Annotated in this window: 106 protein-coding genes, 6 tRNA genes and 1 other annotated feature (1 of these 113 only partly in view); of the genes, 67 read left to right on the top strand and 45 right to left on the bottom strand. The window is 59.6% G+C overall.

Going from position 1 to position 111,399, the window contains the following annotated elements; all coding sequences use genetic code 11:
* Positions 1–191: 191 nt before the first annotated feature.
* From ACIK7D_RS02180 to ACIK7D_RS02160, 5 genes are all read right to left on the bottom strand, one after another.
* Entirely contained in the window at positions 192–1,550 is a 1,359-nt protein-coding gene (locus ACIK7D_RS02180) for an esterase-like activity of phytase family protein (protein WP_400155513.1), read from the bottom strand.
* A gap of 153 nt (positions 1,551–1,703) precedes the next feature.
* Positions 1,704–2,732, bottom strand: coding sequence for an adenylate/guanylate cyclase domain-containing protein (locus ACIK7D_RS02175; RefSeq protein ID WP_080817252.1), 1,029 nt, complete (start codon positions 2,730–2,732; stop codon positions 1,704–1,706).
* A 207-nt stretch (positions 2,733–2,939) separates the two neighbouring features.
* A complete protein-coding gene (locus tag ACIK7D_RS02170; RefSeq protein WP_162936681.1) occupies positions 2,940–3,545 on the bottom strand; it encodes a hypothetical protein in 606 nt (201 codons plus the stop codon).
* 82 nt (positions 3,546–3,627) lie between these two features.
* Positions 3,628–4,788, bottom strand: coding sequence for a ribonuclease D (rnd, locus tag ACIK7D_RS02165; RefSeq protein WP_065654050.1), 1,161 nt, complete (start codon positions 4,786–4,788; stop codon positions 3,628–3,630).
* Between the two features lie 82 nt (positions 4,789–4,870).
* Positions 4,871–6,142, bottom strand: coding sequence for an MFS transporter (locus ACIK7D_RS02160; protein ID WP_080817251.1), 1,272 nt, complete (start codon positions 6,140–6,142; stop codon positions 4,871–4,873).
* A gap of 191 nt (positions 6,143–6,333) precedes the next feature.
* On the opposite strand from ACIK7D_RS02160, the gene aspS reads away from it, so the two are divergent.
* The 4 genes from aspS (at position 6,334) to ACIK7D_RS02140 (ending at position 13,932) form a co-directional block, all read left to right on the top strand.
* Positions 6,334–8,121 carry an aspartate--tRNA ligase gene (gene aspS, locus ACIK7D_RS02155; protein WP_400155512.1) on the top strand — a complete coding sequence of 596 codons (1,788 nt, stop codon included), beginning with the start codon at positions 6,334–6,336 and terminating at the stop codon, positions 8,119–8,121.
* 256 nt (positions 8,122–8,377) lie between these two features.
* Entirely contained in the window at positions 8,378–9,823 is a 1,446-nt protein-coding gene (gene creD / locus ACIK7D_RS02150) for a cell envelope integrity protein CreD (protein ID WP_400155511.1), read from the top strand.
* A gap of 313 nt (positions 9,824–10,136) precedes the next feature.
* Positions 10,137–12,242, top strand: a complete 2,106-nt coding sequence (locus tag ACIK7D_RS02145; RefSeq protein WP_400155510.1) for a methyl-accepting chemotaxis protein — start codon at positions 10,137–10,139, stop codon at positions 12,240–12,242.
* 78 nt (positions 12,243–12,320) lie between these two features.
* Positions 12,321–12,376 (top strand) — a sequence feature (sul1 is cis-regulatory element that is thought to sense ions involved in sulfur or methionine metabolism; They are found in Alphaproteobacteria).
* A 74-nt stretch (positions 12,377–12,450) separates the two neighbouring features.
* A complete protein-coding gene (locus ACIK7D_RS02140) occupies positions 12,451–13,932 on the top strand; it encodes a SulP family inorganic anion transporter (protein ID WP_400155509.1) in 1,482 nt (493 codons plus the stop codon).
* Between the two features lie 42 nt (positions 13,933–13,974).
* Here the strand turns inward: ACIK7D_RS02140 and ACIK7D_RS02135 are convergent, their stop codons facing one another.
* Positions 13,975–15,165 (bottom strand): hypothetical protein, encoded by a 1,191-nt coding sequence (locus ACIK7D_RS02135; RefSeq protein WP_127757574.1) that lies wholly within the window; start codon positions 15,163–15,165, stop codon positions 13,975–13,977.
* Between the two features lie 229 nt (positions 15,166–15,394).
* Between ACIK7D_RS02135 and parC the strand changes: the two genes are divergently transcribed.
* Entirely contained in the window at positions 15,395–17,647 is a 2,253-nt protein-coding gene (gene parC / locus ACIK7D_RS02130) for a DNA topoisomerase IV subunit A (RefSeq protein ID WP_400155508.1), read from the top strand.
* Positions 17,648–17,721: 74 nt separating this feature from the next.
* Here parC and ACIK7D_RS02125 read toward each other — a convergent pair whose 3' ends face one another.
* From ACIK7D_RS02125 to hemB, 4 genes are all read right to left on the bottom strand, one after another.
* The gene (locus ACIK7D_RS02125; RefSeq protein ID WP_400155507.1) at positions 17,722–17,967 is read right to left on the bottom strand and encodes an AbrB/MazE/SpoVT family DNA-binding domain-containing protein; all 246 of its coding nucleotides are present in this window, start codon (positions 17,965–17,967) and stop codon (positions 17,722–17,724) included.
* Positions 17,968–18,026: 59 nt separating this feature from the next.
* Complete coding sequence (locus ACIK7D_RS02120) at positions 18,027–18,785, bottom strand: arginyltransferase (protein ID WP_127757572.1); 759 nt, start codon at positions 18,783–18,785, stop codon at positions 18,027–18,029.
* A gap of 178 nt (positions 18,786–18,963) precedes the next feature.
* A complete protein-coding gene (locus ACIK7D_RS02115) occupies positions 18,964–19,422 on the bottom strand; it encodes an RDD family protein (RefSeq protein WP_400155506.1) in 459 nt (152 codons plus the stop codon).
* A 97-nt stretch (positions 19,423–19,519) separates the two neighbouring features.
* A complete protein-coding gene (gene hemB, locus ACIK7D_RS02110) occupies positions 19,520–20,533 on the bottom strand; it encodes a porphobilinogen synthase (RefSeq protein ID WP_400155505.1) in 1,014 nt (337 codons plus the stop codon).
* A 174-nt stretch (positions 20,534–20,707) separates the two neighbouring features.
* Here hemB and ACIK7D_RS02105 point away from each other — a divergent pair, with 174 nt between their 5' ends.
* The 12 genes from ACIK7D_RS02105 (at position 20,708) to ACIK7D_RS02050 (ending at position 33,051) form a co-directional block, all read left to right on the top strand.
* Entirely contained in the window at positions 20,708–21,145 is a 438-nt protein-coding gene (locus ACIK7D_RS02105; protein ID WP_003496683.1) for a DUF6163 family protein, read from the top strand.
* Between the two features lie 234 nt (positions 21,146–21,379).
* Positions 21,380–21,889, top strand: coding sequence for a transcriptional regulator LdtR (gene ldtR, locus ACIK7D_RS02100; RefSeq protein ID WP_026363448.1), 510 nt, complete (start codon positions 21,380–21,382; stop codon positions 21,887–21,889).
* Between the two features lie 365 nt (positions 21,890–22,254).
* Positions 22,255–23,586, top strand: coding sequence for a murein L,D-transpeptidase (locus ACIK7D_RS02095; RefSeq protein ID WP_003520799.1), 1,332 nt, complete (start codon positions 22,255–22,257; stop codon positions 23,584–23,586).
* A gap of 193 nt (positions 23,587–23,779) precedes the next feature.
* The gene (glyA, locus tag ACIK7D_RS02090) at positions 23,780–25,069 is read left to right on the top strand and encodes a serine hydroxymethyltransferase (RefSeq protein ID WP_020809946.1); all 1,290 of its coding nucleotides are present in this window, start codon (positions 23,780–23,782) and stop codon (positions 25,067–25,069) included.
* A 14-nt stretch (positions 25,070–25,083) separates the two neighbouring features.
* Complete coding sequence (gene nrdR / locus ACIK7D_RS02085; protein WP_003496675.1) at positions 25,084–25,563, top strand: transcriptional regulator NrdR; 480 nt, start codon at positions 25,084–25,086, stop codon at positions 25,561–25,563.
* Between the two features lie 2 nt (positions 25,564–25,565).
* Positions 25,566–26,810 (top strand): bifunctional diaminohydroxyphosphoribosylaminopyrimidine deaminase/5-amino-6-(5-phosphoribosylamino)uracil reductase RibD, encoded by a 1,245-nt coding sequence (gene ribD, locus ACIK7D_RS02080; RefSeq protein WP_400155504.1) that lies wholly within the window; start codon positions 25,566–25,568, stop codon positions 26,808–26,810.
* A complete protein-coding gene (locus ACIK7D_RS02075; RefSeq protein ID WP_059752541.1) occupies positions 26,810–27,421 on the top strand; it encodes a riboflavin synthase in 612 nt (203 codons plus the stop codon). Before ribD ends, ACIK7D_RS02075 begins: the two co-directional genes overlap by 1 nt.
* Positions 27,422–27,704: 283 nt before the next feature.
* A complete protein-coding gene (locus ACIK7D_RS02070) occupies positions 27,705–28,337 on the top strand; it encodes a LysE family translocator (RefSeq protein ID WP_137003303.1) in 633 nt (210 codons plus the stop codon).
* Between the two features lie 131 nt (positions 28,338–28,468).
* Positions 28,469–28,948 carry a 6,7-dimethyl-8-ribityllumazine synthase gene (locus tag ACIK7D_RS02065; RefSeq protein ID WP_003520804.1) on the top strand — a complete coding sequence of 160 codons (480 nt, stop codon included), beginning with the start codon at positions 28,469–28,471 and terminating at the stop codon, positions 28,946–28,948.
* A gap of 4 nt (positions 28,949–28,952) precedes the next feature.
* Positions 28,953–29,450: a transcription antitermination factor NusB gene (gene nusB / locus ACIK7D_RS02060; protein ID WP_004441180.1), complete on the top strand. Its 498-nt coding sequence runs from the start codon at positions 28,953–28,955 to the stop codon at positions 29,448–29,450.
* Between the two features lie 20 nt (positions 29,451–29,470).
* Positions 29,471–30,694: an MFS transporter gene (locus tag ACIK7D_RS02055; protein ID WP_400155503.1), complete on the top strand. Its 1,224-nt coding sequence runs from the start codon at positions 29,471–29,473 to the stop codon at positions 30,692–30,694.
* A 218-nt stretch (positions 30,695–30,912) separates the two neighbouring features.
* Positions 30,913–33,051 (top strand): sodium-translocating pyrophosphatase, encoded by a 2,139-nt coding sequence (locus tag ACIK7D_RS02050; protein WP_400155502.1) that lies wholly within the window; start codon positions 30,913–30,915, stop codon positions 33,049–33,051.
* A gap of 76 nt (positions 33,052–33,127) precedes the next feature.
* Here the strand turns inward: ACIK7D_RS02050 and ACIK7D_RS02045 are convergent, their stop codons facing one another.
* Positions 33,128–33,658: an outer membrane protein assembly factor BamE gene (locus ACIK7D_RS02045; RefSeq protein ID WP_003520808.1), complete on the bottom strand. Its 531-nt coding sequence runs from the start codon at positions 33,656–33,658 to the stop codon at positions 33,128–33,130.
* Between the two features lie 271 nt (positions 33,659–33,929).
* Between ACIK7D_RS02045 and ACIK7D_RS02040 the strand changes: the two genes are divergently transcribed.
* The 16 genes from ACIK7D_RS02040 to ACIK7D_RS01965 all read left to right on the top strand — a co-directional run bounded on the left by ACIK7D_RS02040 (position 33,930) and on the right by ACIK7D_RS01965 (position 49,823).
* Positions 33,930–34,469, top strand: a complete 540-nt coding sequence (locus ACIK7D_RS02040; RefSeq protein ID WP_400155501.1) for a ubiquinol-cytochrome C chaperone family protein — start codon at positions 33,930–33,932, stop codon at positions 34,467–34,469.
* A gap of 8 nt (positions 34,470–34,477) precedes the next feature.
* The gene (locus ACIK7D_RS02035; protein ID WP_080818748.1) at positions 34,478–35,041 is read left to right on the top strand and encodes a DUF177 domain-containing protein; all 564 of its coding nucleotides are present in this window, start codon (positions 34,478–34,480) and stop codon (positions 35,039–35,041) included.
* A gap of 102 nt (positions 35,042–35,143) precedes the next feature.
* A complete protein-coding gene (gene plsX, locus ACIK7D_RS02030; protein ID WP_080817235.1) occupies positions 35,144–36,205 on the top strand; it encodes a phosphate acyltransferase PlsX in 1,062 nt (353 codons plus the stop codon).
* Positions 36,206–36,209: 4 nt separating this feature from the next.
* Positions 36,210–37,181 (top strand): beta-ketoacyl-ACP synthase III, encoded by a 972-nt coding sequence (locus tag ACIK7D_RS02025; protein WP_080817234.1) that lies wholly within the window; start codon positions 36,210–36,212, stop codon positions 37,179–37,181.
* Between the two features lie 244 nt (positions 37,182–37,425).
* Positions 37,426–37,764: an integration host factor subunit alpha gene (locus ACIK7D_RS02020; RefSeq protein WP_003502236.1), complete on the top strand. Its 339-nt coding sequence runs from the start codon at positions 37,426–37,428 to the stop codon at positions 37,762–37,764.
* A gap of 274 nt (positions 37,765–38,038) precedes the next feature.
* Entirely contained in the window at positions 38,039–38,572 is a 534-nt protein-coding gene (locus tag ACIK7D_RS02015; protein ID WP_003520813.1) for a MerR family transcriptional regulator, read from the top strand.
* A gap of 163 nt (positions 38,573–38,735) precedes the next feature.
* The gene (locus tag ACIK7D_RS02010; RefSeq protein WP_080817233.1) at positions 38,736–39,464 is read left to right on the top strand and encodes a thermonuclease family protein; all 729 of its coding nucleotides are present in this window, start codon (positions 38,736–38,738) and stop codon (positions 39,462–39,464) included.
* Between the two features lie 182 nt (positions 39,465–39,646).
* A tRNA-Leu gene (locus tag ACIK7D_RS02005) sits at positions 39,647–39,732 on the top strand.
* Between the two features lie 166 nt (positions 39,733–39,898).
* Complete coding sequence (locus ACIK7D_RS02000) at positions 39,899–42,403, top strand: heavy metal translocating P-type ATPase (RefSeq protein WP_400155500.1); 2,505 nt, start codon at positions 39,899–39,901, stop codon at positions 42,401–42,403.
* A 12-nt stretch (positions 42,404–42,415) separates the two neighbouring features.
* Positions 42,416–43,426: a 2Fe-2S iron-sulfur cluster-binding protein gene (locus ACIK7D_RS01995; RefSeq protein ID WP_400156001.1), complete on the top strand. Its 1,011-nt coding sequence runs from the start codon at positions 42,416–42,418 to the stop codon at positions 43,424–43,426.
* A gap of 11 nt (positions 43,427–43,437) precedes the next feature.
* Positions 43,438–43,926 carry a Cu(I)-responsive transcriptional regulator gene (gene cueR / locus ACIK7D_RS01990; protein WP_003520818.1) on the top strand — a complete coding sequence of 163 codons (489 nt, stop codon included), beginning with the start codon at positions 43,438–43,440 and terminating at the stop codon, positions 43,924–43,926.
* Positions 43,927–43,999: 73 nt separating this feature from the next.
* The gene (locus ACIK7D_RS01985; protein WP_080817231.1) at positions 44,000–44,944 is read left to right on the top strand and encodes an ABC transporter permease; all 945 of its coding nucleotides are present in this window, start codon (positions 44,000–44,002) and stop codon (positions 44,942–44,944) included.
* Complete coding sequence (locus ACIK7D_RS01980; protein ID WP_400155499.1) at positions 44,934–45,839, top strand: ABC transporter permease; 906 nt, start codon at positions 44,934–44,936, stop codon at positions 45,837–45,839. Before ACIK7D_RS01985 ends, ACIK7D_RS01980 begins: the two co-directional genes overlap by 11 nt.
* A 139-nt stretch (positions 45,840–45,978) precedes the next feature.
* On the top strand, positions 45,979–47,076 hold the full coding sequence (locus ACIK7D_RS01975; protein WP_400155498.1) for an ABC transporter ATP-binding protein: 1,098 nt from the start codon (positions 45,979–45,981) through the stop codon (positions 47,074–47,076).
* Between the two features lie 12 nt (positions 47,077–47,088).
* Complete coding sequence (locus tag ACIK7D_RS01970; protein WP_400155497.1) at positions 47,089–48,099, top strand: ABC transporter ATP-binding protein; 1,011 nt, start codon at positions 47,089–47,091, stop codon at positions 48,097–48,099.
* 230 nt (positions 48,100–48,329) lie between these two features.
* Positions 48,330–49,823 carry an ABC transporter substrate-binding protein gene (locus tag ACIK7D_RS01965; RefSeq protein WP_400155496.1) on the top strand — a complete coding sequence of 498 codons (1,494 nt, stop codon included), beginning with the start codon at positions 48,330–48,332 and terminating at the stop codon, positions 49,821–49,823.
* Positions 49,824–50,216: 393 nt separating this feature from the next.
* Here the strand turns inward: ACIK7D_RS01965 and ACIK7D_RS01960 are convergent, their stop codons facing one another.
* Positions 50,217–50,471: a heavy-metal-associated domain-containing protein gene (locus ACIK7D_RS01960; RefSeq protein WP_003521591.1), complete on the bottom strand. Its 255-nt coding sequence runs from the start codon at positions 50,469–50,471 to the stop codon at positions 50,217–50,219.
* Between the two features lie 106 nt (positions 50,472–50,577).
* Complete coding sequence (locus ACIK7D_RS01955) at positions 50,578–52,035, bottom strand: TrkH family potassium uptake protein (RefSeq protein WP_020811121.1); 1,458 nt, start codon at positions 52,033–52,035, stop codon at positions 50,578–50,580.
* An 80-nt stretch (positions 52,036–52,115) separates the two neighbouring features.
* On the opposite strand from ACIK7D_RS01955, the gene ilvA reads away from it, so the two are divergent.
* The 3 genes from ilvA (at position 52,116) to ACIK7D_RS01940 (ending at position 55,155) form a co-directional block, all read left to right on the top strand.
* Positions 52,116–53,390, top strand: a complete 1,275-nt coding sequence (gene ilvA, locus ACIK7D_RS01950; RefSeq protein ID WP_400155495.1) for a threonine ammonia-lyase — start codon at positions 52,116–52,118, stop codon at positions 53,388–53,390.
* Between the two features lie 70 nt (positions 53,391–53,460).
* Complete coding sequence (locus ACIK7D_RS01945; protein WP_400155494.1) at positions 53,461–53,772, top strand: HlyU family transcriptional regulator; 312 nt, start codon at positions 53,461–53,463, stop codon at positions 53,770–53,772.
* 117 nt (positions 53,773–53,889) lie between these two features.
* Positions 53,890–55,155: a diguanylate cyclase gene (locus ACIK7D_RS01940; RefSeq protein ID WP_400155493.1), complete on the top strand. Its 1,266-nt coding sequence runs from the start codon at positions 53,890–53,892 to the stop codon at positions 55,153–55,155.
* Between the two features lie 33 nt (positions 55,156–55,188).
* Here the strand turns inward: ACIK7D_RS01940 and ACIK7D_RS01935 are convergent, their stop codons facing one another.
* Entirely contained in the window at positions 55,189–55,806 is a 618-nt protein-coding gene (locus ACIK7D_RS01935; RefSeq protein ID WP_003521585.1) for an FMN-dependent NADH-azoreductase, read from the bottom strand.
* Between the two features lie 149 nt (positions 55,807–55,955).
* Here ACIK7D_RS01935 and ACIK7D_RS01930 point away from each other — a divergent pair, with 149 nt between their 5' ends.
* Positions 55,956–56,924: a LysR family transcriptional regulator gene (locus ACIK7D_RS01930; protein ID WP_080817223.1), complete on the top strand. Its 969-nt coding sequence runs from the start codon at positions 55,956–55,958 to the stop codon at positions 56,922–56,924.
* Between the two features lie 290 nt (positions 56,925–57,214).
* A complete protein-coding gene (locus ACIK7D_RS01925) occupies positions 57,215–57,757 on the top strand; it encodes a DUF2087 domain-containing protein (RefSeq protein WP_400155492.1) in 543 nt (180 codons plus the stop codon).
* Positions 57,758–57,800: 43 nt separating this feature from the next.
* Here ACIK7D_RS01925 and ACIK7D_RS01920 read toward each other — a convergent pair whose 3' ends face one another.
* The 3 genes from ACIK7D_RS01920 to ACIK7D_RS01910 all read right to left on the bottom strand — a co-directional run bounded on the left by ACIK7D_RS01920 (position 57,801) and on the right by ACIK7D_RS01910 (position 60,897).
* Positions 57,801–59,789 (bottom strand): bifunctional 2',3'-cyclic-nucleotide 2'-phosphodiesterase/3'-nucleotidase, encoded by a 1,989-nt coding sequence (locus tag ACIK7D_RS01920; protein ID WP_137003324.1) that lies wholly within the window; start codon positions 59,787–59,789, stop codon positions 57,801–57,803.
* Positions 59,790–59,996: 207 nt separating this feature from the next.
* Complete coding sequence (locus ACIK7D_RS01915; RefSeq protein ID WP_003502271.1) at positions 59,997–60,332, bottom strand: PilZ domain-containing protein; 336 nt, start codon at positions 60,330–60,332, stop codon at positions 59,997–59,999.
* Positions 60,333–60,429: 97 nt separating this feature from the next.
* Positions 60,430–60,897, bottom strand: coding sequence for a DUF1203 domain-containing protein (locus ACIK7D_RS01910; protein WP_400155491.1), 468 nt, complete (start codon positions 60,895–60,897; stop codon positions 60,430–60,432).
* A gap of 164 nt (positions 60,898–61,061) precedes the next feature.
* Between ACIK7D_RS01910 and ACIK7D_RS01905 the strand changes: the two genes are divergently transcribed.
* Positions 61,062–61,949, top strand: a complete 888-nt coding sequence (locus tag ACIK7D_RS01905) for a DUF4344 domain-containing metallopeptidase (protein WP_400155490.1) — start codon at positions 61,062–61,064, stop codon at positions 61,947–61,949.
* Positions 61,950–62,237: 288 nt separating this feature from the next.
* Here the strand turns inward: ACIK7D_RS01905 and sseA are convergent, their stop codons facing one another.
* From sseA to ACIK7D_RS01885, 4 genes are all read right to left on the bottom strand, one after another.
* Positions 62,238–63,659: a 3-mercaptopyruvate sulfurtransferase gene (gene sseA, locus ACIK7D_RS01900; protein ID WP_400155489.1), complete on the bottom strand. Its 1,422-nt coding sequence runs from the start codon at positions 63,657–63,659 to the stop codon at positions 62,238–62,240.
* Positions 63,660–63,675: 16 nt separating this feature from the next.
* Entirely contained in the window at positions 63,676–64,413 is a 738-nt protein-coding gene (locus ACIK7D_RS01895; protein WP_400155488.1) for an alanyl-tRNA editing protein, read from the bottom strand.
* Between the two features lie 12 nt (positions 64,414–64,425).
* Entirely contained in the window at positions 64,426–65,463 is a 1,038-nt protein-coding gene (locus ACIK7D_RS01890) for a cysteine synthase A (RefSeq protein WP_400155487.1), read from the bottom strand.
* A gap of 122 nt (positions 65,464–65,585) precedes the next feature.
* On the bottom strand, positions 65,586–67,025 hold the full coding sequence (locus tag ACIK7D_RS01885) for a cryptochrome/photolyase family protein (protein ID WP_400155486.1): 1,440 nt from the start codon (positions 67,023–67,025) through the stop codon (positions 65,586–65,588).
* 189 nt (positions 67,026–67,214) lie between these two features.
* On the opposite strand from ACIK7D_RS01885, the gene ACIK7D_RS01880 reads away from it, so the two are divergent.
* The 3 genes from ACIK7D_RS01880 (at position 67,215) to ACIK7D_RS01870 (ending at position 68,733) form a co-directional block, all read left to right on the top strand.
* Entirely contained in the window at positions 67,215–67,484 is a 270-nt protein-coding gene (locus tag ACIK7D_RS01880; RefSeq protein WP_162936678.1) for a DUF982 domain-containing protein, read from the top strand.
* A gap of 134 nt (positions 67,485–67,618) precedes the next feature.
* Positions 67,619–68,176, top strand: coding sequence for a methylated-DNA--[protein]-cysteine S-methyltransferase (locus ACIK7D_RS01875; protein WP_003521572.1), 558 nt, complete (start codon positions 67,619–67,621; stop codon positions 68,174–68,176).
* 113 nt (positions 68,177–68,289) lie between these two features.
* Complete coding sequence (locus tag ACIK7D_RS01870) at positions 68,290–68,733, top strand: TIGR02594 family protein (RefSeq protein ID WP_080817213.1); 444 nt, start codon at positions 68,290–68,292, stop codon at positions 68,731–68,733.
* Between the two features lie 69 nt (positions 68,734–68,802).
* On the opposite strand, the gene ACIK7D_RS01865 is transcribed toward ACIK7D_RS01870, so the two are convergent.
* Positions 68,803–69,042, bottom strand: coding sequence for a hypothetical protein (locus ACIK7D_RS01865; RefSeq protein ID WP_080817212.1), 240 nt, complete (start codon positions 69,040–69,042; stop codon positions 68,803–68,805).
* A 169-nt stretch (positions 69,043–69,211) separates the two neighbouring features.
* Between ACIK7D_RS01865 and ACIK7D_RS01860 the strand changes: the two genes are divergently transcribed.
* On the top strand, positions 69,212–69,601 hold the full coding sequence (locus tag ACIK7D_RS01860; protein ID WP_400155485.1) for a DUF2934 domain-containing protein: 390 nt from the start codon (positions 69,212–69,214) through the stop codon (positions 69,599–69,601).
* A 101-nt stretch (positions 69,602–69,702) separates the two neighbouring features.
* On the opposite strand, the gene ACIK7D_RS01855 is transcribed toward ACIK7D_RS01860, so the two are convergent.
* A tRNA-Asn gene (locus tag ACIK7D_RS01855) sits at positions 69,703–69,777 on the bottom strand.
* Positions 69,778–69,953: 176 nt separating this feature from the next.
* Here ACIK7D_RS01855 and ACIK7D_RS01850 point away from each other — a divergent pair.
* Positions 69,954–70,232 (top strand): hypothetical protein, encoded by a 279-nt coding sequence (locus ACIK7D_RS01850; RefSeq protein WP_400155484.1) that lies wholly within the window; start codon positions 69,954–69,956, stop codon positions 70,230–70,232.
* A 2-nt stretch (positions 70,233–70,234) separates the two neighbouring features.
* On the opposite strand, the gene ACIK7D_RS01845 is transcribed toward ACIK7D_RS01850, so the two are convergent.
* A complete protein-coding gene (locus ACIK7D_RS01845) occupies positions 70,235–70,879 on the bottom strand; it encodes an exopolysaccharide biosynthesis protein (RefSeq protein ID WP_003521567.1) in 645 nt (214 codons plus the stop codon).
* A gap of 511 nt (positions 70,880–71,390) precedes the next feature.
* Here ACIK7D_RS01845 and ACIK7D_RS01840 point away from each other — a divergent pair.
* A complete protein-coding gene (locus tag ACIK7D_RS01840; protein ID WP_059752579.1) occupies positions 71,391–71,978 on the top strand; it encodes a YqaA family protein in 588 nt (195 codons plus the stop codon).
* A gap of 138 nt (positions 71,979–72,116) precedes the next feature.
* Entirely contained in the window at positions 72,117–72,671 is a 555-nt protein-coding gene (locus tag ACIK7D_RS01835; RefSeq protein WP_400155483.1) for a dual specificity protein phosphatase family protein, read from the top strand.
* Between the two features lie 200 nt (positions 72,672–72,871).
* On the opposite strand, the gene ACIK7D_RS01830 is transcribed toward ACIK7D_RS01835, so the two are convergent.
* The 3 genes from ACIK7D_RS01830 to ACIK7D_RS01820 all read right to left on the bottom strand — a co-directional run bounded on the left by ACIK7D_RS01830 (position 72,872) and on the right by ACIK7D_RS01820 (position 73,654).
* On the bottom strand, positions 72,872–73,075 hold the full coding sequence (locus tag ACIK7D_RS01830; protein ID WP_080817208.1) for a hypothetical protein: 204 nt from the start codon (positions 73,073–73,075) through the stop codon (positions 72,872–72,874).
* Between the two features lie 104 nt (positions 73,076–73,179).
* A complete protein-coding gene (locus tag ACIK7D_RS01825; RefSeq protein ID WP_020811146.1) occupies positions 73,180–73,440 on the bottom strand; it encodes a hypothetical protein in 261 nt (86 codons plus the stop codon).
* Between the two features lie 137 nt (positions 73,441–73,577).
* Positions 73,578–73,654, bottom strand: a tRNA-Pro gene (locus tag ACIK7D_RS01820).
* A 218-nt stretch (positions 73,655–73,872) separates the two neighbouring features.
* On the opposite strand from ACIK7D_RS01820, the gene ACIK7D_RS01815 reads away from it, so the two are divergent.
* Positions 73,873–74,409 (top strand): DUF1269 domain-containing protein, encoded by a 537-nt coding sequence (locus ACIK7D_RS01815; RefSeq protein WP_003521556.1) that lies wholly within the window; start codon positions 73,873–73,875, stop codon positions 74,407–74,409.
* 71 nt (positions 74,410–74,480) lie between these two features.
* Here the strand turns inward: ACIK7D_RS01815 and ACIK7D_RS01810 are convergent, their stop codons facing one another.
* The 6 genes from ACIK7D_RS01810 to uppC form a co-directional block, all read right to left on the bottom strand.
* Positions 74,481–75,134 (bottom strand): hypothetical protein, encoded by a 654-nt coding sequence (locus ACIK7D_RS01810; RefSeq protein WP_400155482.1) that lies wholly within the window; start codon positions 75,132–75,134, stop codon positions 74,481–74,483.
* A gap of 172 nt (positions 75,135–75,306) precedes the next feature.
* Positions 75,307–75,456, bottom strand: a complete 150-nt coding sequence (locus ACIK7D_RS01805) for a hypothetical protein (protein ID WP_003521552.1) — start codon at positions 75,454–75,456, stop codon at positions 75,307–75,309.
* Between the two features lie 79 nt (positions 75,457–75,535).
* The gene (gene uppF / locus ACIK7D_RS01800; RefSeq protein WP_400155481.1) at positions 75,536–76,777 is read right to left on the bottom strand and encodes a polysaccharide biosynthesis O-antigen ligase family protein UppF; all 1,242 of its coding nucleotides are present in this window, start codon (positions 76,775–76,777) and stop codon (positions 75,536–75,538) included.
* Complete coding sequence (gene uppE / locus ACIK7D_RS01795) at positions 76,774–78,327, bottom strand: polysaccharide biosynthesis glycosyltransferase UppE (RefSeq protein ID WP_080852228.1); 1,554 nt, start codon at positions 78,325–78,327, stop codon at positions 76,774–76,776. The genes uppF and uppE overlap by 4 nt, the downstream gene beginning before the upstream one ends.
* A gap of 223 nt (positions 78,328–78,550) precedes the next feature.
* Positions 78,551–79,693, bottom strand: a complete 1,143-nt coding sequence (gene uppD / locus ACIK7D_RS01790) for a polysaccharide biosynthesis type 4 glycosyltransferase UppD (protein WP_400156000.1) — start codon at positions 79,691–79,693, stop codon at positions 78,551–78,553.
* A gap of 16 nt (positions 79,694–79,709) precedes the next feature.
* Positions 79,710–80,282, bottom strand: a complete 573-nt coding sequence (uppC, locus tag ACIK7D_RS01785) for a polysaccharide export protein UppC (RefSeq protein WP_003502309.1) — start codon at positions 80,280–80,282, stop codon at positions 79,710–79,712.
* Positions 80,283–80,492: 210 nt separating this feature from the next.
* Here uppC and uppB point away from each other — a divergent pair, with 210 nt between their 5' ends.
* Positions 80,493–82,763, top strand: a complete 2,271-nt coding sequence (uppB, locus tag ACIK7D_RS01780; protein WP_400155480.1) for a polysaccharide biosynthesis protein UppB — start codon at positions 80,493–80,495, stop codon at positions 82,761–82,763.
* Positions 82,764–82,780: 17 nt separating this feature from the next.
* Here the strand turns inward: uppB and uppA are convergent, their stop codons facing one another.
* Both uppA and ACIK7D_RS01770 read right to left on the bottom strand, forming a co-directional pair.
* A complete protein-coding gene (gene uppA / locus ACIK7D_RS01775; RefSeq protein ID WP_400155479.1) occupies positions 82,781–84,007 on the bottom strand; it encodes a polysaccharide biosynthesis GNAT family N-acetyltransferase UppA in 1,227 nt (408 codons plus the stop codon).
* A 98-nt stretch (positions 84,008–84,105) separates the two neighbouring features.
* Positions 84,106–84,318 carry a DUF2842 domain-containing protein gene (locus ACIK7D_RS01770; RefSeq protein ID WP_020811154.1) on the bottom strand — a complete coding sequence of 71 codons (213 nt, stop codon included), beginning with the start codon at positions 84,316–84,318 and terminating at the stop codon, positions 84,106–84,108.
* Between the two features lie 143 nt (positions 84,319–84,461).
* Between ACIK7D_RS01770 and ACIK7D_RS01765 the strand changes: the two genes are divergently transcribed.
* Positions 84,462–85,565, top strand: coding sequence for a COX15/CtaA family protein (locus ACIK7D_RS01765; protein ID WP_164865335.1), 1,104 nt, complete (start codon positions 84,462–84,464; stop codon positions 85,563–85,565).
* Positions 85,566–85,571: 6 nt separating this feature from the next.
* Here ACIK7D_RS01765 and ACIK7D_RS01760 read toward each other — a convergent pair whose 3' ends face one another.
* The 6 genes from ACIK7D_RS01760 to ACIK7D_RS01735 all read right to left on the bottom strand — a co-directional run bounded on the left by ACIK7D_RS01760 (position 85,572) and on the right by ACIK7D_RS01735 (position 90,539).
* Complete coding sequence (locus tag ACIK7D_RS01760) at positions 85,572–86,417, bottom strand: aminoglycoside phosphotransferase family protein (protein ID WP_262535134.1); 846 nt, start codon at positions 86,415–86,417, stop codon at positions 85,572–85,574.
* 10 nt (positions 86,418–86,427) lie between these two features.
* Positions 86,428–87,360 (bottom strand): N-acetyl-gamma-glutamyl-phosphate reductase, encoded by a 933-nt coding sequence (argC, locus tag ACIK7D_RS01755; RefSeq protein WP_035217708.1) that lies wholly within the window; start codon positions 87,358–87,360, stop codon positions 86,428–86,430.
* A 70-nt stretch (positions 87,361–87,430) separates the two neighbouring features.
* The gene (gene speB / locus ACIK7D_RS01750) at positions 87,431–88,384 is read right to left on the bottom strand and encodes an agmatinase (RefSeq protein WP_400155478.1); all 954 of its coding nucleotides are present in this window, start codon (positions 88,382–88,384) and stop codon (positions 87,431–87,433) included.
* 130 nt (positions 88,385–88,514) lie between these two features.
* Positions 88,515–88,982: a 30S ribosomal protein S9 gene (rpsI, locus tag ACIK7D_RS01745; protein WP_003521540.1), complete on the bottom strand. Its 468-nt coding sequence runs from the start codon at positions 88,980–88,982 to the stop codon at positions 88,515–88,517.
* Between the two features lie 2 nt (positions 88,983–88,984).
* On the bottom strand, positions 88,985–89,449 hold the full coding sequence (gene rplM / locus ACIK7D_RS01740) for a 50S ribosomal protein L13 (protein WP_004441288.1): 465 nt from the start codon (positions 89,447–89,449) through the stop codon (positions 88,985–88,987).
* 253 nt (positions 89,450–89,702) lie between these two features.
* Positions 89,703–90,539 (bottom strand): EamA family transporter, encoded by an 837-nt coding sequence (locus ACIK7D_RS01735; protein ID WP_400155477.1) that lies wholly within the window; start codon positions 90,537–90,539, stop codon positions 89,703–89,705.
* A 907-nt stretch (positions 90,540–91,446) separates the two neighbouring features.
* Between ACIK7D_RS01735 and ACIK7D_RS01730 the strand changes: the two genes are divergently transcribed.
* From ACIK7D_RS01730 to ACIK7D_RS01715, 4 genes are all read left to right on the top strand, one after another.
* Positions 91,447–91,881 carry a CoA-binding protein gene (locus ACIK7D_RS01730; protein ID WP_020810502.1) on the top strand — a complete coding sequence of 145 codons (435 nt, stop codon included), beginning with the start codon at positions 91,447–91,449 and terminating at the stop codon, positions 91,879–91,881.
* Between the two features lie 74 nt (positions 91,882–91,955).
* Positions 91,956–93,239 (top strand): O-acetylhomoserine aminocarboxypropyltransferase, encoded by a 1,284-nt coding sequence (locus tag ACIK7D_RS01725; RefSeq protein ID WP_065653995.1) that lies wholly within the window; start codon positions 91,956–91,958, stop codon positions 93,237–93,239.
* A 151-nt stretch (positions 93,240–93,390) separates the two neighbouring features.
* Complete coding sequence (locus ACIK7D_RS01720; protein WP_262535140.1) at positions 93,391–93,903, top strand: hypothetical protein; 513 nt, start codon at positions 93,391–93,393, stop codon at positions 93,901–93,903.
* A 114-nt stretch (positions 93,904–94,017) separates the two neighbouring features.
* Positions 94,018–94,359 (top strand): cupin domain-containing protein, encoded by a 342-nt coding sequence (locus ACIK7D_RS01715; RefSeq protein ID WP_080817196.1) that lies wholly within the window; start codon positions 94,018–94,020, stop codon positions 94,357–94,359.
* Positions 94,360–94,397: 38 nt separating this feature from the next.
* On the opposite strand, the gene ACIK7D_RS01710 is transcribed toward ACIK7D_RS01715, so the two are convergent.
* Positions 94,398–95,645 carry a cytochrome P450 gene (locus ACIK7D_RS01710; RefSeq protein WP_400155476.1) on the bottom strand — a complete coding sequence of 416 codons (1,248 nt, stop codon included), beginning with the start codon at positions 95,643–95,645 and terminating at the stop codon, positions 94,398–94,400.
* A gap of 88 nt (positions 95,646–95,733) precedes the next feature.
* Entirely contained in the window at positions 95,734–96,981 is a 1,248-nt protein-coding gene (locus ACIK7D_RS01705) for a diguanylate cyclase (RefSeq protein WP_400155475.1), read from the bottom strand.
* Between the two features lie 452 nt (positions 96,982–97,433).
* Here ACIK7D_RS01705 and clpP point away from each other — a divergent pair, with 452 nt between their 5' ends.
* The 5 genes from clpP (at position 97,434) to ACIK7D_RS01680 (ending at position 105,587) form a co-directional block, all read left to right on the top strand.
* A complete protein-coding gene (gene clpP, locus ACIK7D_RS01700) occupies positions 97,434–98,066 on the top strand; it encodes an ATP-dependent Clp endopeptidase proteolytic subunit ClpP (RefSeq protein ID WP_003521529.1) in 633 nt (210 codons plus the stop codon).
* A 293-nt stretch (positions 98,067–98,359) separates the two neighbouring features.
* Positions 98,360–99,637 (top strand): ATP-dependent Clp protease ATP-binding subunit ClpX, encoded by a 1,278-nt coding sequence (clpX, locus tag ACIK7D_RS01695; protein WP_059752638.1) that lies wholly within the window; start codon positions 98,360–98,362, stop codon positions 99,635–99,637.
* A 415-nt stretch (positions 99,638–100,052) separates the two neighbouring features.
* A complete protein-coding gene (gene lon / locus ACIK7D_RS01690) occupies positions 100,053–102,470 on the top strand; it encodes an endopeptidase La (RefSeq protein ID WP_400155474.1) in 2,418 nt (805 codons plus the stop codon).
* 289 nt (positions 102,471–102,759) lie between these two features.
* Entirely contained in the window at positions 102,760–103,035 is a 276-nt protein-coding gene (hupB, locus tag ACIK7D_RS01685) for a DNA-binding protein HupB (RefSeq protein ID WP_003502360.1), read from the top strand.
* A 353-nt stretch (positions 103,036–103,388) separates the two neighbouring features.
* On the top strand, positions 103,389–105,587 hold the full coding sequence (locus tag ACIK7D_RS01680; RefSeq protein ID WP_400155473.1) for an esterase-like activity of phytase family protein: 2,199 nt from the start codon (positions 103,389–103,391) through the stop codon (positions 105,585–105,587).
* A gap of 205 nt (positions 105,588–105,792) precedes the next feature.
* Here ACIK7D_RS01680 and ACIK7D_RS01675 read toward each other — a convergent pair whose 3' ends face one another.
* Both ACIK7D_RS01675 and ACIK7D_RS01670 read right to left on the bottom strand, forming a co-directional pair.
* A complete protein-coding gene (locus ACIK7D_RS01675; RefSeq protein ID WP_256364472.1) occupies positions 105,793–105,918 on the bottom strand; it encodes a hypothetical protein in 126 nt (41 codons plus the stop codon).
* 327 nt (positions 105,919–106,245) lie between these two features.
* Positions 106,246–106,321: transfer RNA gene (locus ACIK7D_RS01670), tRNA-Val, on the bottom strand.
* Positions 106,322–106,766: 445 nt separating this feature from the next.
* On the opposite strand from ACIK7D_RS01670, the gene ACIK7D_RS01665 reads away from it, so the two are divergent.
* The 9 genes from ACIK7D_RS01665 to ACIK7D_RS01625 form a co-directional block, all read left to right on the top strand.
* Positions 106,767–106,843, top strand: a tRNA-Asp gene (locus tag ACIK7D_RS01665).
* A 39-nt stretch (positions 106,844–106,882) separates the two neighbouring features.
* Positions 106,883–106,959 (top strand) — tRNA-Asp (locus ACIK7D_RS01660).
* A 436-nt stretch (positions 106,960–107,395) separates the two neighbouring features.
* On the top strand, positions 107,396–107,761 hold the full coding sequence (locus tag ACIK7D_RS01655; RefSeq protein WP_035259670.1) for an NADH-quinone oxidoreductase subunit A: 366 nt from the start codon (positions 107,396–107,398) through the stop codon (positions 107,759–107,761).
* The gene (locus tag ACIK7D_RS01650) at positions 107,752–108,336 is read left to right on the top strand and encodes an NADH-quinone oxidoreductase subunit B family protein (RefSeq protein ID WP_003521524.1); all 585 of its coding nucleotides are present in this window, start codon (positions 107,752–107,754) and stop codon (positions 108,334–108,336) included. The genes ACIK7D_RS01655 and ACIK7D_RS01650 overlap by 10 nt, the downstream gene beginning before the upstream one ends.
* Positions 108,337–108,356: 20 nt before the next feature.
* Entirely contained in the window at positions 108,357–108,959 is a 603-nt protein-coding gene (locus ACIK7D_RS01645) for an NADH-quinone oxidoreductase subunit C (RefSeq protein ID WP_003496465.1), read from the top strand.
* Positions 108,956–109,384, top strand: a complete 429-nt coding sequence (locus tag ACIK7D_RS01640; RefSeq protein ID WP_400155472.1) for a GFA family protein — start codon at positions 108,956–108,958, stop codon at positions 109,382–109,384. Before ACIK7D_RS01645 ends, ACIK7D_RS01640 begins: the two co-directional genes overlap by 4 nt.
* A 1-nt stretch (position 109,385) precedes the next feature.
* On the top strand, positions 109,386–110,576 hold the full coding sequence (locus tag ACIK7D_RS01635) for an NADH-quinone oxidoreductase subunit D (protein ID WP_003496461.1): 1,191 nt from the start codon (positions 109,386–109,388) through the stop codon (positions 110,574–110,576).
* Positions 110,576–110,836 (top strand): hypothetical protein, encoded by a 261-nt coding sequence (locus ACIK7D_RS01630; protein WP_003521522.1) that lies wholly within the window; start codon positions 110,576–110,578, stop codon positions 110,834–110,836. The genes ACIK7D_RS01635 and ACIK7D_RS01630 overlap by 1 nt, the downstream gene beginning before the upstream one ends.
* Before the next feature lie 16 nt (positions 110,837–110,852).
* A protein-coding gene (locus ACIK7D_RS01625) for an NADH-quinone oxidoreductase subunit E (protein ID WP_400155471.1) crosses the window boundary here: on the top strand, positions 110,853–111,399 show its 5' end (the start). The gene runs 551 nt beyond the window's last position; the window shows 547 of its 1,098 coding nt (coding positions 1–547); it begins with the start codon at positions 110,853–110,855; its stop codon lies off the right edge, out of view.

Raw genomic sequence — 111,399 nt, 5'->3', positions numbered from 1 at the left:
AAATTGCGCTCGGTTTTGCGTCCGGAAATGCGTAAAAACAAAGAGTTAGAGCAATGGAGGTGAACCGGCGTTCACCGAAATTGCTCCAGCTCTGGAAAATCGGAACGGAGCGCCATGCAGACATTTGTGTCTGCCGGGCGCTCCGTCCGGATCATTCGCGGCCGTCAAAGCAAGTGACAGCAGCCTTGGTCTTACTTCGCCTCGAGCAGGTCCTTGACGTCCAGCAGGACGAATTCGTTGTCGTCAGCCTTGTCCAGCGCACGGCCGGCCGAGAAGGGCAGGTTGTTGTCGTTGCCGACGACGATATGGGTGGCATCGACGCGGTCGACATTCTCGATGGTGACGAAAGGCATGTCGTAATAGCCGTTGCCGCCGCCCTGACGCTTCTTGTTGTCCGGGTCGGAAATCTTCATCAGGTCGATATAGCCGATCTTGCGGGCGGCCTTGCCGACATTGGTGTCGTTGAATTCGATCTTGTAGATGCGCTTCAGCTTGGCAGGGCGGGCGAAGCAGTCCGCAGCCGGAGCCTTGGGGTCGGCGCAGGCCTTGTCGGCCGTGCCGGCGCCATTGTCGCGCTCGATGACGAGGGCGGTGGTGTCATCCAGCATGTTGAAGTCGCCGATTGCCTCGCCGCCTTCCGCCAGCGGATAAAGCCAGCTGCGGCCGGTCCATGCCTTCTTGGCGGTGTCGAGTTCGATGATGCGCAGCGCGGTCGCGCCGTCTTCGGTTTTTTCCACCTGGCCGTCGGCCATGTAGAGCGGGCCTTCCAGCAGGCCGTAGAGCTTCGAGCCGTCCCTGGAGAGCGCCATGCCCTCATAACCGCCGGAGCGCTTCAGGTTGAAAGCGGGCATTTTCTGCGTGGGATTGCCGGGCAGGGCAAGAGCCGGATGGTCGGGAGACTTCACCTCGATGTCGCCGGCCTTGGTCGAGATCACGTCGGTCAGCTTGCCGTCGCGGGTGAATTTCAGGATGTAGGGGCCGAATTCCTCGCCGACCCAGAAACCGTCAGCGACCGGCTGAATGGATTCGACGTCGAAATCCGCGCCCGTCAGGTAACGCTTGCTCGAGCCTTCCAGAACGATGGGGAAGGGCGCCTTCATGTCGGGATCGGAGAGGAACACGGTTTCAAGCGCGTTGACCTTGCCGGCGTCCCAATCGAACTTCAGATGGTGAAGCATCAGCATGGCGTCGCTGGAATTGAGCTTGGAACCGAAACCGTTGTCGGAAAGGCTCCAGAAGCTGCCGTCCGGCATGGCCCTGATACCGGAAAAGCCCTGCATCGGCTGGCCGTTGAACGGCATGGAAAGGCCGGTCAGGCGCACGCCGTCCTTGCCGGGCACGGTGCCGAGGCCCTCGGCGCGCTTGCGGTCGGCCGTGGTGAATTTGGCGGAGGTCTTGAGGTGCTCCGGCGCATCGGCAGGCGCGGCGATCATGGTGTTGGCGGGCAGAATGGCATGCGAGACCAGCTTTGCCGGAAATTCCTTTTCCGCCGCGTGCGCCGCGGCGGCGAGCGCGAGAACCGCGAAAGGTGCGAAAAGAATGTGCTTCATGATGGAGACCCCTCTCAATACCTGTTGAAGACAGGATTGACGCGATAGGGTCGTCGCATGACAGGCAGGTGATTGCCGTTTGAAGCTTTGATGAATTTTGATGACGGCCATCGTCCGCAGATGGGCCGCACGGCTTTTTTGCGCCGGTGGCCCCTATTCGGCGGGCGCCTGATATTGGCTGAGCGTGCAGACGCCCAGCGTCTGGCCACGGCCTTTGACGGCATGTTCGCCCAGATATTCGCTGCGCACGCCCTTCGGAAGCACCAGCTGATGGGCGAGATCGGCGGAAATCAGCACCGGATGGCCGAGCATCTTGCTCAGCGATTCGAGCCGCGAGGTCGTGTTCACCGTATCGCCGAAATAGGTGATCTTGTGGTGATCGACGCCGATTTCCGCGGTGATGACCGGCCCGCCATGGATGGCGAAGCGCAGGCGCGGCACCTCTCCGAAGCGGGAAAGCCACATGTCGCGGGTGTTTTCAATGGTCGCCTGAATATCGAAGACGCAGCGCACGCAGGCCGCCCGCCGGATCGCCATGTGATAGGGCCAGGTGATGATGGCGGCGTCGCCGATATAGTCGTCGATGACACCGCCGTGTTTCCTGACAGGTGCGGCATAGCTTGCGAAGATTTCGCCGAGAAATTCCTGGGCCTTCAGGTCGCCATGGGTTTCGGCGAAGGAGGTGGAACCGACGAGATCGATGAAGATGAAGACGCGGTCTTCGCTGACCGGCCGGCGATAACGCCCCAGGATGAGGTCGATGAAGATATCGCGGCCGAGAAGCTCGCGCACCCGCATGATGAAGACGATGATGCCGCAGACAATCAGGGTGAAGATCAGCGTCTGCACCTCGGCATGGACGGCGCGTTTCCAGGTGCCGGGAAATATCCCGCTCAACCACAGGATCGTGCCGCCGAGCCCGAAGCCGCAAAAGACGAGAATGGCATAGATGATGAGGCCGACGGCGATATAGGCCGGCGTCGGCAGGGCGCTCACCTGCCGCGACAGGCCGGGCATGATGTAACCGCGCTCGAAGGCGAGGATGGGTGCGCAGGCAAACAGCGCATAGGTCGCGCCGATCAATGCGCCGCCGCCATATTCCAGAAAGGCGTAGGCCACGCCGCTGCCGGCCACGGCAACGAAGAGCACCACGTAATCCAGAATGGGCAGCAATTTTCTCATGTCGGTTCTTGGGTCTCGGGAAGGGAAGGCTTTGGTCTTGGCAAAGAAGGACAGGCCGCTCCCTTCGGGCGAAGCTTCTGTTCAGGTCATATGCGACATTAATGTGGAAAAAGCGCCGCAAAAAGTGACCAATCGGTAAGGTTGCATGAAGGATTGGTAAGGCTGTTGCGCCGTTGCCGCAAAATCGGCTTTGCCGCCGTTCTACGTCTAATAGGATGTTCTGTAATAGACGGTTTCAAGCGGGGATTGCGGCCGGTCGTCCGGCGAGCGGTTCGACCATTTGACGGGGAAGGCGGCAAAACGCAGCCGGTTGCCGTCGATCCAGGCCCGGTCGAACAGGGTTTCTCCCTTGCGGGCGAAGGTGATGGCGGCGCAGGTGCGGCCGTCGACGTCGAAGGGAATGTTCTCCTTCCAGCCGCTCAGGCCGCAGCCCATGCCTTTCGGGTCGCGATTATAGCGGTCGACGACGTCGCCGTCATTCGGCGTCATGGTGATCGCGGTGACGGTATGGGCAAAGAGCAGGCTGTCGCGATCTTTCAGGCCACCATCCAGCGTGCCTTCATACCGCACCTGCAGCGTCGGCTGCTGGCAGCCGTTTTGGGCATAGAGCTGCGACACCGCATGCATGCGATTGTCGCGAACGGTGATGCGGGTGACGACGCCGTGCCTGTCGTTCTTGCCGATCTTCAGGCAGTCGGTCGTCCATTCGCCCTGGAGATCGACCCTGTTCTCGGCGGCTCCGGCGGGAAGGGAGGGGAGAATACCTGCCGCCGCCAGAAGGGCAGCGAGCAGCGGAATGCGGGCAGGTTTCATGGCAAGACCCTTAAATCGCACGACCATCGGCAAAGAGATGGGACGCGATGCGGGCAAAATTGGGGTGGAAAGCGGCGGGCCGTTACGGCTCGCCTGCCGCAACCTCCACCGCCTCGACCTTCTTGCCAGCGAAACGTAGCGCGACTTCGCCATTGATGAGCTTCAGGGCCACATCGCCGAAGAGTTCCCGCCGCCAGCCGGTCAGCGCCGCCACGGTCGCTTTTTCGCCCTCGGCGGCGATCTTGTCGAGATCGTCGCTGTTGGCGATGACCTTGGCGGCGACGCCGTGCTTGTCCGCCGTCAGCTTCAGCAGAACTTTCAAAAGTTCCACGGCAGCGCCGGAGCCTTCCGGTGCGTGGCTGTGACGCGGCGCCTTCGGCATTTCCTCTTTCGGCAGCGCCAGCGCCGCATTCACCGTTTCGACGATGGCGGTGCCGGAGGCGGAGCGCTCCCAGCCCTTGGGAATGGTGCGAAGCCGCGACAGCGCCTCGGCGTCCTTCGGCTGCTGCTGGGCGATTTCGAAGATCGCATCGTCCTTCAGGACGCGTGAGCGCGGCACGTTGCGGGAGCGCGCCTCACGCTCGCGCCAGGCGGCGATGAATTTGAGGATCGCAAGTTCCGTCGGCTTGCGCAGGCGCGATTTCAGCCTGAGCCAGGCATCGTCGGGATGCATGTCATAGGTGTCGCGAGACTCGAGAATATCCATCTCTTCGGTCAGCCACAGCGAGCGGCCTTCGCGCTCGAGCTGGGCTTTCAGCGAGAGATAGACATCGCGCAGATGGGTCACGTCGGCCAGCGCGTAATCCAGCTGCTTTTCGGTCAGCGGACGGCGGCTCCAGTCGGTGAAACGCGAGGATTTGTCGATCTGGACGTTTTTGATCTTCTGCACCAGCTGGTCATAGGAGATCGAATCGCCGAAACCGCAAACCATGGCGGCGACCTGCGTGTCGAAGATCGGGTGCGGAATAAGCCCGCCGAGATGGTAGATGATCTCGATATCCTGTCGCGCCGCGTGGAAAACCTTCACGACAGCAGGATTGGCCATCAGTTCGAAAAGAGGGGTCAGGTCGAGACCCTTCGCCAGCGGATCGACCAGCACTTCGAGCGTCGGGCTTGCCATCTGCACGAGGCAGAGTTCCGGCCAGAAGGTCGTTTCCCGCAGAAATTCGGTGTCGATGGTGATGAATTCCGATTTCGCCAGTTCCGTGCAGGCTTCGGCGAGGGCGGCAGTCGTTTCAATCATTGTTATTGGCCAATCGTGAAAATTATCCGTCTTACTTTCCCTTTGCCGGGCGCATGTCAATACAAAGCCCGCTTTTGAAGGCTCAAGGATCGTTTTTCTCGGGCGGATGGGGCTCCGCGTCATCCTTTTTGGGTGGCGGAGCCGCGGCGAGCTTCTGGAAATAGGCGGACGTGCGCAAAAGCGAGCTGAACCGCCAGTTCCGCTCCTCCACGGGCACAGCTTCGCGCACCTGCAGCCGGTAGACGGTATAGGCGATGAAAACGATCTGGATCGCGGCCGTATAGCTGAACAGCGCCTTCGGGCCGAACTGGTCGATCAGCACGGAGGCGAGCAGCGGCCCGACGGTTGCGCCCACCGACCAGAAGAACAGCAGTCCGGCCGACATCATCGCGTGTTCGCCTTCCCTGGCATGGTCGTTGCCATGGGCGGAACTCAGCGAATAGAGCGGGAGCGCGAAGGCGCCGAAGATGAAGACGCCGATGATGTTGCTCCATTCATCGGTTCCGGCGAAGAAGGCGAGGAACAGGCCGACGACGACCGAGCCGGCCGTGGTGGCGAGAATGATGATGCGCCGGTCATAACGGTCGGAATAGACGCCGAGCGGATATTGCAGCACCACGCCGCCGATGATGCCGGCGCTCATGAAGGTGGCGATGGCGGTGACGGAAAGCCCGATCTGTTCGGCATAGATCGGGCCGATATTGCGAAACGCCGCCATGCTGAGACCGACGGCCACGCAGCCGACCACGGCAAGCGGCGAGATGCGCCACACCGCGAAGAGATTGAAGGGTATCTGTTTCGGCGGCGCAGGGTTGGATTTGTCGGCAAGCGAGATCGGCACCAGCGACAGCGTCAGCGCCATGGCGATCAGCGAAAACACCACGGGTCCGTCGATGCCCGCGACGGGAATGATATATTGCGCAAGCGTGACGGAGCCGAGATCGACGAAACGATAGATGGAGAGCGTGCGCGCCCGATTGGAGTTGGTCACCTGCGCGTTGATCCAGCTTTCGATGGCCGCGAAAAGACAGGCGACGGCAATGCCGGTGACGAAGCGCATCAGCATCCAGAACAGGGGATGGATGAGGAGCGGCATGGCGATCGCTGCGGCGGATGCGACGGCCGCCATGGTGGCGAAGGTGCGGATATGGCCGATCCTGCGCAGGAGCCGCGTCACCGAAATGCAGCCAAGCGCGAAACCGAAGCTGTAGGCGGCGCTGATGAGGCCGATGGTGCTGGCGGAAAACCCTTCGGAGAGACCGCGCAGCGCTATATAGGTTCCCTGCAGGCCGTTGCCGCCGATCAGGATACCGGCGGTGACGAGAAGCGGGATAAGAGGTCTGATCTGGCTCATTGCGGGCCGACTCGGTTTGGCGGGCTGGATTAGCCCTATCTAAAGCGAAGGCAGGGGAAAGGACAGGCTGAAGGCGACATTGTTGTGCTTTGCCTTGACAAATCAGGCTGGCCATGCGCTTTTCCGGCAAATTTCGACAGTGCCGCCCATCTGGCCTCCATCAGGCCCACGACACGTTCCAGGATAAAAAAATGCATCGTTACCGCAGCCACACCTGTGCCGCTCTCCGCAAGTCCGACGTCGGCGAAACCGTTCGCCTTTCCGGTTGGGTTCATCGCGTGCGAGATCATGGCGGCGTTCTCTTCATCGACCTTCGCGACCATTACGGAATCACCCAGGTGGTGGCCGATCCCGATAGCCCGGCCTTCAAGGTTGCCGAAACCGTGCGCGGCGAATGGGTCATCCGCATCGACGGCCTCGTCAAGGCACGCTCGGAAGACACCGTCAACAAGGGCATGGCGACCGGCGAGATCGAGCTTTATGCGCAGGAGATCGAAGTTCTCGGCGTTGCCAAGGAATTGCCGCTGCCGGTCTTCGGCGAGCCTGACTATCCTGAAGACGTTCGCCTGAAATATCGCTTCCTCGACCTTCGCCGCGAAACGCTGCACAGGAACATCGTCAAGCGCACGCAGATCATCTCCGCCATGCGCACCGGCATGGCCGATGCCGGCTTTGCCGAATATACCACGCCGATCCTGACGGCCTCTTCGCCTGAAGGCGCGCGCGACTTCCTCGTGCCGTCGCGCATCCACGAAGGCAAGTTCTTCGCCCTGCCGCAGGCGCCGCAGCAGTACAAGCAGCTTCTGATGGTCGCCGGTTTCGACCGTTATTTCCAGATCGCGCCGTGCTTCCGCGATGAAGACCCGCGCGCCGACCGTCTGCCGGGCGAATTCTACCAGCTCGACGTCGAAATGAGCTTCGTGACCCAGGAAGATGTCTGGACCACGATGGAGCCGATGATGACGGCCGTGTTCGAGAAATTCGCCGAAGGCAAGCCGGTTACCAAAGAGTGGCCGCGCATTCCCTATGACGAGGCGATCCGCAAATATGGTTCCGACAAGCCGGACCTGCGCAACCCGATCGTCATGCAGGCCGTGACCGAGCACTTCGACGGTTCGGGCTTCAAGGTCTTCGCCAACATGATCGCTTCCAACCCTAAGGTTCAGGTCTGGGCCATCCCGGCCAAGACCGGCGGTTCGCGCGCTTTCTGCGACCGCATGAACGCATGGGCACAGTCTCAGGGCCAGCCCGGCCTCGGCTATATCTTCTGGAAGGAAGAGGACGGCAAGGTCGGCGGTTCCGGTCCGCTCGCCAAGAATATCGGCGAGGAACGCACCGAGGCGCTGCGCACGCAGCTCGGCCTTGAAGCGGGCGACGCCTGCTTCTTCGTCGCTGGCGATCCGGCCAAGTTCTACAAGTTTGCCGGTGAAGCGCGCACCCGCGCTGCCGACGAGCTGAACCTGATCGACCGCGACCGTTTCGAAATGTGCTGGATCGTCGATTTCCCCTTCTTTGAATATAACGAGGAAGAAAAGAAGATCGACTTCGCCCACAACCCCTTCTCCATGCCGCAGGGCGGTCTGGAAGCGCTGGAAGGGCAGGATCCGCTCTCCATCAAGGCGTTCCAGTATGACGCGGTCTGCAACGGCTTCGAAATCGCCTCCGGCTCGATCCGTAACCAGTCGCCCGAGCTGATGGTCAAGGCCTTCGAAAAGGTGGGCCTCAGCCAGACGGACGTGGAAGAGCGCTTCGGCGGTCTCTACCGCGCCTTCCAGTACGGCGCGCCTCCGCATGGCGGTTGCGCATTCGGCATCGACCGCGTCGTCATGCTGCTGGTTGGCGCCAAGAACCTGCGCGAAATCACGCTGTTCCCGATGAACCAGCAGGCGCAGGACCTCTTGATGAACGCGCCGTCGCCGGCAACGCCGACCCAGCTTCGTGAGCTGGCGCTGCGCGTGGTTCCGTCCAAGAAGGACTGATCTGGAACCATTCAGGTTTCGAACAAAGGGCTGGCGGCAACGCCGGCCCTTTGCGTTTTTTACAACGAACGCGGCAAAGCCACAATTTTACCGCGAGTCGAACCGAATTCCGCACATAATCAGCCGAAATCCGATCCCAGTATAGGTCCCGCGTTCACTTGGGGGACGCAAGACTATCAGGGGTTTTAAACTTGGGACAGCGCCGGCCGAACTTCGCTTTCGGTTTCGGTGCGATCATATTTAGAAGGATTTCAGAATGGTACATGAAACGGGAAAAGATATTGCCCCGGCGGGCGGGCAGGTTCCTCCAGCCCATCCGCGCGGCAATTTCGCTGTCAGTCTGCGCTCGCCGGGCGCAAAGTTCCTGATGATCGGCTTCATATCGATGGTTCTGCTCGTGCCGCTCCTGCTGGTCTGGGGGTTGACGGAAGAGCGCGCCTCGCGGGCGGAAGAGGTTTCCGGACGGATCGCGAATGGCTGGGGCGGCGATCAGGTGGTGAACGGTCCCTATCTTGCCGTGCCCTTCGATGTGGAGCGCCGCCGGGAGGTGGACGGTCGCAGCATCGTCGACCGCATCACCGAGTGGGTGCTGGTCATGCCGGAAACGCTTGATGTCACGGCCGACCTGAAGACGGAGGAGAAGCAACTGTCGATCTACAGCCTGCCGGTCTATAACGGCAACATCGCGCTGAAAGGCCGCTTCGGTTCCGGCATCCTGCAGGACCTCGCGCGCTTTTCCGGCACGCCGCGACTGGACAGCGCCTTTCTCGTTCTCAGCATTCAGGATATTACCGGCATCCGGTCCAGCGCCGGCGTCAGAATCGATGGCGGCCCGGTTCTGCCCTTTGATCCCGGCATGCGGGATATCTCGGTCATGACCAACCGCGCCGGTCCGGAGGTATCGATCCGGTCCGATGCCGGTGTGCACAGGGCGATTGAGAAAAACCTCATCGAAACGGGCTTCGCCTTCGACATCGCCTTTTCCCTGAATGGCTCGGGCAGTTTCGCCGTTGCGCCGGCGGGCCAGACGACGAGTTTTGCAGCAAACGCCGATTGGCCGCATCCGGGCTTCGAAGGCCTGTTCCTGCCCGAGCAAAAGACTGTCACCGCCACGGATTTCAAGGCCAGCTGGACAATCCCCTATCTAGCAAGGGGCATAGACCGTGTGGTGGAGGGTACGCGCCTGCCGCTGTCGGGCAGCCTGATGACGATCAATCTCGTCGAACCCGTCAAGTTCTACCAGATCATTGCGCGGACGCTGAAATATTCGATCGGTTTTATCTCGCTGGTTTTCCTCGCCGTCTTCATCGTCGAACTCAAGGGCGGCAATGTCGTGCACTGGATACAATACGTGCTGACGGGGCTGGCTCTGGTCATATTCTATGTTCTGCTGCTTGCACTCTCCGAGCATACGGGCTTTACGATCGCCTATGCCGCGGCATCGATGTCGACGGCGGCGCTGATCGCCTCCTATCTCGGAAGCGCAACCAATAGTCGCAGAAGTGGCGTAGCGCTGTTTACGGTTCTGGCGGTCGCCTATGGCGTCATGTATCTGGTTCTGAATGAAGATGAATATGCGCTGCTGGCCGGTGCGGTGATTTCCTTCATTGCCATTGCAGCAACCATGTACGCCACCAGGCAGGTGGACTGGTCGGGCACCGGATCCTCACGCGCAGGCAATAGCTCGGACAATACGGCATAGTTTCCGTTCGCGCCGAAGGGACCGTCCGGACGGCCAAAACGCCGGCTTTTCCTATCCGGCTCGGCATCCGGCGTGAAGAACGGGGGGAAATGGGGTGAGACGGGAAAGCGCCGCTTTCCCGTCTCTTATCCGTTCTTTTCTATTGCAGACATCTTGCTCGTGCAGGCCCTGTTGCTTGCAGGTGTCGTAAGCCTCTTCCATTTGATCTGTGGATTGTCATAAAAACTTAATCGAACTGACAAATCCGGTAGAGGACTTCTTAAGTCTTGTCGATCATTCATCGCCCTCATGAAATTTCACAAACGAGGGTTGAATGTTTTCGCTGGTCTCGACGTTCAAAATAGCGCATCGCGTGTCCATGCTGGCGCTGGCCGCGCTGTGCGGTATCGCCGTCATCGCGGGCATGCTGCTCTGGCAAAGACAGATGGAGGCGCGTTATCGCGTCGTTGAAGATGCATTGATCCAGAGGGACGGCGTGTTGACCACCCTAGTGGATGCCCTGCATGAAAGCCGCCTGAACCAGAAGGATTTCCTGCTGTCCAGAGATATGAATTCCGTCGCGCAGTTCGACCAGACGATGGGGAAGGTCGAGCAATCCGTCGCTTCCCTTGACAGCGGTGCCGCACCGCAGACGCGTGCGAAACTCGAGGCGCTCGCGCAGGGTGTGGTTGCCTATGGCGATCGCATGAAGGCGCTGGTCGCCAAGAACGCGGAACTGGGTCTCACGCCTGCCGAGGGCCTTGAGGGCGCCATGCGCAACGGCGTGCATTCCATCGAAAAACTGATCGACGTCGTCGCCAATGCCGAAATCCGCGCCAGCATGCTGATGATGCGCCGGCACGAAAAGGATTTCATCCTGCGGCGGGATGAGGCCTATGTCGCAAAACATGCAGCCGAGGTAGAGACCTTCAAGGCGCTGGTGAAGCTGGAATATCGGCCGGGCGCGGAGCGTCAGCGCATCATGGATGCACTGGAAATATATACCGCCTCCTTCCGCTTTTATGCTCAGGCCGTGCTGGAGGAGGAGAAGGCGCGCGAAACCGTCGCCTCCGCCTATAATGCGCTGCTGCCCGTCGTCGCAGAGATTTCCACCATTTACCGGCAGGAGCGGGAGGCAAGCGCTCTCGAGAACAGCGCTGCGGCGGATAGAACGGTTTCGATCGTCGTCGCCCTTATCGCGCTCACCGTCGCAAGCCTTTTCGCCGGGGTCTATTTCATCGGCCGTTCGATAACCCGCCCGGCGACCGCGATTACCGGAGCGATGCGCCGTCTGGCCGAGGGCGAAACGGAATTCGCCGTTCCCGGTCTGCGCCGCCGGGACGAATTCGGCGCCATGGCCCATGCGCTGGAAATTTTCCGGCAGGCGGCCATCGCAAAAATCGAACTGGAGACGCAGGCGCTCGCAGCCCGGCAGCAGGCCGAAGCCGAAAAGGCGCGGTTCCAGCGCGAGGCGGAGACCGAAGCGCAGGCAAGGCTGATGCAGGCGACGACCGGCCTTGCGGCCGCACTTCACCGCCTTGCCGACGGCGATCTCTCTTTCGAACTGAACGAGCCTTTCGCCCCGGATTTCGAACCCCTGCGTCACGATCTCAACCGGACGATCCGCCAGCTCGATGCCGCCATGTCCGGCGTCGTGCGTTCGAGCGTGGCGATTGATGGCGGCAGTCAGGAAATCAGCCAGAGTGCCGCCGATCTCGCCCGCCGCACCGAGCAGCAGGCCGCCTCGCTGGAGGAAACCGCCGCCGCGCTGGATGAGCTGACGGCGAATATCCGCATATCGGCGGAACGTGCGGTGGAAGCCCGTGCGGTCGCCCATTCTGCCGACGAGGACGCCAACCGCACGGCCGACCTCGTTGTCGATACGATCATGGCGATGGAGAAGATCGAGCAATCGTCAGGCCGGATCGGCAATATCATCGGCGTCATCGACGAGATTGCCTTCCAGACCAACCTTCTTGCGCTCAATGCCGGCGTGGAGGCGGCGCGCGCAGGCCAGGCGGGGCGCGGTTTCGCCGTCGTCGCGCAGGAGGTCAGGGAACTGGCGCAGCGCTCCGCGAAGGCCGCCGCCGAAATCAAGCTGCTTATCCATGCCTCCGGTACAGAGGTGAAGGACGGCGCGCGCTTCGTGCGGGAAACCGGCGCGGCCCTGTCGCGCATCGGCGGCTCGGTGAAGACGATCAACGACCATATCGAAGCCATCGCCGCAGCGACGAACGAGCAGTCGCTGGGGCTCTCCGAGATCAACACCGCGGTCAACCATCTCGATCAGGGCACGCAGCAGAACGCCGCCATGGTCGAGGAAAACAATGCCGCCAGCGCCATGCTGGCGGGCGAGACGGCGCGTCTCAAGCAACTGGTCCATCAGTTCCGGCTGAGCGACACGCAAATGCGGGAATATGTCGGGCGCGAAGCGGCCTGAGGCATACGATCGCAGACATCGAAAGCGGGCGCGCAACTTGCGGCCCGCTTTTTTGCTGTTTATAGGTGAGTTACTCACCACGGACCCGGTGAAATTCCGGGTGGCTCTTCTGGCCGCCGATCCGCCAGACAACGCAAAGCACCGACATTTCATTTCAATCTACCGGACATGGCTCCGGCCGGTGCGTCATTCTTTGCGAAAAAATCAAATGAACAGATTTCAGACTTACAGACGTGAGTGGTTTTCCAATATTCGCGGCGATCTCCTTTCCGGCATCGTCGTGGCGCTCGCCCTCATTCCCGAAGCCATCGGCTTTTCCGTCATCGCCGGTGTCGATCCGAAGGTGGGATTGTTCGCCTCCTTCGCCATCGCCTGCGTTTCCGCCTTCACCGGCGGCAGACCGGGGATGATCTCGGCGGCAACCGCCGCCACCGCCGTCCTGATGGTCACGCTCGTCAAGGAACACGGGCTGCAATATCTATTCGCGGCCACCATTCTCATGGGCCTGCTGCAAATTCTGGCGGGCCTTGTGAAACTCGGCCGGGTGATGCGCTTCGTCTCGCGCTCGGTCATGACCGGCTTCGTCAATGCGCTGGCGATCCTGATCTTCATGGCGCAATTGCCCGAACTGATCGGCGTGCCAGTCGAAACCTACGTCATGATCGCGGCCGGTCTTGCGATCATCTATCTCTTCCCGCTGGTCACCAAAATAGTGCCGTCGCCGCTGGTCGCCATCATCGTTCTCACCTGTGTCGCCGTCTTCTCCGGCATGGATATCCGCACGGTCGGCGATCTCGGTGAATTGCCCTCGACGCTGCCGATATTCGCCCTGCCGCAGGTGCCGCTGACCTTCGAGACGCTGCAGATCATCTTTCCATATTCCGTGGCGCTCGCCGCCGTCGGTCTTTTGGAATCGCTGCTGACGGCGCAGATCGTCGACGACATGACGGATACCGGCAGCAACAAGAGCCGGGAATGCATCGGGCAGGGGACGAGCAACATCGCGTCTGCCCTCATCGGCGGCATGGGCGGCTGCGCCATGATCGGCCAGTCCGTCATCAATGTCAGCTCCGGGGGGCGGGGCCGCTTGTCCACCTTCGTCGCGGGCGCGTTCCTGCTGTTCCTCATTCTGGTGCTGGATGATCTTGTGCGCATCATTCCCATGGCCGCGCTGGTGGCGGTGATGATCATGGTCTCCATCGGCACCTTCTCGTGGCGCTCCATTCTCGATCTGCGCCGAAACCCGCCATCCTCCAGCATCGTCATGCTGGTGACGGTCGGCACGGTGCTTGCCACCCACGATCTTGCAAAGGGCGTGTTGGCCGGCGTGCTGCTCTCCGGCGTGTTTTTCGCAGGCAAGGTGTCGAAACTTTTCCATGTCCGGCCGGAGCTTTCGGCCGATGGCCGGGAGCGGATTTATCGCGTCGATGGCCAGATTTTCTTCGCCTCCACGGAGAGCTTCATCGCCGCCTTCGATTTCGCCGAGGAGGTTGAGGCGGTGACAATCGATGTCACGCAGGCGCATCTGTGGGATATTTCGGCGGTCGGGGCGCTGGACAAGGTGGTGCTGAAATTCCGCAAGGCCGGCAAGCGGGTCGAGGTGATCGGCGTCAACGAGGCGAGCGCCCACATGATCGACCGCTTCGCCCTGCACGATAAACAGGATGGCGCTGCCGCGCCGTTGCACTGAGCGCAAAAGAAAAGCCCCGGCATGACCGGGGCTTTTTTAGCTTTATTCGTTTGCCGTCACCGTCACACCGAGCATTTTCGGCAGGGTGTTCGGCGCGCCCATCGCAGCGCCCATGATCATCGGGAACGGAACCGGCTTTTCCGGCTCCGCCGTGATCGAGAAGTTCTTCGGATTGTCGATATAGGCGTTGACGGCCGCCGACACCATGTTCTGCAGTTCCGGCACGTTGAGCGAGGCCATCATGATCGGGGCCATGCCCTTGATGGTCTGGGCAAGCTGATCGCCCGTCATGCCCTGCTGGCTTGCAGCATAGTCGATGGCGCGCTTGGTGATGCTGGCGTCTTCGAAGCTGATTTCAGCGTTGATGAAGGAGAGCTGCTGCATCAGGCCGAGCATGGCAAGGCTTGCCGCCTGATCCGCCTGTTCCTTGTTCGGATTGGCGGCCTGCGCCTTCACCGTCTCCTGCATCGACTTGATGAAGTCGAGCGTGTAGCCGGAGAAACCGAACGACATGTTCAGGCGGCCGACATCATCGAGGTCGATGGCGTATTCTTCAACATCGATAGTGCCGGAGGCCACTTCCCAGCTGCCGCTCATGGTCATGTCGCCGGAAAGCGCCTGCAGCTTCAGCTTTTCGATCGCGTCCTTCGTGCCCGGATCGGTGACTTCGCTGAGATCGGCCTTGAAGCCGGATGCGTCGAGTTCGAAACCGATCGAGGCCTTGTCGTCGCTGACGGACATGGTTGCGGTGCTTTCTTCGAGCGAGAAAGCCGGCTTGCCGTCGATGGAAACGGAAACCGGGCCGCTATGTGCTTCGTCGTAGAACATCAGCGCATCGACGGTGCCGGTGGTGGAGTCTGCGGGAATGACGAGGCCGGACATGTAGATGTCGCTTGCCTTGATCTCCACGTTTTCCTGTTTGTAATCGATATTGTCGAAGCGGGCGTTCTTGATCTTGTAGCCGCCGTTGTTTTCCTCGACGCCTTCGAGCGTCACATTACCGACCGGGATCTTCTTGGCCGGATCGGCGACTGCGTTGAAGGTCACGCTGTTCAGGGTCACCGTCGAGCCGTTGACGGCGACGGAACCGGCAGCGATCTCGCCGCCCTGTGCGGCATAAGCCGCATTGATCTTCTTCAGCACATCCCCGCCATCCAGCGCGAAGGCCGGCGCGGAAAGCGTAAGAAGCGCGGCGCTCGCGAAAAGAACCTGCCGGGTGGATTTCAGTCTCATGATGTTGCTTCCCTCAACGTACGGCTGTGCACCGTGTTCGAATTCGAATGCTGATACTTATATTCGCGATTATTCAAAGGTCTATAGGATTTAGATCGATTCCCATGACGGCGGCATTGCGGCATTTGCAACGCGGTTAACAAAAAATCGCATGAAAGGGTTGCTTTCATCCACAGGTGCGACCCCCGAATTTCTTGCCGGGAATCGGCATTTCCGCTAGTCAAGCACCATGGGAAAAAATCTTGTACCTCCGTCCGGCGGAGACGATAACATTCATCCGGTCGATTTGAAGGCGGCGCTTGAAGAGCGCTACCTCGCTTACGCCTTGTCCACGATCATGCATCGTGCGCTGCCGGATGTGCGCGACGGCCTTAAGCCGGTTCACCGCCGCATCATTCACGCCATGAGCGAAATGGGCATCCGCCCCAACTCGGCTTTCAAGAAATGCGCCCGTATCGTCGGTGACGTGATCGGTAAATTCCACCCGCATGGCGACCAGTCCGTCTATGATGCGCTGGTGCGTCTCGCGCAGGATTTCTCGCAGCGTTATCCGATCGTCGACGGGCAGGGCAATTTCGGCAATATCGATGGCGACGGCGCCGCCGCCTATCGTTACACCGAAGCGCGCATGACCGAGGTTGCCGCGCTGCTGCTCGAAGGCATCGGCGAGGATGCGGTGGATTTCCGCGCCACCTATAACGAGGAAGACGAGGAACCGGTCGTTCTGCCGGGCGCCTTCCCGAACCTGCTCGCCAACGGCGCCTCCGGCATTGCCGTCGGCATGGCGACATCGATCCCGCCCCACAATGCCCACGAACTTTGCGACGCGGCGCTTTATCTCATCAAGCATCCCGATGCGACGGTGGAAAAGCTGGTTGAATTCATTCCCGGCCCCGACCTGCCGACGGGCGGCGTGATCGTCGAAAGCCGCGAGAATATTCTCGATGCCTATAAGACCGGTCGTGGCGGTTTCCGCGTGCGCGCCAAATGGGAAACGGAAGATCTCGGCCGCGGCGGTTATCAGATTGTCATCACCGAAATTCCCTTCCAGGTGCAGAAATCGCGCCTGATCGAGAAGATCGCCGAGCTGTTGATTGCCCGCAAGCTACCGCTTCTCGAGGATATTCGCGATGAATCGGCCGAAGACGTGCGCATCGTGCTGGTGCCCAAGAGCCGCACCGTCGATGCGACGCTGCTGATGGAATCGCTGTTCCGCCTGTCTGACCTCGAAAGCCGCCTGCCGCTCAACATGAACGTGCTGTCACTCGGCAAGGTGCCGAAGGTGATGGCGCTGAACGAGGTGCTGAGCGAATGGCTGGCGCACCGCAAGGATGTGCTGGTCCGCCGTTCCCGCCATCGTCTGGCCGCCATCGACCGCAGGCTGGAAATTCTGGGCGGCCTGCTCGTCGCCTATCTCAATCTCGATGAGGTCATCCGCATCATCCGCGAAGAGGATGAGCCGAAACAGGTGATGATGGCCAAGTGGTCGCTCACCGACAATCAGGCCGAAGCCATCCTCAACATGCGCCTGCGCAACCTGCGCAAGCTTGAGGAATTCGAAATCCGCAAGGAGTTCGACGACCTCAGCAATGAGAAGGCCGAGATCGAAGCGCTGCTCGCTTCCGATGACAAGCAGTGGCAGACCGTCGCCTGGGAAATCGGCGAGGTCAAAAAGAAATATGCCAAGGCAACCGAAATCGGCCGCCGCCGCACGCAGTTCGCGGATGCGCCGGATGCCGATATCGAGGCCATCCAGCAGGCGATGATCGAAAAGGAACCGGTCACCATCGTCATCTCGCAGAAGGGCTGGATCCGGGCGCTGAAGGGACACATGTCCGACACCTCGTCGCTCACCTTCAAGGAAGGCGACGGCCCGAAACTCGCTTTCCCGGCGCAGACGACCGACAAGCTGCTGCTGCTGACGACGGGCGGCAAGGCCTATACGCTCGGCGCCGACAAGCTGCCGGGCGGTCGCGGCCACGGCGAGCCGATCCGCATCATGGTCGACATGGAGAACGATCAGGACATCCTGACCGCCTTCGTCCATGATCCCTCACGCAAGCTGTTGCTCGTCTCCACCGCTGGCAACGGTTTCATCGTGGCGGAAAGCGAAATGGTCGCAAATACCCGCAAGGGCAAGCAGATCATGAATGTCTCGATGCCGGATGAAGCCAAGCTCGCCGTGCCGGTCACGGGCGACCATGTCGCTGTCGTCGGCGAAAACCGCAAGCTTCTGGCCTTCCCGCTTTCGCAGGTGCCGGAAATGTCGCGCGGCAAGGGCGTGCGCCTGCAGCGCTACAAGGATGGCGGCGTCGTCGACGTGAAATGTTTCGCGCTTGCCGAAGGCTTGTCATGGTCCGACACGGCCGGGCGTCTCTTCAACAAGGTAGGTGAAGAATTGCGCGAATGGCTGGCCGACCGTGCAACGGCGGGCCGCACCGTGCCGAAGGGCTTTCCGCGTAGCGGGAAATTTGGTGGCTGATATTTGAATGTCGTCCCGGGGCTGTCCCGGGACGTTTTCAATCTCATGTGTTGGGCAATCAAACCATCGAGTGCTTATGACTTCGCGAGCGCTTTTAAAGCAACGTGGTACTTGCGCATCGCTTGCCGTGCATGTTCCAGCTGACGATCAAAGTCAACTGTTGCTTCTTCGTTCGGGCTCTCAGCAGTTCGCAATTCAAGTACGGTGCCGTCAGTTCCTAAGCTGAGAACGTCGCCAATCTTCCAGCCAAGCCGTTCAAGCATATCCTTCGGGATTACAACGCCTGCCTCTTCACCGATCTCGCAAATGGTTGATTTCATCTGAAATACTCCAAGTTTGATTGGAGTTTAGCATGCGATTTTGACGGTTGGACCAACCGTTATTTTTCTTCCGGCGTATAAACCTCCCACCCGCGCGGTGTCAGATGTTCCTGCGGATGGTAGCGGGTCTTGTAACCCATCTTTTCCGAACCATCGACCCAGTAGCCGAGATAGACATGCGGCAGGCCAAGCGCGCGGGTGCGGCTGATGTGATCGATGATCATGAAGGTGCCGAGCGAGCGTTTTTCCAGATCGGGATTGAAGAAGGAATAGACCATCGAGAGGCCGTCGCTCATCACGTCGCTGAGCGCCACGGCCAGAAGTTCGCCGCGCTTGCTGGAATCGATGCCGGAGCCGGGCTCGCGCACGCGATATTCGATGATGCGGGTGTTTACATGCGTGTCTTCCACCATGATCGCATAATCCAGCGCCGACATGTCGGACATGCCGCCCGACTGGTGGCGGTGGTCGAGATAGCGGCGAAACAGGGCGAATTGTTCGGTGGAGGGCTCGGCGGCGTGAACCGTGGCGACGACATCCCTGTTGGCGGCAAGAACGCGCCGCATCGATTTCGTCGGCTGGAACTGTTCGGTCAGGATGCGCACGGAGACGCAGGCGCGGCAGTTTTCGCAGGCCGGACGATAGGCGATGTTCTGCGAGCGCCTGAAGCCGCCCTGGGTCAGAAGATCGTTCATTTCCGAGGCGCGCGGGCCGACCAGATGGGTGAAGACCTTCCGCTCCATCTGGTTCGGCAGATAGGGGCAGGTGGCCGGCGCCGTAAGATAGAATTGGGGAGAGGGCGTCGCCTGCGTGTTCATCGAACCGTGATCGCCTCCTGCGTCTGTTATGAAAGCGCGCCGCGATTTCACGGGGTTGGCGGCGGCGCTTCAAGCGACATGCATAATGTCACAGAATGGCAAAATGCCGGAAAACGTCAACTGCGAGATGCGGCATTTGCGGGGTTTGAAAGCCACGTTTGCGTGGCTTTCCGCAATATCAGCGCGTTCTGACGATGACGGTGCCAAGCAGGAAGTCGTGAACGAGGCGCGAGCGCTCGGTAAACAGGCCTGCAAGCAGGATCAGCGGCGTCAAAACCGAGTTGATGACCCAGAAAAGCACGATGTGAACGGTCGACAGCAGGAAATCGATTCGCCGCCCGTCCATACGCGCCATGGCGATCCCCATTGCCCGCATGCCGGGGGTCGCCTGCGAGGGGCCGCCGAGCGTCATGCCAAAATAAAGCACCGCAACGATGACGAACAGCGCCGGGAAGAGGAACCACCCGAGGCCGAAGGTAATCACGCCGAGAAAGAAGACGATCACAGCTGCCGGAATGCACAGCAGGAGAACGATCGCATAATCGATCAGGAATGCGAAGACCCGCCGGCTCAGGACGCCGCTATAGGCGCGCCAGTCAGCCGGTGCGGCATAAGTGGGGTTCTGGTCGAGGCTCATCGGTCGTTTTCTCCTGAGAGGGTATGACAGCGCGGCATGAGTGCCGTGTCAGCAGACAATATGGGAAGAAAACGACCAAATACAATAAGTGCGGGTCTTAGCCCTTTGCGAGTTTGCGTGCGGCATCGATGGCGAAATAGGTCAGAACGCCATCGCAGCCCGCGCGCTTGAAACAGAGAAGCGTTTCCATCATCACTCGCTCACCATCGATCCAGCCATTCATGGCGGCAGCCTTGATCTGGGTATATTCGCCGGACACCTGATAGGCGAAGGTCGGCAGGCCGAAATTGTCCTTCAGCCGCCAGCAGATGTCGAGATAGGGCAGGCCGGGCTTGACCATCAGCATATCCGCACCTTCCTCCACGTCGAGGGCGGCATCGCGGATCGCTTCCATGCCGTTGGCAGGGCTGATGTAATAGCTGTTCTTGTCGCCCTTCAGCAGGCCGGCCGTGGAGATGGCCTCGCGATAGGGACCGTAATAGCCGGAAGCGAATTTCGTCGCATAGGACATGATGCCGACATTCTGGTGCCCGGCGGCATCGAGACCGCGACGGATGGCGCCGATACGGCCATCCATCATTTCCGATGGAGAAATAATGTCCGATCCCGCTTCCGCCTGAAGGATCGCCGCCTTGATAATCTGTTCCACGGTCTCGTCATTGACGATCTCGTCGCCGCGCAGAATGCCGTCATGGCCGTGGCTGGTGAAGGGATCGAGCGCGACATCGGTGATCATGCCGATATTTGGAACGGCTTTCTTGACGGCGATGGTTGCCTGATTAATGAGATTATTCGCCTCGAGCGCGTTGGAACCGGTCTCGTCGCGCAACTCCATTTCGATGTTCGGGAAGGTCGCGATTGCCGGAATGCCGAGATCGGCGGCCTCTTTAGCGGCTTCCACCAGTTTGTCGACGCTCATCCGGTTGACGCCCGGCATTGCCGGAATGGGATCGAGAATATTGCTGCCCGGCACGATAAAGACCGGCCAGATCAGATCGTCGACGGTGAGGCGGCTTTCCTGCACCAGACGGCGCGTCCAATCCGCCTTGCGATTGCGGCGCATGCGACGATGGCCGGTGATCTCGTCGACCAGATGCGTTTTGTCCTGCATGTAAGAATGTCCTTCGATCAAATTTGGAAAGCTGCATAGCATGAAGCTTGGCCCATGCGAATGCGACAATCTTCCCTCATTGGCGTCCTGCGATGACGATGATGCTTTGACAAGGCAGGCGGCGGGATTCAATATGGGCTGGTCGCCCGTTCGTCGAGACCGTATCTTCCGGCCATGGAACCTGATTCTCAACCTCTGCCGAAACGCCCGCTTACGGAAATCCTCTTTCTGGTCTTCATGAGACTGGTCGCGGTTTCCTGTTTCTGGTTCGGTCTGCAATATTGGGCGATGTTGACGGGCTATTCGCTTGGGGGCCATGGGCGGTTCGATATGCTGAACCTGCCCTGGCGGGTGGCCGGCAGCGCGCTGGCCGTTATTTTCCCTGTCGCGGCACTCGGCCTCTGGCTCGGGGCCTCCTGGGGCGCGGTCATGTGGGTCATGGGCGCAGGTGCGCAGATCGCCATGTATAAGGTGTGGCCGCACATCTTCGGCGCCAACACGCTAGTACCCGTCATGCATGGCCTCGTGGCAACCATTTATATACTATTCCTGGTCGCTTTCTGGCTGGATCAGCGCCAGAATGAAGAACGCGCAAGAATTGATTTACCATAAGAATAAAGCAATTCGGCCTGGTTTTAGGTCGCATTTCCTGGCTAAGTCATTGATTTGTAATAGATGGCCTTGGGCCATTCCCGCTTCGCCACAAGTTGGGCCCCCCGGGGAAAATGCAGGTAACCATTTGTTAATCGTAGCTTTTAAGTAGAATTTTATGCGCATTGATTAGGTTCTCACTCAAGGCGGGAGACAAACAAACACACCGCCAAACAAAACAGTGAGGCAGTCATGATCAATAGCAAAGTTAAGCCCCAGGCCGTTGTTGCCGACGCACATGAAGATACCATCCGCTCGCTCTACATGGAGTCGCTGCACCTGGTGGAACGTCTCCACCGCCGCCTCCTCGATGTCATCAAGGACGAGTTCGACCGTCAGGGTCGCGATGACGTCAACGCCGTTCAAGCCCTGCTGCTGTTCAACATCGGCAATTCCGAACTGACGGCCGGCGAGCTTCGTTCCCGCGGTTACTACCTCGGCTCGAACGTCTCCTACAACGTCAAGAAGCTGGTCGATCTCGGTCTCATCAACCACCAGCGCTCGCGTGTCGACCGCCGCTCGGTCCGCATCAGCCTGACGGAAAAGGGCCAGGAAATCGCCGAAACGGTTGCCCGCCTTTATGAACGCCACGTTGGCTCGATCGAAAAGGTCGGCGGCATCGGCACCGGCGAGTTCTCCGAAATGAACAAGCTGCTGCAGCGCCTCGATCGCTTCTGGAACGACTCGATCGCTTACCGCCTGTAATAGCGCGACGGTTTCACTGTTTAAGCCGGGGGCATGTTTTTGCTCCCGGCTTGCGGATTCCGCGCCGGGGGGTTTTGCCTGTCAAGCCCAGCCCTTCTTCGAGCCTTCGCCCTGTTTCTCAGGCGAACAAAGCTTCGTGAGATGAGAGCCGTGACACGAATCGGCCATATTGATATGGGACCGGCAAGGGTGAAGGAGCCGGCTGTTTCTCCTGCTGTCGCGGCAAGTCCCGACCGTTCTGCCAGACAATGGCGCCCAAGGATGGGTGTTGAGTATTACCAGCCGGCAGACACGTTGTACGTGTTTGTTAATCATATTGATTTAGGCATTGTTGAGAATGCCGAAGAGAGTGGCTGGTAGGTAGAATGACAAAGAAATCCGTTTCCGATTCCGTATCGCGCCGCGCGCTTCTGCGTTCGGCCGTTTCCGTTGGCGCCGCCGCGCTTGCCGCGCCGGCCTTTGCGCAGAACGCGCTCAACGATCTCATGGGCTCTTCGCGCCGCGGCAACTGGGATGACCAGTTCGACGCCAATACGTCGCGTTCGGCCGTGGGCGTCGTTTCTAACAATCCGGTTCTCGGACGCGAAGCGCCGGTCTACATGCAGCAGGCGATCATGCAATATCAGCAGATCGTGCAGAATGGCGGCTGGCCGGAAGTGCCCGCGTCCCAGCAGCGTCTCCAGATCGGCGTCTCCGATCCTTCCGTACAGGCGCTGCGCCAGCGACTGATGGTATCCGGCGACCTGCCGCGCGAAGCCGGCATTTCCAGCGCCTTCGATAGTTACGTCGATGGCGCGCTGAAGCGTTTCCAGGCCCGTCATGGCCTTCCGGCTGATGGCGTCAGCGGCGAATACACCACGAAGGCGCTCAATGTTTCCGCGCAGATTCGTCTGGCGCAGCTGCAGACCAACCTCGTTCGCATCCAGTCCATGTCCGGCGACCTCGGCCAGCGTCACCTGATGGTGAATATCCCGGCCGCAGCCATCGAAGCCGTTGAAAATGAACGCGTCGTGCTGCGCAACACGGCTGTCGTCGGCCGCGCCAGCCGCCCGACCCATGTGATCAATTCCAAGATTTACGAAGTCATCCTCAACCCTTACTGGACCGCGCCGCGCTCGATCGTCGAAAAGGACATCGTGCCGCTGATGCAGAAGGACCCGACCTATCTGGAGCGGAACAATATCCGCCTCATCGACGGCAAGGGACAGGAAGTTTCGCCAACCGCGGTCGACTGGTTCGCGCCGAAGGCCCCGAACCTGATGTTCCGTCAGGACCCCGGCAAGATCAACGCCATGTCCTCGACGAAGATCAACTTCCACAATCCGAACAACGAATATATGCACGACACGCCGCAGCAGGGCCTGTTCAACAAGCTGATGCGTTTCGAATCCTCCGGCTGCGTGCGCGTGCAGAACGTGCGCGACCTGACGAGCTGGCTGCTGCGCGACACGCCCGGCTGGTCGCGTCAGGAAATGGAGCGTGTCATCGCCACCCGCGTCAACACGCCGATCAAGCTGGCGCAGGAAATCCCGGTCTATTTCGTCTACATCACCGCGTGGTCGGCGAAGGACGGCGTGGTGCAGTTCCGCGACGACATCTATGAAAAGGACGGCAATGCCGAACTGGCGCTCAACACCACGAGCGGCATGGAACAGCCCGCTGGCCCGGTGGATGACGATCTGCTGCCGCGCAACTGATCCGGCATCCATTTCATTCAATCACCATGAGCCGCACCTTCGGGTGCGGCTTTTTTCTTGGCGATTTTCTGAAAACCTCTGTCGTTTTTTGTCGCAACGTCGCAGTTTGACGGGCAAATCTCGCTGCCCGTATTGCTCTTGTCCGGGCAGGGCGCTAAGACGCCATCGCATTACTGTTTCAGGAGCCTTCACCATGTCGAACACAGATGCTTTCTTCTCCCGTCCGCTTGCCGATGTCGATCCGGAAATTTTCGGCGCGATCGAGAAGGAACTGGGTCGCCAGCGCCACGAGATCGAACTGATCGCCTCGGAAAACATCGTTTCCCGCGCCGTGCTCGAAGCGCAGGGTTCGATCATGACCAACAAATATGCGGAAGGTTATCCGGGCAAGCGTTATTACGGCGGCTGCCAGTTCGTCGACATCGCTGAAGAACTCGCCATCGAACGCGCCAAGAAGCTGTTCGGCGTCAACTTCGCCAACGTCCAGCCGAACTCCGGTTCGCAGATGAACCAGGCCGTGTTCCTCGCACTGCTTCAGCCGGGCGATACCTTCATGGGCCTCGACCTGAACTCGGGAGGCCATCTGACGCATGGTTCGCCGGTCAACATGTCCGGCAAGTGGTTCAACGTCGTCTCCTACGGCGTGCGTGAAGGCGACAACCTGCTCGACATGGACGAGGTGGAGCGCAAGGCCAAGGAACACAAGCCGAAGCTCATTCTCGCCGGCGGCACCGCCTATTCGCGTGTCTGGGACTGGAAGCGTTTCCGCGAGATCGCCGATGAAGTCGGCGCCTACCTGATGGTTGACATGGCCCACATCGCCGGTCTCGTCGCCGGTGGCCAGCATCCGTCGCCGTTCCCGCACTGCCATGTCGCCACCACCACCACGCACAAATCGCTGCGCGGCCCGCGCGGCGGCATGATCCTCACCAATGACGAGGATCTGGCCAAGAAGTTCAACTCGGCCGTTTTCCCCGGGCTGCAGGGCGGCCCGCTGATGCACGTCATCGCCGCCAAGGCCGTCGCCTTCGGCGAAGCGCTGAAGCCCGAGTTCAAGGACTATGCCGCACAGGTCGTCAAGAACGCCAAGGCGCTGGCTGAAACGCTGGTCGAAGGCGGTCTGGATGTCGTCTCCGGCGGCACCGATAACCACCTGATGCTGGTCGATCTTCGCAAGAAGAACGCCACCGGCAAGCGCGCGGAAGCAGCGCTTGGCCGCGCCTACATTACCTGCAACAAGAACGGCATTCCTTTCGATCCGGAAAAGCCCTTCGTCACCTCCGGTGTTCGTCTCGGCACGCCGGCCGGCACGACGCGCGGTTTCAAGGAAGCGGAATTCCGCGAAATCGGCAAGCTGATCGTCGAGGTTCTCGATGGTCTGAAGGTTGCCAATTCGGATGAGGGCAACGCCGCCGTCGAGGCTGCGGTGCGTGAAAAGGTCGTCGGCCTGACGGACCGTTTCCCCATGTATCCGTACATGTAAGAGAAAGGACGAAGATGCGCTGCCCTTTTTGCGGTTCTGAAGACACGCAGGTCAAGGACTCGCGTCCGGCGGAGGACAATACCTCCATCCGCCGGCGGCGCATCTGCCCCGATTGCGGCGGCCGCTTCACGACCTATGAGCGCGTGCAACTGCGCGAGCTGATGGTCATCAAGAAAAGCGGCCGCAAGCTGCCCTTCGACCGGGAAAAGCTGGTGCGGTCCTTCGAGATCGCGCTGCGCAAGCGTCCGGTCGACCGTGACCGGATCGAGCGCGCCGTCTCCGGCATCGTTCGCCGCCTGGAAAGTTCGGGCGAGACGGAAATTCCTTCGGAAGAAATCGGCCTGCAGGTTCTCGAGGCGCTGAAGAGCCTCGATGATGTGGCCTTCGTGCGTTACGCCTCGGTCTATCGCGATTTCAGCCATGCCGAGGATTTCGAGAACGTGATTGCCGAAATCAACGCCAAGATCGCCCGCGATACGGACGCCGGAGTGTAACCGTGACCACCCGTGCCGATGACGAAAGATTCATGGCAAGGGCAATCGAGGTGTCGCTTCGCCATCAGGGCCAGACGCTCACCAATCCCTCCGTCGGCTGTGTGCTCGTCAAAGACGGGCAAATCATCGCCGAAGCCGTCACCGCCATTGGCGGCCGCCCGCATGCCGAACGGCAGGCGCTGGAAATCGCCGGCGAGGCGGCGCGCGGCGCGACCGCCTATGTGACGCTCGAACCCTGCTCGCACTGGGGCAAGACCCCGCCCTGCGCCAATGCCCTGGTGGAATACGGCGTCGCCCGCGTCGTGGTGGCGGTGGATGATCCGGACGAGCGTGTTTCCGGCCGTGGTTATACGATTTTACGCGATGCCGGTATTGTCGTGGAAACCGGCCTGTTGCGGGATGAGGGTAAGAGAGCGCTTGCCGGTTACCTCACGCGTCAGGTGAAAAAACGCCCGCATGTGATTCTGAAGCTTGCCGTTTCCGCCGATGGCATGATCGGCAGGAAAGGCGAGGGGCAAGTGGCGATTACCGGTCCCGAGGCGCGCCATGCCGTGCATGAATTGCGCGCGCGTTGCGATTGTATTCTCGTTGGTATTCGTACCGCTATTGCGGATGACCCGGAACTGACGGTGCGCATTGCCGGCATGGAGGAGCGCTCGCCGGTGCGGATCGTGCTGGACCGGCAGTTTGAGTTGCCGTTGACGTCGAAGCTGGTGAAGACAGTGCGGGAGGTGCCGGTGATCGTTGCGGCGTTACCCCCCTCTGCCCTGCCGGGCATCTCCCCCTCATGGGGGGAGATCGGCAAGGGGCTGGCCGCTCGCTCAAATTTAGACTCCATCTCTCATTCGTCAACCTTCAAGGTCGGGCAAGGCAGCGCCCCATCGATCTCCCCTCTTGAGGGGGAGATGCCCGGCAGGGCAGAGGGGGGTGACCGCGAGTCAAAGCGTCAACTTCTCACCGACGCCGGCGTCCAGATCCTCGAAGCCCCAACGCTTGAAAACCTCCTCCACATCCTCGCCGAAAGCGGCATGTCGGAACTTCTGGTCGAAGGCGGCGCCTTTGCCGCAAAATCATTCCTTGAAGCGGGGCTGGTGGACCGTATCATGCTGTTCGAAAGCCCGGTGGTGATCGGTGAGGGCGGCATTGAAACGCCGCTCAAACGTGTCGATATTCCGGGCGACTATGCTCTGGTCAGCGAGACCGCCTATGGGCGGGATCGTTGCTTCGATTATGAAAGGCCGATTTGATGTTTACCGGAATTGTCACCGACGTCGGAACCGTTTCCGAGCTGGAAGCCCTGGCCGAAGGCGTGCGTCTGCGGGTGGCGACAAATTACGACCCCAAAACCATCGATATGGGCGCGTCCATCTCCCATGGCGGCGTCTGCCTGACGGTGACGAGACTGCCGGAAGACGGCAGCAATGAGCGCTGGTACGAGGTCGAGGCATGGGAAGAGGCGCTGCGCCTGACGACGATTGCCGGCTGGCAAAAGGGTACCCACGTCAATCTGGAGCGGGCGCTCAAGATTGGAGATGAACTTGGCGGCCACATCGTTTCCGGCCATGTCGATGGCAGGGCGGAAATCCTTTCGGTGGAGCCGGAAGGCGAGGCGGTGCGCATTCGCCTGCGCGCGCCGGAGCATCTGGCGAAATTCGTGGCGCCCAAGGGTTCCGTGGCGCTCGACGGCACCTCGCTCACCGTCAACGCCGTCGAAGGTACCGATTTCGACGTGCTGTTGATCCGCCACACGCTGACCGTCACCACATGGGGCGAGCGCCAGCCGGGCGATTTCGTCAATTTCGAAGTCGATACCATGGCGCGTTACGCCGCAAGGCTTGCGGAATTTCCATCGGCATGAACTGGGGTGCTGGCTCGGTGGTTTATTATCGCTGACGCCTCTTCCTCTCGTCATTCCGGCCTTGAGCCGGAATCCAGCCAGCTCAAGTCCTTGGGCTGAAAAGAGTTTTTCCGCCGCGCAGACGCACGTCGACTGGATTCCGGCTCAAGGCCGGAATGACGGAAGGGCTTTATCGTCGTCCAGCGTGGCGACAGATCAATTCTTGTCAGACACTCTGCTTCCGATTGACGCGCAAACGTTATAAAGACGTCTTTAGGCCCAAACGGGGTAGGGGAAATACATCATGCCGTCTTTCGAACTGCTGACCGCCTTTTTCATAACCACCGCCCTGTTCGCCTATATCCCCGGTCCGGCCATGCTTTATGCGGCGGCGCAGACCATGGCGCGCGGCCGGTTTGCCGGGCTGATGGCGGTGCTTGGAATCCATGTCGGCTGCTATTTCCACATCTTTGCCTCTGCCGCAGGTCTTTCGGTGCTGTTTCAGGCCGTGCCGTGGCTTTATCTGGCGGTAAAGCTGTGCGGTGCGCTGTATCTCATCTGGCTCGGCTTCTCGATGCTGCGCAGCAAACTCGAAGGTGAGGCCGTCAATTTGACCATTGAACCGAAATCGGCGCGCCGCGCCTTTATCGACAGCATCATCGTCGATGTGCTCAATCCGAAGACGGCGCTGTTCTTTCTGGCCTTCCTGCCGCAATTCGTAGACCCTGCGGCAGCCTTTCCGGTCTGGCTGCAATTGCTGATCCTCGGCATCGCCGTCAATTTCATTTTTTCCTCGGCCGATCTTGTCGGCGTGCTTCTTGCGGGCGCCATGGTCGGGCGTTTGAAGCGTTCCGGCGCGGTGCAGGTGCTTGCCCGCCGCGTTGCCGGAACGGTGCTGATGGGGCTTGGCGTCCATCTCGCCTTCCAGAAAACCTGATTGTCGCGGAGCCGGGCCGGGTGGTGTAAAACCTGGTCAAATGCCCGGCAGAGGCGGCCCCTTGGACCGCTGACACATGAAATTACTTGCCAAAAACGGCCAGCCGTGGTTTGACCGCCGCAAAAGCCGGTATGATCCGGCATCAAGCTTTTCAGGAAAATATCATGTCCAAACCCCATCTTCTTATCGTGGAAGCACGTTTTTACGACGATATGGCGGATGCCCTTCTCGAAGGCGCGAAATTCGCGCTCGATGAAGCCGGCGCCACCTATGACGTCATCACCGTTCCCGGCGCGCTGGAAATCCCCGCCGCCATCGCCATGGCGCTTGACGGTGCTGACAATGACGGCACGGAATATGACGGTTTCGTTGCGCTCGGCATGGTCATTCGCGGCGAGACCTACCACTTCGACATCGTCTCCAATGAATCTTCCCGCGCCCTGATGGATCTCGCCGTCAGCGAATCGCTGCCGATCGGCAACGGCATCCTCACCGTTGAGAATGACGAGCAGGCATGGGCACGCGTGCGCCGTTCCGACAAGGACAAGGGCGGTTTCGCGGCGCGTGCGGCGCTGACGATGATCGAGCTGAAGAAAAAACTGGGTGGCTGAACGCATGTCGAATGTTGAAAATGGCGGCGAACCGCGCCAGCCTTCGGTAAAGCCCGCCAACCAGCGCGGCGCGGCCCGCCTTGCCGCCGTGCAGGCGCTTTACCAGATGGATGTCGGCGGAACCGGCGTCATGGAAGTCGTGGCCGAATACGAGGCGCACCGTCTCGGGCAGGAAGTCGACGGCGATACCTATCTGAAGGCCGACCCGTCATGGTTCCGTTCCATCGTTTCCGGCGTCGTCCGCGATCAGACGAAGATCGACCCGCTGGTGCGCTCCGCCCTTCTGGAAGACTGGCCGCTCTCGCGTCTCGATGCCACCGTGCGCGCCATCCTGCGTGCCGGCACTTTCGAGATTCTGGAGCGCAAGGACGTGCCGGTCGCGGTCATCGTCACGGAATATGTTGAAATCGCCCGTGCTTTCTTCGAGCATGACGAGCCCAAGCTGGTGAATGCGGTTCTGGACCGCATTGCCAAGCAGGTGCGCGGCGAGGCAAAACGCTGAAATAAAAAGGTGAGGAAGAGATGAGCGCGGTTTCCGTCCCCGGACTTGAAGTTCAACTGGACGAGGCGAAGCGCAACGTCTTCCTCCTCACCATCGCGCAGGCGATCATGGGATCGGCTGCGCCCTTAAGCTTTTCGGTTGGCGCGCTTGCCGGCTATCAGCTGCTTGGCGCGGACAAGTCGCTCGCGACCGCGCCTCTCACCGGCTTCAATATCGGCGTTGCGCTCGGCGCGATCTGCGTGGCGGCTGCATCCCGCTTCCTCGGCCGCAAGACAGGCTTCATGGTTGGCGCGCTGATGTGCTCCATCGGCGGCGGCATTGCCGCCGTGGCGCTCTTCCGTTCGGATTTCTGGCTGTTTGCCGTCGGCCTGCTGATGATCGGCATTTCCGGCGGCTTTACGCAAAAAATCCGCTTCGCAGCAGCCGACGCCTCTCCATCCTTTTACAAGCCGAAGGCGATCTCCTGGATTCTGGCGGGCGGCATCATTTCCGCCATTGTCGGGCCGCAACTCGCCATCTTCGGCAAGGACCTGCTTGCGCCGGTCACCTTTGCCGGCGCTTTTCTGGCGCTCGTTCCGCTCGGCCTCGTTTCGATCGCCATTCTGGCGTTTCTGAAACTGCCCGACCCCAAGGCGGCCGCCGCCCATGTCGAATCGGTAAGGCCGCTGTCGGAAATCGTCCGCACGCAGCGTTTCGTCACCGGCATGATCTGCGGCATCGGCTCTTACGCCTTGATGACCTTCATGATGACCGGCGCACCGCTCGCCATGGTGGTCGGCTGCGGTTTCCCCACCGAACTCGCCACGCTCGGCATCCAGTGGCACGTTCTCGCCATGTTCGGCCCCAGCTTCTTCACCGGCATGCTGATTTCCCGATTCGGCGCGGAAAAAATCGTGGCAGTCGGCCTCATCGTGCTGATGGCCTGCGCCATCGTCGCCCATATGGGCATAGAGCTGTGGAATTTCTGGGCGGCGCTCATCCTGCTCGGTCTCGGCTGGAATTTCGGCTTCATCGGCGCAACCGCCATCATCACCTCCAGCTACCGCCCGCATGAGGCGGACAAGGTGCAGGGTTTCCACGATATCGTGCTGTTTGGCACCGTGGCGCTGTCATCCTTCTCTTCCGGCAAGGTGTTTACGGCCTGGGGCTGGTCGGTGATGAACCTCGTCATCTGGCCGGTTGCCGGGCTTTGCCTCCTGCTTGTCCTGTCGCTCGTCCTGACAAGCCGCAAAAAAGCAGCCTGAGTCGCGCGCCGCACTCTACTCCTTTCAAGTTTCAGGCAAATTTGTGGGCTTGACGCGGCACCTCGCGCCAACGCAATCTCCGCTCCGAGGACATTTTTCCTTGGGAGGGGAACAAATGCCCAAGACGGGATTTGGGACAGGCCGTCCGCATCTCCCTGCACAAGGTTTCGCCACGCCGGGGAGGGAGTGAGACCCGGCCTTTTGGGAGGTAAGTGCGCATGACCGTAATACCCATAGTAATTTTATGTGGTGTCCTGTCCGTGGTTTACGCGGTATGGGCCACCAAGAGCGTTCTCGATGCCGATCAGGGCAACGAGCGTATGCGTGAAATAGCAGGTTTTATCCGTGAAGGTGCGCAGGCTTATCTCACCCGTCAATATCTCACCATCGCCATCGTCGGACTGATCGTCGCCATTCTGGCCTGGTATCTTCTGTCATCCATGGCAGCCATCGGCTTCCTCGTCGGCGCGGTGCTTTCAGGCGTCGCCGGCTTCGTCGGCATGCATGTCTCCGTGCGCGCCAACCTGCGCACCGCGCAGGCCGCCTCGCACAGCCTTTCCGCCGGTCTCGATATCGCCTTCAAGTCGGGCGCCATCACCGGCATGCTGGTGGCGGGGCTCGCGCTGCTCGGCGTTTCCATCTATTATTTCATCCTGACCTCGGTGATGGGCCATCCGGCCGGATCGCGTGAGGTGATCGATGCGCTGGTGTCGCTCGGCTTCGGCGCATCGCTGATCTCCATCTTCGCCCGTCTCGGCGGCGGCATCTTCACCAAGGGTGCGGATGTCGGCGGCGACCTCGTCGGCAAAGTGGAGGCCGGCATTCCCGAGGACGATCCGCGCAACCCGGCAACCATTGCCGACAATGTCGGCGACAACGTCGGCGATTGCGCCGGCATGGCGGCCGACCTCTTCGAGACCTATGCCGTATCTGTTGTCGCGACCATGGTTCTCGCCGCAATCTTCTTTGCCGGAACGCCGATACTGGAAAGCGCCATGGTCTACCCGCTGGCGATCTGCGGCGCGTGCATCCTGACCTCGATTGCCGGCACCTTCTTCGTGAAGCTCGGCACCAACAATTCCATCATGGGCGCACTCTACAAGGGCCTCATCGCCACCGGCGTGTTCTCGGTTGCGGGTCTTGCGGTCGCCACTCATGCGACGGTTGGCTGGGGCACGGTAGGCACGGTGGCCGGCATGGGAATCACCGGCACCAATCTCTTCTTCTGCGGGTTGGTAGGCCTCATCGTGACGGCGCTGATCGTCGTCATTACCGAATATTATACCGGCACCAACAAGCGCCCGGTCAACTCCATCGCCCAGGCATCGGTCACCGGTCACGGCACCAATGTCATCCAGGGCCTTGCGGTCTCGCTGGAATCGACGGCACTGCCGGCCATCGTCATCGTTGGCGGCATCATCGGAACCTACCAACTCGGCGGCCTGTTCGGCACCGGCATCGCGGTTACCGCCATGCTGGGTCTGGCGGGCATGATCGTGGCGCTCGACGCCTTCGGCCCGGTCACGGACAATGCCGGTGGTATTGCTGAAATGGCCGGTCTCGATCCTGACGTACGCAAGGCGACCGATGCGCTGGACGCTGTCGGCAACACCACCAAGGCCGTCACCAAGGGGTATGCTATCGGTTCGGCCGGTCTCGGCGCACTGGTGCTGTTCGCCGCCTATGCCAATGACCTCTCCTACTTCGCCGCCAATGGCGATACCTATCCCTACTTCAAGGACATTGGCGAGATTTCCTTCAGCCTCGCCAATCCTTACGTGGTTGCGGGCCTGCTGTTCGGTGGCCTCATCCCCTATCTCTTCGGCGGTATCGCCATGACGGCGGTGGGCAAGGCGGCAAGCTCGATTGTCGAGGAAGTGCGCCGCCAGTTCCGCGAAAAGCCGGGCATCATGGCCGGAACGGAAAAGCCTGATTACGGCAAGGCCGTGGACCTGCTGACACGGGCGGCGATCAAGGAAATGGTTATCCCGTCGCTCCTGCCGGTTCTGGCGCCGCTTGTCGTTTATTTCGGCGTGCTGGCCATTTCCGGCTCCAAGGCGTCGGCCTTCGCGGCACTTGGCGCATCGCTGCTCGGTGTCATCATCAACGGCCTCTTCGTGGCGATTTCCATGACCTCCGGTGGCGGCGCATGGGACAATGCCAAGAAGAGCTTCGAAGACGGTTTCATCGACAAGGACGGCGTGCGCCACGTCAAGGGTTCGGACGCCCACAAGGCGTCGGTGACGGGCGATACGGTCGGCGATCCCTACAAGGATACCGCCGGTCCAGCCGTCAACCCGGCGATCAAGATCACCAATATCGTGGCGCTGCTGCTGCTGGCGGTTCTTGCCCACTGAGGGCTTAGGTTCCGACAAATGAAAAAGGCCCGGGGAGCGATCCCCGGGCCTTTGAATTTTCCGTTTCTTCTTCCGATCAGGGGGTGTTGTTGCCCTGACCGAGAATGCTCTTGGCGATATTGGCGCCCGAGGTGCCACCGGAGAGCAGCTGCTGCAGGAAGGTGAGGTCCTTGCCGCCCGTCGGCGTGGTGCGCGAAATCGTGTCGAAGACCTTGCCGTCCTGCAGCGTATAGTTGGCCTTGCGCTCGATCACGCCGTCCTTGTTGAAATAGATCGCGAGAATGTTCTGCTCGACCAGCGCCGGCTTCATGAAGGCCGCGCGGCGCACGCGCTTCTGCGAGATGTAATAGAAAACCTCGTTGCCGAAGGTCGCGGTGGTGGAGGGCGTGCCCATGGTCAGCAGAACCTGCTCGCGGCTCGAACCTTCCGGGATCAGCTGCAGCGACTGTTCGTCCATCACGTAGCCGTTATGGAACACATCGGTCGTGCTGCTGCAGGCGGAAAGCAGGCCGGATGCGAGCACGATTGCGATGGCGGTCTTGCTCAGAACATTGCCGTGACTTGCGGATTTCTGCTTGCTCAACTGCTTTTCCCCGACTGCGATCATGAATGGCACCTTCCGGCATTGCGTGGTGCACAGTGTCTGTGCACATGATTGTGTCAATCCGGGGACGGAAAATCCCGGTCACTCCCCAAATTCAATGCTTTCCCGGTCTTTTGGAACTCCTCCTGTTCTCTTCGACTGTTTCAGGCGAAAGACGAACGTGACCGCGACAGCATTGCAATTCGTGGATGCTTCGGTAAACCAGCTTTGACGATCATGCAACAAGTGCGATGGGCGGTAAGCGAATTCACCCGTCCCGTTCGGAAAAAAAACGATGATATTCGGGCTGTTCAAGAAGAAAAACAACAATCGCGCCATTGTCGACCGGCAATATGCGACTTTGACCGCCGCTGCCCGCACGCCCGCTTTCTATCTCGATCTCGGTGTTCCCGATACGGTCATGGGCCGCTTCGAGATGCTGTCGGTCATCATGATTCTCTATTTCCGCCGCACCAAATCCTCCGATGTCAGCGGGCAGGAAATTGCCCAGGAGATCGTCGACGCCTTTTTTCAGGACCTCGATCATTCCATTCGCGAACTGGGAATCGGCGATCAGGGCGTGCCGAAACGCATGAAGAAATTCGCCGGCATGTTTTATGGGCGGCTCGAATCCTATGCGGCGGCGCTGGATGCTTCCGATCCCGTTGCCCTTGCCGCCGCGCTCCGGCGCAATATATATCCGCAGGTAGATGAGAAGGCGCCCGATATGGAGGGGCTGGCAGGCTGGATGATGGACGCATCCACGCAACTTGCCGCCCAGTCCGAAGACACAATCGCAACCGGAAGCCTGACGCTGCCCTTGCCTGGACGATGAGGTTCACGATGAACGCGCGACACCCTGCAAATGACGACCTGCCTTTTTCCTATCCCGTAAAGGTAGGCCATATTTCCGCCAATCCGGTCAGGATTGGTCTCGAAGCCAGTGCCGAGGAACTGAAGGCGCTGGCGAAATTCTGGAATGTGGTTTCCGTCGAATATCTGAAGGCGGAGCTGCAGGTTTCCCGCTGGAAGAAGGATGGCGTGAAGATCAAGGGCGAAGTGCATGCGGCGGTAACGCAATCCTGCGTCGTCACGCTGGAGCCGATCTCGAGCAAGATCGACGAGGCCGTCGAGCAGATTTTCGTTCCGGAAGGTTCGAAACTGGCGCGGATGGTGACCAATGAGGAAGGCGAGATCGTGCTCGACCCCGACGGCCCGGATATTCCCGACCAGTTCACCGGCGACAGCATCGATGTCGGCGCCGTGGTTGCCGAATTTGCAGCGCTCGCGATCGATCCCTATCCGCGCAAACCGGATGCGGAATTTCCCGAAACGGCCGACAGGCAGCCTGAGGAAGAGAAGCGTCCGTCGCCTTTTGCCGTGCTGAAAGATTGGAAAAAAGACTGAATGGCCCAGCCGGGCTGAAATAATTTTATTGTAACAAAAGCCGGAAAAGGTATTTTCGCGCAAAATCCGCTTGAGTGGCGGTTAGTCAAGGATAAGGGACGAGTGATCAGAATTGCGATTGACGTCATGGGTGGCGATTTCGGCCCAGATGTTGCCATACCCGGTGCCGCCAAGGCGCTCGAACGGCACAACGATGTAACTTTTCTGCTCTACGGGCAGAAGAGCAAGTGCGACCCCATTCTGGCACAATATCCCGCACTTCGGGAAAAGTCGGTCTTCCACGATTGTGAAGTCTCGGTCAGCATGGATGAGAAGCCGAGCCAGGCGCTGCGCCGCGGCCGCTACGTCTCCAGCATGTGGCGCGCCATCGAGGCCGTGAAGCTCGGCGAGGCGGATGTCGCCGTTTCCGCCGGCAATACCGGCGCGCTGATGGCCATGGCGAAATTCTGTTTGCGCACCATGGCGCGGGTGGAACGCCCGGCAATCGCCGGCATCTGGCCGACGCTGAAGGGCGAAAGCATCGTGCTCGATATCGGCGCGACCATCGGCGCCGATTCCCAGCAATTGCTGGATTTCGCCCTGATGGGCGGCGCCATGGCGCGTGCGCTTTTCGATATCGACCGTCCGACCGTCGGCCTGCTCAATGTCGGCGTCGAGGAGGTCAAGGGTCAGGAAGAGGTGCGTGAGGCCGGACGGCTGATCCGCGAGGCCGATCTCGCCACCATCGATTATCGCGGTTTCGTCGAAGGCGACGATATCGGCAAGGGCACGGTGGATGTGGTGGTGACCGAAGGTTTCACCGGCAATATCGCGCTCAAAGCCGCCGAAGGTACTGCACGCCAGATCACCACGCTGCTGCGCGAAGCGATCTCCCGCAGCTTTTTTGCCAAGATCGGTTATGTCCTGGCGAAAAGCGCCTTTGACGTGCTTCGTGAAAAGATGGACCCGCGCAAGGTCAATGGCGGCGTGTTTCTCGGCCTGAACGGCATTGTCATCAAGAGCCATGGCGGCACGGATGCCATCGGTTTTGCCTCCGCCGTGGATGTCGGCTACGACATGGTTCACAACGGCCTGACGGCCAAGATTGAAAATGATCTGAAAATTTACCACGCAAGACGGCTTCCGCCCCCGGCGCCCGAAGCTCTCGTGGCTGACGAGGAATAAGGGAATGATCCGCTCTATAGTCCGTGGTTTCGGGGCAGCGCTTCCGAAGCGTGTCATGACCAACAGCGAAATCGAAGGGGTCGTCGAGACCTCCGACGAATGGATCGTGCAGCGCACGGGCATCAAGCAGCGCTATATCGCCGGCGAAGGTGAAACCACAGCGTCCCTCGGCGAAGCGGCGGCGCGCGCCGCGCTCGACAATGCCGGGCTGACGCCCGACGATATCGACCTCATCATTCTGGCCACCTCGACCCCGGATAACACCTTTCCGGCAACGGCGGTGAACATCCAGAACCGTCTCGGCATGACCCATGGTTTCGCCTTCGACATGCAGGCCGTCTGCTCGGGTTTCGTTTATGCCGTATCGACCGCCGATCTTTATATTCGCGGCGGCATGGCCAAGCGCGTTCTGGTGATCGGCTCCGAAACCTTCTCGCGCATCCTCGACTGGAAGGACCGCACCACCTGCGTTCTCTTCGGCGACGGCGCCGGCGCACTGGTTCTGGAGGCCGGTGAAGGCGAGGGCACTTCTGCCGATCGCGGCGTTCTGACGGCGCAGCTTCGCTCCGACGGTTCGCACAAGGAAAAGCTCTATGTCGATGGCGGACCTTCCACGACAGGTACGGTCGGCCATCTGCGCATGGAAGGCCGGGAAGTGTTCAAGCATGCCGTCGGCATGATCACCGACGTCATCGAACAGGCCTTCGAGGCGACGGGCACGACGTCCGACGATCTCGACTGGCTGGTTCCGCACCAGGCCAACAAGCGCATCATCGACGGTTCGGCAAAGAAGCTCAACATCGACCCGGAAAAGGTCGTGATCACCGTCGATCAGCACGGCAATACCTCGGCCGCCTCCATTCCGCTGGCGCTCGCCGTTGCCGCCGGTGACGGACGCATCAAGAAAGGCGATCTGGTCATGCTGGAGGCCATGGGCGGCGGCTTCACCTGGGGCGCGGTGCTGCTGCGCTGGTAAAGGCGTGATTTCCGAGTTTGACGGGGCGATGGCGCGAAATCGGTTGTGATTTTCGCGCTCACGCCCCGATCGGAAGCGCCGGAGCGGCCCGAGCCTGTGTCAAAACCGTATCAGTCGCTCTAAGCCCTTGCACTGATTGCCGAAAGCCTCAAATGAATCTGGAACAATCCCTTGACCGGTCGCCACAAGGGAAATAATCTCGGCGGCTCCTAGAGAAGAGTTCAGACACGGTTTGCGGGGAAAAATGGCCGGGAAGACAGTGACACGCGCAGATCTTGCAGAATCTGTGTTTCGTAAAGTCGGGCTGTCCCGCACCGAATCCGCCGAACTGGTCGAAACGATCATCGACGAAATATGCAACGCGATCACCCGCGGCGAAGTCGTCAAGCTTTCGTCCTTCGCGACATTCCAGATCCGGGAAAAGAACGAGCGTATCGGCCGCAACCCGAAGACGGGTGAGGAAGTTCCGATTTCCCCACGTCGCGTCATGACCTTCAAGGCCTCGAACGTGCTGAAGCAGCGCATTCTGAAGGCCCATACGGCCCGCAAAGCCAAGCAGAAGGGCCAGAAGGCCGGGGCATAATCCCTCTCTCAAGGTCCAGGCGACACGCCCTTTTTGCCATATCGCAAGCCCTTTTCCCCATTCTTCTTGTGAACATACTTGAATTTCAACGTGCAAGCCGTTGAAATCCGGTCGACTCACATCATAATCAATTTTAGTGATTTGTATCTCGCCGCAACGGCGTCGGCGCGGGGTCGTAACCGACTTTGCGCGGTGTTTGACCGGCGGGTGAAAAGCGTTCTCGTTCAGTGTCCGGCCGGATGCATGGCGCTCCGATTCGGATGGGAGTGGAAATTTGGATAAAAGCCCCGACGCGTTTCGGACGATCAGTGAAGTGGCGGATGAGCTGAACCTGCCGCAGCATGTGCTGCGTTTCTGGGAAACACGCTTTCCGCAGATCAAGCCGATGAAACGGGGCGGGGGCCGCCGTTATTACCGCCCTGACGATATCGATCTCCTGAAGGGCATTCGTCACCTTCTTTATGACCATGGCTACACCATCAAGGGCGTACAGAAGCTGCTGAAAGCCAATGGCAACCGCTTCGTCGCGGCCATCGCCTCCGGTGATCTTGCGACCATGGAAGCCATCATGGCGGCGAGCGGTGAAAAGGAAGTCGCCGAACCGCGTGTCGTCGATACCGATGGGGACGAGGTCGTCGGTCGTCCGAAGGCCAAGCCAAGCGGCCGTTTTTTCGGCTTCGGCGGTGGCGGCGGCGATGCGGAAATATCGGTCGGCAAGTCGAGCATCGGCAAGGACGATCAGGCGCTTTTGCAGGAAGCCCTGTTCGATCTCCTCGAATGCAAGCGCCTTCTTGATCAGGTTCGCTGAGGGGTTATCCACAGCTCATTTGCGTGCTTTCCATTCGGGAAATCGAGAAAACAAGGGGTTAGGGCGTTTTCCCGATTCTCTGAAAAACGAAAACGCCCGGCAATGCCAACCTTTCGGAAACTCCTTTGGCCGATAATGCGGCTCCGTAAAAAGGAGTCCGATCGTGAGCAATCGAAAATCGACAGCACGACGCCGCACGGCGAAGAAATCGGGTGGCGGCAGCGTTTGGCCGTGGGTGCTGATGCTGGGCGTCGTTGCCGGCGGCATTCAGGCTTACGAACATCGCGACAGTCTTTTGCCGCAGCGGCATTTTGCAAAGGCGACATCTCCGGCCACGAGTTCTCCGAAAGTCGCGACGGCGGCCAAGCGCGATTCCGTCACGCCGGAAAAAGTGGCATCCATTCGCCCCGCATCGCCGCCTCTGCCCGGCAACGGCCCGGTGCCGCCACGCCCGATCGCCATGCCATCCGCCTCGCAGCCGAGCCAGGTCGCCGCTATCCTGCCGGAAACCCGTCCCTCGGTCGAAAAAATCTCGCTCGGTGAAAAAAGCGGTACTTTTGCCTTTTGCGGTCGTTCCGGCCTCAACAATTGCGTGGCCGATGGCAACACCTTCTGGATGAAGGGCGTGAAAATGCAGCTTGCCGGCATAGAAGTGCCGCAGATCGACCGGGCGCGCTGCATGGAAGAGCGCCAGCGCGGATTCGTCGCGAAGGTCAGGCTTCGCGACATGCTGAATGCCGGCGCCTTCGATGTGGCGTCTTCCGGTGCCGCGGGCGGCCAAGCCACGGAACGCAAACGGCTTTCGCGCTCGGGCGTATCCTTCGCCGATCAACTCGTGCGGGAAGGGCTCGCGCATCCGGCATCGGCAAAAAATCAGTCCTGGTGTGGCTAGAGCGCTTTCGCTTTTCTTCGAATCGCGAAAACGCTCCAGCTCTTTGTTTGCCGTATTTCCGGGCGGAAAACCGGGCCCCACTTTTCCTGGAAATGCTCCGAGGCCCCGTTGACCGAAACGGTTCGGCCTGTGTAGATGAGGCTCAGGCATCGCCCGACCGAAACGGTATGCGGCGCGGCAATGCGGACGTGGCGAAATCGGTAGACGCAGCAGACTTAAAATCTGCCGACCATTGGTCTTGCGGGTTCAAGTCCCGCCGTCCGCACCACTTTCTTCCCCTGACTTATCGTCTGTGTCCACGTCCTCAGCCGGCGTAAAACGCCCGTTCACGTGCACGACATCGTCACTTGAAAATCATCAAAAAGAACCTATTGACCTTGCCACGATGGGAAGCCCTATCTTTTTTTTAACACAAGAAAAGAGGGGTCATACGCATGTCACAAATGGAGATCCGGGCGAGCCATCAGATTGCGATTGATGGCATGACATGCGCCTCCTGTGTCGGCCGCGTGGAAAAGGCGATTGCCAGGGTGCCGGGCGTTCTGAAAGCTTCGGTCAATCTGGCAACGGAACGTGCCGACATTTCCTTTTCCGGGCCGCCGGATGTGCCGGCCGTTATCGAGGCGGTGCGGCAGGCCGGTTACAGCGTTGAAGAGAAAACCATCGAACTCGATATTGAGGGCATGACCTGCGCCTCCTGCGTCGGACGTGTCGAAAAGGCGTTGAAGGCCGTTTCCGGTGTTTCCGGTGCAAGCGTCAATCTGGCGACGGAGCGCGCCACCGTCCGCGTCGCTGGCAACGCCGCCTCTGCGGTCAATCTGGCGGACGCCATTAAACGGGCGGGCTATAAGGCGAACGAGGTTGCCGCCGACAAAGCCACGGATGGAGAGCAGGACAAGCGCGAGGCGGAACTGCGCAGCCTCAAACTCAGCCTCGCCGTCGCCGCTGTTCTGACGCTACCGGTTTTCGTGCTGGAAATGGGATCGCATCTGGTGCCCGCCATCCATGATTTCGTGATGGAAACGGTCGGCATGCAGGAAAGCTGGTATCTGCAATTTGCGCTGACGACGCTGGTTCTGTTCGGGCCCGGCCTGCGTTTCTTCAAAAAGGGCATACCCGCACTTCTGCGGTTGGCGCCGGACATGAATTCGCTTGTCGTGCTGGGCACCGCCGCTGCCTGGGGATTTTCGGTTGTCGCAACCTTCATGCCCAAAATTCTGCCGAGCGGCACGGCCAATGTCTATTACGAGGCGGCGGCGGTCATCGTCACGCTCATCCTTCTCGGACGGTTTCTGGAAGCGCGCGCCAAAGGCCGTACGAGCGAGGCGATAAAGCGGCTCGTCGGCCTGCAGGCCAAGTCCGCCCGCGTGCTGCGCGATGGCGAAACCATCGATGTGCCGCTCAAGGATGTTCGCACCGGCGATGTGATCGTCGTTCGCCCCGGCGAAAAAGTGCCGGTCGATGGGCTGGTCCTCAGTGGCTCTTCTTATGTCGATGAATCGATGATCACGGGTGAACCGGTGCCGGTCACCAAGGCGGCGGGTTCCGAAGTCGTCGGCGGCACGGTCAACCGCAACGGTTCTTTCACCTTCCGCGCCACCAAGGTCGGCGCCGATACGCTGATCGCCCAGATCATCCGCATGGTCGAGGAGGCGCAGGCCGACAAGCTGCCCATTCAGGCGCTGGTGGACAAGGTGACCAACTGGTTCGTGCCGGCGGTGATGCTGGCAGCGCTCGCCACCTTCATCGTCTGGTTCACGTTCGGGCCCGATCCGGCCTTGACCTTCGCGCTCGTCAATGCGGTTGCGGTGCTCATCATTGCCTGTCCCTGCGCCATGGGCCTTGCCACGCCGACCTCGATCATGGTCGGCACCGGCCGCGCCGCCGAAATGGGCGTGCTGTTCCGCCGTGGCGATGCGCTCCAGACGCTCCGCGATGCCGATGTGATCGCCGTTGACAAGACCGGCACCCTGACGCTCGGCAAGCCGAAACTGGTGCATTTTACTACGACAGAGGGCTTCGATGCGGATGAGGTGCTGCGCCTCGTCGCCTCGCTGGAGAACCGTTCCGAACATCCGATTGCCGAAGCGATCGTCGAGGCTGCGAAACATGGCGGCCTGACGCTTGCCGATGCGGAAGCTTTCGAGGCGACCCCCGGTTTTGGTGTTGCAGCAACGGTTGACGGCCGCAGGGTGGAGGCGGGCGCGGACCGGTTCATGGCGAAGCTCGGTTACGATGTCGCGATGTTCGCAGACGATGCCGAGCGGCTGGGCAGGGAAGGGCAGTCGCCGCTCTATGCCGCCGTCGATGGCAGGCTGGCCGCGATCATCGCGGTTGCCGATCCGGTCAAGCAGACGACCCCGGAGGCGATTGCGGCGCTGCATGCGCTGGGTCTGAAAGTCACGATGATCACGGGTGACAATCGCCGCACCGCTGAAGCCATCGCCCGTCGGCTCGGTATCGATGAAGTGGTGGCGGAAGTGCTGCCCGACGGCAAGGTGGAGGCCGTCAAGAGGCTTGCCGCCGGCGGGCGACGTGTCGCCTTTGTCGGCGATGGCATCAACGATGCGCCGGCGCTTGCGGCAGCCGATGTCGGGCTCGCCATCGGCACGGGCACGGATGTCGCCATTGAAAGCGCCGATGTGGTGCTGATGTCCGGCGATTTGCGCGGCGTGGCCAACGCCATCGCGCTCTCCAAGGCCACGATCCGCAATATCGGCCAGAACCTGTTCTGGGCCTTCGCTTACAATGCCGCTCTCGTTCCCGTGGCGGCCGGAATATTGTATCCTGTCAACGGCGTTCTGCTGTCGCCTGTCCTTGCCGCCGGAGCCATGGCGCTTTCCAGCGTCTTCGTCTTGACGAACGCGCTGCGCCTGAAAAGCTTCCGCGCGCCGCTGATGGACAGATCGTCCGGCATGCAGCTCGCAGCGGCCGAATAGGAGGCGGACATGATGACGCCTGGCAACACAATCTATCTGCCGCAGATCGGACGCAGCATCATGGCGGCGCAGGGTGAGACCGTGCTTCAGGCCGCACTGGCGGCAGGAGTCACCTATCCGCATGGCTGCCGCATGGGCCGCTGCGGCGCCTGCAAGTCTCATCTCATTTCCGGCGAAATCGATCTTCTCAAGCATACGCCCTTCTCCTTGACCGAAGAGGAGAAAGCCGAAGGCCTGACGCTCGCCTGCCGGGCCGTGCCGTTGAGCGACATGACGATCAGCTGGCTCGACGGGGAGGATGAGATCGCCGATATTCCGACCGGCCGCTTTGAGGGCGTGGTTGCGGAGGCGCTGGATGCCACGCACGATATCAAGCTCATCCGCATCCGGCTCGACGATCGCAGGCAGTTTACCTTCAAACCCGGACAATATGTGCGCCTGCTCTATCCCGACTGTTCGCCGCGCGATTATTCCATTGCCAGCAGGGTGGATGAGGAACTGATTGAATTCCACATCCGGCATGTTCCCGGCGGCATGACGAGCGGTCGCATCTTTTCGCTCGCCCGGGCGGGTGATCCCGTCACGATAGTCGGGCCTTTCGGCTCTTCTTTCCTGCGGGAAAAACATTGCGGGCCGATCCTCGGCATTGCCGGCGGTTCGGGGCTCGCTCCCGTCAAGGCCGTTGTCGAGGCGGCGCTCGCAACGGGCCGCGAACGACCGGTTCATGTCTATTTCGGCGCGCGCGCCGAGCGTGATCTCTATATGCTCGACCGCTTCGGCGATCTTGCCGCGCGGCACGGCAATCTGAGTTTCGTTCCGGTTCTTTCGCATGAGAAACATGCCGATATCCGGTGCGGTTATGTCGGCGCGGCCGTGGCGGATGATTTCGACGATCTCGATGGCTGGAAAGCCTATATTGCGGGCCCGCCCGCCATGATCGAGGCGACGGTGCCGCAGCTTCTGGCGCGCGGCATGCGCACCGCCGACATTCATGCAGACGTGTTTTTCACCCCGGAAAGATAGGAGCAGGATCGATGAATATTGGCACAGCCGCCACCGCATCCGGTGTTTCTGCGAAGATGATCAGGCATTACGAGACAATCGGACTGATCAAATCGGCAAACCGCACGGAGTCCGGATACAGGGTCTATACGGCCAATGATCTGGAAACGCTGCGTTTCATCCGGCGCGGACGCGATCTCGGTTTTTCCATCGAAAAGATCAGGCAACTGATGACGCTCTGGCGCGATCCGGGCGGCGCTTCCTGCGATGTCAAACGCATCGTCATGGAACATGTCGTCGATCTGGAAGCGAAGATGCATACGCTTCGCGAGATGGCCGACACGCTGCGAAATCTTGCAACCTATTGCCCTGACAACGGTGAGCCGGATTGCCCGATCATTCACGATCTGGCCCATGCCGAGGATATCGATTTTACGACCGTGGCCATCGTGCCCAAGCGCACCGGAATGCTGAAGGGCACCTCCGGGCCGGTGATGGATCTACAGCGCCCGGTGAAATAAGCGGCCGTTTTCCTTTTGGGAAACGGGCGTGGATTGCAGTGCAGACGCCAATTGTGGTGAAGGAGACCAAGCCATGTGGATACAGATAATACAGCGCTTCCTTATTCTGTGCCTGATGCTGGCGATCGTGTCCGTCATCGCGTTTCTTCTGCCCTATATGGCGGGCGGCGATCCGGCCCGCACCATCCTGTTTTCACGCATGCGCGATACGGCGCTCGATCCGCATGCGGTGGAGGCGCTCCGGGTCAGCCTCGGGCTCGACAGGCCGCTCTATGTGCAATATTTCGCATGGCTCTCGAATGCGCTGCGCGGCGACCTTGGATTTTCCTTCACCAGCAGCCAGCCGGTCGCAGCCGAGCTTTTGCGGTCGCTCTGGGTGTCGGTGACACTGGCGCTGACGGCGCTGGCGGTCGCGGTGGCCGTCGCCCTGCCGCTCGGCACCCTGGCGGCGATGCGTCCCGGCGGTCGGCTGGACAATTTCGCGACGCTGATGATCCAGACCTTCGTTGCAACGCCCGAATACTGGTTTGCGCCCATGTCGGCGCTGGTCTTCGCGCTCTATCTCGGCTGGTTGCCGTCAGCCGGATGGGATAGCTGGCGTTCGCTGGTGCTTCCCGCGCTTACCCTGACGCTGCGGCCGCTCGCCTATTTCACCCAGGTGACGCGCGCGGCAATGGCCGAGGTCCTGCGCGCGCCCTATATCACGGCAGCCCGCAGCCGCGGTCTCGGCATGCATGGCACGGTCATGCGCCACGGCATCCGCAACGGCTCGCTGCCGGTGGTCACCTTCTTCGCCCTGTGGCTTGCCGGCCTGCTTGGCGGATCGGTGGTCGTGGAAGTGATCTTCGCCATTCCCGGCATGGGCCGGCTTCTCTACGACGCCGTGGTCAATCGCGACATTCCGATGCTGCAGGGCGGTTTCATCTGCATCGTGGCGCTCTCCATCCTGATCAATACCCTGGCCGACAGCTTTTATGTCCTGATCAATCCAGCAATGCGAGGTCACCATGACCATTAGCCACTTCCCGAGCGCGCCTGCCGCCGCCATGCCGATGGCCACGCCCAAGCGCCCTTCGAACCTCGCCCGGTTCACGGATTTCATCCGCCGCCGGCACTGGACCTTCTATGCGGGGTCGGCGATTTTTCTCGTCATCATCCTGCTGCTGGTGATCGCACCGTGGATTTCGCCCTATGATCCGGCAAAGCAGAGCCTTCGGCTCAGGCTGAATGCGCCGAGCGCCGCCTATTGGCTGGGGACGGACCATCTCGGGCGGGATGTCTTGAGCCGGCTGTTGATCGGCGGCCGCTTCACGGTCACGATTGCCGCCATCACCGTCATTCTGTCGGTGGTGATCGGAACCTTCATCGGCATCATCAGCGGCCGCAGCCGTGGCATTCTCGACGAAGTGCTGATGCGCATCGTGGACCTGCTCATCGCCATACCGGACGTGGTGATCGCGATTTTCCTCGTCGCCATTTTCGGTCCGGGATATGGCACGCTGATCGCGTCGCTGACCATCGTTGGCTGGACACCTTTTGCGCGCCTGGCGCGGGGACTGACACTTTCAATCAATTCCCGCGAATATATCCGCGCGGCAGAGGTGCTCGGTTGCACACGGCGCTTCATCATCTTCCGGCATATCATTCCCAACACGATCTGGCCCATCACGGCCGTGGCGTTCCTGCGCTTTGGCCACAAGCTGATCACGGTGGGCGGATTGTCGTTTCTGGGCCTTGGTGTACAGCCGCCGGCCGCCGACTGGGCGCTGATGCTAGCCGATGCGCAGGCTTACGCGGAGCGGATGCCCGTTCTCGTCATCGCACCGGGTCTGGCGATTTTCCTGGCGGCGCTCAGCGTGACGTGGATCGGCCATGGCCTGAACCTGGAAACGAAGAAAACCAACGGTCATTGACGCCTGGAAACGGGCAATGGTCGATTTGACGATTGTCAAACATAGATGACGCAACGGAACCGGAAGGAGAGTAATATCGTCTGAAGCCGCATGAAGAATACGCAATGCCTCCGATTCAATAAAAATAAGGGGAACTCTTATGAATATCGAAGGACAAACGCTTGCCAATACGGCCATGTCCCCTGAATGCGCACCGCTTCTGGAGATAGAGGGCCTGCACGTTTCCGTGCCGGCGCAAAATGGCCGCAAGTTTGTTATTTCGGGCCTGACACTTTCCGTCAACGCCGGAGAAGTCGTCGCTCTCGTCGGCGAATCCGGGTCGGGCAAGAGCATGACGGCGCTGTCGCTGATGCGGCTTTTGCCGCATGGCGCGGAAATCAATTCCGGCCGCATTTCCTTTGCCGGGCGCGACATTCTCGCTCTTTCATCTTCCGAACTCGATGCGCTGCGCGGTGCCGATATCAGCATGCTGTTCCAGCAGCCGCAGGCCATGCTCGACCCGACCAGCCGGGTGAGGACGCAGGTGGCGGAGCCGCTCTGGATTCACCGTAAAATGAGCCGGCACGCCGCACTTAACCGGGTCGTCGGCCTCCTGTCGGATGTCGGCATTCCCGATCCGTCGGCGCGGGCGCAATGCTTTGCGCATGAGCTTTCCGGCGGCATGGCGCAACGTGTGATGATTGCGGCCGCACTCTCCGGCAACCCGCAGCTTCTGATCGCCGACGAACCGACGACGGCGCTTGATGTCACCGTTCAGGCACAAATCCTGCGCCTGCTCGACGACGAGCGCCGCAAGCGCCGGCTTGCCACGCTGCTCATCACCCACGATCTCTCGGTCGTCGCCGCTTTTGCGGACCGGATCGCGGTCATGTATGCCGGCCGCGTCGTCGAGGAAGGGCCGACCCAGGCGATCCTCAAGGCGCCGCAGCACCCCTATACCAAGGCGCTCATCAGCTGTTCGCTGTTGACCACCGACAGCGAGGGACAGTTGCTGACGATCCCCGGCTCCAGTGCGCAGGCCCATGACATGTCCTGCGGCTGCCGGTTTCATCCGCGCTGCGCTCTTGCCAATTCGGCAGGCATGAGCGGCCGCTGTATGGCCTCGGAACCGGATCTGAATGCCTTGCCCGAAGGGCGCAAGGCGCGGTGCTGGGCGGTCGGCCACGACCATGCCAACCACGATTATACCGGGCACGATCATACCGGTCACGATCATGCCAGCCGCACGGTCTGCTGAGGGAGGGCGACGATGCTAGCGACAGCGACGACACAGACCCCGCCATCGGCGGAAAACAGCAAGCGCCCCTTCGTGGTCGCGAAGAATCTCTGCAAATATTATCCCATATCGGGCTTCGGTCACCGTGTGGTGAAATCCGTCGATGATGTTTCCCTGACGATCGGCGAGGGGGAAGTGCTTGGTCTCGTCGGTGAATCCGGATGCGGCAAAAGCACGGTTGCCGGGCTGATTACGCGGCTGACCCACGCAACGAAAGGCGAGGTCAGCATCGGGCAGAACGATATGCTGCACATGCAGGGCGAGGCGCTTCGGCGTATGCGCCGGGTCGTGCAACTGGTGTTTCAGGACCCTTATTCCGCACTCGATCCGCGCATGCGTATCGGCCAGAGCATGGAAGCGCCGCTTGCCCAGCATGGCATCGGCACGCGCGAGGAGCGCACGGCCCGGGTTTTCCGGATGCTGGAAGAGGTCGGCCTCGACGGCTCGTTTTACGATCGGTATCCGAGCCAGTGTTCCGGCGGCCAGTTGCAGCGCGTCGTCATCGGCCGCGCGCTGCTTCTCAATCCGAGCTTCCTTGTCTGCGACGAGCCGACATCGGCGCTCGACGCCTCGATGCGCACGCAGATACTGAACCTTCTGATGGACATGAAGCGCCGTCACGGTTTGACGGTTCTGATGATTTCCCACGATCTGCGCGTGGTGCGTTATCTCTGCGATCGCATCGTGGTGATGTATCTCGGACGTGTCGTTGAAATCGCCGACCGGGAGGAGCTTTTCCGGGCGCCGAAGCACCCCTATACCAAGGCTCTCATTGCATCGTCGATGCTGGACGAGACGGGGTTATATGCACCGGAGATGCTTCTGGACGGCGATCTGCCGAGCCCTCTCAATCCTCCGAACGGCTGCAAATTCCACACCCGCTGCAAATATGCGACCGGGATATGCGGCGAGGTGGAACCCGTTCTGGAAGGCGTGTCCGGCGAGCATTTCGCGCGCTGCCATCGCTGGCGGGAATGGGGCTGACAGACAACGCAGTTACAGTTTTCTGTTGCCGTAAAAACAGATGAATTGTGTGTTTGCGGATTAATATCGGAATAAAATTCCGATTACAAAACGTAAAATAAATAATATTCGAATGGATTATCGAGAGATATCCATAGGGTATTCTTATTGCCTTTGTAATGATTGAGTGAAATTTCGTGAAAATATACGAATTGTGAGCGTTGTCATCAAAAATAAAAGGGGAATATTCTATGATGAAGCACGCACTTTTGGCGTCATGCGCCATTGTGGTTTCGTTTGGAACGCATGCGGCAGAGGCCGCCACGATTACCTATGACGATAATTTCGGTGTGAAGACCGGCTGGCAGATGGCTTCCGACGATGCCTATCTCGGCTCGCGTGCGGGTTGTTTCGAAAGCCTGGTGCGTGTCGGTTATGACATGAAGCTGGAGCCAAGCCTCGCCGAGTCCTGGAAGCAGTCTGATCCCAAGGTGTGGGAATTCAAGCTGCGCAAGGGCGTCAAGTTCCAGAACGGCGAACCGCTCGATGCCAAGGCCGCGGTCAATGCACTCAGTAATCTCTTAAAAGCACCCGTGCCCGCCCGTGCCTTCTCTCCAAAGCTGATTGCCGCCGTCGAAGCTGGCGGCGATGACGTGGTGAAGATCACGACGATCGAGCCCTCCGTGCTGCTGCCGGCGCAGATGGCAAGCCCCGCCACCTCCATCCTTGCTCCATCCGCCTATAAGGACGGCAAGGTCGATCCCATCGGAACCTGCACCGGACCTTTCAAGATCACCGAGGTCGATCCCAGCCAGCATATGGTTCTGACGGCCAATCACGACTATTGGGGCGGCATGCCGAAACTTTCCGGCGGCCGTGTCAATTTCGTGCCCGATGCCGACACACGCGCCACCCAGGTCCGAACCGGGGAAGCGCAGGTTTCGCGGCTCGTGCCGCCATGGACGGTCAAGACCATCGAATCCACCGATGGCGTCAAGGTCGCGCCGATCCCGTCGCCGCGTATCACCGAGTTGCTGCTGAACAATTCAAAGCCGCCTTTCAACAATATCAAGGTGCGCCAGGCGATCCAGGCCGCCATCGATACGGGTGGTATCGCCGAGAGTATCTATGAAGGCGTCGTCAAGGGCGCGACCATGCCTTTTGCTGCCGGCGAGCCATGGGCTGCAAAGGAAACCAAACCCGCCTATGACGTGGAAAAAGCCAAGGATCTGCTGAAAGAGGCCGGCGTTGCACCCGGCAGCCTGAAGGTGACGCTCCTTGCCTATACCGCAAAGACCGAACTCAAGGACGTCGCGGCGATCATTCAGGCGCAGTTGCAGGAAATCGGCATCAAGGCCGATGTCCGTGTTGCCGATTACAGCGCCATCGAGCCCGATATGCTGGCCGGCAACTTCGACATGGCGCTCCTGTCTCGCGGTTACGCCACCGATGTCGCTGAACCGGCCGGTTTCCTGAATGCCGACTACACCTGCGGCGGCAGCTACAATATCTCGCATTATTGCAATGCGGAGACGGACAAGCTGATCAAATCCGCCTATGCGGCGGGCGAACCCACCAAGCGTTACGCCATTTACGGCGAAGCGGCGAAGAAGATCTATGACGAAGCCGTCTCCGTCTTCCTCATCCACGAAACCGTGTTCGATGCCTATTCGGCCAAGCTCGAAAACTACAAGCCGCATCCGCTGAACTATTTTGTCATGACCAAGGATCTCGCGACAAAGTAAGTTGGTGCGATGGTACTGATTGAGAGGGACCCGGCTCGCAGGAGCCGGGTCTTTTTTGTGATAAGGCCCTTGAACCTCTCCCCGTCATTCCGGCCCTGATCCGGAATGACGAAGGCGGGGAACGTCACGAATACGATAAATATCGTGCCTTGATCCACCGGAAGGGGTTAGACAGGTTCACAAGGCCGGTGTGACGGCATGTGGATGATTCGCTTCATTAAACTGGAAAAAAATCTCCTCCGTCATCCCTGATCGAAAGGGAGAGGCGTTCGCCATCCGGGAGGAAAGAGGGACGGATGCCGTCCATAACCCGTCACATAATTCAGCGTGAAGCGGGGCAGGTGGGGCGATCCGGCGGCTGCAGGGATGAAGCGCCGCCGGTATCTCTTCGGATCAGGCGCGTGCTTCCGGCGTATAGCCTGCAGCGGTGATGATTTCGGCAATACGTGCCGCATCGGAGACGCCGCCGACCACAACCGTGCGGCTTGCCGGATCGGCATGCACGGCAGCGCCGGGAACGGTCTTTTCGATCGCGCCCTTGATCACTCCGGCGCAGTGACCGCAGGTCATGTCTTCAACGTGAAAAGAAAGGTCTGCATCAACCGGCGCCGTGGTGGTTTCGGCGTGATGCTGGTGAGCGGTGCACATAGGCGGTTCTCCATGGTTTGGAATTCTAACAGGAGGAGCCTGAACTATTCCAACGTGGGAAGGTCAAGCGCTTTATTCGCTGGCGCTCAACAAGTCTGCCGCGACATCAGCTGCGCCAGAAGATCGGCATCAGCAGCACCAGAACCGTCAGGATTTCCAGACGTCCGAGCAGCATCAGGACCGAGAGGAGATAAAGCGCGGGATCGCTGATGGTGGAGAAATTACCCGCCGGGCCGATGATCGGGCCGATGCCGGGTCCGACATTGGCGAGCGAGGTCGCAACCGCCGAGGTGGCGGTCAGGAAATCGTAACCCATCAGGCTCATGGCAAGGCTGCCGGCGATCCACAGCGCGATGAAGCAGCTGACGAACAGGAAGATCGTCCGGATCGTATCGGGATCGACCACCTGCTGGCCGTAACGCACCGAATAGACCGCGTTCGGATAGATCAGCTTCTTCAGCCCGGCGCGCACCACGTTGAACATGATGAGAAAACGATAGGCCTTGATACCGCCCGCCGTCGAGCCGGAACAGCCGCCCATGAAGGTTGCGAAAAACGCGACGACGACGACGAAAGGCCCCCAGAGCGTATAATCGTCGCTGGCAAAGCCACCGGTCGAAAGGATCGAGGTCATATTGAAGAAGGAATGGCTGAGTGCGTCATCCAGCGGCACGCCGTTCCTGAAATGATGGTAGACGCCGACCGCAATCGAGATCGCACAGAGATAACCGAGGAAGACGGCGATCTGCGGGTCACGCAGCGTTTCCAGCCGGCGGCGCACGGCAAGCAGGATCATGACAGAGAAGGGCAGGCTGCCGAAGATCAGGAAGATGGTGGCGATCCACAGCAGCGCCGTATTGTCGAAATAGGCGAAAGACGCGTCATGGGTGGAAAAACCGCCGGTCGCGACCGTCGACATGGCATGGTTCAGCGCATCGAAATGCGACATGCCGGCAAAATCGTAAGCGATCGTACAGGCAAGCGTCATGATGATGTAAATCGCCACGAAAGCCCGCGTGAAGCTCGCCAGCCGCGCAAAAGGCCGGTCGTTGCCGGTATCGGAAGATTCCATGCGGAAGAAGGTCATGCCGCCGACGCGCAGCAGCGGCAGGATGAAGAGGCCAAGCGCCACGATACCGATACCGCCGAGCCAGCACAGCAGCGAACGCCAGAGAAGGATGCCCTGCGGCGCGTTGTCGAGACCGGCAATGGCTGTCGATCCCGTCGTCGTAATCGCGGAAACGGATTCGAACAGGGCCTGGCCGAGCGTCAGGTTGAGTTCGGACAGGTAAAGCGGAACCGCGCCGACGATGGAAAACACCAGCCAGAGCAGGTTGACGAGCAGAAAGCCGAAACGTTTGTTGAAGGCCGCAATCGGCCCGCGCGTCGCCAGCGCGCAGGCAAGCGCAAAGCCCCCGCACATGAAACCCGACAGCGCAAACACCATCCAGTCGTCATTGCCGTAATAAAGATCGGTGAGCGCCGGCAGGAACATGGCCGTCGCCATGTAAAGCCCGAAGATGGACGCCACATATATGACCGAGCGCAGAAGGTTGCTGTTCAAGAAATGAAACCCGGAGTTTGTTGCCGCGCTGAAATGAGTCTTTGTCTCGGACGCCTTCCTATGGCATAGCGGGTGCCATTATGAATTTCAATGGATTGACTATCGTGGACAAGCAGCTTGTGGAAGCAGCGCGGCGAGAAGTGCGGGAAATATTCCCGGAAACGCCGTTGCAGTTGAATGAACATCTCAGCCGTCGGTATGGCGCGTCGATTTGGCTGAAGCGTGAGGATCTGTCCCCGGTTCGTTCCTACAAGATTAGAGGTGCATTCAACTTCCTGCGCAAGGCGGTGGCCAAGGCTGGCAAGGGCAAGGTTTTCGTCTGCGCTTCGGCCGGCAACCATGCGCAGGGCTTTGCTTTCGCCTGCCGTCATTTCGGTGTTCACGGTGTTGTTTTCATGCCGGTGACGACACCGCAGCAAAAGATCGAAAAGACCCGCATCTTCGGCGGCGAATTCATCAGCATCCGTCTGGTGGGCGATATATTCGACCAGTGTTACGCCGCCGCGCGCCAGCATGTGCAGGACAATGACGGCTACATGGTGCCGCCCTTCGATCATGAGGACATCATCGAGGGCCAGGCGACTGTCGCCGCCGAAATCATGGATCAGCTTCCGGAAGGCACAAAGCCGGATATCGTCGTCATGCCCGTTGGCGGCGGCGGTCTTTCTGCCGGTCTTTCGGGCTTTCTGGCCGGCACGGTTAGCAAGGAGAACTTCGTGTTCTGCGAGCCGGAAGGTGCGCCGAGCCTGAAGAAAAGCCTCGAGCGCGGCGAACCGGTGACGCTGAACAAGGTCGATAATTTCGTCGACGGCGCCGCCGTCGCCCGTATCGGCGACCTGAATTTCAATGCCCTGAAGGATTTTCCGGCCGAACAGGTCATGCTCATCCCGGAAAACGCCATCTGCGTGACGATCATCGAGATGCTGAACCTCGAAGGCGTGGTGCTGGAGCCGGCCGGCGCGCTGGCGATTGCCGCGCTGGAAAAGCTCGGCCGCGAGAGGCTGGAAGGCAAGACGGTCATCGCCGTGGTTTCCGGCGGCAATTTCGATTTCGAGCGCCTTCCGGATGTGAAGGAACGCGCCATGCGTTACACGGGCGTGAAGAAATACTTCATCCTGCGCCTGCCGCAGCGCCCCGGCGCGCTGCGCGATTTCCTCAACCTGCTCGGCCCGGATGACGATATCGCCCGTTTCGAATATCTGAAGAAATCGGCCCGCAATTTTGGTTCGATCCTGATCGGCATCGAAACCAGCGCGAAGGAAAATTTCGCGGGCCTGCTGGAGCGCTTCGAGGCGGCCGGTCTCGGTTATGAAGACATCACCGAAAACGACATCCTGTCGAACCTGATCATCTGATCGGAAGAGGCAGGGAAGGGCGGATGACCTCCGCCCTTCAAAACTGACACAGATTGAGGGAGTGAAAGCCATGGCATCGTTTTTTTCCAAAATCCTCTCGGCCTTCGGCTCCGGCCAGCCGTCCTCCGACGCGCCGCAGAAGGTCGCCCAGGCGGAGCCGCATGCGCATGGCGAGTATCTGATCTATGCGACGCCGATCAAGGAAGGCGGCCAGTTCCGCCTGGCGGGCCGCATCGAAAAAAAGGCCGGCGATGAAGTGCTGGTACATGAATTCGTGCGCGCCGACGTCTTCACCAGCATGGACGATGCGGTGGAGTTCACGATCCGCAAGGCAAAGCTCATCATCGACCAGAACGGCGCGTCGCTCTTCCCAGGAAAATGATGACGCATTCTTGCCGCGGATATTAACATTCCGTTGTTTGCTTCGGCCTATCGTCTCTAGAGAGCATGGAGTCGCGCCAATCAACCCGCGCGATGTGGATCGATAGGGCATGTGCCGATGCAATGGGCAAATCTGGCCCTCTTTCTGACGGAGGCCATCGTCTATTTTTCGGTAATGACGGCATTCCTTCATTACCGGCATATTCTTGGCATCGGTGTTTTTCTCACCGCGCTGGGTGTCATGCATTTTCTGGAGACCTATCTGGCGGCCGTCTTTTACGTGCAGCTGCCTTTCGGTGTGGCGTCGCCCGGCTCCTCGATCCTTTTTGCCGGCAAGCTGATGATGATCCTCATGCTCTATATGCGGGAGGACGCGGCGGTCGTTCGACAGCCGATCTACGGCCTGTTTCTCGGCAATATAGTGACCGTCACCATGGCGCAGATCATCCGTTTCCACCAGACGGTGGCGATCGTTCCCGGGCAATCGGTCAGCACCGCATTTCTGGATGAGATGGGCGTCCTGATGGTCTGGGGAACCAGCCTGCTTTATATCGACGCCATCGCCATCATCCTGTTTTACGAAAAGCTGGGGCGTTATCTGCAGCGCCATATCGTGCTGCGCTTCGCGATCTGCGGCGTCGTTATCCTGAGCTTTGATCAGGCGGGTTTTTATGGGGCGCTGCGATTGTTGTTCAACGCACCTCTCGATGTCTTTTACGATGGCTGGAAGGCGAAGATGGCGGCAGTCGGCATCTATTCGCTGCTGTTTGCCACCTATCTCTGGCTGACATCGGCCAAGGGCCGCTTTCTGACACGCCGCAGCGTTGCCGATGTCTTCAACGATCTCACTTTCAGGGAACGTTACGAGGAGCTTCTGTCCCGCTCCGGACGCGATATGCTGACCGGCGTATCGGACCGCGCCCGCATGGAGCTCGATGCGCCCTCCGTCGTCGTGGAATGCCTGGAGAAAAAGCGGCCGGTCAGCGTGCTGATTGTCGATATCGATCATTTCAAGACCGTCAACGATACGTTCGGGCACCTGCAGGGCGATGAGATCTTGCGGGAATTCGCCGCCGTCCTGAAGCGTGCCGTGCAGCCGCTGGGACATCTCTACCGCTTCGGCGGCGAGGAATTCGTGGCCCTCCTGCCGGCGATGGCGCATGAAACGGCGCTGGCATTTTCGGACAGTCTCCGGGCCGCGATCCTTGCGGACCTGCAGCGACCGGACGGTTCGCCGCTGACCGTCAGTATCGGCGTCGCCACCGCTTTCGAGGATGGACAGCTTTTCCGTGCACTCTTGTCGGAGGCCGACTCGCGGCTCTACGCGGCAAAAAATAACGGCCGGGACCAGGTCCACGGCCGTTACGGAATGTGGGTCGGCTGACACCTTTTCGGTATCAGCCTCAATCAAATCGGCTTAAGCGGCCTGCGCCAGCTCGGCAACCTTGGCTTCAGCGGCGGCCACAGCCTTTTCAACGGCTTCCGGACCGAATGCCAGGCCTTCGACATAGATCACTTCCACATCGGTCATGCCCATGAAGCCGAGAACGGTCTTCAGGTAAGGGACGGCATGGTTCATCGATACGGCCGGACCTTCGGAGTAAACGCCGGCAGCGGCCAGAACGATGTAGACCTTCTTGCCGGTGGCGAGGCCGACCGGGCCGGTTTCGGTGTATTTGAAGGTCTGGCCGGCGCGGGCGACATTGTCGATCCACGACTTCAGGCCGGAATAAATGTTGAAATTGATCAGGCCGGTACCGATGACGACGGTATCGGCGGCCAGAAGCTCGGTTACCAGCTTGTCGGAATAATCGGCGGCAACCGCTTCTTCGGCGGTGCGCTGGTCGGGCGCCTTGCGGATGGCGGCGGTCTTGACGGTGTCGAGATGCGGGATTGGGTCAGCAGCGAGATCGCGGTGGACAAGGGTGTTGGAAGCCGACTTGGCCTTCAGCTTGTTTGCGAGTTCACCGGCAAACTTGTTCGAAACCGATTCGTCGCCACGCGGGCTGGAGGTGATGAGAAGAATGTTGGACATGGTCTTTCCTTGCATATGCGATGAATTGACGGGCGCCTTGGGAGGGCGGGAGAGCACGATGCCCTTCCTTTGCGCTCTATATGAAAAATTACTGCCATCAAGAAAACTGTGATAATGTGGAAGCAATCTATCGATGAAATGGATGGGACATGGACGCGAACCCGACGCTCGATCAATTGCAGGTGTTTTTGACGGTTGCCGAGACCGGCAGTTTTTCCGCCGCGTCACGGGCGCTCAATCGCGCCCAGTCGGTGGTCAGCTACACCATCGCCAATCTCGAGGCGCAGCTTGAAGTGACGCTGTTCGAGCGCAGCGGCGTGCGCCAGCCGAAGCTGACGGATGAAGGCCGCGCCATGCTGGAGGATGCAAGGCGCATCGTCGCCGGCCTGCAGGAGATGCGCGCCCGCGCCAAGGGGCTGAAGCAGGGGCTTGAGGCGGAACTCTCGGTCGCCATCAGCACCATGGTGCCGGCGGAGGCCATGGTGGCCGTGCTGAGGGATTTTCGCCAGCAATTCCCAACCGTCACCCTCAGCCTCAATGTCGGCGAGCTGGGCATGGTCATGGAGATGGTGCTCTCCCGCAAGGCAGGTATTGGCATCGGTGGGGCGATGCTGCGACAGGACGATGAACTCGTCGTCGAAAAGGTCGGCCATTCCTTCATGTTGCCGGTCGTTGCGTCGGATCACCCGCTCGCGCAGATCGAGCGGCCGCTGGGCCTTGCCGATGTGCGCGAGGAGGTTCAGCTTGTCGTCACCGATGCATCCGGCCTGACCAAGGGCCGCGATTTTAATGTCCTTTCCTACAAGACATGGCGGGTCAGCGACATCGCCACAAAATACCAGCTCATCAAGGGCGGTCTGGGTTGGGGCGGTCTGCCCGCATCGATCGTCCGTAACGACATCACCAATGGCAGCCTCAAGGCGCTTGAACTCGAGGCCTATGAGCAGGGCGAATATCCGCTTTTTGCGCTGCGGCGGGTCGATTCACCCGCAGGTCCCGCCGGCCAATGGCTTGCCGAAGCATTTCAGCAACGCCTCTCTGCCTGTCCGAACCATAAGGATTTCAACGGGATGCTTGCGGCGAACAAGCAGAGGACCATTTCTGTCGCCGCTGAGTGACATTGGCTGAAGTCGTGAGAATTGCATGTGAAGCGAGAGGGTGCCGCGCGTTTCCTCTCCTCGGCGGGGAGAAGAAACCCTCGGCAACCTCGGCGCTATGCCAGCAGGGCCAATTGACGTGGGCAGGTCGCCTGCCTATACCTAAATCACGGTCAGCAGTTCACCGAGGCATCGCCGTCCCGCAAGGGAAGCTAAACCTGCATTTTTAAAGTTTGACAGCACTTATCCCGTGCCATGTCGGAAGCCGGCGATCAGCGACACCTTTTCGGAATGGCACTTGAGGGTAAGTCATGCCACGTTCGATCCTTTCCATTGATATCGCCGACCTCTCGACTTTCGCCAAATCCGTCCGCGAACAGATCGGCAGGCTGGACCGAAAGCCAAGCCATGTGGAGATGCTCAATCTTCTGAGCCGGGCTGCCGGGTTCCGAAATTTCCAGCAATTGCGAGCCTCACGCGAGCCATCCGATGGCAGCGGATCATCCCGGCCAGAGATGCTGCCGGCAGTTAATGAGAGCAGGGTGCTGAAGACCGTTCGTGTCTTCGACGCCGCCGGCCGGCTGATGCAATGGCCGGCCCGCCGCTCGCAGCAGGAACTGTGCCTCTGGTATCTATGGGCGAAAATTCCCGCCGGGCGGAGCTTTTCAGAGCGCGAATTCAGCAGCTTTCTGGATAGCCTGCACCTGTTCGGGGATGCGGCCATGCTGAGGCGCGACATGGTCGGCCTGAGGCTCATCCGCCGTAACCGCGATGGCAGCGATTATCGGCGCATCGAACAGAAACCGCCATTGGAACTGCCGCTTCTGCTGCGAGCGCTCGGTGGGCGCGAATAGGGAAGTGCCCTCCCGACGATAAGCCGCCGGGAGGGTACGGTCGTCAAAGAACCAGACGGAACTTCGCGAAACCTTCCGCGCCGTCGCCGGCATCCTCGATCTTCGCGCCCTTGATATCGGCCGCATAGTGGCGGCCCTTGGGGCCGGTCTCGAAGATCGCCGTGGTATTGGCCACCGGCGCGAAGGACCAGTTGGCATCCGCAGACGGGTTGATGGTGCCCTGATCGATGATATAGCGCACGATCACGTCGCGGTTGGTGTCGGGGGCCACGAAGATCACCTTGTCGCCGGCGATATCGGGGAATTTGCCGCCGCCGCTCGCCCGGTAATTATTGGTCGCCACCACGAATTTCTGCTCGGGATCGATCGGCTTGCCTTCAAATTGCAGGTTGACGATGCGGTTGCTGTCCGGGTTGACGGCCTTGCCGTCCTTGTCGAATTTCGCCGGTTTGGAAATATCGATCTGATAGGTGACGCCGTCGATGACATCGAAATTATAGGACGGGAAGTCCGCATTCAGCAGCGGCGCATCCTTTGCACCGGCCTCGACCGTGTTGAACATGCCGGCCGACATTTCCAGCCAGTTCTTCACCTGCGCGCCGTTGATCAGCACCGCCTGCACCGTGTTGGGGTAGAGGTAAAGATCGGCGACGTTCTTGATGGCGATGTCACCGGCGGGGACATCGGTATAATAATCCGCACCGCCGCGACCGCCGGACTTGAAGGGGGCTGCCGCCGAAAGCACGGGCAGATCCTTGTATTGCCCTTCCTTCAGCATGTCCTTGATGTACCAGGTCTGGGCATTGGAGACGATCTGCACGGAAGGATCGTCGGCCACCAGCGCGAAATAGGAATAGAGCGGCGCGGAGGTCTTGCCGACGGGACGGCGCACATAGGCAAGGGCCGCCTCGTGATCGGCCTTGGCGGCGGCGAGGACTTCCGCCTTGTCCGTGAAGTCGGCGACGACCTTGCGGTTTTCGTCGCGGTGGTAGATCGGCCGCGCTTCGGAGGTGAAGTCGACGATCTTCCAGCTCTTGCCGTCCTTTTCGAGCAGCAGGTCGATGAGGCCCATATGCGAACCCCAGAAACCGGCCATGACCGCCGGCTTGCCCATCAGCGTGCCCTTGACCGCATCCGCACCCTCGATGCCGTCCCAGGTCTTCGGACCGGGGAAAACCAGATGCTGGTGGCCGGTGAAGATCGCGTCGATGCCTTCGACACCCGCCAGATAAAGCGAGGCGTTTTCCATGCGCTCGGTCTGGCCCTTGCCGTCGATACCGGAATGGGAAAGGGCGATGACGATATCCGCACCTTCCTCCTTCATGACCGGAACCCAGGCTTTTGCCGCCTCGACGATATCGCGCGTCTGCGCCTTGCCCTCGAGGTTCTTGGAATCCCACATCATGATCTGCGGCGGCACGAAGCCGATAATGCCGACCTTGACCGGGCTCGTCACGCCGCCGCCGTCGCGGATCTGCTTTTCCAGAATGACATAGGGCTTGAAGAACAGCTCGTCGTTCTTCGGATCGGAAGCAAGCTGGCCCTTGGTGAGGTTGGCGCAGACGTAAGGGAAACCCGCACCCGCCAGCGTGTTCGACATATAGTCGAGACCGTAATTGAATTCATGGTTGCCGAGCGTGCCGCAATCGTAACCCAGCACGTTCATGGCGTTGATCACGGGGTGCTTGTCGCCGGCCTTCATGCCGCGCTCATAGGCGATATAGTCGCCGAGCGGATTGCCCTGCAGGAAGTCGCCATTGTCCACCAGCATCGAGTTTCCGGCTTCGGCGCGGATGGTGTCTATGATTGAGGCGGTGCGCGCCAGTCCCATCGTGTCGTTCGGCTTGTCGGCGTAATAATCATACGGAAAGACGTGAACATGGATATCGGTCGTTTCCATGATGCGCAGATGCGCCTGGTTGGCCGCCGCACGCGCAGCAAAAGGGTGCAGCATCACCAGCGCCGAGGAGGCTGCGATGCCGCCCAGTAGCGAACGCCGGGTAATGGGATGGAGAGCGAGAAGCGACGACATGGGAACTCCTTCGGATGAAGCTTGCTCTGTCTTGAAAATTGACAGGGTAGAAGCAATCGCAGAGGAGTCCATCACCAAAATGACAGGCCCGTGACAGATGGGCCGGTTTTCAACCGTTTGATAAATTTTTTATCACGGGAGTGCGGCGCAGGTGTCGCCGCACCGGAGAATGCGCATCCTACGTTCTGTGCATTGCTGCGCTCAGGATCAGCGGGCCAGCGTCGGTTTCACTTCCTCGTGGAAGAAGCGGAAATAGGAGGAGAGCTGCGCCAGCGTGTTGGTGGAAAGCTTGAGCTGCAGGCCGAGGCGGTTCATGTGCTGCCATTGCACGACGCCCTCGATGAAGCCGAGATCCTCACTCTGCACCTTGACCCGGCTGCCCTTGGCGGCGGCGAAAGGCCCATCCAGCTCGAGCGCCATTCCGGTGGCGGAAAGATCGACCACACGCCCTCTGGTCGACTGGCTGAAATAATGCACGGTCGCAAAAATCCTGGTCTTGCTGCGGGGCGCGGTCCGTGTCGCCATATTGAGGTTGTTTGTCATTTTGCTGCTCAAATCAATTGTTTCCGATACCTGCATCATGGCGCGGAAAACTTGAGAGCCATTTAGTTCTTCTCTTAAAATTGCATGTAATTGCCGATTATGCTGTGTCGATACGGCACTGATAGCAATTATTGCGGGCGGAGCGCACATGCACATAAGCGACATCCGCGCGTTCCAGAAGGTGCCGCGCGCGCGAAACGATCTCGTCTGTCGCCGTTACCGCGCCGGTGCCGTAGACGATGCGGTCATCGGCTCCATAACCGCGCACGATGTAATCGGGGCTGTCCAGCATCGGCGGAATGGCCTGCGTCTGCGGGTAGCGCTCACAGGCGTCGGCATGCAGAAACACCGGCCCCGTTTCCGCATAGGGCTGCAGCGAGGGAAAGGGCCGATAGGCGAGGATCAGCATCCCTTCGCCTTCGCCGATCTGACGCAGGCAGTGGCGACAGGGCATGTCGCCGGGAGAAACGGCCTTTTCCGGCGGATTGCCATAGGCGTCGGCGGCTCCCGCCCGGTAGGCTTCGGCTTGCTTGGCCGGCATTGCAGTGAAAACGAGATCGTTCATGGTGGAGACCTCCTGGGTTGGGATCGGCGTTGCTTCTTTGCAGCTATGGTCCCGAAACGGATCACTATCCACCCGATTCTTGACAGGCGATGCAACCAGCCCATTGCGTGACTCGTTAGCTTCGGGAATCAGTGACGCTCCTCGTTCCCGGAAGGTCTGATTTTATGTTCCGTCGTTTTCTGGCCGCCGTTCCGCTGGCTTTCGTTTCGTTGACGGCTCCGCTTGAGGCCGAGGCGCAGGTCGCCTCCGGTCTCGATGGCCTGTCCGACGAACAGCTTCAGCAGGCGGTCAATTTCGTCATCGGCAATGCGATCTTCTCGCTTTATCACGAGGGCGCGCGCATGTTGATCTCGGATTTCGGAACGGCGGACACGGCAAGTGTGCAGGCCCCGGCCGATCAACTGGCTGGCACGCTCATCCTCCAGGCCAACGAGGAATGGCTCGACACCGCGCTCGTCAATGCCACGGACAGCTGGTATCTGGCGCGTGAGGCGGAGACTTTGCCTGAGCACGAAGCCCCGGTCTTCTCCGCGCTGGTGCCCGACAGGAGCCGCGATCGCAACATGGCCTGCCTGATGGTCGGCCGCGACAAGGACGGTTATGGCGATCTGGCCGCCATGATGGGGCTCAACAATGCCGAATTCGACAAATGCGCCACCGCCTATCCGGGCGTCGCTTCGGCCTGGGAGAATTTTCTGAGCTCCCACCGCAGCCAGACGTCTTCCAGATTTTCCGTCAGCTACGTGCCGCCGCGCGACCCGGAACTTGAGCCCTACGCCATCATGATCAAGGAATCGAAGGTTCTCGATCTCATCAGCCGCAGTTTTAGCAGCTATGGCCTGAAGGGCGACGTCAAGTTGACGGCCAAATCCTGCGGCCGTCCCGACGTCTACTGGTCGTCGGAAAAGCGCGAGATCACCTATTGCTATGAACTCGGCAAGTTCCAGGCGGAACTGATTGCCGATCACCTCCTGAACACCGTCACCGAAGACAAGGGCGCTGCCGGCGGGCAAATCCCGACGGCCGCCGTTAATCTGGAACGGGAAATCTGAGGGCTGGATTGCCGACGTTGGCAATATGGCTTCCCGATGGGAGGAGAGTGCCGTGCCGAAGATTGTCGTTCGCAATTTCGCCATCTCGCCTGACGGACACGGCGCGGAGCGAGAAGAGAGCAACTTTTCGAAGGGATGGATTCGCCTGCACTTGGTTATCGCTGCACGGGAACCGTGGCCGGCGAGGGCGCTACCCATCTGACTATCGACAAAGCGTGAGTGCTGCGTCCCCTTCCGCCGTCATTTCTGTGAACAAGCATGGGAATGAGACTGGTGAACCGGCGCCCCTCAGTTGCGCAGCGATATCTCCAGAAGCTCGGTATCGGCAAGCGGCTCCACCCAGGCCTCATAGGTGCCGACGGGCGAAAAGCCCATCATCTGGTAAAGCTGCAGCGCGCGCGGATGGTCGAGCGTGTTGGTGCTCACCGTCACCCGTTGCGGATTGTCCTGCCAGGCGGCGTAAAGCGCCTGCAACAGGAACCACTTGCCGACGCCTGCACCGATCGCCTCTTCCAGCAGCCCGAAATAGGACAGCTCGGTCACCTCGTCGCTCGCCTTGTTCAGTTCGAAGAAACCGGCGGGCGCACCGTTCATATAAAGAACCGTGACGCTGTTTTTCGGATCGCGCAGGATGGCGGAAAGCTCCGCATCGCTCATGCGCATGCGCTTTTGCCAGTGCCAGCGTTTCCCCACCCGCCAGTAAAGATAGCGGTAGAAATGCAGGGGAATATTGTTGACCCGCATCAGCGCTGTCTGGATGTTCACGGGGATCGGCAGGCTGACCTTCTGCGGAGCCGTCATTTCCAGCTGCGTCACATGCGCCTTCAGCGGTCCGTGCGACAATGTGGGGATTGCATCCGCCGGACCGGTAACCACCGGCGTATCCTGCAATCCGCCCCATTCCGACCATGAGCCGTCATAAAGCGAATTATCCTTGTGACCGAGCGATTCCAGCGCCAGCGTAATGACGGCGGCGGTGACGCCCGAGCCGCAACTGGTGACGACGGGCTTCGAAAGATCGATACCGGCATCGGTCACCATCTTGCGGATGGCGGTGAGGTCCTTGAAGTGACCGTTTTCAGAAAAAGCCGTCGCGGGCAGGCTGCGTGCGCCGGGCATGTGGCCGGAACGCATGCCGGCACGCGGCTCGGCCTCGTCGCCGGTAAAGCGTCCGGCGCCACGGGCATCGGCAATCTGTTTTTCGCCGCTGTCGAGGATGCCGCGCATGGCATCAAGCGAGGTTACGCGCTTCTCGTTGAAATCAGGCGTGAAGGTTGCCGGCTCGATTTCCGGCGTGCCGGTTTCGAGCGGCCGGCCTTCGCGTTTCCAGCCATCAAGGCCACCATCCAGCACATAGGCCTTGCGCACGCCCATCACCCGCAGCATCCACCACACACGCGGCGCGGAAAAGAAACCGGGGCCGTCATAAACCACGATCGTATCTGTATCGCTGAGGCCAAGCGCGCCGGCCTGTTCCGCAAAGGATTCCGGCGAGGGCAGGGAATGCGGCAGGCCGGTGGTATGATCGGCGATCTTGTCCTGATCGAAGAATACCGCACCGGGCAGGTGACCCGCCGCATATTCTTCCGCACCGTTGCGCTTGTGCGCCGGCAGATACCAGGAGGCATCAACGACACGAAACCCGGCCGTGCCGAGCTGCTTTTCCACCCAGTCCGCCGAAACGACGAAACGGCTCTTATCCGTGCTCACGATGTCTCTCCCAATCTCAGGCAACAGCTTCAGGCGCGCCGAAACGAATGCGGAACCGCCTGTTCTCCTTGCCCTTCTTTTCTATCTTGGCAATGTGAATATCGCCCACTTCCTGCGTTTCGGAAACATGGGTGCCGCCGCAGGGCTGGCTGTCGATGCTGGAATTTTCGCCGATGCAGACGAGGCTGACGCGGCCGAGGCCCATTGGCGGGCGCACATTCTTGGATTTGACGATACCCGGATTGGCCTGCAGTTCCTCGTCGGTGATCCATTGCAGGAAGACGGGATGGTTGGCTTTCACCAGCTCCATCAGCTTTGCCGTCACCTCATCCTTGTCGATGGTTTCCGACATATCGAAATCGACACGCGATTCATCCTCGCCGACCGCCGCACCGGTAATCGGCCACTGGCAGACGACGGAGAGCAGATGGCAGGCCGTGTGCATGCGCATCAGCTTGTAACGACGCGGCCAGTCCACATGCAGGGTCAGCTTCTCGCCGATATCAGGAGAAGGCTGGCCTTCGAGCGGCACATGGATGATGACGCTCTTGTCGGCACCGTTTCTGGTGATGCCGAGTTCGATGCGCGACCCATCCGCCCGCTCGAGAAAGCCGCTATCGCCCGGCTGTCCGCCGGAGGTGGCGTAAAAGCAAGTCTGGTCCAGCTCTATGCCGCCATCCTCATGCACCGCCGTGACGATCGCTTCTGCGGTGGAAAGATAAAAATCGTCACGGAACAGGGCATTCACAGGCATTTCGGCATGTCCTCAAACGGTTTCGTACGGAACCGCAATCTCGCTTTTCGTCGCCAGCCACTGCGGTATCGGAAGTCCCTTGGAACGCAGGAAGTCCGGATTGAAGAGCTTCGACTGATAACGATTGCCGTAGTCGCACAGTATCGTCACGATTGTATGCCCCGGACCGAGCTCGCGGGCAAGGCGGATTGCGCCGGCGATGTTGATGCCGGAGGAGCCGCCGAGGCAAAGCCCTTCCTTCGTCACCAGATCGAACAGCACCGGCAGCGCTTCCGCATCCGAAATACGATAGGAAAAGTCCGGCGTAAAACCTTCCAGATTGGCGGTGATGCGGCCCTGCCCAATGCCCTCGGTGATGGAAGAACCTTCGGACTTCAGGACGCCGTGCTTGTAGAATTCGTAAAGGGCCGCACCTTGAGGGTCGGCAAGGCCGATCTTGATATCAGGGTTGAAATCGCGCAGGCCATCGGCCACGCCCGCAAGCGTCCCGCCGGAACCGACGGAGCATATGAAGCCGTCGACCTTGCCATCCGTCTGGTCCCAGATTTCGGGGGCAGTCGTTTCGATGTGGGCCTGACGGTTGGCGATATTGTCGAACTGGTTGGCCCAGATCGCGCCGTTCTCATCCGTCGCGGCAAGCTGTTTGGCCAGCCGGCCGGAAACCTTCACGTAATTATTCGGGTTGGAATAGGGAGCGGCCGGAACTTCGACCAGCTTGGCGCCAAGCAGCTTCAGCGCGTCCTTCTTTTCCTGGCTCTGCGTCTCGGGAATGACGATGACTGTCTTGTAGCCGAGTGCATTGGCGACCAGCGACAGGCCGATGCCGGTATTGCCCGCAGTACCCTCCACAATGGTGCCGCCCGGTCGCAGCTGCCCGCGCCGTTCGGCATCGCGGATGATATAGAGCGCGGCCCGATCCTTCACCGACTGGCCGGGATTGAGGAACTCCGCCTTGCCGAGGATTTCACACCCCGTCGCTTCAGAGGCGGCTTTCAGGCGGATGAGCGGCGTGTTGCCGATGGCACTGAGCGCAGAGGAGTGAATGGTCATGATTGAGCCTTCTTGTCTGAGCGGAAATTAGGTGCCGTTATGTCCCGTTACAACCGCTTCAAGGCAAGAAATTATCTTCCCGGCTTTGGCTTAGCCACGCAAAATTTTGCTGATACCCAATTTTATGCGTTCTTCTTGACGTCGGCATAGGCCGCAAGCGCTCTTTCCCGCGCCTTTCCATGGTCGATGATCGGCAGCGGATAGGTCTTGCCAAGCTCGATGCCCGCCTTCTTCAGCGCCTCTTTCGGTGCTTCGAACGGCTTGTGGGTGTATTTCCGCTCGAGCTTTTCCAGCTCCGGCACGAAATGGCGCACATAGCCGCCATCGGCGTCGAATTTTTCGCCCTGCAATATGGGGTTGAAGATGCGGAAAAACGGCGACGCGTCCGCGCCCGAACCCGCCACCCATTGCCAGTTGGCGGCATTGGAGGCCGGGTCCGCATCGACGAGCGTGTCGCGGAACCATTTCTCGCCCTTGCGCCAGTCGATCAGCAGATGTTTGATGAGGAAGGACGCCACGATCATGCGCACCCGGTTGTGCATGGTGCCGTGTTTCCACAATTGCCGCATGCCGGCATCGACGATCGGATATCCCGTCATCCCACGGGTCCACGCCGTGAAGGATTTTTCATCGTCTCGCCAGCGGAAGGCGTCGAAACTGTCGTTCCAGTTCTTCTCGTCCAGTTCGGGAAAGTGAAACAGCAGGTGGTAGCAGAATTCCCGCCAGACGAGTTCCTTGCGGAAGCGGCTGATATCGTTGGAGGAGATATGTTGCGAAAGCCCCTTCGTCGCATGCCAGACGGTAGAAGGCGATATTTCGCCGGACGCCAGATGCGGCGAAAGCAAAGAGGTTGCGTCCTTTGCCGGAAAGTCGCGGCCTTCTTCGTAGCCCTTCAAAGCGCCATCGATGAAATCGTCGAGTTTTTCCCGCGCACCGCCTTCGCCGGGAGACCAAATGGCGCCGAAGTGTTTCGCCCAGTCCGGCTTGGTGGGTAAGAGTTTCCAATCGCCCGGCTTTTCCGATTTCGGCCACGTCTTCGGCGCCTTCAGACGCTTCGGCGCATCCGCCGGCGCATGCGGCTCCTCGCCGCCCTCCAGCGCCCGCCAGAAGGGCGTATAGACCCGGTAGGGACCGCCGGATTTCGTCTGCAGCCTCGATGGCTCATGCAGCAGATGGCCGGAAAAGCTGCGGACCGTCAGGCCGTCATCCCGAAGCGTCTGTTTCAGCGCCTTGTCCGTCAGCATGCCGGCGGGATCGTATCGGCGGTTCCAGAATGCTGCCTCCGCACCGGTTTCCGATATCAGATGGCGCAACGTCTCGCCGGCGTCGCCGCTGAGAAGCACGAGGCGACTGCCGATTTTCTCCAGTGCAGCGGTAAGGGACGTGAGGGAGTGATGAAGCCACCACTCCTGTGCGCCGCCCAGCGGGCCGCATGATTTTTCCCTGATATAGACGGGGATGACGGGGCCGCCATGTTCCACGGCGGCAAGCAGGGCGAGGTTGTCCGAAAGGCGCAGGTCCTTGCGGAACCAGACGATGGCGGGGGAGGCTGTTGTCGGCATGAAAGGACCCGGTTCACTTCCGCTTGAACGAGTGTTGAAACGCTTTGTTCCGCAAATCGGCTAGAATGGAAAGATGGAGGTGCATGGTTTTTCGAGGGTTATTTTTTCGCCCTTGAAACCGCTGATAAAGGGAACCAACTGGAGGAGCCGGCGTTTGTCGCGGGTTAATAGAGCATGGAAGTGCAATCAATGTTGCTGAATGACGTTAAGTGGGAAAAGCCCGTTACCATCTCCCTTGAAAACGGTGCTCCCCGGATTTTCAATGGCGTTTACGAAGCCTTCGATTTTCTCCAGCACGAATGGCCTGAGCGTGGCGACAAGGTGCATGAACAGGCGCTGCGCCTGTGCCGCGCCTCGCTGATGGGCGACGTGGCGGGGGAAATTGCCCGCACGGCCTTCGTTGCCGCCAGCCGGCAGGCGCAGTGCCTTGTGGAAGAGCCGGACAAAATCGCGTCCTGAACGGATTTTCGGAACTGATGTGTATAAGGCCACCCGCCAAAACGGGTGGCCTTGTTTGTTGAGGAGCAGGAAACGGGTTGTTTCGAATGCGGGATATGGCATCGTGCATGCGAAAAAGCGGATGAGCGACGGCAATGAGCAACCACTACGGCTATATTGTTTTTCCCACAGCCCTCGGCCATTGCGGCCTTGCATGGGCGGGGCGGGGCATCGTGCGTTTGCAATTGCCCGGTTCTGATGCCGGCGAGACCGAAAAACTTCTCCAGAAGCGCCTGCCATCCGCCTCCATCGCCGTTCCCGAAACCCGCACGCGTGAGGTGATTGCAATGATCACCCGTTATTTCGGCGGCGAGGAGATCGATTTTACCGCCGTCGAACTCGATCTCGCCGGGCAGGAGCGGTTTTTCCTCGATGTTTACGCCGTTGCGCGGCAGATCGGCTGGGGCGACACGACGACCTATGGCGGCATCGTAAAAACGCTTGGTCTCGGCATGGAAAAGGCACGCGATGTCGGTCAGGCCATGGCGAAAAATCCGGTGCCGCTGATCATTCCCTGCCACCGGGTTCTCGCCGCCGGCGGCAGGCTTGGCGGCTTCTCCGCACCGGGAGGCACCACCACCAAATTGCGTATGCTGGATCTTGAAAATGCCGGCCGCAGCCGCGCCGATGAAGCGCAGGGCAGCCTGTTTTGAAGCAATGACAGATCAGCGCACAGGAATAGGCGTCTGATTTCTGCCCATTTCTCGTCAAATTGTCGCTAAATTGTCACAATACACGGGCGCCCTCTAACATAAGGGCGAGACGTTTGAGAGTATCCGCGTTAATTCTATCGGTTGCCTTGTCTTTTACAGTCGTTGCATCGGCCTCCGCCGGCATGCTGAACCAGGCAGAAAAATACACCGGACTGCATGAGTCCAAGAACAACAAGAGCCTCAAGAACATTCTTGGCGCAAATCCCCGCAGCACCCCATGGTGCGGCCTTTTCCTGCATGCGGTCGCCAGCAAGGCCGGCCGGCAATCTCCCAAATCCTATGGATTTGCGAAGTCGTGGACATCCTTCGGTTATGCCGTGCCCGTCAGTCAGGCGAAGCCCGGCGATGTCGTCGTCATTCGCAACGGCCGTGGTTACCACGCCGGCATTTTGAAGAGCATGAGCGGCAAGACCGCCCAGATCCTCGGCGGCAACCAGTCCGGCCGGGTGCAGGTGTCGAACTTCAACCGCAAGGCCATCGTGTCGGTCCGCCGATAAATCCTCTGACATTTTTGACGGCATTTTTTGATAAAGGCGGGCTTTGACCCGCCTTTTCCATTTTTGGGCCTAGGGTTGCTCTCTGGTGCCAGGTGCTGCGTCGCGCTGGTCGTCGTCCTCAAGGTCTGTTGCGACGATGAAAGCGTCCTCGTGCTGCCTTGCGGCCTGCCGGCGCGCACGCAGGCTCATGCTCTCGTCCGGATAAATCTCGCCATCTTTGGCTTTCAGCTCGCTGTCTGTTTCGAAACGCGCGACATCATCGTCCTCAATATCAAGCGGTTTGGTTTTCGGCTTCTGTGGGGTGGTCATGAAGCGATCTCCTGCTGGTTTCTGCAGGCCAAACGATCGGCGGACGATGACGGTTCCCTTTCTCGCGGAAATGCTCATTCGTCGCAGGTCAAGGCGGAACTAACTCTGGCTTTTTTTGTTTTTTCAATGGCACAATCAAACCGGTGCAACGTAAACAGGGAGGTCCGTTATGAGCCATGACCGCGAAGCCGCAATCCGTGAAAAAGCGCGCGCAATATGGGAGAGGGAAGGAAGACCCGACGGGCATCATGAAAGACACTGGATCGAGGCGGAACGGGAGCTTTCCGCAGATGCGGAAGCGGCAAAGTCCGAAAGCGGAAATGGTGTGAAGAAGTCTGCTGCCGAAAAGGCGCCTGCGAAGAAGACGCCCGCGAAAAAGGCAACTCCGGCAAAGGCCAAATCGCCCGCGGTAAAATCGCTTGAGAAAGAGCGGAAATCTACGGACAAGAACAAGGAAGACGATCTCACCGAGAGCCTTGAGGAGAGTTTTCCGGCAAGCGATCCTCCGGCGCTGACCAACGCCACGAAGGCGACGAAGCGGGCGGTCAAGAAGAGCTGATCGTTTGACGGCCGGATGATGGGGAAGTCACGACAACCCCCGAGAAGAACGGGGCGAATTGCAGCTGCACTTCGCTCTTCAAAACATGTTTTTGAGAGAAATGGCTCCCCGGGCCGGATTCGAACCGGCGACCTGTCGATTAACAGTCGAATGCTCTACCGCTGAGCTACCAGGGAACGTGCGCTGCTTGGCGCGGTGTGAGCGGGGTAATACAAATGCTTTTCCGATTTGCCAAGCGGTTTTTTCAAAAAAAACGCATTCCTCTTGTTTTATCACTCCAGAGTCCCGATTTTCCGGGCTTATCGCCGGTGAAAAAATTATCCACAGGCCAGATGCAAAAGGGCAAGATGGAATGAAATTCGGTATCGACCACAGAACGCACCGCCTCCATTTCGGAAAATGGAGCCTTGCCATGCCGCGTTCGCGCGTCGGCAGGATTGCGACGGGCTCGGCGCTGGTGGTGGGCGGAACGCTGGGTTTCCTGCCCGTTCTCGGCTTCTGGATGATTCCACTCGGTCTTATCGTGCTTTCCCACGATTTGCCGGCGGTTCGCCGCCAGCGGCGACGGCTGGCGGTCTGGTGGGCGTCGCGGCAGAACCGCCGCGACACCCGCAATGGCGGCGGGCAATAGGCCTATGCGCCGATGGAGCTGCTGATGCCCTGGCCAGCCCAGAAGGCCGCATAGGCGAGCGCCGCGAAATAAATCGCCGTCAGCCCCAGAAACAGGTAGCCGCCAAGCACGGTGACGCCATCCCTCTGAATCATCCCGGCCGAAAAAAGCAGGATCGCGACGCCTGGAAGGGTGTTGGAGAAGGGAATGAAGCCGAGCGGCATCATCAGCAATACGCCCGCTGTCATCAGCGCAAGCCCGTTTATGCGGTTGGCGATGATGCCGGTCGTCAGCGCGGGAATGCGCGGGCGAATGAAACCGTCGAGCTTGGAGACGATGGCGACGCCTTTTTGAAGGGCTGGAACGAGCTTTGCCGTCTCCATCTGCCGGTCAAGGATTTTCGCCGGCAGCCATGGCAGGCGGTTGAGAGTGATTGCCAGGCTGACAAGGATAATCGCTGCACCAAAGACAGTGCTGACGCCGGGAATGGAAACCGGAATGAGAAAGGGCAGGGAGGCGATTGCGCAGATAAGCAAAAGGCCCTGTTCGCCGATCGCTTCCATCAACTCGCGCAACGTGATCGTCTGACCCTGCAGCTTTCCTATCAGCTTCTCAAGCGTCGTGCTGAGCTTTTCAGACGTATCAGTGAATGCGAATTCGTTCGTCATGCGGCTTCCCGGAAGTTGTTTAACTCCGGGATTGATAACATCCATCCGGCCCGATGCCTATCGCCGATAGAAAAGGAGCCTCATCACATTTGGTCGCGCGGTTTGCCTGGATCAGTGCGAAACCCAGTTGCTGTAGGCGCCTGCAAGAAGAACCACCAGCAGAATGACAAGTATGACCGGATTGATCGATGTAACGAAGTTTACATAGTCCATGATAACTTCCTCCTCTTTCCTCCACCTTCTATTCTACAGCAAAAAGGCGAGTTCATCTACCGCAGGGTGAAATTTCGCATTGCAACAACCGCCTTGCGGTGAGGGCTGGAAATGCTCGTCTTTATGATTTTTTGCGATGCAAAAATAAATTTTCCAACATTTGCCATTCTCTTGCGTTGTCTCTAATCCTCATTCGGGGCCGGTCTCTCCGGCCCGCTGGCAACCGCATGAATCACCGCCGATATGCCTTGGCTCCCGCCTGCCTTCACTCCGCAACACTCTTCCCCGGAGACACGACATGCTGAAAAACATCTATGCCTGGACGATGGCGCTCGCCGCGCGCAAAACCGCCGTGTGGTGGCTGGCAATCGTGGCTTTCGTGGAAAGCTCCATCTTCGTCGTGCCAGCCGATGTGCTTTTCCTGCCCATGGTGCTGGCCAGGCCGAAAAAGGCGATGTTTTATGCGCTCGTGGCAACTGTCGCCTCGGTTCTCGGCGGCATTGCCGGCTGGTTTCTCGGCCACTATGCCTTTGAAAGCATCGCGCGGCCCATTCTCGAATTTTACGGCAAGCTCGACAGCTTCGAGCATCTGAAGAACTCCGTGGATTACGAGACCATCGTTCTCCTGCTGGTGACATCGGGGCTCGCGCATCTGCCGCCGATCAAGGTAGTGACGATTCTTTCCGGCGCGGCCAATATCAGCCTTGGCCTGTTCATTCTTTCGGCGGTCGTCACGCGTGGCGCGCGCTTTTTCATCCTTGCCGGATTGCTGCAGAAATACGGGGAATCGGTGCGTCATTTCATCGAAAAACGCCTTGGCGCCATCACCGCGGCGGCGGCCGCCGCACTCATCGCGGTCTATGCGGTTTACGTTTTCGTGCGTTGATCAAACGCAAATTTTCTACTCTTACAATACTGTCGCATAACTTTCAGCTTACTGTCAGAATCCGCCTGTATCGGTTCTCTCGTCGAATGAGGGAACCGTTTTATTATGACAAGATTCTGGAAGTGCTCCTTTTGGGGCATGGGTATTGCTGTGCTTGCGGCAGGCGGTTATCTCTACGCAATTCAGCTCCTGGGCAATTTTCACGAGGTTGTCGCGGGGCAGCTCTATCGCTCCAACCAGCCGAGCAATGAGCAGCTCGTCCGCTATACCCGGGACCACGGTATCAGGACGGTCATCAATCTGCGCGGCGCGAACGAATCCAAGGCCTGGTATCGCGATGAGGTCGAAACCGCCCGCGAGCTCGGACTTAATCATATCGATTTCGGCATGTCGGCAAGCCAGGAGCTCGACATGAACAGGGTCAACGAGCTGGTCGCCATCATGCGCGATGCGCCGAAGCCCATTCTCATTCATTGCAAGGCAGGTGCGGACAGGACAGGCCTCGCCACCGCGCTCTATCTCAGCCGCGTGGCAAAGCTTGATGAGGAACCGGCGGAAAGCCAGCTTTCCTTCCGCTTCGGCCATATCGGCATTCCCTATCTCTCGGAAACTTACGCCATGGACCGGACCTGGGAGAACGCGGAAAAGATGCCCGTCGTCGACGATTTCGCTATCGCCTCCAATGAATATTGAGCAAAGGCTTCGAGCGGATGGTGTAGAACGGATGCCGGCGCCGCCTTTGTCTGGACATCCAGCGGGGCCTTAAGCTTGTCGCTTTGCCTTGGCAGTCTTTAGCCGACACGGTGTGGGGTGCCTTGTGCCTGAAGAGCTAATCGATCATCTGGCTTGCCGGCATGTGTCAAGGTGCCCAAAAGACGGTGGCAGAGACAATTCTAATTCGGTCCCCCGCCCGGCGTCCATCCGCGCGTATATCCCTTTCCCATAATGGCGACCGCCAGGGAAAGCTGTTCCTGCAGATGCTCGATTTCGCCGAGAAGGGCTTCGACAGCCGCTTTCGCATCGCCGTCATGACACTGGATGACATATCCGGCTATGTCGTCAGGCCGTATGGGGGTGATTTTTTCAGCGTCGGACATAGTGGATGACCTCTCTTTTGTTCACTAAATGTTCTAATTTTAGCAGAGAGTCAACAAGGCAATGGGCGTCGCCCCGTTACAGTCCGGCACTGCGGAGTTGAACGTTAGTGGACAGAGGGATCTTCGCCATCCAGAAAGCTGCGAATCCCGTCTTTCTCGCACGTGGCCAGGAATTCTTCCCAGGCGTCTTTGTCGGTCGCGAAGGGTTCGTCCCAGGTGGTGACATCGTCATGCTCGCTGATGACCTCGAGCGTCCAATCCTGCTGGGTGCCAGCGGGCCGGTAAATATCAACCAGAACCGTGATACCGTCGTCTTCAAACTCGCCCGAGAATTCTGAGTGTTCTATTTTCGTTTTTTTGGCCATCTCGGCACACCTCATTCTCAGGCCTGGATAAACGTACAGCCGAATCCGGTCTTTTTAATTCGCGCATGGCGCGGTTACCAGATAGCTGAAACAAATATAGCCAGCTCTGGGGGAACTGGCTATCTATCTGATTTTAATGGTCGGAGCGGCGGGATTCGAACCCACGACCCCTTGACCCCCAGTCAAGTGCGCTACCGGGCTGCGCTACGCTCCGAACCTGAAAGCCGTTTATATATAAGCCTGTTAGGGCGCAAGCGGAAAATGGTCTTTTCATAAAAAAAGGAGCAAAGGGTGTGGATGGCGCATAGGGGCCGAAGCGGCCCGGATGGGCGGCCGTCAAACGCATGACACATCCTCTTTTCATCATTGCCGGAACAAGCCGCCCGCTTCGGCGTTCAATCGCAGCGGAATTGAAACTCAGGGAGACTAACTATGTCTGAACTCGTCGTTGTTGGTTTTGACGGAACGGAAGTGGCCGACAGGGTGCTTCTGAAGCTTGCAGGCCTCAAAAAGGAATATCTGGTCGATCTGGAAGATGCCGTGGTCGTCGTTCGCGACGAAGATGGCAAGGTGCACCTGAAACAGAGCGTCAATCTGACGGCGATCGGCGCAAGCTCCGGTTTCCTGTCCGGCGGTCTCTGGGGCGGCCTCGTCGGCCTGCTGTTCCTCAATCCGCTGGCGGGATTTGCCATCGGCGGCGCCATCGGTGCCGGTACGGGCGCTCTTGCGGGTTCGCTGACGGATTTCGGTATCGATGACGATTTCATCAAATCACTCGGCGAGACCATTCCCAACGGTTCTTCGGCGCTGTTCGTGCTGATCCGCAAGGTGCAGCCGGAAAAGGTGCTGGCGGAATTCGAAGGCCTGCGCGGGCGGGTCATCAAGACGTCGCTGTCGCCGGCGCAGGAAGCGCAGTTGCAGAAGGCGCTTTCCGGCGGAGCCGAACCGGCTGCCGCGCCTGCCGTCTGAGCAGACGATGAAAGCGAGGCTGCGGCATGTTCCATGTCGCAGCCATCGGTTCAGGCATCGGGGAATTCGGCTTATACGGTCAAAGTGCCGTTTTTCGCCTGTGGCCAGGTGAGATAATAATAGCGGCTGCCGACGCTGCCGAAAAACGCGTTGTCGCCGGAAATGGTATCGACATAGGCGCCGGCCTCGCTTCTCGCATAGGCCGAGCCGTCGCGCTTGAGATGGTCTTTCAGAAAGTCGCTCCATCCCGTCATGGCTATATCCGTGGCCGGTCTGGAGGTGGTTTCTGTATCGGAGGCCACATCCCAGGCCTTGATTTGCGCACCCTCGGCGGGATCGGAGACGGTCAGCGTGCCGGCCGTCAAAGCCTCCAGCATGGCCTTGGCCTGCGAAGCCTTGTCCGGATCCGTGGTCAGTTCTTCCAGCGTTTCCTTCAGCTCCTTCATGAAATCGGCCCTGGTAATATCGCCGGAAGAAAGCTGGGTATCCGTGTCGTCGGTCTGCGTATCCTCGCTCTCGGTCTGGGCATATTGCGCCAGAAGCTGCGTGAGCCGCGTGTTGGTGGAAGACAAGGAGGAAGAGGTGTCCAGCCCATAGGAATCGAGGAGAGACGTCCGCGTCGAGGAGGAGGATGTGGCGGCGGAATTGTCTTCCTGCTCCTTGATGGCCTTGAGGGCCAGTCGGGTGGCGGTGAGGCGTGTGGACAGGTCGATGGAGGAGACCATTGCGCTAGCTGTTTCCTTGATCGGGCGATACGCATCATTCGTATCGAACCGGCTCGGCGGGCATCGATCCCGCCTTTCGTCTCCTCTCATAAGAAGACCGGGCGAATCCCGGCCATGTTCGGCTTGGGATGCACCCGGTCTTAATGGCCGGACTTTGCGCGACGCTTGCGGATCAGTTCTCCTGAACGGAGACGCCGTTGGGGCCGATATTCATCTCGATCCCTTTCGGCTTGCTTTCCTCGTGCCAGACATAGATGCCAAGGCCTGCGATGACCACGATGAGCGCGCCGATGATGAGATAGAGATTATTGGTCTGCGTCATTAAGATGTCTCCCCGTTTGACAATCAGAATCCGGGGCTAAACGCATGAAATGGCGTAAGGTTCCGTAAGGGCAAGCGTTTTAGGCGGCACGCGCGCTGCGGCGCAGGCTTTCGCGTTTTTCAAGCGCCATGCATCCCCACAATATGCCGAGCAGCAGGAAGAAGTGTCGCCAGTGGTCGGTATCGATGACCGCGCCGATCAACACATGCCCGACGAAGGTTACCCAGGAAATGATGAGGAACGGCTGCCAGGGCCGTGGCCGCAGCAGATGCCTGAAGCCGGCGGCGATGGTCCAGCAGATCAACACGAGATAGATCACGAAACCGAACCAGCCATGCGTCGTCAGGCTCTTCAGCCAGATATTATGTTCGGCGGCGGGAAAGATATTGTCGAACACCATGGGGCCGATGCCGAGTGGGTGTTCCATGGCGAGCAGAAAACCGAGGTAGTGGCGGGCAAAACGCCCGAGATGGCCGCCATCATAAGATTGTACCGCCGAAGCGCGGCTGGAGAACAGATCCGCCACCTGCTTGAACTGCAGCGCGATGATGACCGCCGCGACCATCAGCCCGGCGGCGACGAGAAACAGCACGAGAATCTTCAGGCGAAACGCAGCCGTGCGCTCCTTCAGCAGCATCACGAAGACGAGGAGGATGGTGGCGAACAGAAACAGGCCCCAGGCCGCGCGCGAGAACGACAGGAACACAGCAAGCGACAGGATGAGCAGCCCGGCGATCCGCCAGGGCGCATGCATCGCCTTGCCGGTGAGAAGGCCGTAAATGAGGTAAAGCGAGGGCGTCACCAGAAAGGGGCCGAAAACATTCGGGTCCTGAAAGGCGCCCTTAGCGCGGTCGTAAAGGGTGAAGACCTCGAAACCCGGAATGGCGTGGAAATATCCGATGATGCCGAGCAGGGCGGTGATCAGCGCCGCCGCAAGCCAGGCCCGGAAAATCAAAAGCAGCCGCTGGTATTTGTCCTCGATGATCGCCGCATAAAAAACCGAGGTCAGCGCCAGAAAGGTCGAGACGGCGAGATAAAGCGGCCCCTCATCCAGATCGGCCATGGTGGTGAGCGAAAGATAACCGCCGACATTGAAGGCAAGCAGCAGGCACAGAAGCAGGATGACGGTGCGCGAAAGGCGAAGGCCGAGCAGGAACCACAGGGCCACCTGTCCCACCATCATCAGCTCATAGGGCGCCGGCTCGGAAATGACGAAACCGGAAAGGAACACGCCGAATGCGATGAAGAACGAACCGACGAGCCGCATGGCGGCCAGCGGCGCGTCGAAATCCGGTGCATGCTGGTAGCCGGTGTGGGTCAATAGGCGTTTTCCGATTTCAGCAACCGTATCGGCGTGAGGAACAGGATTTTCAGATCGAGGAACAGCGACCAGTTCTCGATGTAGTAGAGATCGTATTCGGTGCGGAACTTGATCTTGTCGCCATGGTCGATCTCGCCGCGCCAGCCGTTGATCTGCGCCCAGCCGGTAACACCGGGCTTGACCTTGTGGCGCGCGAAATAGTGCTCCACCACCTCGGTATATTTCAGGTCGCCCGTCTGGGCATGAACGGCATGCGGGCGCGGCCCGACGAGAGAAAGGTCGCCATAAAGAACGTTGAAAAGCTGCGGCAGCTCGTCCATCGAGGATTTGCGCAGGAAGCGGCCGACGGGCGTGACGCGCGGGTCGTTCTTCGTCACGGCCTTTTTCGCGGTCGGATCGCTGAGTTCCGTATACATGGAACGGAACTTCCAGACGTTGATGGTCTCATTGTTGAAGCCGTGGCGCTTCTGCTTGAAAAGGACCGGGCCTTTCGAGGTTGTTTTCACGGCAATTCCCGCGCCGACCATCACCGGCCACAAAAGGGCGATGCCGATGAGGCTGAAGGTGATGTCGAACACCCGTTTCGCCACCGAATCCCAGTCGCGGATCGGCTTGTCGAACACATCGAGCATCGGCACCTTGCCGACATGGGAATAGGCGCGGGGGCGGAAACGCAATTTATTGGCATGCGCCGCGATGCGGATATCGACCGGCAGCACCCACAGCTTGCGCAGAAGCTGGAGAATGCGCGCCTCGGCGCTGAGCGGCAGGGCGATGATCAGCATGTCCAGCTTCGTCAGGCGGGCAAATTCCACCAGTTCCGCGAAGGTGCCAAGCTTGGGATAACCGGCGACAACCTCGGGAGAACGGGCGCTTTTCCGGTCATCGAAGATACCGCAGATGCGGATATCGTTATCGGACTGCTGCTCCAGCGAGCGGATGAGGTCTTTGGCGGTATCGCCGCCGCCGACGATGACGGCACGGCGTTCCATGACGCCGTTGCGGCCCCAGTGGCGAATGGCGAAGCCGAGGATCAGCCGTCCGGCGAAGATCGCCACCGCACCCGTTGCATACCAGATGCCGAAGGCCTGCCAGGAATGCAGCGCATCGGGAAAGAAGAGGAGAAGGAAACAGGCAATTCCCACGAAGGAGAGGCACACGGCGCCCTGAATGCGGGCGAACATCTTCAGCGGCGTGCGCAGCGTCGGAAGCTGATAGCAGTCACCGGCCTGCAACAGAAACACGCAGAGCGCCGCCCCCAGCACGCCGCCGCCGAAAACCGACAGGAAGGTTTCGAGACCGCGATCGGCTGCTATGCCGTTGACGATGGCGGCGATGACGACGAGCATCGTGAATTCGAGAAGCCGCAATTGCCCGATCACCATGTTGGGCGAATGGTTGCCGGCACGAAGCTGGTTGGCGATCTGCCGTGCAAGCGGATTGAGAACGACGGTTTCTGAGGCCGAAGCCCCGCCGGCTTCATGGTCGGAGAGTTTCTTGCGCAATGACGCCAGATCGAATTGCAGTCTGTCCTTGTCAGTCTTGGTCATTGCCTTGGTCCGCACCCTCCAGCGCATCGGCCTTAAAATCGCATTGGATTTTCGACCGGAACGATGCGCAACCTCAAAGTGGTAGAGCGCCCTTTTTGCATCCGAATGGACACGCGCGCTCTACGAGCAGAAAACTAGCCGAAACATGCTAAGAAACGTTTATGATGAGTTTCTACAGGACGGCCGGAATATACAATTAAAAATCGTGTTTTCGAAATGACTATCAGGTCGATAACAGGTCGCGATAAAGTTTCATCATCTCATCCGCCATGACCGGGGTTGAAAATTTCGCCTTGAAGCTGTCCGGGCGAGGCATGATCCGCTGCGCCCAGCCGGCATCCTCGGCATCCTTGACCATGATCCGGGCCAGCGCATCGGCGTCGCCAGCCGGTACGAGCGCCTCGCTGTCTTCTCCAAGGACTTCGGGAATGCCGCCGACATGCGAGGCAATGACCGTTTTTCCCGCCGCAAGCGCTTCGAGCACGATATAGGGCATGGCTTCGGCGCGCGACGGCACGACCACTGTCGTTGCCAGTTCGAAGGCCTGCCTGGCGGGCATGGCCGCATGCATGGAAATCCGTCGGGAAAGCCCTGCCTTGTCGATCATAGCCGCATATTTGTCCCTGTCCGGTCCGTCGCCGACGATCACGCCGGTCATCGGCTGGCCGATGCTGCGTTCCATTTTTGCAAATGCCCTGATGAAGACATCCGGTCCCTTGAGGTCGCGCAACATGCCGATATAGAGAAAACGGGCGGCATCTTCGCGGGCGGGTACGGTCTCGAACTCGCTTTCCTGCACGCCGTTATAGATCATCGCGGTGCGGGTGCGTGGCCTGCCGACCTTGGCTTCGTAAGTCGCCTGCTCGAAATTGCAGACGAAACAGAGCGCATCGGTGAAGTGCTCCTGAAACCGCTCCAGCCGCAGGAAAAGCTGCCCCTTCAGGCTGTTTCGGGCGTAATGCAGGCTGCCGCCATGCGGTGAATAGAGGCGGGCTACGCGATACCTGTTCGCCCGCAGGAGTGAGCCGATCAGCCGGGCAAGAGCGCCACCCTTGGCGCTGTGCCCGTGCAGAATATCCGGCCGCAAACTTTTGATATGCCTGTATGACTTGTAGAGCGCCGGCAGATCGCCGGGGCTGATGGACCGCCGGATGGGCAGGCGGATGAGGCCAAGCTCCAGCATCGGGGTGATCTGCGCGAAAAGCCGTTCCTCATGCGCGCCGCCGGTGGAGCTGTCGCAGACGATGCCGACCTTGTGGCCCTGTTTCACATGTTCTTCGATGAGGTCGCGCACATGGCGGAAGACACCGCCCACCGGGGAGCGGAAGCAGTGAATGATGCGCAGGGGAAGGCCGTCATCCGACACGTTCGCCACTCCGTTTTCAGAAGAAGCGTTCACGCACATAGACGGTATCGCCGGCCAGAATGGGCGCAGTGATACCGATCCGGCCGGTCATCACCTCGGCATTGATCTTGCGGGTGATGTCGACATCGGCCTGATTGGCGCGCGGGGTGAAGCCGCCGGCAATGGCGATGGCGTTTTGCACGGTCATGCCCGGCACGTAGGAATATTGGCCGGGACGGCCGACTTCGCCCATGATGAAGACCGGGCGATAACGATCGATCTCGATCGTCACGTCCGGATCGCGAAGATAACCCTGGCGCAGTTTGGCGGCGATGGCGGCTTCGAGCTGCGGCAGGGTCTTGCCGCGTGCCGGAACCTGGCCGACGAGCGGGAAGGCGACATAGCCGGCCTGATCGACCGTATAGGTATTGGTCAGCCCGGCCTGCTCGAACACGTTGATGCGCAGCCTGTCGCCGCTATCGACATGATAGGGTTGCAGGGCGGCCTCGTTGAAGGACCTCGGAGCGGGTTGATATGCCGCGCAGCCGGAAAGGGCCGTCAGAACGGCGAGCGTCAGTGCGGTGACATGTCGTGATCCGGCGAGCGGCATCTCATCTGGCTCCGAGTCGAACTTTGATCATTCTTATCGTTCTGTTAGGGTTAATGTGCGGTAAACGACCGGCGCGAGCGTTGGTAATATCGGCTTTATTTCGTCGGATTCGCCGGGATTAACTGTTGTGTTACCGGCAAGACTTAAACTTCGCGAAAATTGACCATCTATATTTGAGCGCCCGAGGTTTGTCTCGGTTACGGAGCCCGCATGAACGGCGATCGCATTGACGACAGGGATGTGGATATCGATCTTGCGCAGCTTGTCGCGGCCATATGGCAGCGCAAGGGCCGGATCGCGGCGATCACGCTTCTGGCGGGAGGCGCCGCCTTCGTGATCTCAAGCATGATGTCGCCCGCCTACAAGGGCGAGGCGCGCGTGCTGATCGAATCGCGCGCGGCCTCCTTCGGCGCCTCGCAGCAGTCCAATGCGCCCGCCGAACCCGTGCTCGATGAATTGACCGTTTCCAGCCAGGTGCAGATCCTGCAATCGGTCGACCTTATCAAGCAGGTCGCCAAAGACATGAAGCTTTACGAGCTGGATGAGTTCGATCCGGAGGCCCATCCTTCGCTCGTCTCGCAGCTCCTGGTCGCCGTCGGCGTCAAGAAGGACCCGCTTCAGGTGCTGCCCGAAGAGCGGGTGCTGAAGGCCTTCCGGGAGAGGCTGCAGGTCTATCAGGTCGAAAGCTCGCGCGTCATCACGGTCGAATTTTCCTCGCAGGATCCCAAGCTCGCCGCCGCCATCCCCAATGAGATGATGAAGGCCTATATCGCCCTGCAAAGCGGCGCGAAGCTGGATACGAGCACGGAAGCGGCGCGCTGGCTGGAGCCGGAAATCGCCAATCTGCGCGAAAAGGTGCGCGAGGCCGACAGGAAGGTCGCGGATTACCGCGCCTCCTCCGATCTTCTCTCGGCGGGGCAGGGCGAAACGCTTGCCACCCGCCAGCTCGGCGATATCTCCACCGAACTCGGCCGTATCCGCGGAGAGCGCGCCAATGCGGAGGCGCGGGCGGAAGGCGTGCGCAGCGCGCTTGCAAGCGGCCGCCCGCTGGATACTTTTCCCGATGTCGTCGGTTCCCCGACGATCCAGAGGCTGAAGGAAAACGAAACGACGATCCGCAGCCAGATTTCCGATCTCTCGTCCTCGCTGCTGGAAGGCCATCCGCGCATCCGCGCGCTGCGCAACCAGCTCGACGGCATACAGCGGCAGATTCAGGAAGAGACCCGCAAGGTGCTGGCAAGTCTCGAAAACGAGGCCAATGTTTCGCGCCTGCGGGAGCGGCAGCTGGTCCAGCAGCTGAACATGCTGAAATCGGAAAGCGTGCGTGCGGGCGAACAGCAGGTCGGTCTCAACGATCTGGAGCGGGAAGCCTCGGCGCAAAGGCAGCTTCTGGAAACCTATCTTGCCCGTTACCGCGAAGCGACATCGCGCGCCGGCTCGGTGGACTCCACGCCGGCCGATGCACGCGTCATCTCGACGGCGGTGGAGCCGCGCGAACCCTATTTCCCGAAGACGGGCGCCATCACCATCGTCGTGACGCTGGCGGCCTTTCTGCTGTCCTGCATCGTCGTCATGCTGGTGGAGCTTTTCACCGGCCGGGCTTTAAAGCCGATGGGCAGGAATCAGGTTCCGCCGCTCTCCGATCCGCCATCTCCTTCGCGCGCTCCAGCCGATCCGGACAAGACCACGGACGTGCCGGAACAGTCTGTAGCCGCGCGCCATGAAACCATACAGCCTGCTGCGCGGGCCATGCCGGTTGCGGCATACCAGCCCGTTGCCGAAGAGGAAGAACGGCATGTACCGGCCGTTGCCGCTGCTGCTGCCATACCGGCCTTGCCGGTGGAGGATGTCGCGGCTGCGAAAGAGGAGGCAGTGGAAGAGGAAGTCGACACCGATGACGATTTCTCCATCGACGCGGTCGCAGGTTTCCTCGCCACCCGTGTTGCCAAACCGGTCGCCGCAATCGTGTCGCCGGCCGGTGATAGCGGCTCGACCACGTCCGTCATGCTGGCGCGCGCTTTGTCCGAAATGGGCCGTTCGGTCGTTCTGGTCGACATGACGGCGTCAGCCTGTCCGACGCGGCTGATGGCGCCGGAAGCCGGGCTTCCCGGTGTCATGGACCTTCTGGCGGGCGCGGCCGCCTTCGGTGAAACCATTCACGGCGACCGCCTGTCCGACGCCCATATCGTGCCGCGCGGCAATGCGCAGCCGCGTGAGGCCATGCGTGCGATAGACCGTCTGACGATGATCCTCGGCGCGCTCTCCGACGCTTATGATACCGTCCTCGTCGAATGCGGCGCGGTGCAGATTTCCAGCCTCGGGAAAATGCTGCGCAACCTGCCGGCGGAAATCATCGTCTCGGTTCCCGGCAAGGATAGCGAATTGTTGGAAACGACGCTCGGTGAACTGGTTGCTGAAGGCTATGAGCAGGCATTGCCGATGACCGGCATGCGCAAGCCGGACCATCTGAGCGCGGCCTGAGGTGCGGCAAAACCTGCTCAGTCGGTGGCGGTGTCCATCTTCGAGCGTCCGGCGCGAAAACGCTGAATCAGCGCATAAAGCGCCGGATTGGATTTGATCAGGCTCTTCGTCCGGGCGATGGCGACATAGGCCGAGGCCGCAACACGACCCTTCAACGTCACCGGCAGGAATATATCGTGCTGCACGGTGAAAAGTGGGCACCAGCTGCGCTTGTAGAGCTGGTCGCCGACGCCGAAATCGAAGATTGCCGCCTTTTCGCGGCATGCCCTTTCGATCATCAGCCAGAACAGCAATTCACCGGGGCTGAGTTCCGAAACGGATTCATCGATCGAACCGAACTGGCAGATGATGTGATCCTGCTTGCGAGAAAGGCCGGCTATCGCGGCGATGACGCCCTCGCTTTCGCCATGCAGGCGAATGGCATGCAGTTCCAGCAGACTGTCCGTGCCCGTCTCGGGAAAATTGGCCAGATCGTAGAAGAAATCCCGCACCGATTGATCCCGAAACACATCCGGAATGCCCTGCGAGGCGAAACGGGCTGCTTTCTGGCGGAAAAATGCCTGCAACAATTCGCATTTTTCCTGTGGCGACCGTGCGATCGCATGGCTGTAACCGCCCATTTCCTCGGCCCTTCGGCTCTGGATGCGGAATTTCTTCCGTCGCCTCTTGGCATTGACCTGCCGAAGCGTGGCCTCGAAACTTTCGAACAGGGGAAGTTGGAAGGCCGGATTCTGGTTTTCGACGGAAGCAAGATGCGAGAGGGGATTGGTCCTGTCGCGCCACGTCAGGGGTATGTTCTGCAACGCCAGAATATCGGCCCGGCCATGCAGCAGCTTCCGCGCCTCGCGGGCAATCGCCGCTGCGATTTCCTGTCCGGCCTGTTCGGCAAAAGAAGGGTCGAAAAGCCCCGTATTGATATTGTTGAAACGGCCGCCGGGAAAACGCGCCTTGCGGATGCCGCCTTCCAGTACGATTTCGAGCGGCAACAGAAAGATCGTCTTGCCGCCCTGCCGGCCGCGAAGCGTCAGGAGCGCGCTATCCTGCGTTTGCGCCCAGATGGAGCACCAGCCGAAACCCTGATGCAGTGAGTTGAGCGGGTCGTTTTCCAGCCGCTCCCAGTCGGCACGGATGGTGGAGGCGTCATCGACCAGATCGATCAACAGACGATCAGCACCCCGCCGCTCGTTTTGCACGGCGGTCGGTGCTTGCTCGTCGCTGACAAAGACCGGCCCCTCAGCCGCCATCCACTCTCTCCGGTTGTTTCGGTCGGACTATATCGCTGAGCGGCAAACAATCGGTTTATAAAAATTGCGACCTCAGGGTGTCATGCAATGGTCGGCGCTTAACCCTGCTTTTTGGGTCCGGCCATCCATTTGATGATCAGCATCGCCGGCAGAACCCACAGGATTCCGGTCAGCACGAAATAAGCGAGATGCACCCACCAGGGCGATTGCGCCAGCGCCGCCGATGCAATGGCCGTCGCCACCACGGCGTAAACGACGACGAGGCAGATGATGACGATGGTGCCGATAAGCGATCTGAGGCGAGGGTGCATGAAGTCTTCCGTCATTGAGTATCTGGGAGGGACTATAGCGCCGCGACCGGATGCCGCAAACCCTGAGGCCTTGTTTTGTGGTGCCGGTTGGGGCTAATCAACATGACTGTATGATGGAGACCTGAAAGATGCGTTCGAGCGGCATGACGATGGCAAATGGTTCTGCGGAAATGGTGGTGGAGGCTGCCCTGCAGAAACAGGAGAAGGACCGCCGCCTGCTGCGCATCTGGCTGCGCGTGGTGCTCTTCACGCTCTTCTGTCTGGTCCTCGTCGGCGGCGCCACGCGGCTTACCGAATCCGGCCTGTCGATTACCGAATGGAAGCCGATCCACGGCGCCATTCCGCCGCTTTCCGTCGCCGAATGGGAAGAGGAGTTCCAGCTCTACAAGCGCATTCCCCAATATCAGGAAATCAACAAGGGCATGTCGCTCGACGAGTTCAAGACGATTTTCTGGTGGGAATGGGCGCATCGCCTGCTTGCCCGCACCATCGGCGTCATCTTCGCTTTGCCGCTCGCCTTCTTCTGGTTGACCGGCCGCGTTGAAAAGCGCCTGCGCTTGCCGCTGGTCGGCCTTCTGGCGCTTGGCGGCTTTCAGGGCTTCATCGGCTGGTGGATGGTCTCTTCCGGCCTCGTCAACCGCACGGATGTTTCGCAATATCGCCTTGCCACACATCTGACCATCGCCTGCCTCATCTTTGCGGGCTGCATGTGGATTTTGCGCGGACTGTCGCATCATTCCCCCGAGGCCGCCGACGAAAAGACGGGCAGGGGTTTTGCCGCGCTGCTGACAGTGCTCTGTCTCTTCCAGATCTATCTCGGCGCATTGGTGGCGGGGCTGAATGCCGGCCTTTCCTATAATACCTGGCCGCTGATGGACGGCTCGCTGGTGCCGGGCGATCTCTTCCTGCAACAGCCCTGGTGGATCAACCTCTTCGAGAACCCCAAGACGGTGCAATTCGTCCACCGCCTCGGCGCTTATACGCTGTTTGCCGTCACGCTGTGGCATATGGCGTCGATGGCCCGCGCCTTGCCCGGCACGCCACACGCCCGCCGCGCGGTGCTGTTCTTCGTGCTCGTCTCCATTCAGGCGGCGCTTGGCATCACCACGCTGCTCATGCATGTGGATATTCACGTCGCGCTCGCTCATCAGGGCATGGCGCTGATCGTGCTCGGTTTCGCCGTCGCCCACTGGCGCGGTTTCATCGGCGAATATCCGGCGCCTGTTGCGGTCGAAGTCAGGGACTGAAGCGGCTTAGAACTGCCCGAGCACCGTTTTGATGGTGGCCGCGACGGCGAGTTCGTTGTCGCGTTCCTCCGCATTGCCGTCCTCTTCGTGCCACGCGGCAGAAAGGCAGCCATAGGCAAAGGCATATTGCAGCAATAGCCGTTCGTCCCGTTGCAGAGCCTTCGCAAAAATCGCCGCCATGGAGGCGATGCGCGCCTCGCTGCGGGTGAGGTCGAAACGGTCGAGCGGATTGGAGAACATGTTGGCGACATCAAGCGCCGCATCGCCGATCAGGCCGGCCGGGTCGATGATGATCCAGCCGCGTTCACTGCGCATGATGTTTTCATGGTGCAGATCGCCGTGCAGCGGCTTCACATCCCGTTGCCGGTCGATCAGTGCCTGCGCCAGCGTGGCCGCCTCGATATAGGGGCTGTCCATGCCGTCGGTACGGTCCTGTTCGGCCTTGCGGAACAGGCTCTCGAAATAGCGCGGCAGTGTCAGCAGGCTTGAAGGCGGCGGCTGCTGCGATGGTTGATGATATCTGAGCAGGACATCGGCGGCGATTTCCGTGGTGGCGTCGTCGTTGCCGTCACGAAACAGCACGTCGCGCAGGGTCTCGGTGCCGGCATGTTCCATCAGCAGAATATCGTCGGAGCGGTCGAGCAGTTCCACGCAACCGATGCCGGCGCGCCATTTAATGAAATCCGCGCCGCGAAGGCTGTCCTTCAGCACTTTCTGTTTCAGAACCTTGGCGACGGCAAGGGAACCGTCGCCGCGCGTAAGCTCGTAGACCACCCCGGCCGGCGTATCGGCAATAGGTTTCGCGGCCTCGATATTCCACGAGGCCGGAAAAGAGGGCGGGGCAATGTTCATGAGAAAAGTCTCATGCGGAAAGCATCAGTTCCATGTTCTGCACGGCAGCACCGGATGCGCCCTTTCCGAGATTGTCGAGCAGCGCGACGAGGTTGATGTGTTCGCCGCCCGGCGTACCGAAGACGAACAGTTTCATCGTGTCCTTGCCTGCCAGTTCCTCGGCGTCGATGCGCGCGAGCCCCTTGCTTTCGGCAAGCGGCACCACATTGACGATGTCCTGTCCCGCATAGTGGGCGGTCAGCGCCGCATGGATCGTTTCGACGGTCGCGCCTTCCTTCAGGTCGGCGGCAAACAGTGGAACCTGCACGATCATGCCCTGCGGGAAACGACCGACGGAAGGCGAAAACAACGGCGCGCGGTCGAGCTGGCCGTGAATGGTCATTTCCGGCACGTGCTTGTGCTTGAGCGTCAGGCCATAAAGGAAATTATTGGCGCTGATCGCGTCATCGCGGCTCTGGTCTTCCATCTGGGCGATCATCTGCTTGCCGCCGCCGGTGTAGCCGGAAACCGCGTTGACGCTGACGGGATAACCGTCCGGCAGCAGGCCTGCGGCGCGCAGCGGGCGCAGAAGCGCGATCGCGCCGGTCGGGTAGCAGCCCGGATTGGCGACGAGACGGGCGGAACGAACCTTCTCGCCCTGTTCCTTATCCATTTCGGCAAAGCCATAGGCCCAGTCCTGATGGACGCGATAGGCGGTCGAGGTATCGATGATGCGGACATTGTTGTTGCCGGCCACCATGGAGACCGCTTCCCGGGAAGCATCGTCCGGCAGGCAGAGGATCGAAATGTCGGCATTGTTGAGCATATCCTCGCGCATCGCCGCATTGCGGCGCTCAGCCTCGGGTATGGACAGCAGCTCGATATCGCGGCGACCGGCAAGGCGCGTGCGGATCTGCAGACCCGTGGTGCCGTGTTCGCCATCGATGAAGATCTTCGCTGTCATGTCCTTGTCCTGACTTTTCAAAGGGTTGCGAGGGTAATCGGAATCAGTTTGGCAGGCGCCGTTTTCGTTATCAGCCGGCCTTGGCCAGCCGTTCGGCGCGCAGGCCAAGCATATACATTGCAACGGTGGCTCCGGCAATGGCGGTAATGTCAGCATGGTCGTATGCGGGCGCGACTTCCACCACGTCCGAACCGCGAATATCGAGCTGGCCAAGCCCGCGCAGAACGGAGAGAATTTTAGCACTGGTCGGCCCACCGGCCACCGGCGTTCCGGTTCCCGGCGCGAAGGCGGGATCGAGGCAATCGATATCGAAGGTCAGATAAGCGGGCATGCCGGCCGTGTGTTTGACGATCAGCGAGGCGATATCGCTCGCCCGCATCTCCTCCACCTCGTAACCGTGGAGAATGCGAATGCCGAAATCGTCAGGCGCATGGGTGCGGATGCCGATCTGGATGGACCGGTCAGGATCGATCAGGCCATCGCGCACGGCGCGCGCCACGAAGGAGCCATGGTCGATGCGCTTGCCGTCATCGAACCAGGTGTCCTGATGCGCATCGAACTGCACCAGCGCCAACGGTCCATGTTTGGCCACATGCGCCTTCAAAAGCGGCCATGTAATGAAGTGATCGCCGCCAAGCGTCAGCAGGTAATCCGTCTTGGAAATGATCCGGCGCGCTTCCTTTTCGATCGTATCAGGCGTTTTCCAGTGATTACCGTAGTCGAGCAGACAGTCGCCATAGTCGATGGTCGGCATATGGGCGAAAAGATCGCGCGCGAAAGGATATTGCGGATCGTTGTCGAAGATCGCCGAGGCGCGGCGGATCGCCTGCGGCCCGAAACGGGCGCCCGGCCGATTGGAGGTGGCCGCATCGAAGGGAATGCCCCAGACGGCCGTCGATACGCCCTTGAGATTCTTGGTGTATTTGCGCCGCATGAAGGAGAGGACGCCCGCATGGGTCGGGTCGGTGGCGGCCGATGTCAGGGTCGTTGCGGTGAAGGCATGGTCGATGGTTTTGGACGGCATTGAACACCCCATTGCGGTTTGCGCCGAGGTTGCTGTCTTCCTGTTGAAAAAACAAGGGAGGAGACCATGAAAAAAGGCGGAGCCGAAGCCCCGCCTTTCGAAGTTCTGAACGAACCGTTCGTAGAAGCGATTAGCGCTTCGAGAACTGGAACGAACGGCGGGCCTTGGCCTTACCGTACTTCTTACGCTCGACGACGCGGCTGTCGCGGGTCAGGAAGCCGCCCTTCTTCAGAACGGAGCGCAGGCCCGGTTCGAAGTAGGTGAGGGCCTTGGACAGGCCGTGACGAACGGCGCCGGCCTGACCGGAGAGACCACCACCGGCAACGGTGGCGATGATGTCGAACTGACCCGTGCGGGCAGCGGCGACGATCGGCTGCTGAAGGATCATCTGCAGAACCGGACGTGCGAAATACGTGGTGAAATCGCGGCCGTTGATGATGATCTTGCCAGAACCGGCCTTGACCCATACGCGGGCTACGGCGTTCTTGCGCTTGCCGGTCGCGTAGGAGCGGCCGAGGGTGTCAACCTTGCGGACATGCACGGGAGCCGAAGCTTCCGAAGCCGGGGCGAGGTCTTTCAGAGAGGAAAGATCGGCCATTATCAGGCGCTCCTTACGTTCTTCTTGTTGAGCGCGGCAACGTCGAGAACGACCGGCTGCTGTGCTTCGTGCGGGTGGTTGGAACCGGCGTAAACGCGCAGGTTCTTCATCTGGCGACGGCCGAGCGGGCCGCGCGGGATCATGCGCTCGACGGCCTTTTCAACGACGCGCTCCGGGAAGCGGCCTTCGATGATCTGGCGAGCCGTACGCTCCTTGATGCCACCCGGGTGACCGGTGTGCCAGTAGTACTTCTTGTCGGAATACTTCTTGCCGGTGAGAGCAACCTTTTCCGCGTTGATGACGATGACGTTGTCGCCATCATCGACGTGGGGGGTGTAGGTAGCCTTGTGCTTGCCGCGCAGGCGGGTTGCAACGATGGTGGCGAGGCGACCAACAACGAGGCCTTCGGCGTCGATGATGACCCACTTCTTCTCCACCTCAGCGGGCTTCTGAACGAAAGTAGACATGGATTTCACTTTCTAACGTGGACCCGTCATCCTCTTTGAAGAAAGAGCATACGGGCGTTTCTTGTTGCTTGGTTTGGTTGCCATCAGGGGCAACCGCAAATGACCCTATTCCGGCTGGAATCCGATCTGGCGCGCTTATACGGTGCGCGAGCGAAAGCGTCAATATGACGGATTTTGGAGGGCGTAAAAATAATATAGCAAAAACAATGGCTTGATAATGGGGTATTATTTTACCTCATCGAACCACCCTGTTTTATCCCAGTCGCATCACCAGAACGCCTGCTGCAATGATGCCTCCGGCAAGATAACGCCAGATGCTGGCGCGTTCCTTTAGGATCACCACGGAGATCACCAGCGCAAAGAGAATGGAGGTTTCCCGCAGCGCCGCGACGACGGCGACGGGCGCCTTGGTCATGGCGTAGAGCGCCAGCCCGTAGGAGAGAATGGAGCCGCCGCCGCCAATCAGGCCGCGCCACCAGTTGCGCCGGACATGGTCCGCGACCGGGCCCACACCGCGCTGATAAAAGGCGAAGCCGAAAAGCAGCACGGGCGGCAGAAGCGACATCCACAGCGTATAGGAGATGGCGTTGCCGGAAAGCCTTGCGCCGACACCGTCGACGAAGGTGTAGGATGCGATCACGAAGGCGTTGAGCAGGGCGACCATGATCGCCTTTCTGCCACCGCGCCGCGCCTCGAAAGCGAGCGTCAGGATGCCGCCGGAGATGACGGCGATGCCGGCAAGGGCCAGCGGGCTCAAAATCTCGCTCAGGAACAGGCTGCTCGTCGCAGCGACGATCAGGGGCGCCACGCCGCGCATGACGGGATAGACAAGACCGATGTCGCCGATCGTATAGGCGGCGGCGACAAGCCGGAAATAGGCGAATAGCAGAACGGCCGAAGCGATCAGGAAAGGAATGGCGACCGGCGCGGGAAATGGCAGGAAAGGCAGAAACGGCAGCGAACAAGCCGCAGCGCCCGCCGCGATCAGCGAGGCGTCCAGCGATTTGTCGGATCCGGCTTTGACCAGCGCATTCCATCCGGCATGCAGCATCGCGCCCAGGAGCACCAGAAGAAGAATGTCAAATGTCACAATAGAGACTCGCTCGCGGGCTACTTTGGGCAACCTACAGCATCGGCTTGAAAACCGGAATCGATTTTCGGCGAGGGCGGTAAGCCTCTCCCGATTGTTCGAGCACGTGTTTTGCGACCAGGAAACCGCCCCCAAACGGCATACGGTCACTGCGGATACTGCAACGCGCGTAAAATTTATGCTTTGTGCATGTCATGGCGCCGGGGAATGATTTTGCGCCGGGTCGATATGGCGTTCTGCTCATGATTTCATCCGTCAGATAGGGGCATAAGCGTCCCACGCACAGCTTATGGTTTCGCCTCGGGCCAAATTTTCACTTAAAATACTACCAATTTTGTCAAATATTATTGCCCGGTGCGCCATGGCGCTTCGGGCGCAAAGTGTATCAATCGGGCGAAGGTGGGCATGAAAAGAAATTTCATATCTTTCATGAATCGGCAACTGTAACGTTGTAGATTTGTATATAGATTGATTTGCAGAATAACTTTCTGAAAATTAGATATCTCTAATTTTCTTGTGAACGGAATGAAAACAAACAGGAGACGAAGAGCGCATGAATTGCACGCTAATGTTGTTTGAGCCCTCATTTGCAGCAATTCACGTCATTTTGAAAACTGGACAAAAATAGTCCATACACCCGCCATTCCCGCGCTCTGGTGAAATCATTTTGCGTGAGCGAAAATGTGCCACTGCGCGACGAGGAGACTGCCGCAATGGCAATTTTCAGCCGGGCAGGGGTTCAAGAGAGCGAAGAACCTTCCTAGATGGAAAGGGCGGGCGCAACCGGCAGCGTCAGGAACGCGTCAGTGGAATTATGCAGGAGACGCTATGCTCGCGGCGCTTTCGAATGGCGCAGCTGCATTGGTATTCTTCAAACCGTGCGACGCTCCAGAAGGGATAAGTTGACATGCAGCATGATAGTTACGAGCCCGATTACCTCAGAAAAATTCTGACCGATGTCAAAACCATCGCCCTGCTCGGTGCTTCGCCCAACCCGGACAGGCCGAGCCACGGCGTGATGCGCTTCCTGCTGTCCAGGGGTTATCGTGTGTTTCCGGTCAATCCCGGCCAGGCAGGCAAGGAGATATTGGGGCAGAAGGTCTATGCCAAACTCGCCGATATTCCCGAGCCGGTGGACATGATCGACGTTTTCCGGGCACCGGAATATTTGTCGGCAATCGTCGAGGAGGCGATATTGCTGCCGGAGCGGCCATCGGTAATCTGGGGCCAGCTTTCCGTTCGCGATGACAATGCCGCCGCCAAGGCGGAAGCCTACGGTATGGAAGTCGTGATGGACCGTTGTCCTGCAATTGAGTATCCGCGTCTCAATATTGTGCGATAGTTGGTACGGATCGGACTTACCATTTGGCGGCAAGGCATTATGATCCCTCCGAAATTCCAATTGGAGGAAACATCATGCCGAGCAGCAATCCCGGGTTTTCGACGCTGGCCGTTCATGCGGGCGCGCAACCCGATCCGACCACCGGCGCGCGTGCCACGCCCATTTATCAGACCACGGCCTATGCTTTCCGCGACGCCGATCACGCCGCCGCCCTGTTCGGATTGAAAGAGTTCGGCAATATCTACACCCGCATCATGAACCCCACCCAGGCGGTTCTGGAAGAGCGCGTGGCAGCACTTGAAGGCGGCACGGCCGCGCTTGCCGTCGCGTCCGGCCATGCCGCGCAATTGCTGGTCTTCCATACACTGCTGCAGTCCGGCGACAATTTCGTCGCCGCCCGCCAGCTCTATGGCGGCTCGATCAACCAGTTCGGCCACGCCTTCAAGGGTTTCGACTGGCAGGTCCGCTGGGCCGACGCCACCGATCCGGCCAGCTTCGAGGCGCAGATCGATGAGCGCACCCGTGCCGTCTTCATCGAAAGCCTTGCCAATCCCGGCGGTACTTTCGTGGATATCGCCGCAATCGCCGATGTCGCCCATCGGCACGGTCTGCCGCTGATCGTTGATAACACCATGGCGAGCCCCTATCTGCTGCGGCCGCTGGAACACGGCGCTGACATCGTGCTGCATTCGCTGACGAAGTTCCTCGGAGGCCACGGCAATTCCATGGGTGGCATCATCGTTGACGGAGGGACCTTCGACTGGTCTGCGACGGACCGATATCCGGCGCTGTCACAGCCCCGGCCGGAATATTCCGGCGTCGTGCTGCACCAAACCTTCGGCAATTTCGCCTTCGCCATCGCCTGCCGCGTGCTGGGATTGCGCGACCTCGGTCCGGCGATCTCGCCCTTCAACGCCTTCCTCATCCTGACCGGCATAGAAACCCTGCCTTTGCGCGTTCAGCGCCATTCCGACAATGCGCTTGCCGTCGCGAAATGGCTGAAGGCGCATCCCAAGGTTGGCTGGGTGCATTATGCGGGGCTGGAAGACAGCGACAATCACGCCATCCAGCAGCATTATTCGCCAAAGGGGGCGGGCTCCGTCTTCACCTTCGGCGTCAAGGGCGGTTATGCGGCCGGCAAGGCGCTGGTGGAAGGGCTGCAGCTCTTCTCCCATCTGGCCAATATCGGCGACACGCGCTCGCTCGTCATCCACCCTGCCTCCACCACCCATGCGCAGTTGACACCGGAACAGCAGACAGCCGCCGGCGCCGGGCCGGATGTGGTTCGCCTGTCGGTCGGCATCGAGGACGTCAAGGACATCATCGCCGATCTCGAGCAATCGCTCGCCAAGGTTTGATCTGGTGGTTCACGCGAGTTTGGTGCCCGCGTGACACCCAATGGTATTTTAGTGTGATTGAGCGGCCGCCGGAAAACCATGGAACAATGTTTTTCGGCGGCAGCGGATTTAAGTGTAGGCCCCTGCAGTTCCATCGCGAAAGATACGCCACATGAAAAACCGAACCGGAATGCTCCGTATTGTCACCCTTCTCCTTGCAATCGGGGTCGCGGGTGTGGCTGATATACCGGTCGTAGCTTCTGTTTCGCCGGCAAAGGCCGAGGCGGAATATTTCCCGACGCAGCAGGATTTTGTCGGAAAATGGAAGCTCACCGGCGCGACCAGCCGCCCGCCGCGCGATATGAAGACTGCGCCGACCTCTCAGCAGGAAGCGGATGCAACATTGTTCCAGGAGACGGTGACGACATTTTACTCCGCGTTTGATTATCTGGAGATCACGGCGGACGGTCGCTACAATTTCCATCAACCCGGCGATCCCTCAGGTTCATGCGTCTGGTGCGGCACATGGTCCTTTGACAAGAGTTCGCTGTGGCTGAAGCTGGATACCGCGCCCCGGCTCGATATATACGCGAAGGACGGCGATATACAGATGACGTACACGGCCGAACCCGACAAGAAGTCGAAATACACCTGGCTGGTTTTCGGCTGGACGAAGATGGAGTAGGCACCGCGCTTCATCGGCGGCAACGCCGAACCTTGACACCCAGGACTATTTGACGAAGAGCCCACAATTGAGCAAAGCTGTATTGCCAACCATATTTGACGGACAGGAGACGTCATGACGAATTTTCTGTCCTTAGATGATGTTACCGAGCTGGAATACGGTGCGCCCGCGCCGGAAAGACTGATTTCCGGCGATCCCAAATTCACCACATGGAATATCGAGGAAGCTCCCGGCGGCATCTATGCCGGCATCTGGCAGTCCACGCCCGGCAAATGGCGGGTGGTCTATGACGAATGGGAATATTTCAACATCCTCGAAGGCCATTCCATCCTGACCGAAGACGGCGGTGCGCCGCGCGATCTGAGACCGGGCGACCGCGTTATCCTGCGTCCTGGCTTTACGGGCACGTGGGAGGTCGTGGAAACGACGCGCAAGGATTATGTCATCCGGCTCTGAACCGGGATGATCCTTGCGAGTGCTCTACCGGCCAAATCTCACCAACTGAGATCGAGCCGCTCCAGACCGTGGAAATGATAGACATCCTTGACCCTGGGCGGCTCGGCGATCTTCAGGCCCGGCAGGCGTTTGAAAAGCAGGGGCAGGGCAAGGTTGAGCTCCAGCCTCGCCAGCGGCGCGCCGATGCAGAAGTGGATGCCGGCGCCGAAGGAGACGTTCGCGCCCTCGTTGCGGTCCGGCCGGAAGGTCAAGGGATCGGAAAACTTTGCCGGATCGAGATTGGCGGCTGCGAGGATGAGGCTGACCTTGTCGCCGCGCTTGAATGCGACGCCGTCGATTTCGACCGGTTCCAGAACCCAGCGCTGGAAAATATGAACCGGGGCACAGATACGCAGGGTTTCCTCCACCGTGCGTTCCGTGGTCGCATCGTCGTTAAACAGGGTCTCGGGAGAGATGCCGCTTTCCAGAATGATGCGCACGGAATTGCCGATCTGGTGCACGGTCGCCTCGTGCCCGGCATTCAGCAGCACGATGGTGGTGGAGACGAGCTCGTCGTCGGTCAGATACTGGCCCTTGTGCTCCGTATGGATCATGTGGCTCAGCAGATCGTCTTTCGGCTCCGCCCGCCGCTCGGCGATCACACTGCGCACATAGTCTGAGAATTCATGTGCGGCCCTGTCGGCCAGCAGCTCGTCTTCCGGCGTGCGCTTGAACATATACATGCCGACATAGGCATGCGACCATTTCAGAAGCTGCGGCCCCATCTCCTCGGGAATGCCGATCATGCGGGCGATCATCGTCACCGGAATGGTATCGGCATAGGAGGAGAGCAGTTCCGTTTCGCCCTTGCTTTCGAAGGCGTCGATCAGACGGTTGGCGAGTTCCTCGATTTCCGGCTTCATCTTGTCGACGTGCCGCGACACGAAGGCGCGGTTGATGAGCGTGCGCAGCCGCGTGTGCTCCGGCGGCTCCAGCTCCAGAAGCGAATGCTGCTCGGCGGCGTCGAAATGCTTCACATGTTCGAGCGGCTCAGCCAGGCCGATCTCTTCGCGGCTTGCCACATGCAGGATCTGCCGTCCGAAGCGGCGGTCGCGCAAAAGCGCGCTCACATGGTCGTATCCGGTGAAAAACCATTGCCGCTGTTCTTCCCAGTAGAAGGTAGGACATTCAGCGTGCAGGGCCGCATAGACCGGGTTCGGATCGTTGTAGAAAGCCGGGTCGCGGGCATCGAGGGAAACGCGGCGGGTGGCGGGATCGATTTTGAGAAACGGAAATGTCGCTGTCATGCCCTTGGTCTATTCCGCGCGCGGCGCTTTGGGAAGGAGGGAAATCCCTTCCGGATACCTCTATGCCGGTCACTGGGTGGTTACATCGTCATCGGCTGGCGATGGCGGATATCCGGTTCAGCGCCGCGACCTGGCGGTCGGCATTGTTGTCCATCGGATTTTCGTCGCGGTCCGAGGCGGGCACGACGACATTGGCCGAATTGACGTGGATGACGGTCCGGTTGCGCCCGGCCTTCTTGGCGGCATAGAGCGCGCGGTCGGCTTCCGTCATCATCACGCTCAGGTCGGCATCCTTGATCATGGCTTCCGATATGCCGACGCTGGTGGTCACCTCGATGGCTTCACCGCGTGAACTGATCTTTGAAAGGCGCAGATTGCTGCGGATGGCTTCCGCAAGCGTCGCTGTGCTGGAAGGGCTTTCGACTTCGGCAACCAGCGCGAATTCCTCGCCCCCCATCCTGACGAAAAGGCCGCGATCGCCGATTGCGCGCTGCGCGATATTGCAGAAATGCACAAGGACCACATCGCCGGACTGGTGGCCGTATCTGTCGTTGATCTTCTTGAAATGGTCGATATCGAACAGCACCAGCGCCACGTAACGGCTGGAGGCCGGCGACCTTTTCTTGATGCGCTCGAACTCCTCCAGCAGACCGCGACGATTGAGAACGCCGGTCAGATGATCGGTCATGGCGAGGCGATGGAGTCGGATCTCCGTATCTTCCATGATGATCTTGGCGCTGAGCATGATGATGGCCGTGAAGCCGAGCATGCCGGAAATGGAGAGCGCTGATGTCATGGGGATGGCGTTGGGAACCGCGGCATTGGCCGGGATGACGATGGAGGCGACGAGCGCTCCGGCAAAAGCCTGCAGGATCAGGATCGTGGCCAGTACCTTTCGGCTGCGTGTTGCGCGTGCCTTGCTGGCCAGAAGCACGCCGGCGAGCATGAAATAGCCCGTGGCCGCGCTGGCATGATAAAGCAGGATGCGGGCGACCATGTCTTCGCGCACGGACGGCACGAACATTCCGGCGATCCACAACAGGGCCGGAATTGCAATCCAGCCGCCGAGTTTGCGCTGTTCGAAACCCAGGAGGCCGGCGAGCCAGAAACCGAAGGCGGAAAGTGCGAGCGTATTGCCGACCTGAATGGACAGAAAACTGGAAATATCCCCGCGAAACGCCACCATGACAGTGCCGAAGCCCGTGGCGAGGAAACCGGCGGCGAAATAGAGATTATGCCGGCGGGAAGGGCGGTGCAGCCACAGCGTTCCCAAAAGCACGGCAAGGGTGAACGTTTCCGCCGCCCACAGTAGCGTGCTCGTCTTTGCATCCAGCATTGCAAAATCCTATCTGCGCCATAATGCGGTAAAAGCGGGCCCTCTCGCACAAGGTGCGTTATGCCCGCTGGAATTGTTGAGCTGCCATTTTGCCCGGATGGGCCCATTCCCCGACGGGAACCGGAAATTCGCTGGCCAGTATCGGCAGCAAATACTAACGAGTTCTTGCCGGTGAGAAGTTATATCTGTGCATGGCGGGCAATTTTTGCCTTCGTCGACTGCCATAGTAAAAAAATGGTGGCAGCGAGGGAAAGAGGCCCGGCTGACGCCGCCCGGTCCGAAAGCCCTGTCAACCTCGGCCCGAAAGGCCTGCAAACGCTGTTGAGCCGTTAAGGATATGCGGCTTCGTGTCTTGAAGTACGGGGCAGGGACACTCTATGTAGGGAGTATGAAGGTTAGAAGTGATTCCGGAGCGGCTTTCCGCGAAGGGCAGAGTTTGACAAAGGACGGACATGAAAAATCCAGTTGATACCGCCATGGCTCTGGTGCCGATGGTCGTTGAGCAGACCAATCGCGGCGAACGCTCCTACGACATATTTTCCCGTCTTCTCAAGGAACGCATCATTTTCCTCACCGGTCCGGTGGAAGACCAGATGGCTTCGCTCGTCTGCGCGCAGCTGCTTTTCCTCGAGGCTGAAAATCCGAAGAAGGAAATCGCGCTTTACATCAATTCGCCGGGTGGCGTCGTGACCGCCGGCATGGCGATTTACGATACGATGCAGTTCATTCGCCCTGCGGTGTCCACGCTCTGTGTCGGCCAGGCCGCATCCATGGGCTCGCTGCTTCTGGCTGCCGGTGAAAAGGGAATGCGTTTCGCAACCCCGAACGCCCGCATCATGGTGCACCAGCCTTCCGGCGGTTTCCAGGGTCAGGCATCGGATATCGAGCGTCACGCCCGCGACATCATCAAGATGAAGCGTCGCCTCAATGAAGTCTACGTGAAGCACACCGGCCGCACGCTCGAAGAGGTTGAAAAAACCCTTGATCGCGACCACTTCATGGATGCAGACGAGGCGAAGGACTGGGGCGTGATCGACAAGATCCTGACCTCGCGCCAGGAAATCGAAGGCGCCGCCGCGAATTGAGGCGCGCCGCTTTTTGACGTTTGTTTGAACCCGCAAAAGTAATTTCGGGGCTTTCAACCGCAACAGAAAGCGATATTAGTATATATAAAGGCTATGTTGAATTTTTATGACGTGGCCTTTGGTTTGATGGGGAATTCGTTGCAGCCGGTTGTCAGCTCATGTATCTGATACCGGTTAGTACCCCGGGAAACGAGGCGGATACGGCGATGCACCCCAAGGGCTGCCGTATCGGCGGGCGGTAAGTTGACCGCGATCCGTTTGGCGGACCTGCGGCGTGCTGGAAGGAAAGAGATATGAGCAAAGTCAGCGGCAGCAACGGCGGCGACTCTAAGAATACACTCTATTGTTCATTCTGCGGCAAGAGCCAGCACGAAGTCCGGAAACTCATTGCCGGACCGACGGTATTCATCTGCGATGAATGCGTCGAATTGTGCATGGACATCATCCGCGAGGAGAACAAGACGTCGATGGTGAAGTCGCGCGAGGGTGTTCCCACCCCGCAGGATATCATCAAGATCCTCGACGAATACGTCATCGGCCAGAAGCAGGCGAAGAAGATCCTGTCTGTTGCCGTTCACAACCACTACAAGCGCCTCGCGCACGCCTCCAAGAACGGCGATGTCGAGCTTGCGAAGTCGAACATCATGCTCGTCGGTCCGACAGGCTGCGGCAAGACCTATCTTGCCCAGACGCTCGCCCGCATCATCGACGTTCCCTTCACCATGGCGGACGCAACGACGCTGACCGAAGCCGGTTATGTCGGCGAGGACGTGGAAAACATCATCCTGAAGCTGTTGCAGGCTGCGGATTACAATGTCGAGCGCGCCCAGCGCGGCATCGTCTATATCGACGAAGTCGACAAGATTTCCCGCAAGTCGGACAACCCGTCCATCACGCGTGACGTGTCGGGCGAGGGCGTCCAGCAGGCGCTTCTGAAGATCATGGAAGGCACGGTCGCTTCCGTTCCGCCGCAGGGTGGCCGCAAGCATCCGCAGCAGGAATTCCTGCAGGTGGATACGACCAACATCCTGTTCATCTGCGGCGGCGCCTTTGCCGGCCTCGACAAGATCATCTCGGCCCGTGGTGAAAAGACCTCGATCGGCTTCGGTGCGACGGTCAAGGCGGAAGACGATCGCCGCGTCGGCGAGGTTCTGCGCGAGCTGGAGCCCGAAGATCTGGTGAAGTTCGGTCTCATTCCGGAGTTCATCGGCCGTCTGCCGGTTCTTGCCACGCTGGAAGACCTCGACGAGGATGCGCTGATCCAGATTCTGTCCGAGCCGAAGAACGCTCTGGTCAAGCAGTATCAGCGCCTGTTCGAGATGGAAGATGTGGAACTGACCTTCCACGAGGACGCCCTTCGTGAGATCGCCCGCAAGGCGATCACCCGCAAGACCGGCGCCCGCGGCCTGCGCTCGATCATGGAAAAGATCCTTCTGGACACCATGTTCGAACTGCCGACGCTGGAAGGCGTGCGCGAAGTGGTCATTTCCGACGAGGTCGTCAGCGGCCTTGCACGTCCGCTCTACATCTATGCGGACCGTCAGGAAGAAAAGACCAACGTTTCGGCCTGATCGGCCGGTCCGGTGCTTTAATAAAGTCAGAAGGCCCGCCTCCGTGCGGGCCTTTTCTGTTGTCCCCGGGTGTGAAACTTGCGCCTAACTTGGCGAAGCCCGATTTTGCGTTTGGAGCGGATTGCGCTTTGCTGATAAAGTCTTACAACTGATTTGCAGCGCGATATGACGGAAATGTGAATTCCCGTCGGCGACCCGGTTCCCATGTCCTTCGGGATAACCGGAAATGTCGGGAGTACTAGCCGGCGCTGGGTTTTGTTGAATTTCACGGTCTTGCCGCTTAGCGGGACCGTCTGTTCCGGCGACTTGAAATCGGTGTTTCGAAACTCCACTTTCAGTCTCGAGAAATGAATGTGCCGGATGCCCCAAGCTGTCCGGCAAAGTGTCCCGAAAGGGACCATGGAAAGGAAATGATATGACGAACATCACGTCTGCGGCATCTGGCGGTACCTATCCGGTACTTCCCCTGCGCGACATTGTCGTTTTCCCGCATATGATCGTTCCCCTGTTCGTCGGGCGGGAAAAATCCATCCGTGCGCTCGAGGAAGTCATGGGTTCGGACAAGCAGATCATGCTTGTCACCCAGATCAACGCCAGCGATGACGATCCGGCCCCGGAGGCCATTCACAAGGTCGGCACGGTCGCCAATGTCCTGCAGCTTCTGAAGTTGCCCGACGGCACCGTGAAGGTGCTGGTGGAAGGCAAGGGCCGCGCCCAGATCGACAGCTATACCGGCCGCGAGGATTTCTATGAAGCCACCGCGACGCCGTTGCAGGAGCCTGCCGAAGATCCGGTCGAGATCGAGGCGCTGTCGCGCTCGGTCGTGTCTGAATTCGAGAGCTATGTGAAGCTCAACAAGAAGATTTCGCCCGAGGTTGTCGGCGCTGCCGGCCAGATCGACGATTATTCGAAGCTTGCCGATACGGTCGCTTCACACCTGTCGATCAAGATCACCGAAAAGCAGGAAATGCTGGAAACCGTCAGCGTGAAGCAGCGGCTTGAAAAAGCGCTCGGCTTCATGGAAGGCGAGATTTCCGTGCTCCAGGTGGAAAAGCGCATCCGCTCGCGCGTCAAGCGCCAGATGGAAAAGACCCAGCGCGAATATTATCTGAACGAACAGATGAAGGCGATCCAGAAGGAACTCGGCGACGGCGAAGATGGCCGTGACGAGATGGCCGAGCTGGAAGAGCGCATCGCCAAGACCAAGCTTTCCAAGGAGGCCAAGGAAAAGGCCGAGGCGGAAATGAAGAAGCTTCGCCAGATGAGCCCGATGTCCGCGGAAGCGACCGTGGTGCGCAACTATCTGGACTGGCTGCTTGGCCTGCCATGGGGCAAGAAGTCGAAGATCAAGACCGACCTCAACGCCGCCGAGACGATCCTCGATCAGGATCATTTCGGTCTGGACAAGGTCAAGGAACGCATCGTCGAGTATCTCGCCGTGCAGGCGCGCGCCTCGAAGATCCGTGGCCCGATCCTGTGCCTCGTCGGCCCTCCCGGCGTCGGCAAGACCTCACTCGCCAAGTCGATCGCCAAGGCGACCGGCCGCGAATATGTGCGCATGGCGCTTGGCGGCGTTCGTGACGAAGCGGAAATCCGCGGTCACCGCCGTACCTATATCGGCTCCATGCCGGGCAAGATCGTTCAGTCGATGAAGAAGGCCAAGAAGGCGAATCCGCTCTTCCTGCTCGACGAAATCGACAAGATGGGCATGGATTTCCGTGGCGACCCGTCATCCGCACTGCTCGAGGTGCTCGATCCGGAACAGAACTCCACCTTCATGGACCACTACCTTGAAGTGGAATACGACCTGTCCGATGTGATGTTCGTGACCACGGCCAACACGCTGAACATTCCCGGCCCGCTGATGGACCGCATGGAAGTGATCCGCATCGCCGGTTACACGGAAGACGAAAAGCGCGAAATCGCCAAGCGTCACCTGTTGCCGAAGGCGGTCAAGGAACATGCCCTGCGTCCGGAAGAGTTCTCGGTTACGGATGACGCCCTGATGGTCGTCATTCAGCAGTACACCCGCGAGGCGGGCGTGCGCAGCTTCGAACGCGAGCTGATGAAGCTGGCGCGCAAGGCTGTCACCGAGATCATCAAGGGCAAGGTCAAGTCCGTGGAAGTCACCGCTGCCAACGTTCCGGATTATCTGGGCGTTCCGCGGTTCCGCCATGGCGAGGCCGAGCGCGAAGATCAGGTCGGCGTCGTCACGGGTCTTGCCTGGACGGAAGTTGGCGGTGAGCTGCTCACCATCGAAGGCGTGATGATGCCGGGCAAGGGCCGCATGACGGTTACCGGCAACCTCAAGGAAGTGATGAAGGAATCCATTTCCGCGGCGGCATCCTATGTCCGCTCGCGCGCCGTGGACTTCGGCATCGAGCCACCGCGCTTCGATAAGAGCGATATCCACGTGCACGTTCCGGAAGGGGCAACCCCGAAGGACGGTCCGTCCGCCGGTGTTGCCATGGCCACCGCCATCGTCTCCATCATGACCGGCATCCCGGTCTCGAAGGATGTGGCGATGACGGGTGAGATCACACTCCGCGGTCGCGTGTTGCCGATCGGCGGCCTGAAGGAAAAGCTGCTTGCGGCCCTTCGCGGCGGCATCAAGAAGGTGCTGATCCCGGAAGAAAACGCCAAGGATCTGGCGGAGATTCCGGACAATGTGAAGAACGAGATGGAAATCATCCCGGTATCGCGCATGGGCGAGGTCATCAAGCACGCCCTTATCCGCCAGCCGGAGCCCATCGAGTGGGACGGCAGCATCGAGACGCCGGTGATCGCAACCGTCGAAGGCGTCGACGACGGCAGCCAGACCATCGCGCATTGATGCATGGATCGTCGCGAGGGGCGGGAATCGCCTTTCGCGACGGGTGTTGCATAGATTCAATGTGTTAGGTGTCTGACGGTGCATGTGGCGTAAAGCTGCGCACAAGTGATGCGAATTTGGCACGAATATGTGGAAGGCCGGCAGAAATGTCGGCCTTTTTTGTGAAAAAAAACGCAGACCCCTTGTTTTTCAGGCGATTCCAGCGCTTTTGGGTTGCTGCGCGCGGATGCGAACGTATTCTGCGCCGGCTTAATTTGAGTCGTTTCAAACCATTGAAAGGGGTGGAAACATGAACAAGAACGAGCTCGTCTCTGCTGTTGCCGAAAAGGCTGGTCTCACGAAGGCAGATGCTGCTTCCGCTGTTGATGCTGTATTCGAAACTGTACAGAGCGAACTGAAGAACGGTGGCGACATTCGCCTGGCCGGCTTCGGCAGCTTCTCCGTCAGCCGTCGTGAAGCCTCCAAGGGCCGTAACCCTTCCACGGGTGCTGAAGTCGATATCCCGGCTCGCAACGTACCGAAGTTTTCCGCAGGCAAGGGCCTGAAGGACGCCGTCAACTCGTAAGGTTTCCGGAAAGCCGTAACGCCCGGCGGCGGGCGGGCGGCTTTTCAGGTTCACGAGGAAACATGTTTTGACGCCCTGACGCCGTCACATCGCCGCCAAAAGCGGGTGGTGTTTCGAAAAGCTCTTTTCGGACAGGCCGGGTTCTCCCGGTCAAGATGTGAATGAAAGCAGGGAAGCGCCTGTGTAGCTTCCATCCGGACACACGGCGTTTTTCTACGCGGAATGTGGGCATAAACACGAAAGCCCGGCCTTCTAGGCCGGGCTTTTTGATTCAGCGGTCAGGAAGTGTCATGCCACTGTCATGTCTGTAACGCAGAAGCCTTGGGGTATTTCTGGACCCAAGGGGGATTAAAATGGCGTTCCGATTTTCTCAAATGGCTTTGACTGCTGCGCTGCTCACGTCCGCAGCCATCCCGGCCGCTGCCGAGCCGGTTTTCAACCGCATCGCATCTTTCCCGGTGGCGAAAAACCTTCCCGCGGACAAGGACGCCAAATCCGTCACCTCGGCTGAAATCATCACCGCCAGCGAAGACGGCAAGACGCTGATCTATTCGGACAGCCCGCTTGGCGGCATCGGTTTCATCGACATCACCGACGCCAAGGCTCCCAAGGCCGGCGGCGCGTTGCTGCTCGAAGGCGAACCGACCTCCGTTGCCGTCGCCGGCCTCAAGGTTCTGGCCGGCGTCAACACGTCGGAAAACCGCGCCAAGCCCTCCGGCAAGCTGGTGACGGTCGATATTGCTACCAGGAAGATCGAGGCAAGCTGCGATCTCGGCGGCCAGCCCGATTCCGTCGCCGTTTCCCCGGACAAGACCTTCGCCGCCATCGCCATCGAAAACGAGCGCGATGAAGAGGTGAACGAAGGCGCCCTGCCGCAGATGCCAGCCGGTTATCTGGTAACGGTGGGTCTGAAGGACGGCGTTGCCGATTGCGCGACGCTGAAGAAGATCGAGCTCACCGGCCTTGCCGAAATTTCCCCTGAGGATCCGGAGCCGGAATTCGTGTCGATCAACGCCAATGGCGAGATCGCGCTGACGCTTCAGGAAAACAATCATATCGTCATTCTCGACGGCAAGACCGGCACGGTGAAGACGCATTTCTCTGCCGGCAAGGTCGATCTTGAAGGCATCGATACGAAGACCGATGGCCAGCTGAAGTTCACCGACAAGCAGGAAGGCCGCAAGCGCGAGCCGGACGCCGTGAAGTGGCTGGACAATGACCGCATCGTCATCGCCAATGAGGGCGACTGGCAGGGCGGCTCGCGTGGCTTCACCATCTTCGACAAGACCGGCAAGCTCGTCTACGAATCCGGCTCTTCGCTCGAACACGCGGTTGCGGCCATCGGCCACTATCCGGAAAAGCGTTCCAAGGCAAAGGGCATCGAGCCTGAAGGTCTGGAAGCGGCGACCTTCGGCGACCAGAAATATTTCTTCGTGCTGTCCGAACGCGCCTCTGTCGTCGCTGTCTACAAGGACACCGGCAAGGAGCCGGAACTGACGCAGCTCCTGCCTTCGGGCGTTTCGCCGGAAGGCGCTGTCGCCATCCCGTCGCGCAACCTCCTTGCCACGGCCAATGAGGTCGATCTGATCGAAGACGGCGGCGTGCGCTCGCATGTCATGCTCTATGAACGCGGCGAAGGTGAAGCAGCCTATCCGCAGCTCGTTTCCGCCACCGTCGATGGTGCACCGATCGGCTGGGGCGCTCTTTCGGGTCTGGTTGGCGATGCCGAAAAGCCCGGCATTCTCTATGCCGTCTCCGACTCGGTCTATGGCAACCAGCCGTCGATCTTCACCATCGATGCGACGAAAAAGCCCGCCACCATCACCAGCGTACTGCGCGTCAAGCGTGACGGCATCGCCGCTCAGAAGCTCGACATCGAAGGCATCACGCTGGACGGCAAGGGCGGTTTCTGGCTGGCTTCTGAAGGCGACAGCGCCAAGCTCGTTCCCCACGCGCTCTATAACGTCAACGCCAAGGGCGAGATCAAGGCGGAGATCGCATTGCCGAAGGAACTTCTCGCCGGCGACACCCGCTTCGGTTTCGAAGGCGTGACGATGATCGGCAAGGGCGACGACGCGACGCTGTGGATGGCCGTGCAGCGCGAATGGGGCACGGACGAGAAGGGCTTCGTCAAGCTCGTCTCCTACAATCCGAAGTCCAAGGAATGGGGCGCCGTGCGTTACCCGCTCGACAAGACCGATGCAGGCTGGATCGGCCTCTCCGAAATCACCGCACAGGGCGACTATGTCTATATCGTCGAGCGCGACAACCAGATCGGCGACAAGGCCAAGATCAAGAAGCTCTACCGCGTTGCAATCGCGGACCTGAAGCCGGGCAAGATCGGCGGCGAACTGCCGCTGGTGGCCAAGCAGGAAGCCCATGACTTCCTGCCCGATCTCAAGGCCCAGACCAATGGTTACGTCGTCGACAAGCTGGAAGGCTTCACCTTCGACAAGGCGGGAACGGCCTATGCCGTGACCGACAATGACGGCGTGGACGATTCTTCCGGCGAAACGCTGTTCTTCACCGTCAATATGAAGGCGATCAACTGATCGGGCCGATTGGCGCCGCAAATGAGAAAAGCCGGGCTATGCCCGGCTTTTTTGTACGGCGAGGGCCCCTTGGCCGGGTTCCCCGATCTTGCACGATGCCTGACGACGCAAGCCGTTAAAATCGGCATTGCTACTTCGATATCGGATTGTGAAGGATTTTGTCCTGAGGCCATCCGGGAAAATGCTGCGGATCGATCGTAACGGATCACCGCCCCAGGGAATTCTTGCTTTTGGGAGTATCTTGTTTTTCCGAGTCCTGCTGGACCCAGCGGAAAAAAATATAAACAGGCAGCGCAATAAGCGCGAGTGTTACAAACGCGTCGATCGACATGGTTTCATCCATCAGTTCAACCGTTCATCATGAAACGGTGCGCAAACAATGCCTGAAATCTCTTTAGAAAGTCTGAATCTTCCTTATTTTCCGGTATGTTGCGGGGTGATACAGGGGGCGGCCAAGCTGTCGGAATATGGAACAGCAGTGCCGATTTGGCATAGCGTAACTGGAGAAAAGCGATTCCAGCGGTTGGGAATCATGACGACGCTCTACCTACCGCAGTAAGGGCAGGGGTGATAATTCCGAATACTCGAGGCTTGTCGCATAGCGAAAGCAAACACGAAGAATCTCGGTTTGACGGGATATTTAAATCTTCTGGGAAAATGGTGGGCGATGAGAGACTCGAACTCCCGACATCCTCGGTGTAAACGAGGCGCTCTACCAACTGAGCTAATCGCCCTTCGCGTGTCTCGGATCATGTCCGCCGCGTCGGTGGCCGTGATGTATTCGGATCGGAAAAAAACCGCAAGGGCTTTTGTGAAGTTTTTTTGTTTTTTTTGCCGAGAGAATTTTCTGTCACAGGGAGGCGAGGGCAAAAAGCCGGGAGCTGCGGGCTTTTTGCCGGAAACAGGACCCGAAGACGCCTTGATGGCCGTGTGGAAATCCCGTTAGGGAAGCCTGCGGCTGTGGACAAGTTTTTTGTTTTCGTTGGGAAAAGCCCGCAAAACAGGGCGTTTGCCGTAATCGCGTTCCGAGGCCTTCCGGTTTTTCCAGATCAAAATGAAGAAGCTTATTCTTTTGTCGTGAAACCTGCTTGACACCCCCGCACGAACGCCGTAGTTAGCCGCTCATCGAACAGCCGAGGCTGGTTCGAGCGGCGGGACTGGCTCCTGTCGTCAGGAGATGCGGGTGTAGCTCAGTCGGTTAGAGTGCCGGCCTGTCACGCCGGAGGTCGCGGGTTCGAGCCCCGTCACTCGCGCCATCCTGTCCCTCGGAAAACGCAGATGAATGTCTGTGGTGCGCGGGTGTAGCTCAGTCGGTTAGAGTGCCGGCCTGTCACGCCGGAGGTCGCGGGTTCGAGCCCCGTCACTCGCGCCATTTCTTTCTCCTGAAATGTCTCCTCAAAAAACAGATCGACGCGCGATTGCGCGCTCGTCTATTGACGATTCCAGCGCCTGATTCCGGGCTTTTTAAACGCGATTTTTCCTGCATTTTTTAGTCAAGTTTCGATTCCCGAATATCGTCACTTCACCGCCATGCGGACGTAAAATTCGTGTGACTTTTTTGCGGTTGCGTCGTTCAATCGATTATTATTGTATTTGAGGGGCTTAGGCCGGAATTGTGGCCCAAATTTGCGTCAATTCCGGCAATATTGTTGCCAATCAATGCGGCAGGTGTCTTGAAATGGTGCCTAAACTCTTGCAGAGAGAGCGCGGCTGCGCTAACGACTTTGGCGTTGCAACATATTTGTGCGCTCTTTGAGACTTCGGGTCACAAAGGCAGGTCCGGCACCCGGCCGGGCAGGGAAGAGACCATGACTGAACTCCTCAGTTCCTACATTCCGATCGCAATCTTCATCGGTATCGCTCTCGTCATCGGCCTGGCGCTTCTCATTGCGCCTTTCGCTGTCGCCTACAAGGCGCCGGACCCGGAAAAGCTCTCCGCTTTCGAGTGCGGTTTCAACGCCTTCGACGACGCCCGCATGAAGTTCGATATCCGCTTTTATCTGGTATCGATTCTGTTCATTATCTTCGATCTGGAAGTTGCCTTCCTGTTCCCATGGGCGGTGTCTTTTGGCGAGATGGGCTGGTTCGGTTTCTGGTCGATGATGGTGTTCCTCATCGTTCTCACCATCGGCTTTATCTATGAGTGGAAGAAGGGAGCGCTGGAATGGGCATGAGCCAGAACAACACCACGCTCGTTGCGCCGCAGCCGAAGGGGATCATCGATCCATCGACCGGCAAGCCGGTTGGCAGCAACGACGCCTACTTCACGGAAATCAATGACGAGCTGGCCGACAAGGGCTTTCTCGTCACCTCGACCGACGAGCTGATCACCTGGGCGCGCACCGGCTCCCTGATGTGGATGCAGTTCGGTCTCGCCTGCTGCGCCGTCGAAGGCCTGATGCAGGCTTCCGGTCCGCGTTATGACATGGAGCGCTTCGGCGTTGCCCCGCGCGCCTCACCGCGCCAGTCGGACGTGATGATCGTCGCCGGGACGCTGACCAACAAGATGGCGCCCGCTCTGCGCAAGGTCTACGACCAGATGCCCGAGCCGCGTTACGTCATCTCCATGGGCTCCTGCGCCAATGGCGGCGGCTATTACCACTATTCCTACGCCGTGGTGCGCGGCTGCGACCGCGTCGTGCCGGTGGATATTTACGTCCCGGGCTGTCCCCCCACGGCGGAGGCGCTGCTTTACGGCGTGCTTCTGCTGCAGAAGAAGATTCGTCGTACCGGTACGATCGAGCGCTAAGGGCAAAGGACGGATTAAGAATGAGCGAAGCTCTCAACGATCTTGCTGCTTACGTTAAGGAAGCGCGCGGTTCCCTCGTGGTGTCGGCTGATATCGCCTATGGCGAGCTGACCCTGAACACGACGCCTGAAAGCGTGATCGCGCTTTTGACCTTCCTGCGTGACGACGTGCAGTGCGGTTTCGTCAACATCATCGATATTTGCGGTGTCGACTGGCCGCAGCGCGAAAAGCGTTTCGATGTCGTCTATCACCTGCTGTCGCCGCGCCAGAACCTGCGCGTGCGCGTCAAGCTGCAGGTGGCGGAAGACGAGGGCGTGCCGTCTTCGACCTCCGTTTACATGGGCGCGGAATGGTTCGAGCGCGAAGCCTGGGACATGTATGGCATTCCGTTCGAAGGCCATAAGGATCTTCGCCGCATCCTCACGGATTACGGTTTCGAAGGCCATCCGCTGCGCAAGGATTTTCCGGTTACCGGCTTTGTGGAAGTGCGTTACGATGACGTTCTGAAGCGTGTTCTTTATGAACCAGTCGAACTGAAGCAGGAATTCCGCAACTTCGACTTCCTTTCCCCCTGGGAAGGAACCGAATATGTTCTCCCGGGTGACGAAAAGGCCAAGCAATGAGCCAAGCCCCCGCGACAGAGCATGCGCAATGTCTTTGCGGCGCCGTCGGCCTCAATGCCGTCATCGGTGCCCGCGAATTCGGCGTTTGCCATTGCTCCATGTGCCGCCGCTGGTCCGGCGGTGCGTTTATGGCTGTCGAATGCACGGATATCTCCGTTGAAAACGAAGATAGTCTCGGCGTCTATTCCTCGTCGGAATGGGGTGAGCGCTGCTTCTGCAAGAATTGCGGCAGCACGCTGATGTGGCGCTCGAAGGACGGCAAGCATGTCGCCGTTTCGCTGCAGGCTTTCGATAACCCTTCCAGTTTCACGTTCGCGTCGCAGATTTTCACGGATGAGAAGCCTTCGAGCTATTCCTTCGCGGAAACCACGCAGAACATGACCGGCCCCGAATTCATCGCCATGATCACCTCGGCGGAGCACTAGAATGACTGAGCATAACGTCCGCAATTTCACGATCAACTTCGGTCCGGAACACCCGTCCGCGCACGGTGTGCTGCGTCTGGTTCTGGAACTGGATGGCGAAATCGTCGAGCGCGTCGATCCGCATATCGGTCTTCTGCATCGCGGCACCGAAAAGTTGATCGAGACCAAGACCTACCTGCAGGCCGTTCCTTACTTCGACCGTCTCGACTACGTCGCGCCGATGAACCAGGAACACGCTTTCGCGCTCGCCGTCGAAAAGCTGCTCGGTCTCGAAATCCCGATGCGCGGCCAGTTGATCCGCGTGCTTTATTCGGAAATCGGCCGCATCCTGTCGCACATCATGAACGTGACGACACAGGCCATGGACGTCGGCGCGATGACGCCGCCGGTCTGGGGTTTCGAAGAGCGCGAAAAGCTGATGGTGTTCTATGAGCGCGCCTGTGGCGCCCGCATGCACTCGGCTTACGTTCGTCCGGGCGGCGTGCATCAGGACCTGCCGCCGGAACTGGTGGACGATATCGGCAAGTGGTGCGATCCGTTCCTTACCGTTCTCGACAATATCGAGGGCCTGTTGACCGACAACCGCATCTACAAGCAGCGTAACGTCGATATCGGCGTCGTCTCGCTCGAAGACGCCTTCGCCTGGGGCTTTACCGGCGTGATGGTGCGTGGTTCCGGCGCTGCTTGGGATTTGCGCCGCGCGCAGCCCTATGAGTGCTATTCCGATCTCGAATTCGACATTCCCGTCGGCAAGAACGGCGACTGCTACGATCGTTACCTGATCCGCATGCAGGAAATGCGCGAATCCGTGAAGATCATGAAGCAGTGCGTCGATCTTCTGTCCGGCAAGCACCGCATCGGCCCGGTCTCCTCGCTGGACGGCAAGGTGGTTCCGCCGAAGCGCGGCGAGATGAAGCGTTCGATGGAAGCGCTGATCCACCACTTCAAGCTTTATACCGAAGGTTACCACGTTCCGGCCGGCGAAGTTTACGCCGCCGTCGAAGCGCCGAAGGGCGAGTTCGGCGTTTACGTGGTCGCAGACGGTTCGAATAAGCCCTATCGCTGCAAGATCCGCGCGCCGGGCTACGCACACCTGCAGGCCATGGATTTCCTGTGCAAGGGCCATCAGCTTGCTGACGTTACAGCCGTGCTCGGCTCCCTCGACATCGTGTTCGGGGAGGTCGACCGCTGATGCGTCTGCCGCTGGCCATACCGGCTTTTCTCGCTGCGATGTCTGCCCCCGCTCTCGCTCAGACGGCGACGGACGAGGGCGGCATATCGCTGTCGAGCGGCGGCTCTTCGACCATCAAGCAGCTTCTGTCGTCGGGATACGAGATCAAGGCCTCGGTTCCCAATGGCAGCAAGTTCATCGTGTTCATGCAGAAAGACAAGGCGGCTTATGCCTGCGAATTCGTCACGGTGGCGAGATCGCGGTGTGAGACGTTAAACTGAAAAGGCGTGAGGAAGTATGTCCGTTCGTCGACTAGCCGAAGATCAGTTCCAGCCCGTGGCGTTTGCCTTCAATGCGGAAAATACCGCATGGGCTGAAAAGACGATCAAGAAATATCCCGAGGGACGCCAGCAATCGGCGGTCATCCCGCTGCTCATGCGTGCGCAGGAGCAGGACGGCTGGGTTACCCGCGCCGCCATCGAGAAAATCGCCGACATGCTGGATATGGCCTATATCCGCGTCATGGAAGTGGCGACCTTCTATACCCAGTTCCAGCTGAAGCCGGTCGGCACGCGCGCCCACGTTCAGGTCTGCGGCACCACGCCCTGCATGCTGCGCGGTTCCGAAGCGCTGATGGATGTCTGCCGCAAGAAGATCCACCACGATCCGCTGCACACCAATGAGAGCGGCACGCTGTCCTGGGAAGAAGTGGAATGTCAGGGCGCCTGCGTCAACGCGCCGATGGTCATCATCTTCAAGGACGCCTATGAGGACCTGACGCCCGAGCGTCTGGAAGAGATCATCGATACGTTCGAGGCGGGCAAGGGCGACACCGTCAAGACCG

Source organism: Agrobacterium sp. P15N1-A (assembly GCF_044626815.1).
In the GTDB taxonomy this organism is placed as follows: Bacteria; Pseudomonadota; Alphaproteobacteria; order Rhizobiales; family Rhizobiaceae; genus Agrobacterium; species Agrobacterium leguminum.
This window is presented reverse-complemented; position numbering and strand designations above follow the sequence as displayed.

What these genes read in the sequence shown, in the direction of transcription:
- ACIK7D_RS01730 (WP_020810502.1), top strand. Translation starts at nt 91,447, where the DNA reads ATGCAGCATGATAGTTACGAGCCCGATTACCTCAGAAAAATTCTGACC.
- ACIK7D_RS01935 (WP_003521585.1), bottom strand. Translation starts at nt 55,806, where the DNA reads ATGTCCAACATTCTTCTCATCACCTCCAGCCCGCGTGGCGACGAATCG.
- ACIK7D_RS01815 (WP_003521556.1), top strand. Translation starts at nt 73,873, where the DNA reads ATGTCTGAACTCGTCGTTGTTGGTTTTGACGGAACGGAAGTGGCCGAC.
- ACIK7D_RS02055 (WP_400155503.1), top strand. Translation starts at nt 29,471, where the DNA reads ATGAGCGCGGTTTCCGTCCCCGGACTTGAAGTTCAACTGGACGAGGCG.
- ACIK7D_RS02125 (WP_400155507.1), bottom strand. Translation starts at nt 17,967, where the DNA reads ATGAAATCAACCATTTGCGAGATCGGTGAAGAGGCAGGCGTTGTAATC.
- ACIK7D_RS01760 (WP_262535134.1), bottom strand. Translation starts at nt 86,417, where the DNA reads ATGAACATTGCCCCGCCCTCTTTTCCGGCCTCGTGGAATATCGAGGCC.
- ACIK7D_RS01940 (WP_400155493.1), top strand. Translation starts at nt 53,890, where the DNA reads ATGCAATGGGCAAATCTGGCCCTCTTTCTGACGGAGGCCATCGTCTAT.
- ilvA (WP_400155495.1), top strand. Translation starts at nt 52,116, where the DNA reads ATGAATTTCAATGGATTGACTATCGTGGACAAGCAGCTTGTGGAAGCA.
- ACIK7D_RS02180 (WP_400155513.1), bottom strand. Translation starts at nt 1,550, where the DNA reads ATGAAGCACATTCTTTTCGCACCTTTCGCGGTTCTCGCGCTCGCCGCC.
- ACIK7D_RS02160 (WP_080817251.1), bottom strand. Translation starts at nt 6,142, where the DNA reads ATGAGCCAGATCAGACCTCTTATCCCGCTTCTCGTCACCGCCGGTATC.
- ACIK7D_RS01865 (WP_080817212.1), bottom strand. Translation starts at nt 69,042, where the DNA reads ATGACCACCCCACAGAAGCCGAAAACCAAACCGCTTGATATTGAGGAC.
- ACIK7D_RS01805 (WP_003521552.1), bottom strand. Translation starts at nt 75,456, where the DNA reads ATGACGCAGACCAATAATCTCTATCTCATCATCGGCGCGCTCATCGTG.
- ACIK7D_RS01720 (WP_262535140.1), top strand. Translation starts at nt 93,391, where the DNA reads ATGAAAAACCGAACCGGAATGCTCCGTATTGTCACCCTTCTCCTTGCA.
- hupB (WP_003502360.1), top strand. Translation starts at nt 102,760, where the DNA reads ATGAACAAGAACGAGCTCGTCTCTGCTGTTGCCGAAAAGGCTGGTCTC.
- ACIK7D_RS01960 (WP_003521591.1), bottom strand. Translation starts at nt 50,471, where the DNA reads ATGTGCACCGCTCACCAGCATCACGCCGAAACCACCACGGCGCCGGTT.
- ACIK7D_RS02020 (WP_003502236.1), top strand. Translation starts at nt 37,426, where the DNA reads ATGGCCGGGAAGACAGTGACACGCGCAGATCTTGCAGAATCTGTGTTT.
- rpsI (WP_003521540.1), bottom strand. Translation starts at nt 88,982, where the DNA reads ATGGCCGATCTTTCCTCTCTGAAAGACCTCGCCCCGGCTTCGGAAGCT.
- speB (WP_400155478.1), bottom strand. Translation starts at nt 88,384, where the DNA reads ATGCCGTCCAAAACCATCGACCATGCCTTCACCGCAACGACCCTGACA.
- ACIK7D_RS01905 (WP_400155490.1), top strand. Translation starts at nt 61,062, where the DNA reads ATGTTCCGTCGTTTTCTGGCCGCCGTTCCGCTGGCTTTCGTTTCGTTG.
- ACIK7D_RS02140 (WP_400155509.1), top strand. Translation starts at nt 12,451, where the DNA reads ATGAACAGATTTCAGACTTACAGACGTGAGTGGTTTTCCAATATTCGC.
- ACIK7D_RS01985 (WP_080817231.1), top strand. Translation starts at nt 44,000, where the DNA reads ATGTGGATACAGATAATACAGCGCTTCCTTATTCTGTGCCTGATGCTG.
- ACIK7D_RS02040 (WP_400155501.1), top strand. Translation starts at nt 33,930, where the DNA reads ATGATATTCGGGCTGTTCAAGAAGAAAAACAACAATCGCGCCATTGTC.
- ACIK7D_RS01915 (WP_003502271.1), bottom strand. Translation starts at nt 60,332, where the DNA reads ATGACAAACAACCTCAATATGGCGACACGGACCGCGCCCCGCAGCAAG.
- ACIK7D_RS01895 (WP_400155488.1), bottom strand. Translation starts at nt 64,413, where the DNA reads ATGCCTGTGAATGCCCTGTTCCGTGACGATTTTTATCTTTCCACCGCA.
- ACIK7D_RS02105 (WP_003496683.1), top strand. Translation starts at nt 20,708, where the DNA reads ATGGAACCTGATTCTCAACCTCTGCCGAAACGCCCGCTTACGGAAATC.
- ACIK7D_RS01875 (WP_003521572.1), top strand. Translation starts at nt 67,619, where the DNA reads ATGAGCAACCACTACGGCTATATTGTTTTTCCCACAGCCCTCGGCCAT.
- ACIK7D_RS01930 (WP_080817223.1), top strand. Translation starts at nt 55,956, where the DNA reads ATGGACGCGAACCCGACGCTCGATCAATTGCAGGTGTTTTTGACGGTT.
- ACIK7D_RS01650 (WP_003521524.1), top strand. Translation starts at nt 107,752, where the DNA reads ATGGGCATGAGCCAGAACAACACCACGCTCGTTGCGCCGCAGCCGAAG.
- ACIK7D_RS01890 (WP_400155487.1), bottom strand. Translation starts at nt 65,463, where the DNA reads ATGACCATTCACTCCTCTGCGCTCAGTGCCATCGGCAACACGCCGCTC.
- lon (WP_400155474.1), top strand. Translation starts at nt 100,053, where the DNA reads ATGACGAACATCACGTCTGCGGCATCTGGCGGTACCTATCCGGTACTT.
- ACIK7D_RS01630 (WP_003521522.1), top strand. Translation starts at nt 110,576, where the DNA reads ATGCGTCTGCCGCTGGCCATACCGGCTTTTCTCGCTGCGATGTCTGCC.
- ACIK7D_RS01980 (WP_400155499.1), top strand. Translation starts at nt 44,934, where the DNA reads ATGACCATTAGCCACTTCCCGAGCGCGCCTGCCGCCGCCATGCCGATG.
- ACIK7D_RS01965 (WP_400155496.1), top strand. Translation starts at nt 48,330, where the DNA reads ATGATGAAGCACGCACTTTTGGCGTCATGCGCCATTGTGGTTTCGTTT.
- ACIK7D_RS02035 (WP_080818748.1), top strand. Translation starts at nt 34,478, where the DNA reads ATGAACGCGCGACACCCTGCAAATGACGACCTGCCTTTTTCCTATCCC.
- ACIK7D_RS01845 (WP_003521567.1), bottom strand. Translation starts at nt 70,879, where the DNA reads ATGACGAACGAATTCGCATTCACTGATACGTCTGAAAAGCTCAGCACG.
- ACIK7D_RS01920 (WP_137003324.1), bottom strand. Translation starts at nt 59,789, where the DNA reads ATGTCGTCGCTTCTCGCTCTCCATCCCATTACCCGGCGTTCGCTACTG.
- ACIK7D_RS02175 (WP_080817252.1), bottom strand. Translation starts at nt 2,732, where the DNA reads ATGAGAAAATTGCTGCCCATTCTGGATTACGTGGTGCTCTTCGTTGCC.
- ACIK7D_RS01710 (WP_400155476.1), bottom strand. Translation starts at nt 95,645, where the DNA reads ATGACAGCGACATTTCCGTTTCTCAAAATCGATCCCGCCACCCGCCGC.
- ACIK7D_RS01675 (WP_256364472.1), bottom strand. Translation starts at nt 105,918, where the DNA reads ATGTCGATCGACGCGTTTGTAACACTCGCGCTTATTGCGCTGCCTGTT.
- ACIK7D_RS02145 (WP_400155510.1), top strand. Translation starts at nt 10,137, where the DNA reads ATGTTTTCGCTGGTCTCGACGTTCAAAATAGCGCATCGCGTGTCCATG.
- ACIK7D_RS01970 (WP_400155497.1), top strand. Translation starts at nt 47,089, where the DNA reads ATGCTAGCGACAGCGACGACACAGACCCCGCCATCGGCGGAAAACAGC.
- rplM (WP_004441288.1), bottom strand. Translation starts at nt 89,449, where the DNA reads ATGTCTACTTTCGTTCAGAAGCCCGCTGAGGTGGAGAAGAAGTGGGTC.
- ACIK7D_RS02120 (WP_127757572.1), bottom strand. Translation starts at nt 18,785, where the DNA reads ATGAACACGCAGGCGACGCCCTCTCCCCAATTCTATCTTACGGCGCCG.
- hemB (WP_400155505.1), bottom strand. Translation starts at nt 20,533, where the DNA reads ATGCAGGACAAAACGCATCTGGTCGACGAGATCACCGGCCATCGTCGC.
- ACIK7D_RS01770 (WP_020811154.1), bottom strand. Translation starts at nt 84,318, where the DNA reads ATGCACCCTCGCCTCAGATCGCTTATCGGCACCATCGTCATCATCTGC.
- ACIK7D_RS01830 (WP_080817208.1), bottom strand. Translation starts at nt 73,075, where the DNA reads ATGTCCGACGCTGAAAAAATCACCCCCATACGGCCTGACGACATAGCC.
- glyA (WP_020809946.1), top strand. Translation starts at nt 23,780, where the DNA reads ATGTCGAACACAGATGCTTTCTTCTCCCGTCCGCTTGCCGATGTCGAT.
- ACIK7D_RS01840 (WP_059752579.1), top strand. Translation starts at nt 71,391, where the DNA reads ATGCTGAAAAACATCTATGCCTGGACGATGGCGCTCGCCGCGCGCAAA.
- ACIK7D_RS02095 (WP_003520799.1), top strand. Translation starts at nt 22,255, where the DNA reads ATGACAAAGAAATCCGTTTCCGATTCCGTATCGCGCCGCGCGCTTCTG.
- ACIK7D_RS01810 (WP_400155482.1), bottom strand. Translation starts at nt 75,134, where the DNA reads ATGGTCTCCTCCATCGACCTGTCCACACGCCTCACCGCCACCCGACTG.
- rnd (WP_065654050.1), bottom strand. Translation starts at nt 4,788, where the DNA reads ATGATTGAAACGACTGCCGCCCTCGCCGAAGCCTGCACGGAACTGGCG.
- clpP (WP_003521529.1), top strand. Translation starts at nt 97,434, where the DNA reads ATGAAAAATCCAGTTGATACCGCCATGGCTCTGGTGCCGATGGTCGTT.
- ACIK7D_RS01640 (WP_400155472.1), top strand. Translation starts at nt 108,956, where the DNA reads ATGAGCCAAGCCCCCGCGACAGAGCATGCGCAATGTCTTTGCGGCGCC.
- ACIK7D_RS01885 (WP_400155486.1), bottom strand. Translation starts at nt 67,025, where the DNA reads ATGCCGACAACAGCCTCCCCCGCCATCGTCTGGTTCCGCAAGGACCTG.
- ACIK7D_RS01655 (WP_035259670.1), top strand. Translation starts at nt 107,396, where the DNA reads ATGACTGAACTCCTCAGTTCCTACATTCCGATCGCAATCTTCATCGGT.
- ACIK7D_RS01860 (WP_400155485.1), top strand. Translation starts at nt 69,212, where the DNA reads ATGAGCCATGACCGCGAAGCCGCAATCCGTGAAAAAGCGCGCGCAATA.
- ACIK7D_RS01850 (WP_400155484.1), top strand. Translation starts at nt 69,954, where the DNA reads ATGAAATTCGGTATCGACCACAGAACGCACCGCCTCCATTTCGGAAAA.
- ACIK7D_RS01880 (WP_162936678.1), top strand. Translation starts at nt 67,215, where the DNA reads ATGTTGCTGAATGACGTTAAGTGGGAAAAGCCCGTTACCATCTCCCTT.
- cueR (WP_003520818.1), top strand. Translation starts at nt 43,438, where the DNA reads ATGAATATTGGCACAGCCGCCACCGCATCCGGTGTTTCTGCGAAGATG.
- clpX (WP_059752638.1), top strand. Translation starts at nt 98,360, where the DNA reads ATGAGCAAAGTCAGCGGCAGCAACGGCGGCGACTCTAAGAATACACTC.
- ACIK7D_RS02070 (WP_137003303.1), top strand. Translation starts at nt 27,705, where the DNA reads ATGCCGTCTTTCGAACTGCTGACCGCCTTTTTCATAACCACCGCCCTG.
- ACIK7D_RS02000 (WP_400155500.1), top strand. Translation starts at nt 39,899, where the DNA reads ATGTCACAAATGGAGATCCGGGCGAGCCATCAGATTGCGATTGATGGC.
- ACIK7D_RS02135 (WP_127757574.1), bottom strand. Translation starts at nt 15,165, where the DNA reads ATGAGACTGAAATCCACCCGGCAGGTTCTTTTCGCGAGCGCCGCGCTT.
- aspS (WP_400155512.1), top strand. Translation starts at nt 6,334, where the DNA reads ATGCATCGTTACCGCAGCCACACCTGTGCCGCTCTCCGCAAGTCCGAC.
- ACIK7D_RS01995 (WP_400156001.1), top strand. Translation starts at nt 42,416, where the DNA reads ATGACGCCTGGCAACACAATCTATCTGCCGCAGATCGGACGCAGCATC.
- nusB (WP_004441180.1), top strand. Translation starts at nt 28,953, where the DNA reads ATGTCGAATGTTGAAAATGGCGGCGAACCGCGCCAGCCTTCGGTAAAG.
- ACIK7D_RS01765 (WP_164865335.1), top strand. Translation starts at nt 84,462, where the DNA reads ATGACGATGGCAAATGGTTCTGCGGAAATGGTGGTGGAGGCTGCCCTG.
- ACIK7D_RS01705 (WP_400155475.1), bottom strand. Translation starts at nt 96,981, where the DNA reads ATGCTGGATGCAAAGACGAGCACGCTACTGTGGGCGGCGGAAACGTTC.
- uppC (WP_003502309.1), bottom strand. Translation starts at nt 80,282, where the DNA reads ATGCCGCTCGCCGGATCACGACATGTCACCGCACTGACGCTCGCCGTT.
- uppA (WP_400155479.1), bottom strand. Translation starts at nt 84,007, where the DNA reads ATGGCGGCTGAGGGGCCGGTCTTTGTCAGCGACGAGCAAGCACCGACC.
- ACIK7D_RS01945 (WP_400155494.1), top strand. Translation starts at nt 53,461, where the DNA reads ATGGCATCGTTTTTTTCCAAAATCCTCTCGGCCTTCGGCTCCGGCCAG.
- ACIK7D_RS02075 (WP_059752541.1), top strand. Translation starts at nt 26,810, where the DNA reads ATGTTTACCGGAATTGTCACCGACGTCGGAACCGTTTCCGAGCTGGAA.
- ACIK7D_RS01925 (WP_400155492.1), top strand. Translation starts at nt 57,215, where the DNA reads ATGCCACGTTCGATCCTTTCCATTGATATCGCCGACCTCTCGACTTTC.
- uppB (WP_400155480.1), top strand. Translation starts at nt 80,493, where the DNA reads ATGAACGGCGATCGCATTGACGACAGGGATGTGGATATCGATCTTGCG.
- ACIK7D_RS01635 (WP_003496461.1), top strand. Translation starts at nt 109,386, where the DNA reads ATGACTGAGCATAACGTCCGCAATTTCACGATCAACTTCGGTCCGGAA.
- ACIK7D_RS02050 (WP_400155502.1), top strand. Translation starts at nt 30,913, where the DNA reads ATGACCGTAATACCCATAGTAATTTTATGTGGTGTCCTGTCCGTGGTT.
- ACIK7D_RS02045 (WP_003520808.1), bottom strand. Translation starts at nt 33,658, where the DNA reads ATGATCGCAGTCGGGGAAAAGCAGTTGAGCAAGCAGAAATCCGCAAGT.
- ACIK7D_RS01835 (WP_400155483.1), top strand. Translation starts at nt 72,117, where the DNA reads ATGGGTATTGCTGTGCTTGCGGCAGGCGGTTATCTCTACGCAATTCAG.
- creD (WP_400155511.1), top strand. Translation starts at nt 8,378, where the DNA reads ATGGTACATGAAACGGGAAAAGATATTGCCCCGGCGGGCGGGCAGGTT.
- ACIK7D_RS01910 (WP_400155491.1), bottom strand. Translation starts at nt 60,897, where the DNA reads ATGAACGATCTCGTTTTCACTGCAATGCCGGCCAAGCAAGCCGAAGCC.
- ACIK7D_RS02025 (WP_080817234.1), top strand. Translation starts at nt 36,210, where the DNA reads ATGATCCGCTCTATAGTCCGTGGTTTCGGGGCAGCGCTTCCGAAGCGT.
- ACIK7D_RS02115 (WP_400155506.1), bottom strand. Translation starts at nt 19,422, where the DNA reads ATGAGCCTCGACCAGAACCCCACTTATGCCGCACCGGCTGACTGGCGC.
- parC (WP_400155508.1), top strand. Translation starts at nt 15,395, where the DNA reads ATGGGAAAAAATCTTGTACCTCCGTCCGGCGGAGACGATAACATTCAT.
- ACIK7D_RS02170 (WP_162936681.1), bottom strand. Translation starts at nt 3,545, where the DNA reads ATGAAACCTGCCCGCATTCCGCTGCTCGCTGCCCTTCTGGCGGCGGCA.
- ACIK7D_RS02065 (WP_003520804.1), top strand. Translation starts at nt 28,469, where the DNA reads ATGATCCGGCATCAAGCTTTTCAGGAAAATATCATGTCCAAACCCCAT.
- uppE (WP_080852228.1), bottom strand. Translation starts at nt 78,327, where the DNA reads ATGACCAAGACTGACAAGGACAGACTGCAATTCGATCTGGCGTCATTG.
- ACIK7D_RS01715 (WP_080817196.1), top strand. Translation starts at nt 94,018, where the DNA reads ATGACGAATTTTCTGTCCTTAGATGATGTTACCGAGCTGGAATACGGT.
- ACIK7D_RS01645 (WP_003496465.1), top strand. Translation starts at nt 108,357, where the DNA reads ATGAGCGAAGCTCTCAACGATCTTGCTGCTTACGTTAAGGAAGCGCGC.
- ACIK7D_RS01680 (WP_400155473.1), top strand. Translation starts at nt 103,389, where the DNA reads ATGGCGTTCCGATTTTCTCAAATGGCTTTGACTGCTGCGCTGCTCACG.
- ACIK7D_RS01825 (WP_020811146.1), bottom strand. Translation starts at nt 73,440, where the DNA reads ATGGCCAAAAAAACGAAAATAGAACACTCAGAATTCTCGGGCGAGTTT.
- ACIK7D_RS01725 (WP_065653995.1), top strand. Translation starts at nt 91,956, where the DNA reads ATGCCGAGCAGCAATCCCGGGTTTTCGACGCTGGCCGTTCATGCGGGC.
- argC (WP_035217708.1), bottom strand. Translation starts at nt 87,360, where the DNA reads ATGACAGCGAAGATCTTCATCGATGGCGAACACGGCACCACGGGTCTG.
- ACIK7D_RS01975 (WP_400155498.1), top strand. Translation starts at nt 45,979, where the DNA reads ATGAATATCGAAGGACAAACGCTTGCCAATACGGCCATGTCCCCTGAA.
- nrdR (WP_003496675.1), top strand. Translation starts at nt 25,084, where the DNA reads ATGCGCTGCCCTTTTTGCGGTTCTGAAGACACGCAGGTCAAGGACTCG.